The organism is Streptomyces sp. Je 1-79 (assembly GCF_025195125.1).
Taxonomy (GTDB): Bacteria; Actinomycetota; Actinomycetes; order Streptomycetales; family Streptomycetaceae; genus Streptomyces.
The window spans coordinates 192,575-306,637 of record NZ_JAMGSL010000003.1 but is presented as its reverse complement, the minus strand read 5'-3'; the positions used below and the strand labels follow the sequence as shown (position 1 = coordinate 306,637).

The window sequence follows — 114,063 nt, the reverse complement described above, 5'->3', positions numbered from 1 at the left end:
CCGGATGCGGGAGGACGTGCAGGCGAAGCTGGCGCGGCTTCCGCTGTCGTACTTCGACAAGGCCAAGCGCGGTGAGGTGCTGAGCCGGGCGACCAACGACATCGACAACATCTCGCAGACCCTCCAGCAGTCGATGGGGCAGCTGATCAACTCGCTGCTCACCATCGTCGGTGTGCTGGGGATGATGTTCTGGATCTCGCCGCTCCTCGCGCTGGTCGCGCTGGTGACCGTGCCGGTGTCGGTGGTCGTGGCGACGAAGGTCGGCAAGCGGTCGCAGCCGCACTTCGTGCAGCAGTGGCGGTCCACGGGCACGCTCAACGCCCATGTGGAGGAGATGTACACCGGCCACGCGCTGGTGAAGGTCTTCGGGCGGCAGGACGAGTCGGCCGCGGACTTCCGCGAGCAGAACGAGGCGCTGTACGAGGCCGGCTTCAAGGCCCAGTTCAACAGCGGTGTCATGCAGCCGGTGATGGTCTTCCTCTCGAACATCAACTACGTGCTCGTCGCCGTGGTCGGCGGGCTTCGGGTGGCGAGCGGCACCCTGTCGATCGGTGACGTGCAGGCGTTCATCCAGTACTCCCGCCAGTTCTCGATGCCGCTGACGCAGGTGGCGTCGATGGCGAACCTGGTGCAGTCGGGCGTCGCCTCGGCCGAGCGGATCTTCGAGCTCCTCGACGCCGAGGAGCAGACCCCGGACTCCCCGGCGAGCGAGGTCGGGGCGCCCCCGGCCGAGGGCTGGGGGACTTCGGGGTCGTCGGGCAAGGTCGCCCTGGAGGAGGTGTCGTTCCGCTACGAGCCGGACAAGCCGCTCATCGAGAACCTGTCGCTGACGGTGGAGCCGGGCCAGACGGTCGCGATCGTGGGCCCGACCGGCGCCGGCAAGACGACGCTGGTGAACCTGCTGATGCGGTTCTACGAGGTGACCGGCGGCCGGATCTCCCTCGACGGGGTCGACGTGGCGAAGATGTCCCGGGAGGACCTCCGGTCGGGAATCGGCATGGTCCTCCAGGACACCTGGCTCTTCGGGGGCACGATCGCCGAGAACATCGCCTACGGAGCGAGCGGGACGGTCACCCGGGAGCAGATCGAGGAGGCGGCGCGGGCCGCGCACGCCGACCGGTTCATCCGGACCCTGCCCGACGGCTACGACACGGTCATCGACGACGACGGCACGGGTGTCAGCGCGGGCGAGAAGCAGCTGATCACCATCGCGCGGGCGTTCCTGTCCGACCCGGTGATCCTGGTCCTCGACGAGGCGACCAGCTCGGTCGACACCCGTACCGAGGTGCTGATCCAGAAGGCGATGGCGCGCCTGGCCGACGGGCGTACGTCGTTCGTGATCGCCCACCGGCTCTCCACCATCAGGGACGCGGACGTGATCCTGGTGATGGAGAACGGCTCGATCGTCGAACAGGGCACGCACGACGAACTGTTGGCCGCGGAGGGGGCCTACGCCAGGCTGTACGCGGCGCAGTTCGCGCAGGCGGTCGCCGAGGTCGACTGATCACCGGACCGACGAAGTGATCGACCGGCGAGTGACCCATGTCGCATGATGTGCGGCATGGGTCACATAGCGAAGGACGTCAACTCCTGGGTGCCGTCGGTCACTCTGCGCGTGGCGACGCCGAAGGGCCTCGACCTGTCGGCGCTGCTGCTCGGCGCGGACGGCCGGGTCCGCGGCGACGCCGACATGGTCTTCGTCGGGCAGCCGCACCATCCGTCGGGGACGGTGCGGAACGGGTCGGCCGGACTTGAGGTCGATCTGTGCGGGGTCGAGGCCTCCGTCGAGCGGATCGTGATCGCCGGTTCGGTCGAGGACGGCTCTCTGGCGGATGTACCGGCCGCGTCGGTGAACGTCTCGGCGCCCGACGGCGCGTCGGTCGCCGGGCACCCGGTGCCGGGCGGCGCGCCGGACGAGACCGCCGTCGTCCTCGGGGAGTTCCACCGGGAGTCGGGCGGCTGGAAGTTCCGCGCGGTGGGGCAGGGGTACGCCTCCGGTCTCGCGGGGCTCGTCGGCGCGTACGGCGTCGAAGTGGCGGAGGAGGAGCCCCCCGCCGAGCCCGCCGCCCCGCTCTCCGGGCCGGTTCCGCTGACGGGTGTCGTCAAGGTGCCGGGGCCCCCGCCCGCCGAGGGAAGCCGCGAGGCCGAGGCCGTACCCGAATCCGTACCGGAATCCGTACCCGCATCCGCGTCCGCATCCGCATCCGCGCCCCACTCTCCCTTCCCGTCGGCCGATCGACCGTACGCCCTCGTCGAAGGCTGGGAGTTCGGGCCGGTCTTCGAGCCCTTCGTCGTCGAGGGCCACGGCGCGGACGTCATCACCACCGACACCCGCGTGCCGCCCGGCCCCGTCCTCGTCGAGCTCGCGCACCAGGGCGACGACTACGTCTCCCTCCAACCACTCGACAAGCGCAACAAGGACACCGGGGACTTTCTCTTCACCAACCAGCTGCCCGAGTTCCGGGGCAGCAGAGTCGTTGCGGCGCCTGAGAAGGGGCCACTGAGACTCCGGCTCTCCGCCCCGAACCGGTGGAACCTGCGCGTGCAACCCGTCGCCGCCGCCCGCCGACTGCGGGGAACGCTACGGGGGTACGGCCCCGAAGCCCTCCTCCACACCGGTGGGGCCGCCGATCTCCGCATGGAGTTCGAGGACGCGCCGACCGGTGACGGCGGCTACGCCAGTATCTGGTGTCACGAGGTCGCAGGCCTCACGGCGCTCTCGCCCGATCCGAGCCTGATCCTCAGCAAGACCGGGGCACGGCGCGAGACGGTCCCGCTCCCGCCCGGCCCGCTGGTGCTGCTCCTCACGGCCGGCAGCCGCTGGACGTTCACCTTGGACGAGCTGGACTGACTAGTCCAGGTATCCCCTGAGCTGGTCCGCGAAGGCGTGGTCCCGCAGCTTGTTGAGGGTCTTCGACTCGATCTGGCGGATGCGTTCGCGCGTCACGCCGAAGAGCCGGCCGATCTCCTCCAGGGTGCGGGGCCTGCCGTCGTCCAGGCCGTAGCGGAGCTGGACCACCTTGCGTTCGCGTTCGCCGAGGGTGGAGAGGACGGCCTCCAGGTGCTCGCGCAGCAGCAGGAACGCCGCGGACTCCACGGGGCTGGTGGCGTCGCCGTCCTCGATGAGGTCGCCGAGGGCGACGTCGTCCTCCTCGCCGACGGGGGCGTGCAGGGAGACCGGTTCCTGGGCGAGGCGGAGCACTTCGCCGACCCGCTCGGGGGCCAGGTCGAGCTGGGCGCCGACCTCTTCCGGGGTGGGTTCGTAGCCGCGTTCCTGGAGCATGCGGCGCTGGACCCGGATCACCCGGTTGATGAGCTCGACGACGTGGACGGGGACGCGGATGGTCCGGGCCTGGTCGGCCAGGGCCCGGGACATCGCCTGGCGGATCCACCAGGTCGCGTACGTAGAGAACTTGTAGCCGCGCGCGTAGTCGAACTTCTCCACGGCGCGGATCAGGCCCAGGTTCCCCTCCTGGACCAGGTCGAGCATGGTCAGTCCGCGCCCGACGTACCGCTTGGCGACGGAGACGACGAGCCGCAGGTTGGCCTCGATGAGCCGGCGTTTGGCCATCCGGCCCAGGACGACGAGCCGGTCCAGGTCGAGGGCCAGCTGGGAGTCCAGGTCGGGGGTGCCCGCGAGCTTCGCCTCGGCGAAGAGCCCGGCCTCTACACGGCGGGCGAGTTCGACCTCCTCGGCGGCGGTGAGCAGCGGGATGCGGCCTATCTCGCGCAGGTACTGGCGGAAGAGGTCGGAGGAGGGTCCGTTGCCGCCGGAGTCGACGCGACGCGGAACCGGCTCCGGTTCGGGCGTGTCGTCCACGAACTCGGCGGGCTCGGGCGGATCGGATGCCTCGGCCGGCTCCGCGGAGGCCGGTGCCTCCGGGTGGTGGGCGGCCGGGCGTTGCCCGGGCACGACATCCGACGGGGACAGGGTCTGGGTCTGCACGGGGGCGACCTCCAGGGTGATCGCTGCCGGTGCTCCGGGGGCTCAGGCACCGTTGCCCAGTGTGGGGTACGACACATCACCGCCACGAGGGTCGTGCGGTGACTTTTTGAGTTCGCCGGGTGACCGAACGTCAGAGCGCGGCGGCGCCGTTGGTGCGCAGGGACTGCGCGTACTGGGTGAGGACCCACAGTTCGTTCTGTACGGCGGCCAGCTGGGCCGGGTCGCCGTTGGCTCCGAGGCGGGCGAGGGAGCCCTGGATGTCGCGGAGGCGGCGGTCGACGGCGCGCAGACGGACCGAGACGAGCTGGGCGCCCGCGTAGACCTCGTCGACGACCTTGGCGAAGATCGCCTCGACGGCGAGTTCGGTGACGAGCGCGCGGACCGTGTCGTTCGGGGCGGCCTCGCGGACGGCGGAGAGGTAGTCGGCGGGGGCTCCGGTGGCGCCGCCCGCGTCCTGGACGCACTGGCGGACGGCCGCGTAGGGCGGGGCCGTGAACTCGTCCGCGCCGTACGCGTCGAAGGCCGGGGAGACCAGCTCGGGGCGCTGGAGGGCCAGCTTGAGCAGTTCGCGCTCGGTGCGGTGCGCGGGGCTGCGCAGGTTGAGCGCGGGACCGCCGGTCGCGGCGGGGGCCTGGATCTCGTACTCCCCCGATGCCCTTCGGGCGCCCCCGTGCTGCGGGGCCGCCGGGGCGCCTCGGCCGCCCCGGTCGCGCTGCCAGCGGGCGATCTGGGCGACGCGCCTGACCACGAACGGGGTGTCGAGGATGCCGAGCATGCCGGCGAGCTGGACGGCGACCTCGTGCTGGGAGGCGACGTTCTTGATCCGGGCGACGATCGGGGCGGCCTCGTCGAGCGCGGCGGCCCGGCCGGCCGGGGTCTCCAGGTCGTAGCGCTTCACGATCTGGCGGAGCGCGAACTCGAAGAGCGGGGTGCGCGGCTCCACCAGTTCGGCGACGGCCTGGTCGCCCTTGGCGAGCCGCAGGTCGCAGGGGTCCATCCCGTCGGGGGCGATCGCGATGTACGTCTCGGCGGCGAACTTCTGGTCGTCCTCGAAGGCGCGCAGGGCGGCCTTCTGGCCGGCGGCGTCGCCGTCGAAGGTGAAGATGACGCGGGCCGAGCCGTTGTCCATCAGGAGCCGGCGGAGGATCTTGATGTGGTCGCCGCCGAAGGAGGTGCCGCAGGTGGCGATGGCGGTGGTGACCCCCGCCAGGTGGCAGGCCATGACGTCGGTGTAGCCCTCGACGACGACGGCTCGGCTGACCTTGGCGATGTCCTTCTTCGCCAGGTCGATGCCGTAGAGCACCTGCGACTTCTTGTAGATCGGGGTCTCGGGCGTGTTGAGGTACTTGGGCCCGTTGTCGTCGTCGCGGAGCTTGCGCGCGCCGAAGCCGACGACGTCGCCGCCGACGTCACGGATGGGCCACATCAGCCGGCCCCGGAAGCGGTCGATGGGGCCGCGGCGGCCGTCCTGGGAGAGCCCGGAGAGGATCAGCTCCTTGTCGGAGAAGCCCTTGCCGCGCAGGAAGCGGGTGAGGTGGTCCCAGCCGGCCGGGGAGTAGCCGACGCCGAAGTGGGTGGCGGCGGCCTGGTCGAAGCCGCGCTCGGCGAGGAACTTGCGGCCGATCTCGGCCTCGGCCGAGCCGAGTTGGTCGATGTAGAACTGGGCGGCGACCTTGTGCGCCTCGACCAGACGGATGCGCTCGCCGCGCTGGTGGCCCGGGTTGTAGCCGCCCTCTTCGTACCGCAGCGTGATGCCGGCCTTGGCGGCGAGGCGCTCGACCGTCTCCGAGAAGGAGAGGTGGTCGATCTTCATCACGAAGGCGATCGTGTCGCCGCCCTCCTGGCAGCCGAAGCAGTGGAACAGGCCCTTGCTCGGGCTGACCTGGAAGGAGGGGGACTTCTCGTCGTGGAAGGGGCACAGCCCCTTGAGGTTGCCGCCGCCGGCGTTGCGGAGCTGGAGGTACTCGGACACGACGGCGTCGATCGGGACCGCGTCCCGTACCGCCTTCACGTCGTCATCGTTGATCCTGCCTGCCACGCATGAATTCTACGGGCGGGCGGGCGGGTCCTCCCCCAGGAGGACGCCGCCGGCTGCGCCGACCTCATCGGATCAGGCTCTCCAGGGGGACGGACGGGTCCGCGAGGGCGTCGGTGTCCACGGGGGACTGGGCGCGGATGAGCTGCTGGATCGGCTCTGTGACGTCCCACACATTCACGTTCATCCCGGCGAGCACCTTGCGCTCCTTCAGCCAGAAGGCGATGAACTGCCGCTTGCCGACGTCGCCGCGCAGCACGACCTGGTCGTAGGAGCCGGGCGGTGCCCAGCCCGAGTACTCCATGCCCAGGTCGTACTGGTCGGAGAAGAAGTACGGGACACGGTCGTACGAGACGTGCTGTCCGAGCATGGCGCGGGCGGCGGCCGGGCCGCCGTTGAGGGCGTTGGCCCAGTGCTCGACGCGCAGCCGGGTGTGCAGCAGCGGGTGGTGGGCGGCGGCGACGTCGCCGGCGGCGAAGATGTCCGGGTCGGAGGTGCGCAGCGACGCGTCGACGGCGATGCCGCCGCCGTGGGCGCGGTCGACCAGGTTGAGTCCCGCCGCCTCGGCGAGCGCGGTGCGCGGGGCGGCGCCGATCGCGGCGAGGACGGCGTGGGCGGGGTGCTCCTCGCCGTCGTCGGTGCGGACGGCGAGGACCATGCCGTCCTGGCCGACGATCTCGGTGAGCCGGGCGCCGAAGACGAAGCGGACGCCGTGCTCGGTGTGGAGATCGGCGAAGAGCTGGCCGAGTTCGGGGCCGAGGACGTGGTGCAGCGGGGTCGGCTCGGACTCGACGACGGTGACCTCGGCGCCGTAGCCGCGGGCCGCGGAGGCGACCTCGAGGCCGATCCAGCCGCCGCCCGCGATCACCAGGTGGCCGTTGTCCCGACCGAGGGAGGCCAGCACCTGGCGCAGCCGGTCGGCGTGGGCGAGCCGGCGCAGATGGTGGACGCCGGCGAGTTCGGTGCCGGGGAGGTCGAGGCGGCGCGGCTCGGCTCCGGTGGCGAGCAGGAGCCGGTCGTAGCGGATGACGGTGCCGTCGCCGAGGCGCACGGTGCGGGCCTCGCGGTCGACGGCGGTCACGGGCTGCCCGAGGTGGAGCTCGACCTCGGCGCGGGCGTACCAGGCGGGCTCGTGGACGAAGACCGTCTCCCGCGCCTCCTTGCCGGTCAGATAGCCCTTGGAGAGGGGTGGGCGTTCGTAGGGGTGGTCGCGCTCGTCGCCGATGAGGATCACGCGGCCGGTGAACCCTTCGGAGCGGAGCGTCTCCGCCGCCTTGGCCCCGGCCAGTCCCCCGCCGACGATGACGAAGGTCTGATCTGCGTCGACCACTTGATGCCTCCTCGTTGCGACCGCTTCTACGCTACGCCTCCGGGCGTTCGGCGAGCCGTACCGCCTCGGGCCCTGCGCCGAGCGTCCCGCACGGAGCGTGATGACGAAAGAGGGCGGGGTCCCCGCGCGCGCCTCAGGCGCGGCGCCGGCGGAGGTGGGCGTGGAGGGTGCGGGCGGAGGCGTCGGTGAGGGAGGCGATCTGGTCGATGATCACCCGCTTGCGTGAGCGGTCGTCGTCCGCCGCGTCGAACAGGGCGCGGAACTGCGGGTCGAGGCTCTCGGGGGCGCGGGCGGTGAGCTCCTCGGCGAGTTCGGCGAGGACGATGCGCTGGTCCGCGCGGAGCGCCTCCTGCTCGGCGCGCTGCATCACGTACCGGTCGGCGACGGCCTTGAGAACGGCGCATTCGTTGCGGGTCTCGCGGGGGACGACGAGCTCCGCCGCGTAGCGGGTGAGGCGGCCGGTGCCGAAGGCCTGGCGGGTGGCGCCCTCGGCGGCGAGGCAGAAGCGGCCGATCAGCTGGCTGGTGGCGTCCTTGAGGCGGGCCTGGGCGACGGCCGATCCGTCGTAGCCGTGCGGCCACCAGTCCTGGTCGACGAGCCGGTCGAGTGCTTCGGCGAGCTCCTGCGGATCGGTGTCGTCCGGGACGTAGCGGCCGATGGCGACGGCCCAGATGTCGGCGCGCTCGGGCTCGGCGAAGAGCATGTTCGGGTCGATGTGGCCCGCGTGCAGGCCGTCCTCGAAGTCGTGCACGGAGTAGGCCACGTCGTCGGACCAGTCCATGACCTGGGCCTCGAAGCACTTGCGGCGCGCGGGGGCGCCCTCGCGGGCCCAGGTGAAGACGGGGAGGTCGTCCTCGTACACGCCGAACTTGGGCGAGTCGGGGTTCTGGGGGTGCCCGCCGCGCGGCCACGGGTACTTGGTGGCGGCGTCGAGGGTGGCGCGGGTGAGGTTGAGGCCGACGCTGACGGGGCGGCCGGTGGCGGGGTCGGCGATGAACCGCTTCGGCTCGATCCGGGTGAGCAGCCGGAGGGACTGGGCGTTGCCCTCGAAGCCGCCGCAGTCCTTGGCGAAGTCGTTGAGCGCGACCTCTCCGTTGTGCCCGAAGGGCGGGTGGCCCATGTCGTGGGCGAGGCAGGCGGCCTCGACGAGATCGGGGTCGCAGCCGAGCGCGGCGCCGAGTTCGCGTCCGACCTGGGCGCACTCCAGGGAGTGGGTGAGCCGGGTGCGGGGGCTGGCGTCCCAGGCGTGGCTGAGGGAGCCGGGGGTGACGACCTGGGTCTTGCCGGCGAGTCTGCGCAGGGCGCTGGAGTGCAGCACCCGTGCCCGGTCCCGCTGGAAGGCGGTCCGCCCCGGCCGCTTGTCCGGCTCGGCGGCCCAGCGCTCGGTGGAGGGGTCGTCGTAGCCGGGGGTGTCCGTGATGCCTGGGGTGTCCGTGAAGCCTTCCATGCACCGAAGGTAACCGGAGGGACGGACAGTGCGTGCCAGGGCGGGCCTCGGGGCGTGGGCGGGCGCCTACCCCCGGAGGGACGGACAGTGCGTGCCAGGGCGGGCCTCGGGGCGTGGGCGGGCGCCTACGCGGTGGTGAGTTGGCGACGGGGGCTCGCGGGGGCGGTGAGGGACCGGTCGTAGCGGTGGAGGACCAGCCGGGCGAGGGCGGGGTGGTCGCCGAGCGGGGCGGCGGCTATCCAGGGGGCGTGGGCGGCGGCGCGGCCGGCGAAGAGGCCGGGGGCGGTGAAGCAGGAGGCGACGGCGGCCCGGTGGCGGCCGCGTGCGGCGAGGAGGCGCAGCGCTTCGGGGACGGTGGGCGTGGCGGCGGAGGCGTAGGCGGGGACGACGGGGACGCCGCCGAGCCGCTCGCCCAGTGCGGCGGCGATGCGGCGGACGGCGTCGAGGGCCTCGGGGTCGCGGGATCCGGCCGCCGCGAGGACGACGCCGGTGGAGCGCGAGGCGCTGTCCTCGGAGGTCCAGCCGGCTTCGGCGAGGCGGTCGGCGAGCGCCTCGACGAGCAGCGGGTGCGGGCCGAGCGGCGCGGCGATCCGGACCCGGCCGTCGGGCACGGCGGCGGCGGCGCCGGGCAGGTCGTGCTTGACGTGGTAGCCGGGTCCGAAGAGCAGCGGGACGAGGACGGCGTCCTGCTCCCCCGCCGCCAGGTCGTCGAGGACGTCGGTGAGGAGCGGCGCGTTCAGCTCGATGTGCGCGAGGCGCACGTCGAGTCCGGGGCGGAGCTCACGGACCCGTTCGACCAGCTGGGAGAGGGCGGCCCGGGCGCGCGGGTCGCGGCTGCCGTGGCCCACGGCGACGAGGGTGGGGCCGCCGTGCCGGGCGGCCCGGGGCGGCCTCGGGGCGCCGTCCCCGCGGGCCGCGCCGTAGGCGTGTCCCCAGGGGTGGACGGTGCTCAGCTGGTCGCCGAGCTGCGTGGTGATCGTGCCGAGCAGCTCGGCGGTGCTGTCGAACGTGCTGTACGGCTCCGTCATGCCCCGATCCTGCCGGTGTCGCGTTGCCGTCCCGTTGCGCGGGCGTCACGAGTGTTTTCCGTGGGCTCACGCGCCGGGGGGCGTCGCTGTCAGGCGCGGCGTCAGGCGTCGAGCCAGACCCGCAGGGGGCCGGTCTCCTCGAAGCCCACGGAGAGCGCGGGCGGCAGGTCGTCGCCCGCCTCGTAGCCGACGACGGCGCGGCCGTCCCGTACGAGGGTCAGGGAGCCGGCCCAGGCCTCGGCCGGGTCGGTGCCGTCGGCGGCGAAGAGGTTGGAGACGCCGGTCACCCGGCCGCTCTCGCTGAGCACCGCTCCTCCGACGATCCGGCCGTCCGCCCCGTAGCCCGCCACGACGGTCGTCTCCGGGTCGGCGAGGAGTTCGGCGCGGAAGAGCGCGGCCTCGTCCGCGTCCCCGCCGCTCCAGGCGGTCGCCCAGTCGGCGAGTTCGGCCGGGGTGCGGACGGCCCGCCAGCGCGCCTCAGCCGCCGCCGGCAGCGGGAGTCCGGCGGGCCGGTGGATCCAGCGCGCCTCGAAGAGGAGGGAGAAGCCCTCGGCGGACAGGTCGAGCCGGGCGAAGGAGTCCTTGACCGAGGCGCCGGGGGCGCTGCGGTCGATGCCGTCGAGGACGTCCCGTACCGAGGCGTCGGCGGTCAGCGTCACGGCGTCCGGGTAGTACAGCGGCGTGCGGCGCGCGTTGGTCCAGGCGCGCGGGCCGAAGGTCCCGGGGCGGCCGTGGGCGCGGCACATCGCCTCGCACCAGCGGGCGTTGTTCGGTACGGCCTCGGTGATCATCTGCGGATCGTACGGCTTTCCCCCTCTCCCCTTCATTCTTTTATCTGGCGGAATATCTTTTCCACCATGCGAAGAACTCCGATCGCCTTGCCCGGGCTCTCCCGGCGCGTCGCCGCCGAACTCGTGGGCACCGCCGCCCTCGTCACCGTCATCGTCGGCTCCGGCATCCGCGCCGAGGCCCTCAGCCCGGACGTGGGCGTGAGCCTGCTGGCCAACTCGCTCGCCTCCGCGATCGGCCTCGGCATCCTCATCGCTCTCCTCGGCCCCCTCTCCGGCGGCCACTTCAACCCCGCCGTCACCCTCTGCGAGTGGTGGGCCCGCCGGGGCGAGGAGAACGCCCCCGGCGTCCGCGAGGCCGCCGCCTACTGCGCCGCCCAGCTCGTCGGCGCGGTCGCGGGCGCCCTGCTCGCCGAGACGATGTTCGGGCGGGCACCCGGCACCTGGTCCACCCAGGTCCGCTCGGACCCCCATCTCCTGATCGGCGAGACGGTCGCCACCGCCGGGCTCGTCCTGCTCGTCCTGGGGCTGCGCCGCATCGGCCGCCCCGCGCTCGCGCCGGTCGCGGTGGCCGCCTACATCGCGGCGGCGATCTGGTTCACCTCCTCGGGCTCCTTCGCCAACCCGGCGGCGACCGTCGGCCGCGCCCTCTCCGACTCCTTCACCGGGATAGCCCCCGGCTCCCTGCCCGGATTCGTGGCGGCGCAGCTCCTCGGCACCGTGCTCGGCATCGCGCTCGCCGCCCTTCTGTACGGCGGCGGCGAACCGAACGGCCCCGATTCGCGTCGGACAGGGTGACGGGACAGGCAAGATCCACGGAGGTTCGTCCATGCGACGCGTACGCGTACCCGCCCGGCTGAAGCGGGTCACGCTGCCGGCGCGCCCGAGCACCCTGCTCCCCCGCACCCGGCGGGCCCGCCGCCGTACCGTCCAGGCCGTCATGCTGGGCACCGTCCTCGCCCTCGCGCCCGCCACCTGGACACACGCCGTCGCCGACGGCCGGCTCCGGACCACCGCCGACGTACCCGCCCGGGACGTCGCCGTCGTCTTCGGCGCCGGACTCTGGAAGGGGCGGCCGACGCCGTACCTCGCGCACCGGCTCGACACCGCCGCCGAGCTGTACCGCGCGGGCAAGGTCAAGGTCGTCCTCGTCACCGGGGACAACAGCCGCGTCGAGTACGACGAGCCCGACGCGATGCGCGCGTACCTCACCGAGCGCGGGGTGCCCGACGGCCGGATCGTCAGCGACTACGCGGGCTTCGACACCTGGGACAGCTGCGTCCGCGCGAAGAAGATCTTCGGGGTCGACCGGGCCGTCCTCGTCACCCAGGACTTCCACATCAAACGGGCCGTCGCCCTCTGCGCCGCGGCCGGAATCGACTCCTACGGGGTCAAGGTCGTCGAGCCCCACGACTCCGTCTTCTACTACGGCGGCGTCCGGGAGCTCGTCGCGGCGGGCAAGGCGGCGATGGACGCGGCACTGCGGCCGGATCCGCACTTCCTCGGGGAGCGCGAGGAGGGTGTGACGGAGGCGCTCGCCTCGGCGGGCTGACCTCACCCCCCGGGCGGTGCGCGGCGGAGCCCGACGTACCGGAGGCGTAATGCGGCGCGCCGCCTCCCGTAACACGCACGACGCACGCTCATCCCATGTCCGAGGCTGTCACCACCCCCACGCACTGCCCCTACTGCGCCCTCCAGTGCGGCATGAACCTGCGCCCGGCGGACGGCTCGGTGGAGGTGGTCGACCGCCCCGACTTCCCCGTCAACCGGGGCGCGTTGTGCGGCAAGGGCCGCACCGCCCCGGCCGTACTCTCCTCCCGGGTCAGGCTGACCGGGCCCCTGGTCCGATGCCCTGACACAGGCGCCCTGAAGTCGGCCACCTGGGAGGAGGCACTCGCCGCCGTCGCCGAGGGGCTTCGCCGGACCCGCGCCGACCACGGACCCGATGCCGTGGGGGTCTTCGGCGGCGGCGGCCTCACCAACGAGAAGGCGTACACCCTGGGCAAGTTCGCCCGGGTCGTGCTCGCCACCTCGCAGATCGACTACAACGGACGCTTCTGCATGTCGTCCGCGGCCGCCGCCCACCAGCGGGCGTTCGGACTCGACCGGGGGCTCCCCTTCCCGATGGAGGACATCCCGCGCACCGGCTGCGTGATCCTCGTCGGCTCCAACCTGGCCGAGACCATGCCTCCCGCGCTGCGCTACCTCACCGAGCTGAAGGCGAACGGCGGGAAGCTGATCGTCATCGACCCGCGCCGCACCCGCACCGCCGAACAGGCCGACCTCCATCTCGCGCCGCGCCCCGGCACCGACCTCGCGCTCGCCCTCGGCCTGCTGCACCTGGTCGTCTCCGAGGGCCGGGTGGACGAGGAGTTCGTCCGGGACCGCACGGAGGGATGGGAGGCGGCCAGGGCCGGGGCGATGGCGCACTGGCCGGAGCTGGTCGAGCGGATCACCGGCGTGCCGGTGCCGCAGCTCCGCGACGCCATGCGGATGTTCTGCGACGCGGAGACCGGGATGGTGCTCACCGCCCGCGGCCCGGAGCAGCAGTCGAAGGGCACGGACACGGTCGGCGCGTGGATCAACCTCTGCCTCGCGACCGGCCGCGCGGGCCGCCCGCTGAGCGGGTACGGGTGCCTCACCGGGCAGGGCAACGGCCAGGGCGGGCGTGAGCACGGCCAGAAGGCCGACCAGCTGCCCGGCTACCGCAAGCTGGACGACCCGGCGGCACGGGCGCACGTGGCCGGCGTGTGGGGGGTGGACCCCGCATCGCTGCCGGGACCCGGCCGCAGCGCGTACGAACTCCTGGACGCGCTGGGCGGTGACGTGAAGTCGCTGCTCCTCATGGGCTCCAACCCCGTCGTCTCGGCACCGCGCGCCGCCCACATCGAGGGCCGGCTGCGCTCGCTCGACTTCCTGGCGGTCGCGGACGTCGTCCTGTCGGAGACGGCGGAGCTGGCGGACGTGGTCCTGCCGGTCACCCAGTGGGCGGAGGAGACGGGGACCACGACCAACCTGGAGGGCCGGGTGCTGCTGCGGCAGCGGGCGATCACCCCGCCGGACGGGATCCGCACCGACCTGGAGGTCCTGCACGGCCTCGCGCGGCTGCTCGGGCACGAGAAGGGGTTCCCGACGGACCCGGAGGAGGTCTTCGACGAACTCCGGCGCGCGTCGGCGGGCGGCCCCGCGGACTACTCCGGCATCAGCTACCGCCGCATCCGCGAGGAGAACGGCGTCTTCTGGCCCTGCCCGGAGCCCGCCGACGGCGCTGCCCACCCGGGAACCCCCCGGCTCTTCCTCGACCGGTTCGCGACACCCGACGGGCGGGCCCGCTTCGTGCCGGTCGTGCACCGGGCGGCCGCCGAGGAGACCGACGCCGACTATCCGGTCGTGCTGACCACCGGCCGGGTCGTCGCGCAGTACCAGTCCGGGGCGCAGACACGGCGGGTCGCCGAGCTGAACGCCGCCGCGCCCGGCGCGTTCGTGGAGCTGCATCCGCGGCTCGCCGAGCGGATCGGGGTCGGCGAGGGCGAGCGGGTCGCCGTCGTGTCACGGCGCGGGCGGGCGGTCGCGCCCGCGCGGATCACCACGGCCATCCGGCCGGACACGGTCTTCATGCCGTTCCACTGGGCGGGCGAGGGGCGGGCCAACACCCTCACCAACCCCGCGCTCGACCCCGTCTCCCGGATGCCCGAGTTCAAGACGTGCGCGGTGCGGGTCGAGCCCGCCAGTCCCCGCCCCTGATGAGCGGTCCGTACGGGGCGCCGGGCGCCGCGAAGTAGACCCAGGCCCGGACGGCCGCGCCGTCCCGGACCCGTACGACCTCGCGCTCCGCCCGCTCGTACCCGGCGGGGAGCTCCACCCGGTCGAGTACGGCGAGGAGTCCGTCGTACTCCCCGGGCGCCGCGGTCACCAGGTCGCCCGCGACCAGGCCCTCGCCCGGCACGGCGTAGGGGTAGCCGGGTCCGTCGTACAGCAGCGCGCCCGGGAGCCGGGCGGGTTCCTCCCGGGCCGTGCGGCCCAGGAGGAACCGGTCGTGGTTGTACTCCCCCGGCCGGAGCGTGCCGTAGACGAAGAACGGCAGCCCGGTCATTCCGCGGGCACCGGGGCCGTCTCGGCCTCGACCCACTCCAGGTACGCGGCCGAGGCCCGGACCACGGCGGTGGCGACGATCTCCGGCGTGTCGTAGTCGTGCGCGGCGAGGAGGTGGGCCTGAAGCTCCTCGTACCGCGCCTCGGTGGTCTTGAAGAGGATCCGCCACTCCTCCTCGGTCTCGATCGCGTTCCGCCAGTGGTAGACGGAGGTGATCGGCCCGGAGACCTGCGCGCAGGCGGCGAGTCGGGCCTCGACCGCCCCGCGTGCGAGCTCCTGTGCCTTGGCGGCGCTGTCGGTGGTGGTGGTCACGGTCCATGCGAGAGTCACCCCCTCACCGTACTCAGGCCGCGGCCGCGAACTGGGCCGCGTACAGCCGGGCGTACGCGCCGCCCGTCGCCAGGAGTTCCTCGTGCGTGCCCTGTTCGACGATGGAGCCGTTCTCCATCACCAGGATCACGTCCGCGTCCCTGACGGTGGAGAGCCGGTGGGCGATCACGAACGAGGTGCGGCCCTTCCGGAGGGAGGACATGGCCCGCTGGATGAGGACCTCGGTGCGGGTGTCGACCGAGCTGGTCGCCTCGTCGAGGACCAGGATCGCCGGATCCGACAGGAACGCCCGGGCGATGGTGATCAGCTGCTTCTCACCGGCGCTGAGCCCGGCGCCGTCCTCGTCGAGGACCGTGTCGTAGCCGTCGGGCAGGGTCCGGACGAACCGGTCGGCGTAGGTGGCCATGGCGGCCTCCTCGATCTGCTCCCGGGTGACCGTCCCGCTCGCTCCGTAGGCGATGTTCTCGGCGATCGTGCCGCCGAAGAGCCAGGTGTCCTGGAGGACCATGCCGATCCCGGACCGGAGGTCCTCCCGGGACATCCCCGCCACGTCCACGCCGTCGAGGGAGATCCGGCCGCCGGTCACCTCGTAGAACCGCATCAGCAGGTTCACCAGCGTCGTCTTGCCGGCGCCGGTCGGGCCGACGATCGCGACCGTCTGGCCCGGCTCCACCGTCAGCGACAGGTCCTCGACGAGCGGCTTCTCCGGCTCGTAGCGGAAGGCGACCTTCTCGAACGAGACCCGTCCGCCGGCCGTCTCCCGGAGCGGCGCGCCCTCGGGCGCGGGGGACTCCTCCTCCGCGTCGAGGAGGTCGAAGACCCGCTCGGCGGAGGCGACCCCGGACTGCAGCAGGTTGGCCATCGCGGCGACCTGGTTGATCGGACCGCTGAACTCGTACGAGTACTGGATGAACGCCTGCACGTCGCCGACGCTCAGCGTTCCGCTCGCCACCCGCAGCCCGCCCACGACCGCGATCAGGACGTAGTTGAGATTGCCGACGAAGGTGAGGGCGGGCTGGATGAAGCCGGAGATGAACTGGGCGCGGAAGCTCGCCGCGTACAGCTCCTCGCCGAGCTCGTCGAAGCGGGCCACGGCCGCGTCGCGCCGCCCGAAGACGACGACCTCCGCGTGCCCGGTGATCATCTCCTCGACATGGCTGTTGAGGCGGCCCGTCACGGCCCACTGCTTCACGAACTGCGGCTGGGCGCGCTTGCCGATCCGCGCCGCGACCAGCAGCGAGAGCGGGACGGTCGTGAGGGCGACGAGGGCGAGCAGCGGCGAGATCCACCACATCATCACCAGCACGCCGACGATCGTGAGCAGTGCCCGGACCATCTGGCTGAAGGCCTGCTGGAGGGTCTGGGTGATGTTGTCGATGTCGTTGGTGGTGCGGCTGAGGACCTCGCCGCGCGGCTGCCGGTCGACGTACGAGAGCGGCAGCCGGGCCAGCTTGGCCTGGGCCTCGGCGCGCAGCCGGTGCCCGGCCCGCTGGACGACGGTGGTGGCGAGCCGCTGCTGCACCCAGGTGAGCGCGGCGGAGCCGGCGACGGCCGCGAAGGCGGCGGTGAGGGCCTGGCCGACCGCGCGGAAGTCGACGCCGTCCGGGCCCGCCGCGCCGGTGATGACGAGGTCGGTGGCGTGGCCGAGGATCAGCGGGCTGAGGACGGCGAGGAGGACGCTCGCCGCGGCGGCGGCGACCACCCCGAGCAGCCGGGCACGGTCGGGGGCCATGGTGCGCAGGAGGCGCAGGCCGGAGGAGCGGAAGTCGAGGGAGCGTTCGAGGGACGGGGTGCTGATGCCGGGACCGCGCTGCTGTACGGCCGGTCCCCGGCGCTGAGGGGCACTCACGCTGCTTCCTCCTCGGTGAGCTGGGAGAGGACGATCTCCCGGTAGGTGGCGTTGTCCCGCATGAGTTCCTCGTGGGTTCCGCTGCCGACGGCGCGGCCCTGGTCGAGGACGACGATCCGGTCGGCGTCCCGGATGGTGGAGACGCGCTGGGCGACGATGACGACGGTCGCGTCGGCGGTCTCCGCCTTGAGGGCGTCCCTCAGCAGCGCGTCGGTGCGGTAGTCGAGGGCGGAGAAGGAGTCGTCGAAGAGGTACACCTGGGGGCGGGCGACGAGGACGCGGGCGATGGCGAGGCGCTGGCGCTGGCCGCCCGAGAGGTTGGTGCCGCCCTGCGCGACCGGCGCGTCGAGCCCCTCGGGGAGCTTCGTCACGAAGTCGGCGGCCTGGGCGACCTCCAGGGCGTGCCACAGTTCCTCGTCGGTCGCCTCGGGCTTCCCGTACCGCAGGTTGCTCGCGACCGTGCCGGAGAAGAGGTACGGCTTCTGCGGGACGAGTCCGACGGTACGGGCGAGCAGCGCGGCGTCCATGGCGCGGACGTCGACGCCGCCGACGGTGACCCGGCCGCCGGTGGCGTCGAAGAGCCGGGGGACGAGGCCGAGGAGGGTGGTCTTGCCGCTGCCGGTGGAGCCGATGACGGCGGTGGTGCGGCCGGGCCGGGCGCTGAGGCTGACGGAGCGCAGGACGGGTTCCTCGGCTCCGGGATAGCTGAAGTCGGCGTCCTGGATGTCGAGTCGTCCCGGCCCGTGCAGCGCGTGGACGGGTGCCTCGGGGGCGGAGACGGAGGACTCGGTGGCGAGGATCTCCTGGATGCGTTCGGCGCTGACTTCGGCGCGGGGCATGTGCATCAGCAGGAAGAGGACCATCATCACCGACATCATGATTTGGAGCAGATAGCCGAGGAACGCGATCAGCGAACCGGCCTGCAGGGCCCCGGACTCGATCCGGTGGGCGCCCGCCCAGATGATGGCGACGGTCGAGAGTTCCCAGACGATCAGCACGATCGGGAACATCAGGGCCTGGAGCCGGCCGACCCGCAGTCCGACCGCGCGGAGTTCGTCGTTGGCGGCGCCGAATCGGTTCTGCTCGTGGCGGTCGCGGACGAAGGCGCGGACGACCCGGATGCCGGTGATCTGCTCGCGCATCACCCGGTTGACCCGGTCCACGCGTTCCTGCATGCCGCGGAAGAGCGGCCGCATGCGCAGGACGACGGCGCCGACGGCGCCGGCCATGAGCGGGACGAAGAGCAGGAGCAGGAGCGCGAGCGGGACGTCCTGGTCGAGGGCCATCACGATGCCGCCGACGCTCATCAGGGGTGCCGCCACGAGCATCGTCAGGACGAGGACGGCGAACGTCTGGACCTGCTGGACGTCGTTGGTGGTGCGGGTGATGAGGGAGGCGGTGCCGAAGCGGCTCATCTCCCGTGCGGAGAAGTCCTGGACGCGCCGGAAGGCGGCGGCGCGCAGGTCACGGGCGACGCCCATGGCGATCTTGGCGCCGAAGTAGACGGCGCCGGCAGCGGCGGCGGCCTGGAGGAGGGTGACGGCGGCCATCTGGGCGCCACCGGTGAGGACATGGGCGGTGTCGCCGCGCAGCACGCCGTTGTCGATGACGTCGGCGTTGAGGGTGGGGAGGGCGAGGGAGGCGAGGGACTGGACGAGTTGGAGGAGGACGACGAGGGCCAGGGTGCGCCGGTAGGGCCGGAGCCGGCCGACGACGAGACGGAGCAGCATGGGTGTGGCTCCTTCTCAGGCGCCGTAGGGGCGGACGGACTTGGCGTCCCGCAGGGAGTGCGCCCACCAGGCGAGCTGGTCGAGCATCGTCTTGGCGGCGGCATCGGGACGGGTGGGGTCCTTGTGGCGTCCGTCCTCGTCGAAGTGGCCGTGGGCGTTGTGGAAGGAGACCGTGTCGCGGACGGTCACGGCGTGCATCTCGGCGAAGACCTGGCGCAGTTGCTCGACGGCGCGCAGGCCGCCGGAGATCCCGCCGTAGGAGACGAAGCCGACGGGCTTGGCCTGCCACTCGGTGTAGTGCCAGTCGATCAGCGACTTGAGGGAGGCGGGGAAGGAGTGGTTGTACTCGGGCGTGACGACGACGAAGGCGTCCGCGTCGGCGAGTACCGGTGAGACCTTGGCGAGTTCGGCGACGACCGTGGCGTCGGGGTGGTGGGAGAGGGCCGTGGGCAGGTCGACGGCGGCGAGGTCGACGACATCGACGGTGAAGTCGCTGCGTTCGGCGGCACGGGCGCGGAACCAGTCGGTGATGACGGGGGCGAACCGGCCTTCACGGTTGCTGGCGACGATCACGGCGAGCTTGAGGGGCGTGGAGTTCGTGCGTGCGATATCCATGCCGGGGATCCTGTTACCTCAAGTTTGGTTGAGGTCAAGCGCCGTTCTCCGGCGCGGTTCCGAACCTCGGCCCGGCATACCGTGAGAGCCATGACGACACCTCCCCCGCACATCGAGATCGACGGTGCCCCGGCGGCCGATCCCGCGCTCCTCGCCACGCTGCTGAGCGGCTTCGGCCACTTCACCGCGATGCAGGTACGCGACGGGCGGGTACGCGGCTTCGGCCTGCACGTCGACCGCCTGGACCGCTCCACCCGCGAGCTCTTCGGGCAGGGCATCGACGGCGAGCACGTCCGACGGCTCCTGACCGGCGCGCTGCGGACGACGGGCCGGCGGGACGCGACCGCGCGGGTGTACGTCTACGAGGGCGTCCGCCTCGTGGTGGTCCTCCGCGACCCGGCCACCGCGCCCCGTACCCCGCAGCGCCTGAAGTCCGTCGACTACTGGCGCCCCGCTCCCCACATCAAGCACCTGGGCGGCTTCGGCCAGTCCTACTACGGCGAGTCGGCGCGACGCGAGGGGTACGACGACGCCCTGCTGGTCTCCCGGGACGGCGAGATCGCGGAGGGCGCGGTCACCAACATCGCCTTCTGGGACGGCACATCGGTGATCTGGCCCTCGGCCCCCTGCCTCACGGGCATCACCATGGCGCTCCTGGAGGAGCGCCTGGGGTCCGTGCGGCGACGGGTGACGACGGACGACCTGCCGGGAATGCGGGCCGCGTTCGTGACGAACTCCCGGGGGATCTCCCCGGTGGGCGGGATCGACACGCTCGGGTTCGCGGTGGACGAGGGGCTGATGGGGCGGGTGTACGAGGCGTACGAGTCGGTGCCGTGGGAGCGCTTGTAGGGCGCCGGACGACGGCCCCACGAGCTGGCAACACGCTCTGTATCAGGGGGCGTTCGGTGCTCGCTCCGGGTAGCATCGACGGTGCGGATGGGTGACATGGGGGTCCGGAGATGGTCGCGAGGTACGTCGTCTCGCCGGGGGGCGGTCGTCGCGCGCATCCCGACATCACCTCCGCGCTGCGCGCCGCCGCCCGGGGCCGGGCCGCGCTGATCGAGATCGCGCCCGGGCACTACGAGGAGAGCCTCACCGTCCGGGGCGAGGTCCGGCTGGTCGCGGTCGACGGCCCGGGCTCCGTCGTGGTGAGCCGACTGCGCGGGACGGTACTGGAGACCGCGGGATCGGTTCACGTCGAAGGTCTCGTACTGACCGGCCGTGACACCGAGGCCGACACCGTCGCCTGCCTGGCGGGCGCCCTCACCCTCGACCACGTGGAGGTCCGGACGCCGGGCGGCGCCGGGACGCACGCGCGGCCGAACACCCACGTCACCCTGCGGGACAGCGTCCTCCTGCACGGCCGCACGCTCTTCACCGCGTCGGCCGGGCTGATCGAGCGATGCCGCTTCACCGACGCCGCCGACAACGCGGTCGCCGTGATCGAGGGCGCCCGCGTCGCCGTCCGCGGCAGCCGGATCGAGGGCAGCCGGATCCACGGGGTGCGCGTCTGCGACGCCCGGGCCGAGGTGACCGGCTGCGAGCTGACCGGCACCGGGAACTCGGCCCTGATGGCCGACACGCGGGCGGAACTCACCGTGGCCGACTGCGCGATCAGCGCCGTGCACGCGGAGGGCGTCATGTTCGTCGAGCAGTCCCGGGGCTCCGTGGACCGCACACGCGTCACCGACGCGCAGCACGGGATCGGGGCGGCGAGCGGCGCGAACCCTGTGGTGCGCGGCTGTACGCTCACCGACTGCCGCGACTCCGGCATCAACGTCCAGACGTCGGCCCGTGGCACGTTCGAAGGCTGCCACATCGTCCGCGCGGGCAACATCGCGGTCTTCTCCGCGCACGGCGGGGCGCCGGAGGTCCGCGACTGCCACATCTCGGGAGGCAATGTCGGCGTCGCCGTGACGGAGTCGGCACGGGGCCGGTTCACCGGCATCCGGGTCGAGGGCCTGACCAACTCCGCGCTGCGCGTCTGGAACGGATCCGGCGGCGTGTTCACGGACGTCCGGGTGGACCGCTGCACGCTGGGCCTGGACACCAAGGGGGACGGCGGCACGACGGCCGACCTCACCGACGCGGTGTTCCGCGACGTCGAGACCGCGGTGACCGCGCTGGGCGAGTCCCGGGTCACGCTCAGGAAGGCCGTGGTGGAGCGCGGCGGGGTGGGCTTCTTCGCCGGCGAGGAGGCCCAGCTCCTCCTGCACGACTGCGAGGTCAGGACGGTGAGCATCGGCGGGGCGGCGGCGTCCGGCAAGGCGAAGCTCTTCGCCCGGAACCTCACCGTGACCGGATCCGAGGGGGCCGGGCTCTCCGGGAGCGAGTCCGGCTACCTGGACGTCGCGGACTCCGCGTTCACCGGCTGCGCGACCGCGGGCGCGGCCTTCGCCGACAGGAGCGCCGGCCGGCTGGTCGACTGCTCCGTGGACGGGCCGGAGGGGCCCGCCGTCCTGCACAACGGGCGTGTCGAACTGGTCGGACTGCGGACGTCGCTGCCGGTCGTCCGGAAGACCATCCGCACCGAGGAGCAGAACCCGACGATCATCAACCACCACCACGGCCCTGTCATCACCGGACCGGTCATCAACTCCCAGTTCGCGTGGGGCAACGACAACGTCACCCAGAACCAGACGACAGAGGACGGTCCCGCAGCATGAGCGAGCCACGGAACGAACACCACTACGAAGGTCCCGTGATCCACGGCGGGGTCTCGAACACCCAGTTCGCCTGGAACAACGAGACGGCCACCCAGAACCAGCAGGTCAACGGCGAGGTCGCCGCGGGCTACGAGGCGCTGGCCCAGCGGGTCGCCGAACTGCTCCGGCAGCTGCCCGAGGCGGGTCTCGCCCAGCAGGACCGCGAGGACGCCGAGGCCGCGGCCGGTGAGGTCCTGGAGGTGATCACCCAGCCGGAGCCCGAGGCGGGCAGGGTGCGGCGCGCGCTCGCCACGCTCCGGGGGGCGCTGGTCCCCGTCGCGAGCGGCGTCGCCGCCGGCACGACGGTGGGCGCCCAGGAGTGGGCCCGCGCGGCGATCGAGGGGCTCATCGCCTGACGCACACGGCGGCACGGGTCCCGCGCGGGGAGCACCTTCGCGCGGGACCCGCGCGCCTTCGTGCGGAAGCTCCCCGCACGGGGCCCGCGCTCCTTCGTGCGGGGAGCACCTCCGCGCGGGCCCGCATCCTCGGACCTCGGCACGGGCGTCCGGTCGGGGGCCCGTCGACGTCACCCGTTCGACACGGATCGTCACCTCGTCCGCCACAACCCGCACTGACCTGCGTAAACACCGGTCGGGCAAGGCGACACACCGTACCGGACGGAGTAATTCTGACCCTCCATCAGCAGGCGCGCGGCGCGCCGGGGCTCTTATCTCGGTCCTAGGAGGCAGGTCCCGGGAAGTCCCTCTCGGGAGGCCTCCCCGGCATGACCGCTCGCGCGCCCCGGAGGACCCCATGCGCACCACTGCCCGCCTGCTCACCGGTACCGCGCTGACGGTCGCCGCCATCGGTGCCCTCGGCGCCCCCGCCGCGTACGCCGGGGACTCCGGGACCCTGGAGGTCTACCCGTCCTCCGCGACCCCGGGCACCACCGTGACCGTCAACACCCTCGCCTGCGGCAAGCACGGGCACGGCGTGGGCGACGCGCAGTCCCTCGGAGCGGGCGACTTCCAGCTGAACCCGAGCACGCACAAGGAGGTCGTGGTCGGCCAGTTCACGGTCCCGCACCACGCCAAGGCCGGTACGTACTGGATCAGCGTCGCCTGCGACAACGGCAAGACGGCGCGCGGCGAGCTGGAGGTCAAGCACAAGACCCCCAGCGGCCATGTGAGTACCGGTGTCGGAGGCAGCGTCGGCCCCGACACCACCCAGATCGCGGCGGGCGCGGCGGTGCTGGCCGCGGCTGCCGTCGGCGGTACGTGGCTCCTGCGCCGCCGGGCGAGCGGCGCGCAGGACGGCTGAGACGTACCGCACGCCCTGCCCCCGCCGCGCGCCCGAACGAGGCCCGGCGGGGGCAGGGCCACACCCGGGGCCCCGTTCCCCGCACCACCCCGAGAGGGCAGAACGTGAACAACAGGAGCAAGGGCTGGGGCATAGCCGTCGCCGTGTGCGTCGGTCTCTGGCTCGTCCAGAACGGCTCGGAGAACGTCACCCCGCCGGTTCCGTCCGCCGCGCAGGCGTTCGCCGCGGGCCCGAACGCGCACACCACCGCGGCCGCCGACCCGCTGCCGCCCTCCGCGCCCGTCCGGCTCCGCATCCCCGAGATCGACGTGGACACGCCCATGATGCGGCTCGGCCTGGCCGAGGGCGGCGCCCTGGAGGTACCTCCGGCGGACGACCGCAACCTGGCCGGCTGGTACGAGAACGGCACGACGCCGGGCGCCGAGGGCACGGCGATCGTCGCCGGCCATGTCGACAACGCGCGGGGCCCCGCCGTCTTCTACGCCCTCGGCGCGCTCGAGAAGGGCAACCGGATCGAGGTGGACCGCCAGGACGGCCGGACCGCCGTGTTCACGATCGACGCCGTCGAGGTGTACGAGAACGAGGACTTCCCCGACCGGAAGGTCTACGGCGAGGCGGACCGGGCCGAGCTGCGCGTGATCACCTGCGGCGGCGGCTTCACCAAGAAGTCCGGCTACCAGGGCAACGTGGTCGCCTTCGGCCACCTCATCGGCGTGCGCTGAGGCCCCGCCTCCTGAGGCTGTGCCGCCTCTGGACCCGCCTTCTGAGGCCCCGCCCCCTCACCCTCTGAGGCCCCGCCGCCTCACGACCACTGGTCGAAGGCGAGCTTCGCGACCAGCGAGAAGACGACGAACAGCAGCACCCCGCGGACGAACTCGGCACCCTTGCTGAGCGCCATCCGTGCCCCGACCATCCCGCCGGCCAGGTTGAAGACGGCCATGACCGCCGCCAGCTGCCAGAGCACACTGCCCTGGTAGGCGAACATCGCGAGCGCGCCCGCGTTGGTGCAGACGTTGACGATCTTGGCGGTGGCGGAGGCGGTCACCAGGTCGAGATGGAGTACGGCGGTCAGCGCGAGGACCAGGAACGTGCCGGTGCCCGGACCGAACAGGCCGTCGTAGAAGCCGATCCCGCCGCCGACGACCACGATCGCGGTGACGACCCGTGCCCGGCCGACGGGGGCCTTGGTCTCCGCCTGCGTCCCGAAGGACGGCCGCAGCATCACGAACGCGGCCACGCCGACCAGCACCACCATGATCACGGGTCGCAGCACGTCGTTGCTGATCCCGGCCGCGAAGAAGGCTCCGGCCATGGACCCTGCGAGGGCCGCGAGCCCGATCCGTACCGCCGTCCTCACCTGGACCGGCGCCTTGCGTACGTACGTGACGGCGGCCCCGGTCGTACCGACGATCGCGACCGCCTTGTTGGTGCCGAGGATCTGCGCGGCCCCGGCCTGCGGGATCCCGAGGAGCAGCGCGGGCAGCAGAAGGAGCCCTCCCCCACCGACCACGGCGTCGATCCAGCCGGCCACGAGCGCGGCGAGGCAGAGCAGGACGAGCGTGGTCAGGGATATGTCAGGCATGCTCGCGAGCCTAGGGAGGAGATGGGTGTGCCGTCCATCAATCTCCGGAGAGTTGAGCTACGTCTGAGGTTGCGCCGGCCGGCGACCGGTCGGGCGCGGGCGGCGCGTCCGGTTCGACGGCGACCGTGAGGAAGGTCGCGGCGAGGGCGCCGGCGGCGAGGAGCCCGGCGGCGACCTGCCGTCTGGCGCGGTCGGCGGCATGGACGCGCCGGGCGCGGTGCCGTATGCGGTGCTTGGCGCGGTGGTCAGTCATGGCTGAAGTCCTCGGTGTGGATGCGGCGGGCGGGGACCCCGGCCCGGACGAGCGATGCGGTGGCGGCCTGGGCCATCGCGGGCGGCCCGCAGAGATAGACGTCGTGGGCGGCGAGGTCGGGCACGAGGTTGCACAGGGCCTGCGGGGCGAGGGGGTCGAAGGAGGCGTCGGACGGGCCGAGGAGGTAGTGCAGGGCGGCCTCCCGTTCGCGGGCGATCCGTTCCAGCTCCTCGCGCAGGACGAGCCCCTCGGCGTCGGAGGCGCGGTAGAGCAGCGTCACGTCGCCGGGCCCGCCGGGCAGGGTCTCGAACAGCGCCCGCATCGGGGTGATGCCCACGCCTCCGGCCAGCAGGAGCACCTTGCGGCGGGTGCGGCGGTGGGCGGTGAGCGCGCCGAACGGGCCGGTGGCGAGGACGCGGGTGCCGGCTCGCAGCCGCCGGATCCGACGGGTGTGGTCGCCGAGCGCCTTGACGGTGATCCGCAGGGTGTCGTCGCGGACGGGCGCCGAGAGGGAGAACGGCAGCGCGGTGCGCCAGAGCCTTCGGGACAGGAACCGCCAGCGGAAGAACTGGCCGGGTTCGGCGCACAGCCGCTCCAGACCGGTTCCCCGGACGGTCACCGAGACGACGCCCGGGCCCTCGTCGCGGACCTCGGTCACCCGCAGCCCGTGGCGCAGCGCCTGCCGGACGGGGACGACGATCCGGTACCAGACGAGGAGGACGGCGACGGTGGCGTGCGCCATCGACCAGACCCAGAGCGCGAGCACGCTCCCGGTGAGGTCGGGTCCGGCGAGCTGGTGCACGAAGCCGAGGGCGGCGGCGAGGTGGCTGAGCAGATGGACCGCCCGCCAGGTCTCGTGGCGCAGCCGCCGCCGGGCGGCCCGGGCGGAGGTCACGCCGACGGCGACGAGGAGGGCGGTCCCGGCGGTGGCGGCGGCGAGCGCGGGGTAGGAGAGCAGCTCGCCGGCGGCGGTGACCAGGTCGGTACGGGTGTGCACGGCGTACCCGCAGAGCGCGAGCAGCGCGTGGGCGCCCACGAGGCCGAGGGTGTACCGGCCGCCGAGGGAGTGCCAGCGGGCGAGCCGGTCGGCGCCGACCCCGTGCTCGACGGCGGGGACCCGGGCCATCAGGAAGAGCATGACCAGCACGCCGTAGCCGGCGAGCAGCCCGGTGAGATGGGCGCCGCTCGCGAAGACGGCGTCGAGCCGCGCGGAGGTCTCCGCCTGGACCCCCCAGCCGAGGGCCACGACCCCGGCCCCGCCGACGACGGCGCGCCGCAGCAGGTCGGGCGCGACCCTCGGGTTGCGGGCAGTCGTTCCGCAGGGCGGAACGGGTGGGCACAACCCCCCGCCGGGCCGCACCCGGCCCTCCTCCCGCACACCACGCGCCGCCAGATACGCGGCAAGCGCCGGATGGCTGGGTTCCTGAACCTCGGTCGTCACGAGAGCCGACACTAGGGTCCCCGAGGTATACGAAACCGCAGCTCAGCCCCTCCCCCGCGATCCTTAAGGTCCCCTTGAGGAGACTCTGACCACGGGTTAAGCCTCACACCCGCGCACCTCACAGTGCGATCCCGGCGGAGCGGAGATCAGCGTTCCGTGCGGGAAACAGTCGGGATGCCGACGGGTAACACCCGCCCCGCACTCTTCGTGTCATGAGTACACGGATCGTGGTGGTCGGAGGCGGAACGGCGGGCGTCCGGCTCGCCCAGCGCCTGCCTGTCACCCTCCTCGGCGAAGAGCCGCACGCACCGTACAACAGGGTGCTGCTCGCGGACGTCCTCGCCGGCCGGTACGCCCCCGAGGTGATCGCGCTGCCCGCTCCGCGGGAGCCGGTGCGGCGCGGGGTGCGGGCGGTGCGGATCGACCGGGCCGCCCGGACCGTGGAGTGCGCGGACGGGACGGAGGTCGGCTACGACCGGCTGGTCCTGGCGACCGGCTCCAACCCGGTGCTGCCGCCGCTGCGCGGGCTGCGCGGCTCGGTGCTGCCGTCGGGCGTCCACCCCTTCCGTACCCTCGACGACTGCCTGGAGCTGCGGAGGCTGGTGCGGCCGGGCGTGCGCGCGGTCGTCATCGGCGGCGGTCTGCTCGGGGTCTCGGCGGCCCGGGCGCTGGCCGCCCTCGGCGCGGAGGTCGTGCTGACCCAGCAGGGCGAGCGGCTCATGGAGCGTCAGCTCGACGCCCAGGCCTCGGAGCTGCTGCGGGAGCACGTGGAATCCCTCGGCGTCGAGGTGCACACCGAGTGCCGGGTCAGCGGTCTGCGGCAGGAGGACGGCGCGGTCACGGCCGTCGAACTCGCCGACGGATTCGTGCTCGACGCCCAGGTCGTGGTCGTCGCCTGCGGGGTCCGGCCGCGCGTCGGTCTGGCCCTGGAGGCCGGCCTGGAGGTCCGTAAGGGCATCGTCGTCGACGACGAGCTGCGGACCTCCGACCCGTACATCCACGCCGTAGGCGACTGCGCCGAGCACGACGGCCGGGTCTACGGCCTGGCCGGCCCGGCCCTGGAACAGGCGGACGCGCTGGCGGACGTCCTGCGCCCCGGGGCGTCCGGGGCCCGGCCCGCCTACACCGGCACCCGCGCCCTGACCCGGCTCACGCTCGGCGGGCCCGAGTCGCTCGACCTGGCCGCGTTCGGCGAGGCCACACCGCTGCCCGGGGACGACGTCGTCCAGCTGACCGACGCCACCCGCCGGGCCTACCGGAAGGTCGTCGTCCGCGGTGACCGGTTGGTCGGCGGGGTACTGCTCGGCGATCTCGCGGCGGTCGGCACCCTCGCCCAGGCCTGGGAGGGCGACGAGGCCCTCCCGCAGGCTCCCCTGCTTCACCTGCTCACCCATGACGGAGGCTCCTGAGATGTCGACCACGCCCGTCCACACCCCCACCGTGCCCACCGTCGTCCTGGTCGGCCACGGCATGGTCGGCCAGCGGTTCCTGGAGGCGCTCGCCGACCGGGGCGTCACCGAGCGCGCGCGGGTCGTCGTGCTCTGCGAGGAGCCGCGTCCCGCCTACGACCGCGTGCAGCTGACCTCGTACTTCAACGGCCGGACCCCCGAGGACCTGTCGATGGTCGAGAACGGCTTCATGGAGAAGTACGGCATCGAGCTGTACGTCGGCGACCCTGCCGAGTCGGTCGACCGCGCGGCCCGTACGGTCACCGCCCGCTCCGGGCAGGTCTTCCCGTACGACACCCTCGTCCTGGCCACCGGTTCGTACCCCTTCGTGCCGCCGGTCCCCGGCAAGGACGCCCGCGGCTGTTTCGTGTACCGGACGATCGAGGACCTGCTCGCGATCGAGGAGTACGCGAAGACGGCGACGACCGGCGCGGTCGTCGGCGGCGGCCTGCTCGGTCTGGAGGCGGCGGGCGCGCTCAAGGGGCTCGGACTCGACACCCACGTCGTGGAGTTCGCGCCCCGGCTGATGCCGGTGCAGGTCGACGAGGGCGGTGGCGCGGCGCTGCTGCGCACGATCGAGCAGATGGGGCTGACGGTCCACACCGGCACCGGCACGCAGGAGGTGGTGACCGAGAACGGCGCGGTCACCGGGATGCGCCTGTCGGACGGTTCCGAGGTGGCCACGGACATGGTGGTCTTCTCGGCGGGCGTACGGCCCCGGGACCAGCTGGCGCGTGACTGCGGTCTGACGGTCGGCGAGCGCGGCGGCATCGCGGTGGACGACACGTGCCGGACCTCCGACCCGTCCGTGTACGCGATCGGCGAGTGCGCGCTGGCCTCGGACGGCCGGGTGTACGGCCTGGTGGCGCCCGGGTACGAGATGGCGCTGACGGTGGCCGCGGCGATCGCCGACGAGGCCGAGGAGCGCTCCTTCACCGGTGCCGACATGTCGACCAAGCTGAAGCTGCTCGGTGTGGACGTGGCCTCCTTCGGCGACGCCCACGGCACGACGGAGGGCTGCCTCGACGTCGTCTACTCCGACTCCCGCTCCGGGGTCTACAAGAAGCTCGTGGTCGACGGGGACGGGGTGCTGCTCGGCGGTGTCCTGGTCGGTGACGCCGACTCGTACGGGATGCTGCGCCCGCTCACCGGCTCCGTGCCGCCCGTCTCCCCCGAGCAGCTGGTGCTCCCGGCGGGCGCGGGCGCGCCGGTCGCGCTCGGCCCGTCCGCGCTGCCGGACGACGCGGTCATCTGCTCCTGCCACAACGTCACCAAGCACGCGATCAGCCAGTGCGCGACGCTGCCGGAGGTGAAGAAGTGCACCAAGGCCGGTACGGGCTGCGGCAGTTGCGTGAAGCTCATCGGCCAGCTGCTGCCGGAGCCGGCGGACAAGGGGCTGTGCGGCTGCTTCTCGTACACCCGCACCGAGCTGTACGAGATCACCCGCACGCTGCGGCTGACCTCCTTCGCGGAGCTGCTCGACTCGCACGGCCGGCCGGAGGCTCGGGGCGGTGAGGGCTGCGAGGTCTGCAAGCCGACGGTCGGCTCGATCCTGGCGAGCCTCGCGCCGGTGATCGGGGCGGGCGGGTACATCCTCGACGGCGAGCAGGCCGCCCTCCAGGACACCAACGACCACTTCCTCGCGAACATGCAGCGCAACGGCTCGTACTCGGTCGTGCCGCGCATACCGGGCGGCGAGGTCACCCCGGAGAAGCTGATCGTGATCGGCGAGGTGGCGCGCGACTTCGGGCTGTACACCAAGATCACGGGCGGTCAGCGGATCGACCTGTTCGGCGCCCGGGTGGACCAGCTCCCGGCGATCTGGACCCGGCTGGTCGACGCGGGCTTCGAGTCGGGCCACGCCTACGGCAAGTCGCTGCGCACGGTGAAGTCCTGCGTGGGGCAGACCTGGTGCCGCTACGGCGTCCAGGACTCCGTGAAGATGGCGATCCAGCTGGAGCTGCGCTACCGGGGGCTGCGCTCCCCGCACAAGCTCAAGTCGGCGGTCTCCGGCTGCGCCCGGGAGTGCGCGGAGGCGCAGTCCAAGGACTTCGGCGTCATCGCGACGGCGAACGGCTGGAACCTGTACGTGGGCGGCAACGGCGGCGCGACCCCGCGCCACGCGGACCTGCTGGCGCAGGACCTGTCGGACGCCGAACTGGTGCGGCTGATCGACCGGTTCCTGATGTTCTACATCCGTACCGCCGACCGCCTGGAGCGCACCTCGGTGTGGCTGGAGCGGCTCGAGGGCGGGCTCGACCACCTGCGGGACGTGGTCGTGCACGACTCGCTGGGGCTCTGCGACGAGCTGGAGGCGCTGATGGCGGCCCATGTCGCGGACTACCAGGACGAGTGGGCCGCGACCCTGGACGACCCGGAGCGGCTGCGCCGCTTCGTCTCCTTCGTGAACGCGCCGGACGCGCCGGACCCGTCGGTGCGGTTCGTCCCGGAGCGGGACCAGATCAAGCCGGACCTGACGGTCCTCACCATCGGCACCATGCGAGCCGGAACTCTGGAAGGGGTCTGAAGCCCGATGAATCTCGAACTCTCCCACGACGTCGACGCCGACGCCTGGACGACGGTCTGCGAGGCCTCCCGGCTGACCCCGGGCCGGGGCGTGGCCGCGCTGCTCCCCGACGGCCGGCAGGCGGCGCTCTTCCTGGACCGGTCCGGGCGGGCGTACGCGATCGAGAACCGCGACCCGTTCACCGGGGCCCAGGTGCTCTCCCGGGGGCTGCTCGGATCGGCGGGCGGGCGGGCGTTCGTGGCCTCGCCGCTCCTGAAGCAGCGCTTCGACCTGGAGACGGGCAAGTGCCTGGACGACGACGGTGTTTCGGTGGCGGTGTTCCCGGTCCGCACCGTGTGAAACGAATGATCATTTCAACTTGACCGCTCGTTCCAGATACTCCTAGAGTCGACGCGTGGCAAGGACCAAGGAATTCGACCCGGACGCCGCGCTCCAGGCAGCTCTCGAGCTGTTCTGGGCGCGCGGCTACGAGGCGACGACGATGGCGCATCTCGTCGAGGCGCTCGGAATCGGCCGCGCCAGCATCTACGCCACCTTCGGCAACAAGCACGCCCTGTACGTGAAGGCGCTCGACCGCTACCTCCGGTCACGCGACCGGCTGATGGTGGAGGAGCTGTCCGCACCGGGGCCGGCGCTTCCGCCCGTACGGACCCTGATCCGCCGCTTCGCCGCGGAGGCGGCGGCGGACGAGAGCCGCCTGAGCGGCTGCCTCGTCACCAACTCGGCGGCCGAACTGGGCCCGCACGACGAGGTGGTGGCCCGCCGGGTGGAGCTGAGCTGGGAGCAGATCGAGACCCTGCTCCACGCCTCGCTGGTCCGGGCCCGGGCCCAGGGCGAGCTGCCCGCCGACCGCGATCCGCGGGCGCTGGCCCGGATGCTCCTCGTCCTGGCGCAGGGCCTGCGCGTCGTCGGCAAGGCGTCGAGCGACCCGGCCAGGGTCCGCGACGCGGCGGAGCAGGCGCTGACGCTGCTGGACTGAGGGAAGACCTTTCACGGGCGCCTCATGGCGCCCCTTTCTTGGGCCTTCATATTGGAACGTACGGTCAAGAAACCTAGGGAGTTGGCATCGTCATGCCCGCACGCTTCACCGACAGGACCGTTCTCGTCACCGGCGCCGGCACCGGCCTCGGACGGGCCGTCGCGCTCGCCTTCGCCGCCGAGGGCGCGAAGGTCGTCGTCTCCGGCCGCAGCGCGGCCACGCTCGACGAGACGGCGCTGCTGATCGAGGCCCTCGGCGGCACCGCGGCCGTCGTCACGGCCGACGTGTCCCGCGCGGAGGACACCCGCCGCCTGGTCCGGGAGACCGTCGAGACCTTCGGCGGACTCGACGTCGCCGTGAACAACGCCGGGGTCTTCCGGGGCGGCGCCTCCGCCGCCGACTTCCCCCTGGAGGACTGGCATACCCTGCTCGACACCAACGTCACCGGCGTCCTGCACTCCCTCCAGGCCGAGATCGCCCACATGCGGGCCCACGGCGGCGGGGCCATCGTCAACGTCTCCTCCAACCTCGGCCCGCACGTGCGCATACCCGGCGTCTTCGGCTACCAGGTCTCCAAGGCGGCGGTCTCCGCGATGACACGCGCCGCCGCCCTCGACCACATCGCCGAGGGGGTCCGGATCAACGCGGTCAGCCCCGGCGCCTCGGAGTCCGCGATGTCGCTGCGGCCCGGCGAGACGGAGGCCGAGCGCGCCGTGCGGATGAAGGACGAGTCGCCGCTCGGCCGGATCTCGACGGCCTCCGAGGTCGCGGCGGCGGTGCTCTACCTCGCCTCGGAGGACGCCGGGTCGGTCGTCGGCGCCGACCTGGTGATCGACGGCGGCGTTTCGGCCTGAGGCGGCCGGACGTAGGCTGTGCGGTCCTACTCCGGAGTAAGAACGAGGGGGTCCGCATGGCCACGTCCGTCGGCACCGGCGCCTGGAGCGCCCGGGACATCCCGGACCAGCGAGGCCGCACCGCAGTCGTCACCGGCGCCAACAGCGGCATCGGCCTGGTCACCGCCCGCGAACTCGCCCGCAGGGGCGCCCGGGTGGTGCTCGCCTGCCGCAGCGCGGCCAGGGGCACGGCGGCCGTGGAGCAGGTGCGGCGCGAGGTGCCGGACGCGGAGGTGGAGTTCCGTCCGCTGGACCTCGCGGACCTCTCCTCCGTACGGGAGTTCGCGGCTTCGCTCCCGTACGGACGGCTCGATCTGCTCGTCAACAACGCGGGTGTGATGGCGCTGCCCTACGCCCGGACGGCGGACGGCTTCGAGACGCAGTTCGGCGTCAACCACCTGGGCCACTTCGCGCTCACCGGCCTGCTGCTGCCGCGGCTGCTCGACGCCCCGGCGGCCCGGATCGTCACCGTCTCCAGCGGCCTGCACGCCTTGTCCAGGCTGGACATGGGTGATCTCAACAGCGAGCGGAAGTACCGGCGCTGGACGGCCTACGGCCGCTCGAAGACGGCCAATCTGCTCTTCGTCCACGAGCTGGCACGGCGGCTGAGGGCCGCGGGTGCGGGGATCGTGGCAGCGGCCGCCCACCCCGGGTACGCGGCGACCAACCTGCAGACGGCGGCGGCACGGCTGGAGGGCCGCTCGGGCGCCGAACGGATCATGGAGCTCGGCAACCGGATCATCGCCCAGCCGGCCGAGGTCGGGGCGCTGCCGACGCTCTACGCGGCGACGGCGGCCGGCGTGGCGCCCGACTCGTTCACCGGCCCGTCGTTCCTGATGTGGCGGGGCGCGCCCGGGCCTTCGCGGCGGGCGCGGTGGACCCTCGACGACGTCGCCGGCGAGCGGCTCTGGAGCGCCTCCGAGCAGCTCACCGGCGTGACGTACGAGGGCCTGAAGGGGTGATCAGCCCTGGACCGCGGCGGGGTCCATCCACATGACCTCCCAGTGGTGGCCGTCGGGGTCCGTGAACGAGCGGCCGTACATCGTGCCGTAGTCCAGGGGCTCCTTCGCCGGGGAGCCGCCGGCGGCGAGGGCGCCGTCCGCGAGCTCGTCGACCTTCTCGCGGCTCTCCGCGCTCAGCGCGAGGAGCACCTGGGTCGTCCTGGTCGCGTCGGCGATCTCCTTGCCCGGCTTGGTGAACTCCTTGAACTTGGCCTCGGTCAGCAGCATCGCGAAGATCGTGTCGCTGATGACCATGCAGGCGGCGGTCTCGTCGGTGAACTGCGGGTTGAAGGAGTAGCCGAGCTTGCCCCAGAAGGCCTTGGAGGCCTCCAGGTCCTTCACCGGCAGGTTGACGAAGATCATCTGGTTCATGGTGTCCGCTCTCTCGTGTCTCTCGTGTGCCTGGTGTGCGTCGGTGTGGCTGGTGTGCGCGGTGTGGCTCGTGTGCGCGGTGTGGCTCGTGTGCGCCGGTGTGGCTCGTGTGCGCTTTCGAGAGTTAAGACGACGGGCCCCGCGGAAACTCATCGGCGCGCGGGAAGTTTTTCCCGGCCACCGCGGAACCCGCTGACATTCCGACCGACGCTTCCCTTTCATCGGTTGTTGCTGCACCGTCAACTTCGTACCAACTCCGTACTCCTAGGTTCCGGAAGCGCGCGACCCCGCCGCCGACCGGTGCGGCGGGTTCACACACCACCCCTCTGGAGTGAGACGTGGAGCGACGCAGTTTTCTGCGCGGAGCGGTCATCGGGACGTCGGCGGCGGCCTTCGGCGGCACGCTGATGCACGGGGCGGCCTACGCTGCCCCCGCCCAGCCGGGCGCCGGACCGTACGGTGCCCTCGGCGCGGCCGATGCCAACGGCATCCTGCTGCCGAGCGGCTTCAGCAGCCGGGTCATCGCCCGGTCGGGACAGACCGTCCCCGGCACCTCGTACACCTGGCACAACGCCCCCGACGGCGGCGCCTGCTTCGCCGACGGCAGCGGCTGGATCTATGTCTCCAACTCGGAGATCAACCCCGGCGGCGGCGCGAGCGCGGTCAGGTTCAGCTCGGCCGGCGCCGTCACCGGCGCGTACCGCATCCTCTCCAACACCCGCACCAACTGCGCGGGCGGCAAGACCCCCTGGAACACCTGGCTCTCCTGCGAGGAGGTCAGCCTCGGCTACGTCTACGAGACCGACCCGTACGGCGTGAACGCGGCCGTCCAGCGGCCCGCGATGGGCCGCTTCAAGCACGAGGCCGCCGCGGCCGACCCCGTCCGCAGGGTCGTCTACCTGACCGAGGACGAGACCAGCGGCTGCTTCTACCGCTTCATACCCACCACCTGGGGCAACCTCTCCTCCGGGACGCTCCAGGTACTGGTGGCCGGAAGCGCCACCTCGGGCTCCTTCACCTGGCAGAACGTGCCGGACCCGGACGGTTCGCCGACGGCGACGCGCAGCCAGGTCTCCGGCTCGAAGAAGTTCAACGGCGGCGAGGGCTGCCACTACGCCAACGACACCGTCTGGTTCACCACCAAGGGCGACAACCGGCTCTGGCAGCTCAACCTCACCAACAACACCTACGAGCTCGCCTACGACGACTCACTGGTGTCCGGCGGCGGCGCCCCGCTGACGGGTGTCGACAACGTCACCGGCTCCTCCTCGGGCGACCTGTTCATCGCCGAGGACGGCGGCAACATGGAGATCTGCATCATCACGCCGGACGACGTCGTCGCCCCCTTCCTGCGGATCAGCGGTCAGTCCGGCTCCGAGATCACCGGGCCGGCCTTCTCCCCCGACGGCAGGCGGCTGTACTTCTCCAGCCAGCGCGGCACCTCCGGCAGCTCCTCCGGCGGCATCACCTACGAGGTGACGGGCCCGTTCCGGGCGTAGTGGCGCTCCGCGGGGGCCGCCGACACGGCCCCCGCGACCCTTCTCCGGGCGCCGCCCAGCAGGGCGGCGCCCAACGGCGTCAGGGTGTGCAGGACGGCGTTGCCGTGCCGCAGAGTGGCGACGAGCCCCGCCTCGCGCAGGACACCGGCGTGCTGGCTGGCCGAGGCGAGCGACACCCCTGCCCTCCGGGCGAGTTCGCTCGTGGTGCCGCCGTCGCCGATCGCGTGCAGGACCGCCGAGCGCGTGTTGCCGACGAGCTTGGCGAGCGAGGATCCGCCCGGCGGGTGCACGGTCGGCGCCTCGCAGTGCGTCGTCGGGTAGACGAGCACCGGCGGCAGCGCCGGGTCGCGCAGGACGACCGGTGTGCCGCGACAGAAGTACGAGGGCTGGAGCAGCAGGCCCCTGCCGTCGAGGTGGAGGTCGCGCGCGACGGGATAGTCGGCCTCCAGGACGGGCGAGCGCCAGCGGAACATCGGCGGCAGCGAGGCGAGGAGCTCCTCGGCGCCCCCGTCGAGCAGAGCCCGGCCGCGCAGCGCCCGGTCGGCCTCGACCCGGGCGCGGATCTGGGGCCAGTACGGCTCGATCGCGGCCCGGTGGTAGCTGCGCAGGGTCCCGATGAGCCGGCTGAACGGTTCTTCACCGCCCTCGGCGAGCGCGCGCAGCGAGTGCGGCACCGTAGGGCCGCCGGCCCGGTCGGCGCCGAGCAGGGCCAGCTCGGACCTGAGCCGCCTCTCGGGGGTCGCGCGGACCGCCTGGAGGGCCTCGTCGAGGCCGTGGAGGCCCTCGGGAGGGGTCAGGAAGTCGGGGAAGTAACCGCGACTCGGGACAAGCGCGGCGAGCAGCCGGGTCTCCCCGTTGATCCGGGGGCGCGTGTCCGAACGCCATTCTCCGTAGACGACCGACCCCCGCCGGTCTCTAAGCCGGTGAAAGCTGAGAATCGTTTCCCACAGAACGTTCGGCCGGGCCGCCATCCGCACCCCTGCCACGTCGCTCGCGGTGAAATGAATCCGCAGCATTGGAACCCCCAACTGTGCACTCGCAACCACCCCCGTCGTTGAGTATGCACATCATCACAGCACGTTACCAGGGTGTTTCAGCCACACTTGAAAAGCATCGCGGTGACGGGGGGCAAACGGAAAAGCTGTGGGGGTCGGGCAGGAAACCTTCAGGACCGAGGTGGCGTGGCGAAGACCGTGGGGGGCTTTGCGCGTCCGGCGGCGGTCGGCGAGGGTTGCGGCTCACCTGCCCGGCATGGGTAATGGGCGCGGCCACCGGGTGGGGATCCGGGGGTCGCGCCCGTCCCGTTCTTTGCGGGACCAATCGTGGAAAGTTCAATGCGGAAAGTTCAACGCCCAATAATTCAATCGGCCTCGATTGAACACAAACTCACATCGGGCGAACATCCTGGGGCCGCGCCTGGGTGGACGAAATACGACGGGGCGGACACCTCCGCACAAGGTGTCCGCCCCGTCTCTCTTGCGACCCGGAGCCGCCGCCCATCGGTTGAGGGTCGGGGACGAGCGGCGACTCCGGTGACCTTTGCTACTGAACGTCCGGTCAGCGGCCGTCCAGCAGCGCCGAGCCCGAGGGCTCAGCGGCTGTCGGAGCCCTTCGACTCCGCCGCCGCGCGACCGGCCTCCAGGCGCGCCACCGGGATCCGGAAGGGCGAGCAGGAGACGTAGTCGAGGCCCACCTCGTGGAAGAAGTGCACCGACTCCGGGTCGCCGCCGTGCTCGCCGCAGACACCGAGCTTGATGTCGGGGCGGGTGGCGCGGCCGGCCTCGACGGCGCTGCGGACCAGCGCGCCCACACCGTCCTTGTCGATGGTCTCGAACGGCGAGACACCGAAGATGCCCTTCTCCAGGTACGCGGTGAAGAAGCTGGCCTCCACGTCGTCCCGGGAGAAGCCCCACACGGTCTGGGTGAGGTCGTTGGTGCCGAAGGAGAAGAACTCGGCGGCCTCGGCGATCTGACCGGCGGTCACGGCGGCGCGCGGCAGCTCGATCATGGTGCCGAGCGCGAGCTTCAGCTCCACGCCGGTCTTCGCCTGGACCTCGGCGATGACCTGCTCGGCCTCGTCGCGGACGATCTCCAGCTCCTGGACGGTGCCGACCAGCGGGATCATGATCTCGGCGCGCGGGTCGCCCTTGGACTCGACGCGCTGGGCCGCGGCCTCGGCGATCGCCCGGACCTGCATGGTGAACAGGCCGGGGATGACCAGGCCGAGCCGGACGCCGCGCAGACCCAGCATCGGGTTCTGCTCGTGCAGCCGGTGCACGGCCTGGAGCAGGCGCAGCTCGTTCTCGTGCGGCTCCTTGCGGGCCTCGGCGAGGGCGACGCGCACCGACAGCTCGGTGATGTCGGGGAGGAACTCGTGCAGCGGCGGGTCGAGCAGCCGGACCGTGACGGGCAGCCCGTCCATGGCCTCGAAGAGCTCGACGAAGTCCTTCTTCTGCAGCGGGAGCAGGGCGTCCAGGGCCTCGGTCCGCTCCTCGTCGGTGTCGGCGAGGATCAGCTTCTCGACCATCTCGCGGCGCTCGCCGAGGAACATGTGCTCGGTGCGGCACAGGCCGATGCCCTGCGCGCCGAAGCGGCGGGCGCGGGAGGCGTCCTCGGCGTTGTCGGCGTTGGCGCGCACGCGCAGCCGGCGGACGCGGTCGGCGTAGGCCATGATCCGGTGGACGGCGGCGACGAGCTCGTCGGCGTCGTCGGCGCCGGCGTGCATCCGGCCCTCGAAGTACTCGACGACCGGGGACGGTACGACGGGTACCTCACCGAGGTACACCTTGCCGGTGGAGCCGTCGATGGAGACGACGTCGCCCTCCTCGATGACCTGGCCCGAGGTGGTGGTCATCCGGCGGCGCTTGGTGTCGACCTCGAGCTCCTCGGCGCCGCAGACACAGGTCTTGCCCATGCCGCGGGCGACGACGGCGGCGTGCGAGGTCTTGCCACCGCGCGAGGTCAGGATGCCCTCGGAGGCGATCATGCCGTCCAGGTCGTCCGGGTTGGTCTCACGGCGGATCAGGATGACCTTCTCGCCGGAGCGCGACCACTTGACGGCCGTGTACGAGTCGAAGACGGCCTTGCCGACGGCCGCGCCCGGCGAGGCGGCGATGCCGCGGCCGATCTGCTCGACCTTGGCGTTCTCGTCGAACTTGGGGAACATCAGCTGGGCGAGCTGGGCGCCGTTGACGCGCTGGAGCGCCTCGGCCTCGTCGATCAGGCCCTGGTCGACGAGCTGGGTCGCGATCCGGAAGGCGGCACCGGCGGTGCGCTTGCCGACGCGGGTCTGCAGCATCCACAGCTGGCCGCGCTCGATGGTGAACTCGATGTCGCAGAGATCCTTGTAGTGGGTCTCCAGCGTCTCCATGATCTGCATCAGCTGGTCGTACGACGCCTTGTCGATCGACTCCAGCTCGGCCAGCGGCACGGTGTTGCGGATACCGGCGACGACGTCCTCGCCCTGCGCGTTCTGCAGGTAGTCGCCGTAGACGCCCTGGTGGCCGGAGGCGGGGTCGCGGGTGAAGGCGACACCGGTGCCGGAGTCCGGGCCGAGGTTGCCGAAGACCATGGAGCAGACGTTGACCGCGGTGCCCAGGTCGTGCGGGATGCGCTCCTGGCGACGGTAGAGCTTGGCGCGGTCGGTGTTCCAGGAGTTGAAGACGGCCTCGATGGCCAGGTCCATCTGCTCGCGCGGGTCCTGCGGGAAGTCGCGGCCGGCCTCGGCCTTCACGATCTTCTTGAAGTGCTTGACGAGCTTCTTCAGGTCGGCGGCGTCGAGGTCGGTGTCGACGGTGACCTTCTTGGCGGCCTTGGCCTCGTCGAGGGCCTCCTCGAAGAGCTCGCCGTCGACGCCGAGGACGGTCTTGCCGAACATCTGGATGAGACGGCGGTACGAGTCCCAGGCGAAGCGCTCGTCGCCGGCCTGGGCGGTGAGGCCCTCGACGGACTTGTCGGAGAGGCCGATGTTCAGGACCGTGTCCATCATGCCGGGCATCGAGAACTTGGCGCCGGAGCGGACCGAGACGAGCAGCGGGTCGTCGGCCTGGCCGAGCTTCTTGCCCATCTTCTGCTCGAGGGCGTCCAGGTGGGCGCTGACCTCGTCACGGAGCTCGACGGGCTCGGAGCCGCTGTCGAGGTAGACCTTGCACGCCTCGGTGGTGATCGTGAAGCCGGGGGGAACCGGGAGGCCGAGGTTGGTCATCTCGGCGAGGTTCGCACCCTTGCCACCGAGCAGGTCCTTCAGGTCCCTGTTGCCCTCGGTGAAGTCGTACACGAACTTCTGATCTTTGTTTTCCGACACGTGTCTCGACTCCTCGAGGACTCGGTGGCTGCCCTGACGGCGAGGAACATACCCAGATCGAAGGCCCCTGTGGAGGTATGCCTGCCGGTCACATGGTCTTAACCACCCGTCCGCCAGCGCATCGAAAGTAACTGATGAGTAGCTTCCGCTTTCAGGCTCCGAAGTCCGCTTGACTCAAACTCGGGGTTACCCGCTCACCTGAGCGGCTTCTTGAGCATCTGCGTTCAACTCTTGAACGCAAGAGGGGTGGCACCCAGTGCCACCCCTCCATAAGTACAACGCCTCGTAATCTGCTCATCTGAGCACCACCCCTATCAAGGGTGGCGAGGATCACGCCGTACGAACGGCGTGATTCCCACGATCCGGACGGCCGGGTTCACCCCCCGGACGTGTCCGACTCGGCCTCCTCGCCGACGCCCGCACAGTCGTACGGGTCCTTCAACCAGCCGTCCGGCAGCACCACTCGGTTGTTGCCCGCCGTACGGCCCCGGGGACCGTCCGCGCCCGTCGGCCACGTCTGGTCCAGGTCCAGCTCGCTCAACTGAGCGCTCAGCTCGTCCAGGGACGAGGTGATCGCCAGCTTCTTGCGCATCTCGGAACCGACCGAGAAGCCCTTCAGGTACCAGGCCACGTGCTTGCGGAAGTCGATGACACCGCGCGACTCGTCCCCGAGCCACTCGCCGAGCAGCCGGGCGTGCCGCACCATCGCGTCCGCGACCTCGCGCAGCCCCGGCTGGGCGAGGTACCCGTCAGGGGTCTCGCCCCCGGCGCCCGTGCCCTCGAAGCCCGCCACCAGGTCGGCGAAGAGCCACGGCCGCCCCAGGCAGCCGCGCCCCACGACGACACCGTCGCAGCCGGTCTCGCGCATCATCCGCAGCGCGTCGTCCGCGGACCAGATGTCGCCGTTGCCGAGCACCGGGATCTCCGGCACGTGCTCCTTGAGCCGCGCGATGGCGTCCCAGTCAGCGGTGCCTCCGTAGTGCTGCGCCGCCGTCCGGCCGTGCAGGGCGATCGCCGTGACGCCCTCCTCGACCGCGATCCGGCCCGCGTCCAGGTAGGTGATGTGGTCGTCGTCGATGCCCTTGCGCATCTTCATCGTGACCGGCAGGGCGCCCGCGTTCGTCACGGCCTCGTGCAGGATCGCGCGCAGCAGCGGCCGCTTGTACGGGAGGGCCGAGCCGCCGCCCTTGCGGGTCACCTTCGGGACCGGGCAGCCGAAGTTCAGGTCGATGTGGTCGGCCAGGTCCTCGTCCACGATCATCCGGACGGCCTTGCCGACAGTGACGGGGTCGACGCCGTACAGCTGGATCGACCGCGGCTTCTCGCTCTCGTCGAAGCGGATGAGCTGCATGGTCTTCTCGTTGCGCTCGACCAGCGCCCGCGTCGTGATCATCTCGCTCACGAAGAGGCCCTTGCCGCCGGAGTACTCACGGCAGAGGGTGCGGAAGGGGGCGTTGGTGATGCCGGCCATCGGCGCGAGCACCACCGGGGGCTGCACGATGTGCGGCCCGATGGCGAGAGGGGAGAACACGGTCATTCAGCCATTGTCGCGCACTGCGCCACTCCTTAGGGGGTCTCTTGTGGATCAGGCCGGGCTCGCGACGCCTGGCACGCCCTCCCCCGTAGCCCTTCGGGCACGGGAGGTGCCCCCACGCCGCGTTGTCGTCAGTCGCCGACGCCCCGCGTCGACTCTCCCCCTGCCTTCGGCGGGGGGACCCCCATCCTCCGCCTTGCGATCGCACGCACCAGACGCCGCTCCCTGATCAGTCCTGATCCACAAGACACCCCCTCGGCAGCCGTACGATCCGGACATGCCCGAGCTCACATCCGCGCCGCTCAGCCGGGACCGGAAGCGGGTCGTCCTCGCGATCTGCTGCATGAGCCTGCTGATCGTCAGCCTGGACAACACCGTGCTGAACGTCGCGCTCCCCGCCATGCAGCGCGACCTGCACGCCTCCGTCTCCGGCCTGCAGTGGACCATCGACGCCTACACCCTGGTCCTGGCCTCCCTGCTGATGTTCGCCGGCTCCACCGCCGACCGGATCGGCCGCCGGAAGGTCTTCGTGGCCGGGCTGGTCGTCTTCACCCTCGGCTCGCTCCTCTGCTCGCTCGCGCCCAGCCTGGAGACGCTGGTGGCCTTCCGGATGATCCAGGCGGTCGGCGGCTCGATGCTGAACCCCGTCGCCATGTCGATCATCACCAACACCTTCACCGAGCCCGCCGAACGCGCCAGGGCCATCGGGCTCTGGGGCGGGGTGGTCGGCGTCTCCATGGCGGCCGGCCCGGTGGTCGGCGGACTGCTCGTCGACTCGGTGGGCTGGCGCGCCGTGTTCTGGATCAACCTGCCGGTCGGCCTCGCCGCGCTGCTGCTGACCCTGCGCTACGTCCCCGAGTCCAAGGCGCCCAGGCCCCGCCGCTCCGACCCGGTCGGCCAGCTGCTGGTCGCCGCGTTCCTCGGCTCGCTCACGTACGCGATCATCGAGAGCAGCCTCCCCTTCGCCGGCGTCGCGCTGGCCTCGCTCGCCGGGCTGCTGCTGTACGAACCCAGGCGCCGGGAGCCCCTGATCGACCTGCGGTTCTTCCGGAGCGCTCCGTTCAGCGGCGCCACGATCATCGCCGTCTGCGCGTTCGCCGCCCTCGGCGGCTTCCTCTTCCTGAACACGCTGTACCTCCAGAACGTGCGGGGGCTCTCCGCCCTGGACGCGGGCCTGTACATGCTGCCGATGGCGTCCATGACCCTGGTCTTCGCCCCGCTCTCCGGGCGGCTCGTCGGGGCCCGCGGGCCGCGCCTGCCCCTGCTGATCGCGGGAACGGCGATGGCGGCCGGCTGCCTGCCCTTCGCCGCCTTCGAGGCCGAGACGCACGATCCGATGCTCTTCGCCGGGTACGTGGTCTTCGGGGTCGGCTTCGGCATGGTGAACGCGCCGATCACGAACACCGCCGTCTCGGGCATGCCCCGCTCCCAGGCCGGGGTGGCGTCGGCCGTGGCGTCCACCAGCCGGCAGATCGGCCAGACGCTCGGCGTCGCCGTCGTGGGCGCCGTCCTGGCCGCCGGGGTCGGCACGCTGTCCCGTACGGACGACTTCGTCGCGGCGAGCAGGGCCGGCTACTGGATCATGACCGGCTGCGGTCTCTGCGTCCTCCTGGTCGGGGCGCTGACCAGTGGGAAGTGGGCGACGGCGACGGCCGAGCGGACGGCGCGACGGCTGGAGGCGGAGGAGACTCAGGCGCCGGCGGGAGCGGCCTCCGCCTCCTCCTGACGCGCGAGCCGCAGAAGCCGGTCCAGGCCCGCCCGGGACTCCTGGTCCAGCGGTACGTACGCCACCGGAGGCGGCCCGGAGGTCGGCCCGAGCCACATGTCGGTGTGGCGCCAGGTGCAGGGGGCCGTCGACGTCGCCCTCCCCACCATCGAACACGACTGTCGGCCGGTCCGGCGATGCTGGAGCTGGGTCGTCGCCGGTTACGGACTCGCGTACGCCGTGCTGCTCGTCCTCGGCGGGCGGCTCGGCGACCTCATCGGCCGCCGCCGGCTCTTCCTGGCCGGCATGGCCGCGCCCGTCCTGACCTCGCCGGCGTGCGGGCAGTGGTCCTGACCGCACTCCTGAGCCTGCGTCTGCCACGCGTCGTGAACTAGTCCCAGGAGGAAGACGTGCGTGGGCCCAGGCCCGCGCGTGGTGAGCCAGGAGGAAGACGTGCGTGGGCCCAGGCCCGCGCGTGGTGAGCCAGGAGGAAGACGCGCGTGGGCCCGGGTCACGGCAGGTGACCCGGGCCCACGTCGTCGTACCGGCTGTGACTACTCCTGGCCGTCCGTGGTGTCGGCGGTGGCGGTCTCGGCGCCTTCGGCGCCCGTCGCGCGCTCGCGCATCTTCCTCAGCAGCTCCTGCTTCTGGTCGACGGCGGCCCTGCGGTCGGCGTTGCTGCTCTGGACGGCGCCCTGCTGGTCGCCGCGGGACAGCTTCTTGCGCTGTCCGCCGACGCCGAGCAGGTTGTTACGGCCCTTGGCCATGGGGTTCTCCCATTGATGAGAAGTGGTGAGGGGATCGTCCGGCGGGGGCGGGCGTCGAGGCCCGCCGCGCTCTCACTCGTAGATCTGGAAGAACGAAGACATGCCGTAGACGCTACCCCGCCCAGGCCCCCGGTCACACCGATTTCCTCCGCGCCGCCCATACGAATGACAAAGATTGAAATCTGTCAGCCGTCATGCCATAGTTGTCTCGTGCCGCTCCCCGTCACTCCGACTCCCTCCCGAGGAGACCCCATGACCTCCCGAACCCTCCCCGCCCTCCCCACCCGCCGCCTCGGCGCCACCGGCCCCCAGGTCTCCGCCATCGGCCTCGGTTGCATGGGCATGTCCGCGCTGTACGGCGAGAGCGACCGCACCGAGTCGATCGCGACCATCCACGCCGCGCTCGACGCCGGCGTCACGCTCCTCGACACGGGCGACTTCTACGGGATGGGGCACAACGAGCTCTTGATCAACGAAGCGCTGCGCACGGCCCCCGCGGCCGCCCGCGAGCAGGCACTGACCAGCGTGAAGTTCGGCGCCCTGCGCACGGTCGAGGGCGGCTTCACCGGCTATGACGGGCGCCCCGCCGCGGTGAAGAACTTCGCGGCGTACTCCCTCCAGCGCCTCGGCACCGACCACATCGACATCTACCGGATCGCCCGCGTCGACCCCGGCGTCCCGATCGAGGAGACGGTCGGCGCGATCGCCGAGCTGGTCGAGGCGGGACACGTCCGCCACATCGGCATCTCCGAGGTCGGCGCGGACACGCTGCGCCGCGCGGCGGCAGTCGCCCCGATCGCCGACCTCCAGATCGAGTACTCCCTGATATCCCGCTCCATCGAGGAGAAGATCCTCCCGGCCGCCCGCGAGCTGGGCATCGGCGTCACGGCGTACGGCGTCCTCTCGCGCGGCCTGATCAGCGGCCACTTCACCCGTGACCGCGAGCTCGCCCCCGGCGACTTCCGGGGCATGAGTCCCCGCTTCCAGGGGGAGAACCTGCACCGGAACCTGGACCTGGTGGACCAGCTGCGCGCGATCGCCGAGGCCAAGGGCGTGACGGTCGCCCAGACCGCCATCGCCTGGGTCCTCGCCCAGGGGCCCCTCCAGGGCGTCGACATCGTGCCGCTGATCGGCGCCCGCCGCCGGGACCGGCTCACGGAGGCCCTCGGCTCCCTGGACGTCACGCTGGACGCCGCCGACCTGGCCGCGATCGAGCGGGCGGTCCCCGCGGGCGCGGCGGCCGGCGAGCGTTACCCGGCGGCCCAGATGGCCCACCTGGACAGCGAGCACTGACCCGGCGTTCGGCTGACAGGTACTGTCATCCCATGCCCACCGAGACCCTGACCGCAGAGCGCATCCTCGAAGCCACCGAGGAGGTACTGCGGCGGTACGGCCCGGCGAAGGCGACAGTGGTGGACGTGGCCCGGGTCCTCGGCGTCAGCCACGGCAGCGTCTACCGCCACTTCCGCACGAAGGCGGCGCTCCGGGAGGCCGTGACGGCGCGCTGGCTGTCCCGTACGGAAGCCGCGCTCGCCGAGCTGACCGGCTCCACGGACCGGCCGGCCCCCCAGAAGCTCCGCGCCTGGTTCGCCGAGCTCTTCGAGGCCAAGCGCCACAAGGCCGGTGACGACCCAGAGCTGTTCGCCACCTACGAGGTCCTGCTCGACGAGAACAGCGGAGTGGTCGAGGACCATCTGGGCGTCCTGGTCGGCCAGGTGCGCGAGATCGTCGAGGAGGGTGTCCGGGAGGCCGAGTTCACCGCCCCCGACGCCGACGGCACGGCCCGGGCGCTCTTCTCCGCCACCGCCCGGTTCCACGATCCGGCCTACGCCCCGGAGTGGCAGCGGCCCACGATCCAGGCGGAGTTCGACGCGGTGGTGGACCTGCTGCTGCGCGGCCTGCGCCCGTGAGCCCCAGGCATGGGGAAGCCCCTGGTTCCACGGAGACGAGGAAGCCCCCGGTTCCGTCGGAACCGGGGGCTTCCTCGTACGAGCCGTACGAGCCGTACGAACCGTGCGACCGTCAGCAGCCGAGCAGGCGGCTGCCCAGGTAGCCCTGGATCTGGTCGAGGGAGACGCGCTCCTGCTTCATGGTGTCGCGCTCGCGCACGGTCACCGCGTTGTCGTCCAGGGTGTCGAAGTCGACCGTGACGCAGAACGGCGTGCCGATCTCGTCCTGGCGGCGGTAGCGGCGGCCGATGGCGCCCGCGTCGTCGAACTCGATGTTCCAGTTCTGCCGCAGGTCGGCGGCGAGGCCCTTGGCCTTCGGCGACAGCTGCGCGTTCCGGGAGAGCGGCAGGACGGCGACCTTGACCGGCGCGATGCGCGGGTCGAGGCGCATCACGGTGCGCTTCTCCATGACGCCCTTGGCGTTCGGGGCCTCGTCCTCGTTGTACGCGTCGAGCATGAACGCCAGCATCGTCCGGCCGACACCGGCCGCCGGCTCGATGACGTACGGGGTCCAGCGCTCCTGCGCATCCTGGTCGAAGTAGAGCAGGTCGTTGCCGGAGGCCTTGGAGTGAGCCTTCAGGTCGTAGTCGGTGCGGTTGGCGACGCCCTCGAGCTCGCCCCACTCGCTGCCGCCGAACTGGAAGCGGTACTCGATGTCGGCGGTGCGCTTGGAGTAGTGGGAGAGCTTCTCCTGCGGGTGCTCGAACCAGCGCATGTTCTCCTCACGGAGACCCAGGCCGGTGTACCAGTTCCAGCGCTGCTCCATCCAGTACTCGTGCCACTGCTCGTCCTCGCCCGGCTTGACGAAGAACTCCATCTCCATCTGCTCGAACTCGCGGGTGCGGAAGATGAAGTTGCCCGGAGTGATCTCGTTCCGGAAGGACTTGCCCATCTGCGCGATGCCGAACGGCGGCTTCTTGCGCGAGGTCTGATGCACCTGGCCGAAGTTGGTGAAGATGCCCTGGGCGGTCTCGGGGCGCAGGTAGGCGACCGAGCCGGAGTCCTGGGTCGGGCCGAGGTGGGTGGAGAGCAGACCCGAGAACTGCTTGGGCTCGGTGAAGGTGCCCTTGTTGCCACAGTTGGGGCAGTTGAGGTCGGTGAGGCCGTTCTCCGGGAGGCGGCCGTGCTTCTCCTCGTACGCCTCCTCCAGGTGGTCGGCGCGGTAGCGCTTGTGGCAGGAGGTGCACTCGGTCAGCGGGTCGGTGAAGGTGGCGACGTGCCCCGAGGCCTCCCAGACCTCGGTGGCCAGGATCACCGACGAGTCGATGCCGACGACGTCCTCGCGCGCGGTGACCATGTAACGCCACCACTGACGCTTGATGTTCTCCTTGAGTTCGACACCCAGCGGGCCGTAGTCCCAGGCGGCTTTCTGGCCGCCGTAGATCTCACTGCACGGGTAGACGAAGCCACGGCGCTTGCTCAGGCTGACGATGGTGTCGATCTTGTCGGCGGCCACGGTGCTCTCTTCATTACGACGACGAAGTGCGAATGCTTCAGGTTACCGGCGCCCGCACCCCCCGTATCAAATCGGTCCGGCCTTCCCCGCGCACGCGGACGGGCCCGACCGGGCGTGGCCGGGAACACAGGAAGGACAATTGACAATCGTTTCCAGTTTTGTTGAAAATGAGTGTCATGAACGTACGCCGCCTGATACCCACCACCGCCGTCGCCGGAGCGGTCGCGCTCGGTCTCGTCACCCTGTCCGCGTGCTCCGGGACGTCCGACGCCGCCGACAAGGCGGGCGGCCGGCTCAGCGTGGTGGCGTCGTTCTATCCCATGCAGTACCTGGCCGAGCAGATAGGCGGCGAGCACGTCTCCGTCGACACGCTCACCGCACCGGGCGTCGAGCCGCACGACCTGGAGCTCAAGCCGAGGCAGATCGGCGAGCTCGGCGAGGCCGACGTCATCCTCTACCTCAAGGGCGTCCAGCCCGCCGTCGACGACGCGATCAAGCAGGCGGGCGTCGAGCACACCGTCGACGCCGCGGACCTCACCACGCTGGAGAAGCACGGCACCGGGGGCGGCCACGACCACGGCGCCGAGGAGCACGGTCACGCGGAGGAGGGCCACGAGCACGGCCACGAGTCCGAGGCCGGTGCCGACCCGCACATCTGGCTCGACCCGGTGAAGTACGCCGAGGTCGCCAAGGGCGTCGGCGCCTCCCTGGAGAAGGCCGACCCGGACCACGCCGCCGACTACAAGAAGAACACCGACGCCCTGGTGAAGAAGCTCGGCGACCTGGACAAGGCGTTCGCGACCGGTCTGAAGAACACCACCACCAAGACCTTCATCACCACGCACTCCGCCTTCGGCTACCTCGCCGAGCGTTACGGCCTGGACCAGGAGGGCATCACCGGCATCGACCCCGAGTCCGAGCCGAGCCCCGCCCGCGTCAAGGAGCTCCAGTCCGTCGCGGAGAAGGAGAAGGTCTCCACCGTCTTCTTCGAGACGCTCGCCAGCGACAAGACCGCGAAGACCCTCGCGTCCGACACCGGTCTCAGGACCGACGTCCTGGACCCGCTGGAGGGAATCACGGACGCGTCCAAGGGCGATGACTACATCGAGGTCATGCAGTCCAACCTCGCCGCGCTGAAGAAGGCCCTCGGCGCGAAGTGACCCACGCACAGCAGGAGGCACCCGTGACCGCGCCCGTCATCTCCGTCCGCGGAGCCACGGCGACCCTCGGCTCGCGCCCCGTCCTGCGCGGCATCGACCTCGCCGTGCACTCCGGCGAGGTCGTCGCGCTGCTCGGCGCCAACGGCTCCGGCAAGTCCACCGCCGTCCGCGCCGTCATCGGCCAGGTGCCGCTGACCGGCGGGGCGATCTCCCTCTTCGGCACCGAGCAGAAGCGGTTCCGCCAGTGGGCCCGCGTCGGCTACGTACCGCAGCGCACCACCGCCGCCTCCGGTGTCCCCGCCACGATCCGCGAGGTCGTCACCTCCGGCCGGCTTTCCCGCCGCCCGTTCGGCCTGCTGACCAGGGCCGACCGGAACGCGGTCGACCGGGCCATCGGCCTCGTCGGCCTCGCCGACCGCGCCAAGGACGCGGTGTGCGCCCTCTCCGGCGGCCAGCACCAGCGCGTCCTGATCGCCCGCGCGCTCGCCTCCGAGCCCGAGCTGCTGATCATGGACGAGCCGATGGCCGGCGTCGACCTCGCCAGCCAGGAGATCCTCGCCGCCACCCTGCGCGAGCAGGTCGCCGGCGGCACCAGCGTCCTGCTCGTGCTGCACGAGCTGGGGCCGCTGGAGCCGCTGATCGACCGGGCCGTGGTGCTCCGCGACGGCTGTGTCGTCCACGACGGCCCGCCGCCACAGGCCGTCGGCCAGCACGCCCTGCCCGGCCACGACCACGTCCATCCGCACGCGGCCGGTGAGCCGCTCCGTACGGGTCTGCTGACCTGAGGAAGCTGACCTGATCATGGAATTCCTCGAACCCGCCTTCATGCAGCGGGCGCTGCTCGCGGCCGTCCTCGTCGGCATCACCGCGCCCGCCGTCGGCATCTTCCTCGTCCAGCGCCGCCAGGCCCTGATGGGCGACGGCATCGGCCATGTCGCCATGACCGGTGTCGGCCTCGGCTTCCTGCTGAACAGCAGTCCGGTGTGGATGGCCACCCTGGTCGCCGTCGCCGGCGCCGTCCTCATGGAGCTGATCCGGACGTACGGGCGCACCCGCGGCGACCTCGCGCTCGCCCTGCTCTTCTACGGCGGCATGGCGGGCGGCGTCATGCTGATCCAGGTCGGCGGCGGCTCCAACGCCAACCTGCTCTCGTACCTCTTCGGCTCCCTCTCCACGGTGTCGTCGGAGGACGTCACCGCGATCGCCGTACTGGCCGCCTTCGTCGTCCTCGTCACCCTCGGCCTGCGCCGCCAGCTCTTCGCGGTCAGCCAGGACGAGGAGTTCGCCCGGGTGACCGGACTGCCGGTGCGCGCCCTCAACCTGCTCGTCGCGATCACGGCGGCCGTGACCGTCACGGTCGCGATGCGGGTCGTCGGCCTGCTGCTCGTCAGCGCGCTGATGGTGGTCCCGGTGGCAGCGGCACAGCAGCTGACCCGCTCCTTCCGTGCGACGTTCGTCCTCGCGATCGTCATCGGGACGGGTGTCACGCTGACGGGCACCGTCACCACGTACTACCAGGACCTGCCGCCCGGCTCGCTCATCGTGCTGCTCGCGATCGCCGTCTTCGTCGTCCTCACGGCGCTCGCCGCCCCCCTGGCCAGGCGCCGGGCCCGGGCCGCCGAGGCCGCCGCCTCCGCCGCGTCGCCGTCCTCGGCCGAGTGCGACATGGCCGTTCCGCGGACGCGGCGACCCACGGACGACGCCAGGGTCTAGCAGCCTGGCAGAATGGCGGGGGCGACGACATCACTAGGAGACCCCGTGGCGACGGCAGGACCCCCCGTACGCGGCCGCTCGACCAAGCAGCGGGCCGCAGTGTCGGCGGCACTGAACGAGGTGGACGAGTTCCGCAGCGCCCAGGAGCTGCACGACATGCTCAAGCACCGCGGTGATTCCGTGGGCCTCACGACCGTGTACCGAACGCTCCAGTCCCTCGCGGACGCGGGCGAGGTCGACGCCCTGCGCACCAGCGAGGGCGAGACGGTCTACCGCCGCTGCTCGACGGGCGACCACCACCACCACCTCGTCTGCCGCGTCTGCGGCCGCGCGGTCGAGGTGGAGGGCCCGGCGGTGGAGCAGTGGGCGGAGACCATCGCGGCGGAGCACGGATTCGTGAACGTGGCGCACACGGTCGAGATCTTCGGCACGTGCGCGGAGTGCGCGGCCAAGTAGACCCTCAGCCGATACGGAAGGGCCCGCACCGGATCGCTCCGGTGCGGGCCCTTCCGCATCGGTCGACGGGCCCTTCCGCACGCGCCGACGGGCCCTTCCGTACGCGTCGAAAGGCCCTTCCGGATCCGTCGACGGGCCCCTTCCGTATCCGTCGGCGGGCTTCCGTACGCGTCGACGGGCCGTGACCGTAGCCGCGCCCGCGCGCCCCGTTACCCTGGCCCCCACTGGTGGGGTGGCCGGGAGGGGTGGGGTACGGGTGGAGCCGGTTTCGGAGGACGCGTCGCTGCTCGCGTTGCTCGGTCTCGACGCCGAACAGGACAGTGTCTACCGGCTCCTGGTGGACCGGCCGGACAGCGATCCCGCCGCTCTCGGCCACCCCACGGCGGCCCCGGAGATGGTCCTGCGCGCCCTGACGGGGCTCGTCGAGCGCGGGCTCGCCAGCGCCGAGCGGGACGGGGGCGCCGTGCGGTACCGGGCGGCCTCCCCCGTCCTCGCGCTCGGGCCGCTCCTGGAGTCCCGCCGCACCTCACTGCACCGCGTCGAGCACTTCGTCACCGAACTCGCCGAACGGCACCGCGCCGCCCACACCCGGACCTACGGCGCGCCCGTCGAGGTCCTCTCGGGCGCCGCCGCCATCCGGCGCCGGCTCGTCGCGATGCAGCGCGAGGCACGGTACGAGGTCCGCTCGCTGGTCCCGGCGATGCCGGCGCCCGCCGTCATCACCTTCGAGGACAACCTCGACGAGGTCGAGCGGGACTCGATGCGACGGGGCCTGACCGTGAAGTCCGTCGTGGCCAGGTCCTGGCTGGAGGACGCCCACGCCGCGCACTGGCTCGCGGAGCTCGCCGCGGACGGCCAGCAGATCGCGGTCACCGACGAGTTGCCGATCAAGCTGATCATCATGGACAGGGAGTGCGCGCTGCTTCCGCTGGATCCCGAGCGCGACGAGACGGAGGAGCCGGTGGCGCTCGTGGTGCACCGCAGCGGGCTGCTGACCGCGCTGGTCTCGCTCTTCGAGCAGTACTTCGAGAGAGGCTGGCGGCTCAGCACGGCGGCCGGGAGACAGCGGACGGCGGACGGCGCGGGGCGGCTCGACCCGGTGGACCGGCAGATCCTCGCGCTGCTCCATGTCGGTCTCACCGACTCGGCCATCGCCCGCCAGCTGGGCATGGGGCACCGTACGGTGCAACGGCGCCTGCACACGCTGATGGAGGCGGTGGGCGCGGCGACCCGCTTCCAACTCGGCTGGCACGCGGCCGTCTCGGGCTGGCTGGACCCGCGCCCGGCCGGCCGCTGAGCCATCTACGCCGTCTTGGCCCGGTCTCCGGCGCCTTGACCCGGCTTCAACCCGTCCTGCCGTAGGCGCCTTTACGCCTGGGCGGCTTCACGCCACGCCCTCTCCCTTGTAAGCGGAACCTGCCGTACCGAACGATCGACCCCATCAGTCGCGAGGGCCACCAGCCCTCGCGAACGTGTGTGATGGGGAGACTTCGTGAGAACACAACGGATCCGTCGGATCCTGGCCACCGGCGTCGTCGCCGCGGCAACCGGTTCAGTCCTGTTGGCCGTTCCCGCCCAGGCGCAGGAAGGGGGGCCGGAGACCCCGGCCGCGACCCTGCCCACCACCCCGGTCGCGCCCCGCATGACGCAGGGCCTCGACTCCGCGCCCCGCGCGGGCACCCCGGCCGACGCGGCCCGCGCCCACCTCAAGGCGCACGAGACGACCTACCGGGTCCCCGTCTCCGAACTGACGACGGTGCGCACGACCAGGTCCGGGGCCCAGTCCTCGGTCCGTTTCCAGCAGAGGCGGGGCGGCGTCCCGGTGTTCGGCGCCGAGTACGCCGTACAGACCGAGGCGGCGGACGGCGGCGAGCAGGTCGTCTCCGCGACCGGCACGCTCTACCCGGAGCTGACCGTCTCCACCACGCCCGAGGTCTCCGAAGCCGCCGCCCGGCAGCGGATGTTCACCCTCGACCCGGACCTCTCCGGTGTCGAGGGCGGCGGGACCGAGAGCCACGGTCTGACCGTGCTGCCCGGCTCCGGCGGCGGCCGCCTCGCCTGGCACTTCACCGTCAGCGGCGCGAAGGCGGACGGCTCCCCGGTCCGCCAGGAGGTGTTCGTCGACGCGCACGTGGGCGGTATCGCGCTCTCCTACGACAACATCGACGCCGCCGCCGTCTCGCCGGCCCACGGCACGGGCGTGAAGGTGGACGGCGCCGAGGAGCGGATCGAGATCGACAAGGAGGCCGACGGCTCGTACACGCTCGTCGACTCCTCGCGCGCGATGTTCGCGAAGGCCGGCGGCCAGATCCGTACGTACGACGCGAACCGCAAGAGCTACCTCGATGTCGCGAACGGCCCGGTCACGGAGGACGTCAAGGTCGTCTCCTCACCGACCGACCGCTTCTCGGGGACCGCCACCACCTCCGGCGCGGTGGACGCCCATCTGAACGCCGGGAAGGTCTACGAGTACTTCAAGCACGAGGTCGGCCGCGACGGCATCGACGGCAAGGGCGGCACGATCCACTCGGTCGTGAACGTCGCCCAGGGCGGCAAGGACTACGCCAACGCCTTCTGGGACGGCACCAAGATGGTGTACGGCCACATGGCCGGAGTCCCGCTCTCGGTCGGCCTCGACGTCGTCGGCCACGAGATGACCCACGGCGTGACCGAGCACAGCGCCGGACTCGTCTACCTCAACCAGTCGGGCGCCCTCAACGAGGCGATATCCGACTACTTCGGCAACGCCATGGAGACCGCCGACAAGGGCGTCGCCATGTCCGACCCGACCTCGGGCCTCATCGGCGAGTACCTCTGCAACGGCACCAAGCCGCTCGCCGAGTGCGCGCTGCGCGACATGAACGACGGCCGGGTCGCGGGCGAGGACTACCTGCCCGCCTCGCTCGACATCGACAACGGCGGTGTCCACCTCAACTCCACGATCGTCTCCGGCGCACTGTGGGACATGCGGAAGAGCCTGGACCCGGCGCTCGCGGACAAGATCGTCTACCGGGCTGCGCAGAACTACCTGACCCCGCTCTCCGGCTTCTCGGACATGCGGAACGCGGTCACCCTCGCCGCGAAGTCGCTCAAGGTCTCCCGCGCCGACCGCGAGGCGATCGCCGACGCCTTCGACGCCCACGGCATCGTGGAGGGCTGGGAGCGCAGGTCCGGCACCCAGGACGGCATGACGCTCGCCCGTGACGTCCTGCCCGCGTACGAGGTGTACAGCGGGGTCGACGAGCAGGCGGCGCAGATCAGCGGCGACGTCTACGCGATCGGCCACGGCGACCCGATCGCCTGGAACGCGAGCAGCGCGGACTTCGGCATCACGGTCGGCCGCTTCGGGAAGGGGCACGGCCACGGGTGGCACGGCGGCTCGCGGCACGAGCTCGCCGAGAAGAACGCCTACCTGCTCGACCCGTCGCTCGACGAGGACCGGATCGTCTTCACCCGGATCACTCCGGACTCCGTCGGCGTCTACACCGCCCGCGACCAGGGCAAGGGCCCGATCCGCAAGCTCGTGGACGGCCCGGGCGACGAGATGGAGCCCGTGACCGACGACGGCCGGCTCGCCTACATCGACAAGCAGGGCGGCGAGTCCGACGTCATGCTCCGGGAGCGCGACGGCAGCACGGTCAACCTGACCCCGGCCCCGGGCACCACCGCCGCGCGTCTGACCATGAAGCAGGGCACGGTGGCCTGGCGTGACGGCGACAACGACCACATGAACGTGTACGACATCGCCACCGGCGCCGCGCAGCGCGTGCGGATCCAGTCCTACATCTTCGGCGAGGTCACGGACGTCCAGCTCACCGAGGACCGGGTCTTCTGGCGCGAGACGACGTCGTTCCTCTTCCGCAGCGACGCGTTCTGGTCGGCGCCGCTGGGCGACCTCTCCCAGAAGAAGAGGATCGCCGGCCCGTCCCAGACGTACGGCGGCCAGTTCTCCGTCAACGACACGTACTTCGCCTACTCGACGTACGACCCCTCCGGCGCCCTCGGCGCCTGGACCGGAAAGATCGGCAAGGTGAACGTCGCCCCGGTCGCCGACGTGGTCAACGGCACCCCGGCGTACAGCAGGGTCTCCTGCTCCTCCGGCATGCAGCTGTCCCCGCAGCTCGGCGACGGGCAGCGGACGGTCTGGCTGGACACCTCGGCCGCCTCGACGGACGTCGTGACCCGGGAGTCGTTCGCGGGCACCTGCGCCTGACGAAGAAGCCCGGGCCGTACGGACAGCGTCCGTACGGCCCGGGCCCCGTCCTCGCTCAGGCCTTGTCGAGCACGGCCATGTCCGCCGGGTCCACGCCGCCGAAGCGACGGTCGCGGGAGGCGTACTCCACGCAGGCCCGCCACAGGTCACGGCGGTCGAAGTCCGGCCACAGCACGTCCTGGAAGATCATCTCCGCGTAGCTGCTCTGCCAGATCAGGTAGTTCGAGGTGCGCTGCTCGCCGCTGGGGCGCAGGAACAGGTCGACGTCCGGCATGTCCGGGTAGTAGAGGTACTTCTGGAAGGTCTTCTCGTTGACCTTCGACGGGTCCAGCTTGCCGGCGGCGACGTCACGGGCGATGGCCTGCGCCGCGTCGGCGACCTCGGCGCGACCGCCGTAGTTCACACAGAAGTACAGCGTCATCGCGTCGTTGTCGACGGTCTGCTCCTGCGCGACCTGGAGCTCCTGGACGACCGACTTCCACATCTTCGGCATGCGGCCGACCCAGCGGATCCGGATGCCCAGCTCGTCCATCTCGTCACGCCGGCGCCGGATGACGTCCCGGTTGAAGTTCATGAGGAAGCGGACCTCCTCGGGGGAACGCTTCCAGTTCTCGGTGGAGAAGGCGTAGAGGGAGAGGTTCTTCACGCCCATCTCCAGGCACCCCTTGAGCACGTCGAGGACGACTCCCTCGCCGACCTTGTGCCCCTCCGTGCGCGGCAGCCCACGCTCCTGGGCCCAGCGGCCGTTGCCGTCCATCACACAGGCGACGTGGTTCGGCACCAGCTCGGCGGGGAGCTTCGGCGGGCGCGCGCCGGACGGGTGCGGTTCCGGGGTCTTGTACTCCCGGATCTTCCGTCCGAGGATTCCGCGTCGTGCGATGGCCATGCGATGGGTCTCCTAGCTCTTCTCTACATACCGCAGGGAGCGCAGGCCGCGCTCCAGGTGCCAGTGCAGGTAGGCGGACACCAGCCCGCTGCCCTCCCTGACGTGACGCGGCTCGCACGCGTCCGCCGTCGCCCAGTCGCCGGTGAGCAGCGCGCTGAGCAGGCCGATGGCCTCCGGAGAGGGTACGACGCTGCCGGGCACACGGCAGTCGCCGCATATGACGCCGCCCGCCGCGACCGAGAAGAACCGGTTCGGCCCGTGAAGTCCGCATTTCGCGCAGTCCTCGAAGCTCGGCGCGTAGCCGTTGACGGCGAGGGAGCGGAGGAGGAAGGCGTCGAGGATCAGATGGGGGGCGTGCTCGCCCCGCGCGAGGGTGCGCAGCCCGCCGACGAGCAGCAGGTACTGCTGCACGGCGGGCTCGCCCTCGTTGTCCGTGAACCGCTCGGCCGTCTCCAGCATCGCCGTCCCGGCGGTGTAGCGGGCGTAGTCGGTGACGATCCCGCCGCCGTACGGGGCGATGGTCTCGCTCTGGGTGCAGAGAGGGAGCCCGCGCCCGACGAGGTCACTCCCGCGAGCGAAGAACTGCACGTCGACGTGGGAGAAGGGTTCGAGCCTCGCCCCGAACTTGGACTTGGTCCGCCGCACCCCGCGCGCTACGGCGCGTACGCGGCCGTGACCGCGTGTGAGCAGAGTGATGATGCGGTCCGCTTCACCCAGCTTCTGGGTGCGCAGCACGATGCCGTCGTCGCGGAACAGACTCATGCGCCCATTCTCGCGTACGGACATCGCGCTCCGGGACCGCTCCGGGGCACCGGTCGTTCACCGCCCGGAGCCGCGTCCCGGCGCTCACCCTGCGTCACACCACGAGATCCCGAGCCGCCGCCTTCACGGCACCTCCCCCCGGCTCCGCGCGTTCACGTGGGCGGTGGCGGCCCGCAGGCGCTCGGCGGAGGTGGCCTCGCGGACCCCCTCCGGCTCGGCGTCCCACTCACGGCCGCCCCCGAGGGGCCTCAGCTGGACGTACGGGCCCTCATGCCCCATGACCGTGCCGACCCTTCCGGTGTGGATGTCGACGACGTACGACCCGATGGGCAGTTTCAAGACCGGCCCCTTTCCCCTGACAGTACGGCGCCGGTCAACAGGCGCGCCGTTTCCACCGTGCAGCGTCCCAATTCGACGAGCGGCCGAGGGGGATCGGCGGCGAGGGTGAGAACGTCGAGCCCCAGCGAGGGCAGGACGATTCCGGCCCTCACAAGTGCTTCACGCAATTCCCTCACCGCCTCCTGAGCTTCATGTACGGCCCCCGTGGACAGCCGCTCGCCCTGTTCCTTCACAACGCACCTCTTCCTGAATCCATTTCCGGATTTCCGCATCCAGGGTGGTGCCGGATCCGTAGAATCGGCCAGATGCGCAGGTCCAACAACTGCGGCGTAGGGGCGGGTAGTCAGGCCATGGCCAGAGGTTCCAAGCGGCAGGACGCGTGGGAGTTCTTCGGGGATCTCCTGAAGGAGCGCCGCGAGGCGGCGAGCCTTTCACAGAGCGAACTCGGCAGACTGGTGTTCGTATCGGGCGGATACATCGGCCTGTTCGAGCAGGGAATCCGAAAGCCGCAACTGGACGTGGCGCAGCGAATCGACGAGGTGCTACAAACCGGCGGTATTTTCGAACGGACGTGGCGCAAGCTCATCAACAAGTCGCCGTATGCGGAGTATTTCCAGGCCGCTGCGGACCTGGAGGACATCGCGACGAAGATCTGCGAGTTCGCACCGACGGTCGTACCGGGCCTTCTTCAGACGCCGGACTACGCGCGGGCCATCACCCGCGCCAGCAACCCACTGGCAACGGACGAATACGTCGAGGAGACCGTCATCGGCCGGATGGACCGGTCCGTGATCCTGAAGGGCGCTACACGCCCCGTGTATTGGGTGATCCTGCACGAGTCCGCACTGCGCATCCCCGTGGGCGGCCCGACAGTGATGGCTGAGCAGCTCGACCACGCCGTCCGAACGGTGCGCGAGCGCACAGCACTGATCCAGGTACTGCCGTACGCCGCCGGCGCGTACCCGGAGATGGGCAAGACCCTCAAACTCATGGAGTTCGCGGACGCTCCCCCAACCGCCTATACGGAGGCCTTGTTCTCGGGCAACTTGCTGGATGATCCGGCTGTGGTGAAGCGCACGCAGGCGGCCTACGATCTCCTCAGGGCCGTCGCGCTGTCGCCGGAGGCGTCCCTGCCCCTGATCGAATCGGCGGCTGAGGACTACAGACGATGCGCGACTACGACCTGAGCAACGCACGTTGGTTCAAGAGCTCGTTCAGTGACGGCCACGGTGGCGACTGCGTCGAGGTCTCGTACGACTTCGTCGGCGCCGCGTGGCGCAAGAGCACGTACAGCAACGGCGAGGGCGGCTCCTGCGTCGAGGTTCTCGACAACGTCCCCGGCGTCGTCCCCGTCCGTGACAGCAAGGTGCCCACCGGCCCCGCCCTTGTCGTCTCCGCCCCCGCGTGGGCCGCGTTCATCGGCGGGGTCAGGAGGGGCTGACGATCAGCCCCACCGTCCCGAGCACACTCGGCACCTCCGGCGGAACGCGCGCTCCTTGCGGACCGTCGCCCCGAGGACGGGTCGGTGGTCGACGGTTCCGTACTCGTCGTCGCCAGGAGTCTGGTCTCCGGCGACGAGGGGGAGCGGACACCGGGCTGGTCTCCCCCCGCCAAGTGGTCGGCGTCACGGCTCCGTCCAGGGGCCTTCACCGATTGATCACACGCGCTTAAGATCACGCGTCATGTCGATCACTTCCTCCATACCCGTGCTCCAGGGCGACGGTGGCTCCGTCCTGAGCGCCCACCCCGGCGGTCTGATCCTGGAGCGCCCCCACGAGGAGGTGACGATCTTCGCGGAGGCGATCGCCCGCGTGCACGCCGAAGGGAGGCGTGTCGCCGTCGAGGTGCGGGCCCTTCCAGGGGTGACGCCGACCGTCCACCGGATCGAGGGCGTGGACGAGGCGGCGGCCGTCGCCTTCGCCGACGCGGTGAACGAGCTGCTGCCCGAGCCGGCCGGGGAGGCCGACGGCACCGAGGGCGTCGTCGTGCGCGGCCGCGACACCGTCCGCAACAAGAGGACCCTGCGCCGGCTCGCACTGTTCTCGCTCGCGAGCCTGGCCCTGATCATCGCCCTGGCCGTGGTCGCCGGAATCCACGGGGACGCCGGGACGGCGATCACCGTCGTCTTCTTCGGCGGCATCGCGGCTCTCTTCATGGGGTGCGGCGGCGCGATCGTGCTGGCGTGGGCCGGGCGGCGGCGGAAGATCAAGCGCGGCACCGAGGTCATCGCCGTGCAGACCGGTCCGGGGTGGTACCGGTACAAGGACCACGCCGGCGTGAACCGGTCCCTGTACCACTCCGGCGGCGGGGTGACCCTGCGGGTCCGCTACGACCCGCGGGACCCGGCGGACGCTGTCGTACCGGACGCGGCGGTGCTGCGGGGACTCTTCTGCGCCTTCGGAGTGTTCATCTTCCTGGTCGGGCTCGGGCAGATCGCCCTCACGTGGTCACTGGTGAGCGACGCGATCCGGGGCGTCGCCCTCTAGTCGCCCTTTGGGAAGTCATAAGTTCAGCTTATGGGGCCATAGACGGGGGGCGGGTACCGCTCCGCGCGAGGGGTTAATTAGGGTGACCTAAGTGACGGCAGCTCTCGCCGTCGCGTCGCTTGCGAAGGGAACCCTGACATGCCCCGCCCCCTCCGGGTCGCGATCGTCGGCGCCGGCCCCGCCGGAATCTACGCCGCCGATGCGCTGCTGAAGTCCGAGGCCGCCGCAGAGCCGGGCGTGTCCATCGACATCTTCGAGCGGATGCCGGCCCCCTTCGGTCTGATCCGGTACGGCGTCGCGCCGGACCACCCGCGCATCAAGGGCATCATCACCGCCCTGCACCAGGTGCTCGACAAGCCGCAGGTCCGTCTCTTCGGCAACGTCGACTACGGCACCGACGTGCACCTCGACGACCTGCGCGCCTTCTACGACGCCGTGGTGTTCTCGACCGGCGCGATGGCCGACCGCGAGCTGAGGATCCCCGGCGTCGAGCTGGACGGCGTGTTCGGCGCCGCCGACTTCGCCTCCTGGTACGACGGTCACCCGGACGTCCCGCGCACCTGGGAGCTGAAGGCCGAGAAGGTCGCCGTCCTCGGTGTGGGCAACGTGGCGCTCGACATCGCGCGCATCCTCGCCAAGACGGCGGACGAGCTGCTGCCGACCGAGATCCCGGCGAACGTCTACGACGGCCTGAAGGCCAACAAGGCCGTGGAGATCCACGTCTTCGGCCGCCGTGGCCCGGCCCAGGCGAAGTTCAGCCCGATGGAGCTGCGCGAGCTGGACCACTCCCCCACCATCGAGGTCATCGTCAACCCCGAGGACATCGACTACGACGAGGGCTCGATCGCCGAGCGGCGCAAGAACAAGCAGACCGACATGGTCGCCAAGACCCTGGAGAACTGGGCGATCCGCGACGTCGGCGACCGCCCGCACAAGCTCTTCCTCCACTTCTTCGAGTCGCCGGTCGAGATCCTCGGCGAGGACGGCACGGTCGTCGGCCTCCGTACCGAGCGCACCGAGCTGGACGGCACGGGCAACGTGAAGGGCACCGGCCAGACCACGGACTGGGACGTCCAGGCCGTCTACCGCGCCGTCGGCTACCTCTCCGACGAGCTGCCCAAGCTCCCCTGGGACACCGCCTCCGGCACCGTCCCGGACGAGGGCGGCCGCGTGATCGAGGAGGGCGGCGAGCACCTGGCGTCGACGTACGTCACCGGCTGGATCCGCCGTGGCCCGGTCGGCCTCATCGGCCACACCAAGGGCGACGCCAACGAGACGGTCGCGAACCTGCTCGACGACTTCGCCAACGGCCGGCTCCTCACCCCCGAGACGCCCGAGACGGACGCGGTCGTCGCCTTCCTGGAAGGCAAGGGCATCACGTACACGACGTGGGAGGGCTGGTACGCCCTCGACGCCGCCGAGAAGGCGCTGGGCGAGCCGCAGGGCCGCGAGCGCGTGAAGATCGTCGAGCGCGAGGACATGCTCCGCGCGAGCGGCGTCGACCTGGGCTGACCCACGCCCCGCGCTTCCCGGGCCCCCATCGGTCATCTGCCGGTGGGGGCCCGGCCCGTCTCCGCGACCCGGCACGGGAGGCCGTGCGCGCGGCGCGCTCATATTCTGGAAGCACCGGCAGGGCCGGGAAGGGAAGTGAGCGGCGATGGCCGTCCCCGTGGAAGAGGCGCCGGCCGTCGAGCGGGCGCGCGACGCGGCGACCCGGGACTCGTGGGCCGAGGCGTACGCGCTGCTGCGCGAGGCCGACCTGCACCCCTCCGTCGCGCTGGACCCCGCCGACCTGGACCTCCTCGCGGACGCCGCCTGGTGGGCGGGGCACGTGGACGAGTCGGTCACCGCCCGGCTGCGGGCCCACGCGGGGTACGTGGCGGCGGGCGACCACCGGGGGGCGGGCCAGGTCGCGTGGTGGCTGCACTTCGAGTACCGCTGTCTGGGGCGGCCCGCGGCGGCGGCCGGGTGGCTGCACCGGTCCCGGCACCACCTGGAGGGCGAGCCGGACTGCCCCGAGCAGTGCTTCCTCGCCTGGACGGACGCCGAGGAGGCGCAGGAGCACCGCGACCCGGAAGGCGCGCTGGCCGCTGCCCGGCGCATGGAGGCCCTCGCCCGTGACTCCGGCAGCCCGGACCTGATCGCCCTGAGCCGCCAGGCGCACGCGGCGGTCCTCCTCGCGAACGGCCGCAGGTCGGAGGGGCTGGCGCTGCTCGACGACACGATGTGCGCGGTGACGGCAGGCGAGCTGAGCGGGATGTTCACGGGCTGGCTCTTCTGCCTGGCGCTGACCGAGTGCATGGAGGCGGCGGACCTGGGCCGGGCGGTGGAGTGGACGGACGCGGCGGTGGCCTGGTGCGAGGTCCCGTGGTCCCAGCACATCCGCGCGCCGGGCCCGGCCGGAGACCCGGAAGCACCGGGAACGGCAGCCGCCGGAGGCCGGGAAGCTGCGGGAACGGCAGCCACTGGAGGCCCGGAGCTGCCCGGAACGGCACCTACGGCCGCGGGCCCCGAGGTGCCGATGGCAGTACGTACGTCGCCCGTCCCCACCCCCGAGTCGGTCACCGACAACCCCTTCCGCGGCCTGTGCCGGATCCACCACGTCGAGGTGCTCGATCTGCGCGGGGCCTGGGAGCTCGCCGAGGCGGAGGCGGCCCGGGTGTGCGCGGAGGTGCCCGTGGACAGTCTCGACGTCGCCGCCGAGGCGTACTACGCGGCCGGGGAGATCCGGCGGCGCCAGGGCCGCCTCGACGCCGCCGCCACCGCGTACGCGCACGCCCACGAGCTCGGGCGGATCCCGCAGCCGGGGCTTGCCCTGCTCCGGCTCGCCCAGGGCAAGGCCGACGCCGCCGTGACGGGCCTGAAGCTGGCCCTGGCCTGCCAGAGCGACCCGGGCCACGACCTCCTCGGCCGAGCGCGGCTGCTCGCCGCGCGGACGGAGGTGGCGCTGGCCGTCGGGGACCGGGACGGCGCGGCGGAGGCGGTCGCCGAGCTGGAGGCCCTGCCCGGCGAGGCGCCGCTCCTGGGCGCCATGGCCGCCACCGCCCGGGGCGCGCTCGATCTCGCCCGCCGCGACCCGGCGGCCCTGCGGCCGCTGCGCCTGGCCCTCGCGGGCTGGCTGGAGCTGCGCGTCCCGTACGAGGCCGCGCAGGTACGGATGCTGCTCGCCGCCGCCGACCGGGCCGCGGGCGACGAGGAGGCCGCCCGCCTCGAACTCATGGCGGCCAGGGCGGCCTTCGAGCGGCTCGGCGCGCTGCCGGACGCCCGCCGCGCCGCGGCCCTGCTGACGGCGGGGACGCGCCACGCGCTCCCTGGCGGCCTGACCGCGCGGGAGGCGGAGGTGCTCCGGCTGGTCGCGGAGGGCGGCACGAACCGGGACATCGCCCAGGCCCTGGTGATCAGCGAGCACACGGTCGCCCGTCACCTGAACAACATCTTCGCCAAGCTGGACGTGACCTCCCGTACCGCCGCCACGGCCTACGCCTACGCCCACGACTTGGCCGGACCCCCTATGTAGCCGAAGCCCGGTGGAGCCGACCCCCGACGTAGCCGAAGCCCCATGTAGCCGGACCCCCGACGTAGCCGAAGCCCGACGAAGCCGAAGCCCGGTGGAACCGACGCCCCATAGGCCGTTTCGCCCATGCCCGCCCGGTGCCCCGATGTGGGTGGTTCGGGCGATGCCCGCGCCGGCCCCGGCGGCCTAGAACGGGTGCATGAACACCGTCGACACGCTCGCCCCCGGCGCCCTCACCGCCGGGCTCCCGCTCGACGTCCTGCGCGGCTCCGTCCGCGGCGACGTCGTCGTACCCGGCGACCCCGCCTACGACGAGGCCCGCCGGGTCTACAACGCCCTCCACGACCGCCACCCGGCCGTCGTCGTCCGCGCCGTGGACGCGGGCGACGTGATCGCCGGCGTCCTCTTCGCCCGGGACCACGCCCTGCCGCTCGCGGTCCGCGGCGGCAGCCACGCCGTCGCCGGTCACGGCACCGTCGACGACGGGCTGGTCGTCGACCTGTCCCGGATGCGCTCGGTCCGCGTCGACCCCGTGGCCCGTACCGCCCGGGCCGACGGCGGCTGCACCTGGGGCGACTTCAACCACGCCACGCACGCCTTCGGCCTGGCCACGACCGGCGGCGTCGTCTCCACCACCGGCATCGGCGGCCTCACCCTGGGCGGCGGGATGGGCAACCTGGCCCGGCGCTACGGGCTGAGCTGCGACAACCTCCTCCAGGCCGACGTCGTGACCGCCGACGGCACCCTCGTCACCTGCGACGCCGAACGGCACCCCGACCTCTTCTGGGCGCTGCGCGGCGGCGGAGGCAACTTCGGGGTCGTCACGTCGCTCGTCTACCGCCTGCACCCGGTGTCGGACGTCCTGGGCGGCGTGGTCTTCTTCCCGCTCGACGGGGACGTGGCCCGGAGCTGGCGCGACATGACCACCGGCGCGCCCGAGGAGCTCAACACGATCTTCGTGATGGTGCTCGGCCCCGCCATGCCGTTCCTGCCGGAGCGCTGGCACGGCCGCCCGGTCTGCGGTCTGATGACCTGCTTCAGCGGCCCGGCCGAGGAGGACGAGAAGGTGCTCGGCCTGCTCGGCGAGCTGGGCCCGGTCATCGGCAGGTTCGTGGAGCGGATGCCGTACCCGGTGGTCAACACGCTCTTCGACGAGGAGCTGCCGCCGGGGCTCTACCACTACTGGAAGGGCAACTTCAGCCGCGGTCTCGGCGACGGCGCCATCGACGTGCACATGCGCTACGGGGAGACGCTGCCCTCGATGGAGAGCGACACGGCGATCTTCCCGATCGACGGCGCGTGCCACCGCGTCGGCCCCGAGGACACCGCGTTCGCCTACCGCGACGCGTCGTTCTCGGCCGCGTTCGGCACGACGCACACGGACCCCGCCGACAACGAGGCGAACATCGCCTGGACGCGGGCGTACGACCGGGATCTGCGGCCGCACACCGAGGAAGCCGGCTACATCAACTTCATGGACACCGACGACCAGGACCGCGTACGGGCCAATTACCGGCAGAACTACGCGCGGCTGCGGGCGGTCAAGCGCCGGTACGACCCGGACAACCTGTTCCGCCTCAACCACAACATCGAGCCGTGAGCGGCCCCGGGGTCCCTACAGCAGCGTCCTGGCCGTGGCGAGCAGCCGGGCGGTGTCGTCGGAGCAGAGCGCGAGCGCGTTGCCGACCGTGTGGAGCACGTCCCGTTCCGCCGGGCTGTACGCCCCGTCCGCGAGCGCGATCCTGGCTCCCTGGAGCAGGATCGACTCGCGGCCGGAGGCGGCCAGGTGCGGGGCGAGCGGCTCCAGGGCCTCGTGCAGCTCGATCGCGAGGGCGGCGCCCCCGCTGCCGGCGTCGGGCAGGAACCGGCCGGTGTCGGCCTCCAGCGCCTCGACGAGATCGGTGAGCTGGATTGCGGTGCACTCGTCGTAGCCGGCGGCGCGGACCGCCGTGACCGCCGTGTCCACGGCCGTACGGGACGAGGTGCCGCCCGCCGCGAGGACGGCGAGGGCGACGGTGTGCACGCCGTCGCGCAGCATCGCGGCGAAGCGGCTCGTCGTCGGGTGGTCGAGCGCCTCGGTGCCGAAGTGCGTGTGGCACGCGGTGCATTCCACGACCGGGCCGGCGAGCCCGCGGGGCAGCAGGGGGACGCCCAGGACCGCGAACCGGCGACGTCCGGTGCGCCTGCGGTAGTTGCGATCGCCGCCGCACTCCTCGCAGAAGAACTCACCGTCCCCGACGGTGTTCCAGGAGGTACGAACGCCGCAGAGGATCACTTTTCGTCCGCGTGACTCTCGGGCAGACCGCACGCCGCACCTCCCTTGACGAACCGGCGACTTTGCCGACGTGGGGAGTGATGTTAGCCACATCCTTGATGTGGCGTCAGCACCCCGTCGTCAGATCGCCACCGACTTGGCCGAGACGCGACACGTCGGGACAGGCGCTGACGGCGCCTGCGCACCGAATAGGCGACGAATCCGCCGCCCAGGGCCACGGCGGCGGCCGCCACCCCCACGACACCCGGCTCGAACGCGGATCCGGTACTGGCGAGATCACCCTCAGGGGTGGTCGGGGAGGGCGCGGAGGCGGCGCTCTCCCCGACGGGGATCACGGTCGGGCCGTGTGGGCGGGTCAGCGCGCGGAGCGGTTGACCGCCGAGATGACGGCCTTCAGCGAGGCGCGCGTGGTGTTGGCGTCGATGCCGATGCCCCACAGAACCTTGCCGTCGATGGCGCACTCGATGTACGAGGCGGCCTGCGCGGAGGCGCCCTCGCTCATCGTGTGCTCCTGGTAGTCCAGCAGCCGGGCGTCCACGCCGATGGACTGCAGCGCGGCGAAGAAGGCGGAGATCGGTCCGTTGCCGGAGCCGGTCAGGACGGTGTCGACGCCGTCCACGACCGCCTCGACGGTCAGCGTGTCGGTGCCGTCGGTGTCCGAGGTGGTCTGGCCGGAGCGCAGCTGGATGCGGCCCCAGGCGTTGCCCGGGTTCGGCAGGTACTCGTCCTGGAAGACGGACCAGATCGCGGCCGGGGTGACCTCGCCGCCGTCGTTGTCGGTCATCTGCTGGATGATCTTCGAGAACTCGATCTGCATCCGGCGCGGCAGGTCCAGCTTGTGGTCGTTCTTCAGGACGTACGCGATACCGCCCTTGCCGGACTGCGAGTTGACCCGGATGACGGCCTCGTAGGAGCGGCCGACGTCCTTCGGGTCGATCGGCAGGTACGGCACCGCCCATTCGATGTCGTCCACGGTCTTGCCCTGGGCGGCCGCGTCGGCCTCCATGGCGTCGAAGCCTTTCTTGATGGCGTCCTGGTGGGAGCCGGAGAAGGCGGTGTAGACCAGGTCGCCCGCGTAGGGGTGGCGCGGGTGGACCTCCATCTGGTTGCAGTACTCGCTGGTGCGGCGGATCTCGTCGATCTGCGAGAAGTCGATCTGCGGGTCGACGCCCTGGCTGAACAGGTTCATGCCCAGGGTCACCAGGTCGACGTTGCCGGTGCGCTCGCCCTGCCCGAACAGGCAGCCCTCGATGCGGTCGGCGCCGGCCATGATGGCCAGCTCGGCCGCGGCCACCGCCGTACCGCGGTCGTTGTGCGGGTGGACGGACAGACAGACGTAGGCGCGGCGGGTCAGGTTCCGGGACATCCACTCGAACCGGTCCGCGTGCGTGGACGGCGTCGAACGCTCCACGGTGGCGGGCAGGTTGAGGATGATCTCGCGGCCCTCCTCCGGCTGCCAGACGTCACAGACCGCCTCGCAGACCTCCAGGGCGAAGTCCAGCTCGGTGTCGGTGAAGATCTCCGGGCTGTACTGGTAGCCGAAGACCGTCTCGTCGCCCAGCAGCTTGTCCGCGTACTCCATGACGAGGCGCGTGCCGTCGACGGCGATCTGCTTGATGTCCTCCTTCGAGCCGCGGAAGACGACCCGGCGGAAGGTGGGCGCGGTGGCGTTGTACAGGTGGACGGTGGCGCGCTTGGCGCCGACCAGGGACTCCACGGTCCGCTCGATCAGGTCCTCGCGGGCCTGGGTCAGTACGGAGATGGTGACGTCGTCCGGGATCGCGCCCTCTTCGATGATGGAGCGCACGAAGGCGAAGTCGGTCTCGCCGGAGGACGGGAAGCCGACCTCGATCTCCTTGTAGCCCATGCGCACCAGCAGGTCGAACATCTCGCGCTTGCGGGCGGGGCTCATGGGGTCGATCAGCGCCTGGTTGCCGTCGCGCAGGTCGGTCGAGAGCCAGCGGGGAGCCTTGGTGATGCGCTGCTCGGGCCAGGTGCGATCGGGGATCTGTACGGCCTCGTACCGGCCGTACTTGTGGATCGGCATCCCGGACGGCTTCTGCATCTGGGTGGCGTTGGTGATGGGCGTCGGGCGGCCAACGGGCTGGGACATTGCGTAGGGCTCCTCGGGTCCAACAAGGGGACGGCCGACTGTCGAACGCAACACCAGGTCCCGCGGGGAGGGGGTCGGCCTACGACTACAGGCCCTCGCCGCGGCAGCTAAGGAGAAGCAGCCCGAAACGCATGATGGCCGCAGCCTAGCTCAGGTCCGCAGAGCGCGGACAACGCGTTCCAGTATGCGGGACGGCCGAGCTGTCAATACGAAAGGGTGACGAATCACTCCATTTCGCGGATCATGGTCGCATCTAGTGACAGTTGGGTGACGCAGTGCCACATTGCAGGACATGACCTCCCCCGCGTACGTACCCGCCCACCCGGTCTTCTGCACGATCGTGCCGCCGCATCTGCTGGAGCACCTGGCCTCCTCCGCCGACCCCGCGATCGCGGCGGCGGCCCGGCGCACCCTGGTCGCCGACGCGATGAACCGGACCGCCCGCGCACTCGCCCAGCCGGCCGCGCCCCGGCCGGCGCGGCTCGCGGAGCCGCCGGAGTCCGCCCGCCCCCGGCGCACGGTGTACGACGCCCGGGGCGGCACGGAACTGCCGGGCGTCCCGGTCCGCAAGGAGGGCCAGGAGGCCACCGGGGACGCCACCGTCAACCGTGCGTACGCCGGGCTGGGTGCCACCTTCGACCTCTTCCTGAAGGCCTTCGAGCGGGACTCGATCGACGGCGCGGGGCTGCCGCTCCTGGCGACCGTCCACTACGACCGGAACTACGGCAACGCCTTCTGGAACGGCGAGCAGATGGTGTTCGGCGACGGCGACGACGAGATCTTCCTCGACTTCACCCTCCCGGTGGACGTGATCGGCCACGAGCTGGCGCACGGCTTCACCCAGTACACGGCCAACCTGGAGTACTTCAGCCAGTCGGGGGCGCTCAACGAGTCCGTCTCGGACGTCTTCGGCTCGCTGGTCAAGCAGTACGTGCTCGGCCACAGCGCCGCGGAGGCCGACTGGCTGATCGGCGAGGGCCTGTTCCACCCGAACGTCCAGGGGACGGCGCTGCGCTCGATGAAGGCGCCGGGCACGGCGTACGACGACGACGTCCTCGGCAAGGACCCGCAGCCGGGCCACATGGACGACTACGTCCGCACGAGCCAGGACAACGGCGGGGTGCACATCAACTCGGGCATCCCGAACCACGCCTTCTACCTCGCGGCGACCGAGCTGGGCGGCAACGCCTGGGAGCGGGCGGGGCAGATCTGGTACGACGTGATGACGAGCGGGGTGCTCACCCCCGAGTCCCGGTTCTCCGAGTTCGCGGCGGCGACGGTGGCGTCGGCGCGGGAGCGGTACGGGGACGGGGAGGAGCTCCAGGCCGTGCTGAAGGCCTGGGGGGCTGTCGGCGTACCGACCGACTGATAGACCTGCGGCATGCGTATTCGAGTGCGGCGCACGGGCGGTTTCGCGGGCATCGAGCGGACGGCCGAGGTGGACACCTCGGCCCTGCCGGACGCCGGGGAGTGGCACGACCTGGCCGGCACGGTCCTCACCGAGGGAGAGCCGGAGGAGCGGGGCGTGCCGGACGGCTTCGCCTACGAGATCACGATCGACGACGCGACGGTCCGCTGCCGTGACCCGCGCCTGACGGCCGCGCAGCGCGCGCTGATCGCGCGGGTCCTGAAGGAGGGGGCGTAGGCGGCCGGAGGCCGGCCGCCTCCCCGGTCAGAAGCCCAGCTTGCGGAGCTGCTTGGGGTCACGCTGCCAGTCCTTCGCGACCTTCACGTGGAGGTCGAGGAAGACCGGGGTCCCGAGCAGCGCCTCGATGTGCTTGCGGGACTTCATCCCGACCTCCTTCAGGCGGCTGCCCTTCGGGCCGATGATGATCCCCTTCTGGCTGGGGCGCTCGATGTAGACGTTCGCGTGGATGTCGAGCAGCGGCTTGTCCGCCGGGCGGTCCTCGCGCGGGATCATCTCCTCGACCACGACCGCGATCGAGTGCGGCAGCTCGTCCCGTACGCCTTCCAGAGCGGCCTCACGGATCAGCTCCGCGACCATCACCATCTCCGGCTCGTCCGTGAGGTCGCCCTCCGGGTAGAGCGGCGGGGACTCCGGCAGCAGCGGGATCAGCAGGTCCGCGACCAGCTGGACCTGCTTGTCGCCGACGGCCGAGACCGGCACGATCTCCTGCCACTCGAAGCCCAGCTCCTTGGCGAGCTGGTCGACGGCGATGAGCTGCTCGGCGAGCGTCCTGGAGTCGACCAGGTCGGTCTTGGTGATGATCGCGACCTTCGGGGTCTTCTTGATCCCGGCCAGCTCCTTGGCGATGAAGCGGTCGCCGGGGCCGAGCTTCTGGTCGGCGGGCAGGCAGAAGCCGATCACGTCGACCTCGGCCCACGTCGTGCGCACGACGTCGTTCAGGCGCTCGCCGAGGAGGGTGCGCGGCTTGTGGAGGCCGGGCGTGTCCACCAGGATCAGCTGCGCCTCCGGCCGGTGCACGATGCCGCGCACGGTGTGCCGGGTGGTCTGGGGCCGGTTGGAGGTGATCGCCACCTTCTGGCCGACCAGAGCGTTCGTGAGGGTGGACTTGCCCGCGTTGGGGCGGCCGACGAAGCAGGCGAAGCCGGCCCGGTGGACGGCTTCGGATTCTTGGTTACGAGCGCTCATGGGGGCCATTCTCCCCGATGCGGGACGTCGTCACGTACTCAGTGCCCGCCGGGGCCCCCGCGACGCCTGACCCGCAGCCCGATCAGCGCCGCCGCTCCCCCGGCGAGGACGGCCGCGGCGGCCAGCCACGGCAGCGCGAGGAAGGGGGCTCGCCCGGACTCCCGTACGTCCTTGGCCGTGGCCGTGAGCGTCACCTCGCCCCAGTCGAACTGCGGCGATCCCGTCCACCGCTCGGTGAGCCGGATCCTCTGCCGGGGCAGCAGCTCGGAGGGGATCTTCGCCAGGTCGCGGGCGAGCAGGGTGCGGCCGAAGACGCCCTCGGCGCGCAGGGCGACCTTGGGGTTGAGGGTGACGTTGCCGCGGTTGTGGAGGGTGTACGAGACGAGGGCGGTGCTCGTGCCGGCGCCGGGGACGAGCGGACGGTCCTGGGAGAGGGTGACGTCCTCGACGGCGAGGGCGGGGACGGTGGGGCCGTTGACCCGGAGGTAGACCCTGGCTCCGACGGCCCGCTGGACACCGACGGCGACGGACCCCCTGCCGCCGGCCTCCACGCGCTCGTCCAGGGCGACGACCGCGCCGGGGTGGTCGCCGGGTTCCGCGTCCTCGGGGACGGTGAGGGTGTACGGCACGGTGACGGAGGAGCGGGCCGGGACGGTGACGCGGGTGCGGGCGGGCCTGATCCAGGCGCCGGCGCCGGTCTGCTTCTCCTGGCTGGTGCGGACGGCGAAGCCGCCGTCGCGTTCGGTGTTGTAGGCGTCGGCGCCGTAGAGCCGGAAGGTGAGGGGGGCGGTGGTCTTGTTGGCGACGGTGACCTGGTCGTTCACGGTGGTGCCCGGGTCCGCGGAGAGGTAGAAGTACGGCCGGCTGCCGAGCTGCGAGGCGGCCGGGTAGACGGCCCACTCCCCGTTGTCGGCGGCCTGGGCGGCCGGGGCCTGGACGCCGACCAGGGCGAGGACGGCGGCCAGGAGGAGGACGTACGGCTTGGTGAGCACGGTGCGGAGTACCCCCGGGGTCGGAGCGGGCCGACCGGGTGCGCGCCCGGCCCGCTGGTCGGATGCTGCGGTCAGCTGAGCGTGAGCGTCAGGACGCCCGCGTACGAGCCGGGCGCGGTGAACGCCGGGACGTCGAGGGAGACCTTGGCGTCGACGGTGAACTCGCCGCCGGTGAGCGTGCCGTTCGGTGTCGACGCGAGGGTCGCCCCGCCGCTGCCGACCGTTCCGGCCGAGCCCGGTGCGCAGGTGCTCGGGCTGCCGGCCTTGGTGGTGCAGGCCGGGGTCCAGCTGAGCGCTCCGGCGCCGATGGAGCCGCCGGGGCCGGTGAAGTCGGTGACCTTGCCGGTGAGGGACCAGCCCGCGGGGCCGCCGCGGAAGTCCTTGACCGTCACCGTCTTCAGATCGCCGGTCGCCGCGCCGCCCTGCCCGAAGTCGACGGACGACAGCTGGACGGCGTCACCGGCCTGGGTCATCGTCAGCTGGCCCGCCGTGACCGCCGCGGTGAGCTTCTGGCTGTTCGGCGGCTGCGGGGTGTCGTCGATGACGGTGTACGCGGCCGGTCCGGCGCCCTTCTCCGGGTCCCAGGCCGCCCCCTCGTACGCCACGATCCCGGTGGTCGCCTTGGACTCGACCTTCAGGCGCGCGACGAAGCCGCCCTCGCTGTCGGTCGTGACGGTCATCTTGTCGGCGCTCTCCGCCGCACCGGCGCGGCCGACGACGGTGACCTCGGCGAGCGGGGTGAACTTGGCGCCGGTCACGGTGACCCGGGCGCCCGGTGCGCCGGAGGCGGCGCCGAGCGAGATGTTGCGCTCGTTGGCACCCGGCTGCGCGCTCGCGACGACCGTCTCGGAGACGGGGGCGGGCGGGTTCAGGACGGTACAGGGGGTGTCCAGCTCCATGATGTAGCTGGTGTGGATGTTGTAGTCGCCGGGCGAGAGGCTGATCGAGCCGGGCGCGGTGACCGTGAAGGTGCCGGTCATCGAGAACGCCGGGAAGGCGCCCTTGCCGGGGACCGGCGGGTTCTTCTTGGGGCCTGTGACCGTGACCGCGCCGGACTGGGCGCCGCCGAGGACGACCTTGCCGCTCGGGGTCATGATGTCGGCCGGGAGGGCCAGGTCGACGGGGTTCGACGCGGCGGGCTTGGTGACCGTGTAGGTGACCGTGACCGTGTCGCCGACCTTGGGCGTGGGCTTGTCCACCGTGATCTCGGCCGTCGTGGTGCCTTCGATCGGCGGGATGCCGGCGATCGGCGGCGGGACGCAGCGGGTGGTGAAGTCCACCGCCTGGGACGCGGCCGCCAGAGCGCCGGCCGGTGACGCCAGCGCGCCGCCTGCGGCGCACACGAGGGCGGTGGCCCCGAGGGCGGCGGTCCAGCGCCGTCTTCGGGTCCGCGCCGGGGTTCGCAAGAGTGCCATGTGTGCCCCCTCCTGAGGGATGAGAGGGCGCCATTGACGGCCGCGCGAAAAGAGAAGTCAATGGAATCGAAATGCACCGACTGATGGCCCATCAGATACTGTCAAGATCGACGTTTTGCCTGGTCAGGGGCGTGCACAACACAGGTACCGGCGCCGCCCGAGGCGACGCCGGTGAAGGGTGGTTCGAACGGGCGGACCGCTAGAACACGAACGGTCCCGGCGACTGCGAGGTGACCGCGTCACAGTTCACGGCCACTCCGAAGATCGTCATGGTGAGCGCGGTGCCCGCGAAGTACGAGTTGAGACTGTCACCGACGGCCACGGTGCCGCCCAGCGGACCGATGGTGACGGACTGGTTCGCGGCGAGCGCCGGATTCTTCTGGCCGCTGAAGACGCGGGTGCCGCCCCCGCCCTTGGCCATCGTCAGCTGGGCGTTGATGGTGTCGGCGCCGACCGCGACCGGGGTCTTGACGGCCGAGGTGAGCGTGATCGTCGCGGCCGTGCCGCTCTGCGTGGCCTGGAGGGTGGCGAGCCCGCCGCCCCAGAACCCGCAGTCGTAGGTGGCGGTGGCGGTCCCCGGCGTGACGGCCGCGGCCGCCGGGGCGAAGGCCAGCCCCGTCACGGCGAGCGCGCCCGCGAGGACCGCGCCCACGCCTAACCTGCCGCCCCTGTTGATGCCTCTCATGAGGTCGTACCCCTTCCCGATGAAGCACGCAGGGGTGCGGACGCTGCGTGAAGGCGTGAATCTGACGGTCCGTCGGACCGATCGCTGTTCATTGACGCGCAACGGACCGGGGAAGACAAGAGACGTTCCGTTGATTCTTCACAAGCGCGCAAAGGAGGCCCGGCGTGACGCCGGGCCTCCTTCGGGGTCGCTCGGCCTCAGCCCGCCGTGACCGCCGCGCGCAGCTGCCCGTCGGGGCCGGCGAGCAGCACGGGGGTCTCGGGCCCGCCGAGGTCGCGCACCGCCGCGCGGTCCTCGTCCGAGGCGGCTTCGGAGGTCGATACGACGGCCGCGGCCTCCAGGGACCGGGCGCCACTGGCCACGGCCATCGCGACCGCGGTCTGGAGCGCGCTCAGCTTGAGCGACTCCAGAGCCACGGTCCCGGCCACGTACGTGCGGCCGGTCTCGTCCCGTACCGCCGCGCCCTCGGGCACACCGTTGCGGGCGCGGGCGCTGCGCGCCAGCGTGATGATCTTGAGGTCCTCGGCGCCGAGGTCGCCGTGGTCGGGCTTGAGTGTCATGCCCCGAGCATAGGTCGGGGCAGAGGATCAGCTCTGCGCGGCCCGGCCAGGCCGGACGGGATCAGCTCTGCGCGCCCTTGACGAACTTGTCGGTGGCCAGCTTGGCCAGGCCGTCGAAGTCCTTCTTGGCGGTGGCGGCGTCCGCGAGGTGCAGGAACCGCATCACGCCGCTGCCCTGGCGGACGACGATGAGGTTCGGCTCGACCTTGATGCCGGGCGCGACCTCCAGCGACAGCTGGAAGGCGAGCGCCTCCTCGGCCCCCTGCGGGGCGGTGATCTTCTTGACCGCCATCTTCGTCTTGTTGCCGTCGGCCTCTGCGGTGAAGGCGGGGCAGGCGTCCAGGGCGTCGCCGAGCTTCTTGATGTAGTCCGCGGCGCCGGTGCCCTCGAAGGTCACGACCGTCTGCGTGATCTCGGATGCGTTGTCGCCCACGGCGAAGTCTCCGCTCGCACCCTCGGTGGCGCCTGCGATGTCGCCGCTCAGCATGGGGGCGAGCGTCTGGCACTCGGGCTTGTCGACCTTGTAGACCGTCGGGGCAGCATCGCGCTTGGTGGTCTTCCAGCCCGACGGCAGGTCCTTCAGCTCAAGCACGGCGGCCTTCATCTGGGCGGCCGTCAGCGGCGTGGCGGCCGCCGGGGCGGCCGAAGTGGTCTGCTCGGCGGCCGGCTTGTCGGCCGCCTTCTCCTTCGTGGTGTCCCCGGTGCCGTCCGAGCCACCACTGCACGCGGCGACGAGGAAGAGCGCGGAGACGGTCAGAGCGGCGGCCAGGCCGTGGCGAATGCGAGTACGCATGGCGGAAAGATCCCCTTTTGTGGGTGCGAGTGACGTGACAAACCGGCACCGGAGGGAGGGGACGGCCGGATCCCGAGGAGGATATCCGGCGGCTGTGACATCGCCTTGCGGGGGAGCCTCTTGAGGGACAGTCAGGTGCATCCCGGTCAGCCCGCGATCGGGTACATCGCCCCGCGCCGCGCCTCCGGGGAGAGCAGCCAGGCCAGCTTCGCCTCGGTGTCCGCCAGCGGCAGCGGGGTGTGCATGACGATGGTCAGGTCGGGCCGGGCGGGCACCCGCAACTGGGTGGCCTCCAGGTGCAGCTCGCCCACGACGGGATGTCCGACCTCCTTGCGGGTCTGACCGCCCGGGGAGACGTCCCGCCGCTCCCAGAGCGCCGCGAACTCCGCGCTCACCTCCTTCGCCTCCTCGACCACCGCGCGGAAGCCGTCGTCGTCCGGGCACTCCGAGCAGGCGGCCCGGAACTGCGCGACGACCTGCGGCGCCAGTCGCTCCCAGTCGGCGGACCGGGAGCGGTAGATCGGGTCCGTGAAGAAGGAGATGAGGCAGTTCTGCGAGGCCTCCGGCCGCATGCCCAGGACGAGCGAGGCCGAGTCGTTGTACATGATCGTGTTCCAGTACATGTCCATGATGTGCGCGGGGAACGGCATCCACGCGTCGATCAGGCGCCGCAGCCCCGCGCACATGTCCCGCGCCGCCGGATCGACCTCGGGGGCGGGCGGGTTGAGGGCGGCGAGGACGTACAGATGGCGGCGCTCCGCCGGGCTGAGCCGCAGCACCCGGGCGACCGAGTCGAGGACCTGGGGCGAGACCGAGATGTCCCGGCCCTGCTCCAGCCACTGGTACCAGGAGACCCCGACGCCCGCGAGGACGGCCACCTCCTCGCGGCGCAGGCCGGGCGTGCGGCGCCGGGCCCCGCCGTCCGGCAGACCCGCCTCGGCCGGGGTGATCCGGGCCCGACGGCTCATCAGGAACTCGCGCAGTTCGGCCAGTCGGTGTTCCTTGGCAGCGTTGTTCCCGACCGCTGTGGCCACGGCTGCTTCCTCCCCCTGGATGCCTGGTGGTGCGACCAACAGGATAAGTTCCCGCTCCCCACGGATGTTCCCGCACTCCGAGGGTGGGGGCATGTCAACGACCCTCGCTCCCCCCGCTCCGACCCGGCCGGCCCTGACCGGCCGCTCCCGGCTCGTCCTCTTCGTCCTGTGCGCCGCCCAGTTCATGGTGGCGCTCGACTTCTCCGTACTGAACGTGGCACTGCCCGTCCTCGGCGCCGACCTCGGTCTGAGCCCGTCCGCGCTCCAGTGGGCGGTGACCGCGTTCGCCCTGCCGTCCGGCGGGTTCCTGCTGCTGTTCGGCCGGATCGGCGATCTGTACGGGCGCAGGAGGCTGTTCCTCGCGGGCCTCGCGCTCTTCGGCGCTGCCTCTCTGCTCGCGACCTTCGCCTGGGACCCGGCCTCGTTCCTGGCCGGGCGGGCCCTGCAGGGGATCGGAGCGGCGGCGATCGTGCCGACCGGCATGTCGTTGCTCACCACCACGTTCCCCGAGGGCCCGCAGCGGGACCGGGCGCTCGCCATCTCCGGCACGCTGATGTCCCTGGGCTTCACGATCGGCATGGTGCTCGGCGGTGTCATGACCGACGTGCTGGGCTGGCGCTCCACCATGGGCGTGCTCGCGCTCTTCAGCCTGGTCGTGCTGCCCCTCGCGCCCGGTCTGCTGCCCGAGTCGCGGACCGCCGACCGACCCCGGCTCGACGTGCCGGGCGCGGTGACGGTGACCGGTGGACTGCTCGCCGTGATCTACGCCCTGTCGACGGCGGCCGAGCGCGGGTTCGGCGGTACGGACGTCCTGGTCACCCTGATGGTGGGCGTGCTGCTCCTTGCGGCCTTCGTGGTGTTCGAGTCGCGGCAGGAGTCCCCGCTGGTCTCGCTGCCGATGCTGCGCCGGCGGACGGTGGCGTTCGGCAATCTCGGCGGGCTCGTGACCTTCTCGATGATGTCCACGGTCGTCTTCGTGCTCACCCTGTACCTCCAGGAGACGCTGGGGCTCTCCGCCTTCGGCACCGGTCTGGTCTTCGGGGTGCAGGGCGCCCTTTCGGTGTTCGCCGGGTCGCTCGCGTCGAAGGTCATCGGCCGGATCGGCGCCCGCCGCACGCTGGTGGTCTCCCTGCTCGGTCAGGGCGTGTTCGTGGCGGCGCTGCTGGGCCTCGGCACGGAGTCGGGCGCGGTGTTCGCGACGGTCGGCGTCTCCCTGGCGAGCATGTTCCACCTCGGCGCGATCATCTCGTACGGCGTCACCGTCACCTCCGGTGTCCCGGACCGGGAGCAGGGCCTGGCGACCGGCCTGGTGACGACGACCCAGCAGGTCGGCATCACCGTCGGCATCCCCCTGCTGGGTGTCCTGGCGACGACCGGGCCGAGTCTCTACGACGGGGTGCGCACCGTCCTCGCCGTCGACGCGGCGATCGTGCTGGCGGCGGCGCTCCTGGTCGCCCTCGGCCTGCGCCGGAAGGCCTGATCCGGCCGGGGCGGGCCCACGAGCCGCCCGTTACGGCTACGGCCGGTCCAGGCGGAGCCGTACCGCCTTCGGCAGGCCCGCGACCACCAGGTCGTAACTGTCCTCGACGAGCTCCCGGACCATGCGGTCCGGGAGCCCGCCGACGGTCACCGTGTTCCAGTGGCGCTTGTTCATGTGGTAGCCGGGGGCGACCGCCGGGTACTCCTCGCGGAGCCGGACCGCCTCCTCCGGATCGCACTTGAGGTTGATCCGCAGCGGATCGCCGTCGAGCGAGGACAGCGCGAACATCTTCCCGGCGACCTTGAAGACGGAGGTGTCGGGCCCGAAGGGGAACTCCTCCGTCGCGTCGTTGAACTCCAGGCAGAGGGCGCGCAGCTGGTCAGGCGTCATCCGAAGCCCCTTCGGACACGACCGTCAGGGGCTCCACGAGCACCGTCACGATCTTGTTCCGGCGGCCCGCCGGGGACTCGGCGGTCAGCCGCAGCGAACGCCCGTCGGGCAACTCCACGACCGCCTTGGCGCCCGCGATCGGCACCCGGCCGAGCGCCTTGGCGAGGAGTCCGCCGACGGTCTCCACGTCCTCGTCGTCGTACTCGTCCGGGCCGAACCCGTACAGCTCGCCGAGGTCGCCGATGTCGAGGCGGGCGGTGACCCGGTAGCGGTCGTCGCCCAGCTCCTGGACCGGAGGGAGCTCGCGGTCGTACTCGTCGGTGATCTCGCCGACGATCTCCTCCAGGATGTCCTCGATCGTGACGATCCCGGCCGTGCCGCCGTACTCGTCGATGACGACGGCGACGTGGTTGCGCTCCTGCTGCATCTCCCGCAGCAGGTCGCCCGCGTTCTTGGTGTCCGGCACGAAGGCGGCCGCACGCATCGCCGTCGACACGAGGTCGGCCTCGGCGTCGCGGTTGATGTGCGTCTTGCGGACCAGGTCCTTCAGGTACACGATGCCGACGATGTCGTCCTCGTTCTCCCCCGTGACGGGGATCCGGGAGAAGCCGGAGCGCAGCGCGAGGGTGAGGGCCTGGCGGACGGTCTTGTACCGCTCGATGCAGATCAGGTCGGTGCGCGGCACCATGACCTCCCGTACGAGCGTGTCGCCGAGCTCGAAGACGGAGTGCACCATCCGGCGCTCGTCGTCCTCGATCAGCGACTCCTGCTCGGCCAGGTCGACCATGGCCCGCAGCTCGGCCTCGGAGGCGAAGGGACCCTTGCGGAAGCCCTTGCCGGGGGTGAGCGCGTTGCCGATGAGGATCAGGAGCTGCGGGATCGGGCCCATGATCCGGGCCAGCGGCAGCAGCACGTAGGCGGAGGCGGTCGCCGTGTTCAGCGGGTGCTGCCGGCCGATGGTGCGCGGCGAGACGCCGACGGCCACGTAGGAGACCAGCACCATCACCGCGATGGCGACGAGCAGGGCCTGCCAGGTCTCGGAGAACTCCTCCAGGCAGGCGTACGTCACGAGGACCCCGGCCGCCATCTCGCAGGCGACGCGCACGAGCAGCGCCACGTTGAGATAGCGGGTCGGGTCCGCGGCGACCTGGGCGAGCTTCTCGGCGCCGCGCCGGCCCGACCGCACGGCCTCGGCGGCGCGGAAGCTGGAGACGCGGGCGATCCCGGCCTCGGCGCAGGCTGCCAGCCAGGCCACGATCACCAGGCCGACGGCGCCGAGGATGAGCGATGCGTTCATCGGGGGCTCAGGAGACGGTCGGCGCCGGGGAGGGGCCGGTCAGGCCCTTCTCCGCGCGCCAGCCGTCGACGATCGCCGCCTGGAGGCCGAACATCTCGGCCTTCTCGTCCGGCTCCTCGTGGTCGTAACCGAGCAGGTGCAGCACTCCGTGGACGGTGAGGAGCTGGAGCTCCTCGTCCATGGAGTGCTGCGTCGGCGCGTCCTTGCCCTGCTGGGTGGCCACCTCGGGGCAGAGCACGATGTCGCCGAGGAGCCCCTGCGGGGGCTCCTCGTCGTCCTTCGACGGCGGGCGCAGCTCGTCCATCGGGAAGGACATGACGTCCGTCGGGCCGGGCAGGTCCATCCACTGGATGTGGAGCTGCTCCATCGCCTCGGCGTCCACGACGATCACCGAGAGCTCGGAGAGCGGGTGGATGCGCATCCGCGCGAGGGCGTAGCGGGCGATGTCGAGGATCGACTGCTCGTCGACCTCGGTTCCGGACTCGTTGTTGACGTCGATCGACATGGTGCTTCTGCGCTACTTCCCGTTGCGGCTGTCGTACTGCTCGTACGCGTCGACGATACGGCCGACGAGCTTGTGCCGGACGACATCCTGGGAGGTGAGCGTCGAGAAGTGGACGTCGGGGACGCCGTCCAGGATGTCGCGGACCTGGCGCAGACCGCTCTTCGTGCCGCCGGGCAGGTCGACCTGGGTGACGTCACCGGTGATGACGATCTTGGATTCGAAGCCGAGGCGGGTGAGGAACATCTTCATCTGCTCGGGGTTCGTGTTCTGCGCCTCGTCGAGGATGATGAACGCGTCGTTGAGCGTCCGTCCTCGCATGTACGCCAGCGGCGCGACCTCGATCGTGCCCGAGGCCATCAGCTTCGGGATCGAGTCGGGGTCGAGCATGTCGTGCAGCGCGTCGTAGAGCGGCCGCAGGTAGGGGTCGATCTTCTCGTAGAGCGTGCCGGGCAGGAAGCCGAGCCGCTCGCCCGCCTCGACGGCCGGCCGGGTCAGGATGATCCGGGTGACCTGCTTGGACTGCAGGGCCTGGACCGCCTTGGCCATGGCCAGATACGTCTTGCCGGTACCCGCGGGGCCGATGCCGAAGACGATCGTGTGCTTGTCGATCGCGTCGACGTACCGCTTCTGGTTGAGGGTCTTGGGGCGGATGGTGCGACCGCGGCTGGAGAGGATGTTCTGCGTGAGCACCTCGGCCGGGGTCTCCTGACCGGCCTCCGCCGTACCGTTCTCGCTCGCCCTGAGCATGGCGATCGAGCGTTCCACTGCGTCCTCCGTCATCGGCTGTCCGGTGCGGAGCACCAGCATCATCTCGTCGAACAGTCGCTGGATGAGAGCGACTTCCGTCGCCTCGCCCACCGCGCTGACCTGGTTGCCCCGGACATGGATGTCGGTCTCCGGGAACGCCTTCTCGATCACGCGAAGGAGTGCGTCACCGGAGCCGAGAACGCTCACCATCGGATGCTTGGCGGGGACGGTGAAGTGGGCGCGGGCCTCGCCCGGCGCGCCCTTGGGGGCTGTGGGTGTCTGAGTCATGGGCCGGCACTGTGGCCTGCGCATACCTCCCGTTGCAGGGTTCTCGCTGCTCGACAACCTCTGGGTTACCAAGCCTACGACTTGTCACTGACAGGACCGAAGGCTTTTCCGGGCGGGCGCTACGACCGCGGGGCCCTGAACCCGATCGTCGGGACGGCCCGGCGCAGGGGCCAGGGGCGGGTCGCGGCCGGGAGCAGCCGCTCCAGGAAGGCGTAGCGGCCGCGCAGGGCCTCGGGGTCCTGGCAGACGTGCTCCTGGACGTGCTCCCACCAGGCGGCGACCTCGCGCCAGCCCGGCGCCGAGAGGGAGCCGCCGAACTCCTGCACGGAGAGTGCGGCGATCAGCCCCGCGAAGGCCAGCCGGTCGGCGAGGGGCCAGCCGGCGAGCGTGCCGGTGACGAACCCGGCCACGAAGACGTCCCCGGCGCCGGTCGGGTCGAGGGCGGAGACCTCGATGGCGGGCACCTCGGCGGTCTCGCCGGTGGCGCCGTCGACCGCGTAAGCGCCCTCGGCCCCCAGGGTGACCACCGCGTAGCGGACCTTGTCGGTGAGCGCGCGGGCGGCGGCCCTGGGGCAGTCGGTGCGGGTGTACCGCATGGCCTCCTGGGCGTTGGGCAGGAAGGCCTCGCAGTGCTCCAGATCGGTCAGGCCGTTCAGGTCCCAGCGGCCGGTGTCGTCCCAGCCGACGTCGGCGAAGACCTTCGCGCCGCCGCGGGCGGTCTGGGCGACCCACTCCTCGGCGCGGCCGGGTACGAGCGAGGCGACGGCGGCCCGGGCGTGCGGCGGGTAGGCGGGCAGGGCGCCGTCCAGCGGCGGGGCCTCGTGGCCGTGGGAGACCATCGTGCGCTCGCCCTCGTACGCCATGGAGACGGTGACCGGGGAGTGCCAGCCGGGCACGGTCCGGGAGAGCGAGAGGTCGATGCCCTCCCCCTGCTCCAGCGCGTCCCAGCAGTACTCGCCGTAGTGGTCGTCCCCGAAGGCGGCGGCGAGCGAGGTCCGCAGGCCGAGGCGGGCGAGGGCGGTGGCCATGTTGGCGACGCCCCCGGGGCTGGAGCCCATGCCCCTGGCCCAGGATTCGGTCCCGCGCACGGGGGCGCTGTCGAGGCCGGTGAAGATGATGTCGAGGAAGACCGTGCCGGTGAGGAAGACGTCGCAGTCGGGGTCCGTGGGCTCGCGCAGGCGCACCAACGGATCGACTCCCGCGTCGTGTTGCTGGTCTCCCTTTGCTGTGGTCACGGCAGGCTCCCCGGTCGTGGTGCGGATCAGGTCAGTGTGCCCGATGGGGTTCTGGCGGCCAGGTGTGACGCAGGCGAAAAACGAGCCCGTTTACCCGGGGAATACGACCCCAAACCCATAGTGACTCAGATCACACGCGGATTGGGTGGTTTCCTTCCCGTTCGGGCTTCTCCCATCCCCCGCCGACTTGATAGATATGTCCCGCGATCCCGTGCAACACCGGGCGCTCCACCCCCTGTTCCTCCCGTTCTCTGGAACGCCCATGTCGTCGCGCCCGCGTGCCCTGGGGCCTCTTGTCGCCCTGTTCACGGCCGGTTATCTCGCTCCGTACCTGCTCCCGACCGTCGTCGGCAGACTCTCCGCCGGGCTCGGCCTCTCCCCGGCCCAGGCGGGCCTGGTCGGCTCGGTCCTCCTCCTCGCCTCCGCCGCCGCGGGCTTCACGCTCGCCGCGCGCGTGGAACGCCTCGGCCCGCGCCGAGTGGCCCGCTGCGGCCTCCTGGCCATGGCCGTCGGCTACGGCTCGGCGGCACTGACCGCGAGCGTTCCGCTGGTGGTGGGCGGCGCGGTCGTGGGCGGCTTCGGCTCCGGTACGACGCTGGCGGTCGCCGCGTCGGGCCTCGCGGCCCAGCGGGACCCGCACCGGGCCTCGACACTCGGCCTGCTCACGGTCTCGGCGACGGCCGGCGCGCTCTACCTCACGCTCCCCCACCTCGGCGGCGGCCACGCGCTGCCGTTCGCGTCCATCGCGCTCACGGCGGCGCTGGTCTGGCCGCTGACGGGCGGCCTGGCGGGCGGGTCCGGGCGCCCCGCCGCGGGGCCCGCCAGAGGCGGCGAGGGATCCCCACTGCCGCACCGGCGGTCCGGGTTCGTGCTGGCCGCCGCGATCCTGTGCTGGTCCATGGCGCAGAACGCCCTGTGGGGCGTCAGCGGCCGGATCGGGCTCACCCAGGCCGGGCTGAGCGAGGTGACCGTCGGCGCCGTCTTCGCGGTGGCGCTGGGGGCCGGTCTCGCGGGCGTCACGGCCGCGGGAGCGATCGGCTCACGGCTCGGCCGGGCCGCCCCGGTCGGGGCGGGCACGGCGATCATCGCCGTGTGCGTGCTGGTCAGCTCCGGCGCCGAGGACCTGCCCGCGTTCGCGACCGGCGAGATCCTCTGGAACGTCTTCTACCCGGTGGTCCTGTCGTACCTGCTCGGCCTCGCCGCCTCGCTGGACCCGCGCGGCCGCTGGGCCGTCCTCGTGGGCTCGGCGTCCTCCCTGGGCGTGGCCTGCGGCCCGGTCACCGGCAGCGTCCTGTCCGAGCACGCCGGATACCCGGGCATGGGCCTGATCCTGTGCGTCCTGCTCCTGGTGGTCGCGGTCCCGATGACGGCGGTCGCCCTGCACACCTCCGGCCGCCCGCTGGTCCCCGGCTCCGTCCGCCGCCGCGGCGGCGCCCCGGCGGCCGTGGTCGCGGGCACGACCACCGCGGCGACCGGCCTGGTCCCGCAGATGGGCGCCCCGGAGCAGGAGGTCACCGAGATCCCGGTCCCGTCCCGCCGCCGCGCCGACCGCCGCGCCTTCCGCCTGGCCCGCCCGAGCGACCGGGGCTAGGGCGGCGCCGGGGATCGCGGGTGCACCCGCGCCCGTGGACGTACCCCGCCCCCTACTCCGCGTCGAAGTCGTACGCCTCGACCTCGGCCAGGTACCGCGCCCTGCGGTCCTCGTCGTCGTCGAGGAAGGACGCCTCGAAGGAGTTGCGGGCCAGCGTCCGCAGCTGCTCCCGGTCCAGCCCCAGCGCGCCCCGCACCGCGTCGAAGGTGTCGCCCACGTAGCCGCCGAAGTACGCCGGGTCGTCGGAGTTGACCGTGGCGACCAGACCGGCGTCCAGCATCGAGGCCAGTGGGTGGTCCTCCAGGACGTCGATCGCCCGCAGGCGTACGTTCGACAGCGGGCAGAGCGTCAGCGGCACCCGCTCCCGCACAAGCCGCTCCACCAGCTCCGGGTCCTCCACACAGCGCAGGCCGTGGTCGACCCGCTCGACGCCCAGCACGTCCAGCGCCTCGCGGATGTAGGCCGGCGGGCCCTCCTCGCCCGCGTGGGCGACCTTGCGCAGACCGAGCGCCTCCGCCGCCGCGTACACCTCGCGGAACTTCGACGGCGGGTGGCCCACCTCCGCCGAGTCGAGACCGACGCCGGTGATCCGGTGCAGATACGGCCTCGCGGCCTCCAGCGTCGCCATCGCCGACGCGGCGGACTCGTCGCGCAGGAAGCACATGATCAGCCGCGTCGAGACGCCGTGCCGCTCCTCGGCCCCGTCGAGCGCGCGCCCCAGACCCTCGATCACCGTCCCGATCGGCACGCCACGGGCGGTGTGGGCCTGCGGGTCGAAGAAGATCTCGGCGTGCCGCACACCCTGGGCCGCGGCCCGCGCCAGATAGGCGTCGGCGAGCTCGGTGAAGTCCTCGGCCGTGTGCAGGACGGCCATCAGACCGTAGTACAGGTCCAGGAAGGACTGCAGATCGCTGAAGAGGTACGCCTTGCGCAGCTCCTCGGTGTCCGCGTACGGCAGCGTGACGCCGTTGCGCGCGGCGAGCGCGAACGCCAGCTCGGGTTCGAGGGTGCCTTCGATGTGGAGGTGGAGTTCGGCCTTGGGGAGGGGCATGGATCTATCTTTTCGGTAGGGGGACCCTCATGAGGTCCTGGGCAATGCTCAGCTCGCCGTCGAACCCGGCCGCCCGCGCCTGCCGCTCGAACTCGTCGGGGTCGCCGTACCGCTGCGAGAAGTGGGTGAGGACGAGGTGCCGCACCCCCGCGTCGCGCGCGACGGCCGCGGCCTGGCCGGCCGTCAGATGGCCGTGGTCGGTGGCGAGCCGGACGTCCTCGTCGAGGAAGGTCGACTCGATCACCAGCATGTCGGCGCCCTCGGCGAGCGCGTGCACGCCGTCGCAGAGCCGGGTGTCCATGACGAACGCGAACCGCTGCCCGCGCCGGACCTCGCTGACCTCCGCCAGCGTCACGCCGTTCAGGACGCCCTCGCGCTGGATCCGGCCCACGTCCGGCCCCTTGATGCCGTGCGCGGCAAGCCGCTCGGGCAGGATGCGGCGCCCGTCGGGCTCGGTGACCCGGTAGCCGTACGACTCCACCGGGTGCGAGAGCCTGTACGCGTCCAGGGTGTACGACTCGGTGACGGCGAGGGGACCGTCGGCGGCCACCGGGGCCTGCGTCAGCTTCACCGTCTCGCGGTAGGCCGTCGCGTACCGCAGCCGCTCGAAGAACCGCTGTCCGCTCGCCGGGTAGTGCGCGGTGACGGGGTGCGGGACCTGGTCGAGGTTGATCCGCTGGATCACTCCGGCCAGGCCCAGCGAGTGGTCGCCGTGGAAGTGCGTGACGCAGATCCGGTCGAGGTCGTGGGCGGCGACCCCGGCCCGCAGCATCTGCCGCTGGGTGCCCTCGCCGGGGTCGAACAGGATGCCCTGACCGTCCCAGCGCAGCAGATAGCCGTTGTGGTTGCGGTGCCGGGTCGGGACCTGGCTCGCGGTCCCGAGCACGACGAGTTCACGTACCGACACGTCGTCTCCGCGACTATCCGGGAGGCCAGTTGAGGCCGCGTCCGCCGAGCACGTGCGCGTGGGCGTGGAAGACGGTCTGGCCCGCGCCCGCGCCGGTGTTGAAGACGATCCGGAAGCCGCTGCCGTCGACCTTCTCCTGCGCGGCGATCTCGCCGGCCTCGCGCAGCACGTCGGCGGCGATGGCCGGCGCGACGGCGGCGAGGCTGGCGGCGTCGGGGTAGTGGACGCGCGGGATGACGAGCACGTGCGTGGGCGCCTGCGGGTTGATGTCCCGGAAGGCGACGGTCGTCTCCGTCTCGCGCACGATCGTCGCCGGGACCTCCCCGTCCGCGATCTTGCAGAACAGGCAGTCGCTCTGCGGCTCTCCGGCCATGGCCCGGGCCTCCTCGCCTTCGGTGATCAGTTCCTCCCGCATCGTATCGGCCGCGTCACCGGCCGCGCTCGGGACGGGGGGCGCGGCGCTGCAGGGCGGCGCGGCTCACCCAGTAGGTGATGATCACGGTCCAGAAGAGCGGGAAGCCGAGCACCCCGAGGACGGACTCGTCCAGCGTCCACAGCGCCAGCGAAGCCGCCGAGTGCAGACCGAGCAGTCCGACGGCGACCGCCATGGCGAGTACGGGCCGGCAGTTGCGTGCCACGAGGAGCAGCGGGCGGCGCAGCCGCGGCGGGACGCGGCGGGTGATCCACACCGCCCAGCCGGCCCAGCCGGCGACGAGGACGAGCGCGCCGATCACGTACGGGACGGCGGCCTCGGCGCCCGACGAGCCGGTCCGCAGCGGCGCCGAGCCGATGGAGGCCGCGACGAAGCCGAGCAGGGCCACCCAGCGGGCTCCGGCGGCGGTGCCCCAGGCCATGGTCTCCAGGTTGTAGCGGGCCTGCCGGTCGTTCATGTCCAGCGCCGCGGACTCGACGAAGCCCTCGGCGGCCTTCGTCCACGCGCCGGGCCGGAGCCAGCGGCCGCGCAGATGCAGCAGGGAGAGGTTGTTGTGCGCCTCGCTGCTCTCCGGGTCGAGGCGCAGCGCCGTCTCGTAGGCCTGCCGGGCGACGCGGTGGTCGCCGTTGCGCTGGGCGGTGAGGCCGACGAGGAAGTGCGCGTCGCTCTCCTCCGGGGCGAGCCCGACGGCGGTGCGGGCCGCGTCGTACGCCTCGCGCCTGCGCTCCGTACGGACGGAACGGTCGAGGACGGTGCCGAGGGCGTAGTGGCTGCCCCAGTACCCGGGGGCGAGTTCGACGGAGTGCCGGGCGGAGCGCTCGGCCTCCTCGTAGCTCTTCAGCGCGAGCAGGATGTGCGTGCGCATCAGCCAGGCCGGCAGCGAGTCGGGTTCGGCGAGCAGCGCCGCCTCGACGGACTCCAGGGCCTCCTGCTCGCGGCCCAGGCGGTGCCGGCAGCGGGCCAGCAGGACCAGCGCGGCGGCGTCCTGAGGGACGGTGGCCAGATGCTGGGCGGCGAGCGCGGCGGCCTGCTCGTACCGTCCGACGTCGAAGAGGGCGTCGGCCCTGTCCAGGGTGGGGCTCATCAGACCTTGTCCCGGTCGTGGGTGATGCTGAGCAGGTTCGGTACGAGCCCCAGCCAGAACAGGACCTGCGGGATCGTGCGGTCGGTCCACGGCACGAGGAGCATCACCAGGGCGCAGAGCGTCGCGAGTGTGGCCTGCCCGAGGACGACCCGGGGCCAGAACAGCCGCCGCACGAGGTCCCGTACGGTCAGCTTCGCGCCGGTGCGCATCCGCAGGTAGCGGCGCAGGGCGCCGAAGCCCCAGACCGCCGCCATCAGCGCGAGCGCCCAGAGCCGGGTGCCGAGGTGGATCGGGAGGTCCTTCGGCTCCTCGCCCTCGGTCGGGAAGATGTCGACGGTCACCCCGGCCATCACCAGGCAGAGCAGGGCGAGCCAGCGGGTGCCGCGCAGCATCCGGTAGACGGCCTTGTCGAGGTCCGTGCGCAGCGCTTCGGATTCGGGGGCCGCGGCGAGTCCGCTCGCGTACATGTCGGCGGCCCGGGCGGCGGACGTGCCGGGCCTGGCGGCCTCGCGCTCGGTGCTCACGGTGACCGCGAGGGTGTGCGTGGGGTCGACGCGGATGAGCTCCCGTACGGCCTCGTCGGCCAGCTCGGTTCGCCCGTGGAACGAGGCGACCTTGTACATGGTCTGCCAGGTGTAGGTCACGTCCGGCCCGATCCGCACCGCGGTGCGGGCCTGTTCCAGCGCGTCCTCCGGACGGTCCGGGGCCAGTTCGAGCAGCAGCTCGGCGAGGTGCCGGCGCGGGCCCCAGGCGTACGGGTCGATGCGGATCGCCTCGCGCTGCGCCGCCTCGGCCTCCTTCAGCCGGCCGAGATGGCGCAGCGCCACGCCGCGCACGAAGTGGGCTTCGAGGTACTGGGGTTCGAGCCGCAGCGACTCGATGGCGGCGGCGAGGGCCTCGGACGGCCGCCCGAGGGTGATCAGGCACTGGCCGAGCACGGACCACGCGTGGTGGTCGTCGGGGTCCTCGGCGAGGCGGCGGCGGATCAGCTCGTAGGCCTCCTCGTCCCGCATCATCTCGTAGAGCAGGCTGGCCCGTTGGACCTGCGGGTGCGGACTCACAGCTTGCGCTTCTTCTTCAGGTAGGCGACCAGGTCGTCGTACATGCCGCCGTCGTTGGCGAACATCGCCACGTTGCGGGCCGAGGCGAACCAGGACTCGCTGGACGGCTTGATCTGCTTCGCCGCGCCCAGCAGGTCCTTCATGTTGATCAGGCGCACGGTGCCGGTACGGGCGGAGTCGAGGAGCGCGGACTCGGCGGCCGTCTCGCAGAGATGGGCGAGATCGGCGCCGGAGAAGTCCTCGGTGACCTTGACGAGCTTGCCGAGGTCGACCGACTCGATGGGGCGCTCCCGCAGGTGGTAGCGGAGGATCGCGTCGCGGGCCGGGGCGTCGGGCGGCAGCACGAGCAGGGTGCGGTCGAGGCGGCCGGGGCGGCGCAGCGCGAGGTCCACGTCCCAGGGCACGTTGGTGGCGGCGAGCACGAAGACGCCCTCGTTCTCGGCCCCGTCGATGCCGTCGAGCTCGGTGAGGAGCTGGTTGACGACGTTGCGCAGCCCGCTGTGGTGGCTGCGGGAGCGCTTGGCACCGAGCGCGTCCAGCTCGTCGAGGAAGACGACGCAGGGGGCCTGGGCACGGGCGGTCTCGAAGATGTCGTGGACGTTCTTCTCGGACGTACCGATGTACATGTCGAGGATGTCGGCGAGCGAGATCGACATGAAGCTCGCGCCGAGCTCTCCGGCGACGGCGCGGGCGATGAACGTCTTGCCGCAGCCGGGCGGACCGTAGAGGAGCAGGCCGCCGCGGAGGGACTTGCCGTACAGCTTGCGGAGTTCGGGGTTGCGCATGGGGGCGAGGAAGGCGGCCTCCAGGCGGTCCTTGACCTCCCGCATCCCGCCGACGTCGGCGAGGCGTACGGAGCCGGGGGCGTCGACGTCCCAGGCGGACGCGTCACCGGCGTCGCCGCTCCCGTCGGCGGTGAGCGGCTGCTCCAGGTCGCCGCCGTCGCCGTCGCCGTCGCCGTCGACGAAGCGGGGGCCGACGACGTGCCCGATCTGCTGCTCGGCGGCGGCCCAGTCGAAGCCGGGCGGCCCGTCGGACGCATCGGGGCCGGAGGCCGCCGTGGCGTCCGGAACGACGGGGGCAGACGCCTCGACAGCGGGGGTCGCGGGGTCTGCGGGGACGTCCTGAGCCGGAGTTGCGGGGGCCGGGGCTGCCGAGGCCGGAGCTGCGGGGGCCTGGGCCGGGGTTGCGGGGGCCGGGGCCCCGGGGGTCTGGGCGGGCAGCCCCATCGCGCGGACCATCAGCGCCCGTGCCGCCCCGTCACCCGGCGCGTGCTGGAGCGCGACGGCGGCCTCGGTGACGGCCTCGTCGCCACGCCCCTCGGCCAGGAGCAGCTCGGCGAAGTGGAGCCGCAAGGGCACGTCTTCGGGCGCGGCGGCGACCGCGGCGCGCAGACTACGGATCAGGGGAGACTCGTCGGACATGCGGTCAGCCTAGGGAGCAACCCGGCGCCCGCGTCCACCGGGTTCCCGAACGGATCCGGGGTGGTACGCCGCTTCCTCGACAAAGCCACGGCGCGCGGCCTCCCTACGACCGCCCACGGCCTGCAAGAGGCGGACGTCCGGCCCCTGTTCGACGCGCTGGCGACGAGGGACCGGAGACCCGAGAGCGTGCGGAGCCCCGAGAGCGACAGGAGGGTCAGAGCGTGCCGGTCTAGCTCCAGCGGCCCGTTCGGCCGAGGAGCAGGGCCGTGGCCGCGGTGCCGGCCGTGGAGGTACGGAGCACGCTGTGGCCCAGTCGGTACGGCTTCGCGCCCGCCGTCTCGAAGGCCGCCAGCTCCTCCGGCGAGACGCCCCCCTCGGGCCCGACGACGAGCACGATCTCGCCCTCGGCGGGGAGTTCGGCGTCGGCGAGCGCGCCGCTGGGGTGGTCACGGTCCTCGTGCAGGACGGCGGCGAAGTCGGCGCCCGCGAGGAGCGCGGCGACCTGCTTGGTGGTCATCGCGTCGGCGACCTCGGGGAAACGGGTGCGGCGCGACTGCTTGCCCGCCTCGCGCGCGGTCGCCCGCCACTTGGCGAGCGCCTTCAGCCCGCGGTCGCCCTTCCACTGGGTGATGCAGCGGGACGCGGCCCACGGCACGATCGCGTCGACGCCGGTCTCCGTCATGATCTCGACGGCCAGTTCGCCCCGGTCGCCCTTGGGAAGCGCCTGGACGACGGTGATACGGGGCAGGGGCTCCGGCTCCACGGCCGTACCCGAGACCTGGACGGTCAGCTGGTCCTTGCCCTCGGCGGCGAGCACGACGCAGTCGGCCCACGCGCCCCGTCCGTCCGTCAGGACGAGGTCCTCCCCCGCGCGCATCCGCTTCACGGAGACGGCGTGACGGCCCTCGGAGCCGTCGAGGAGGAAGGAGCCGAGGCCGGGGACGGCCTCGACGACGAAGACGGGTGCGGTCATGAGGCGCTCCTGTGGGCCTGCGCGGTCAGTGCGGTGTCGAGTTCGGAGGCCAGCACCTCGACCAGTTGACCGGCCGGGAGTTCACGGGCCAGCCGGTGCCCCTGGCCGGCCCACAGGGCCATGCCCTGCGGGTCGCCCGCGGTGGCGGCGGCCTTGCGGAGGGGTGCGGTGAGGTGGTGGACCTCGGGGTAGGCGGCGGGGGCGTACGGCCCGTGCTCGCGCACGAAGCGGTTGACGAGCCCGCGCGCCGGGCGGCCGGAGAAGGCCCGGGTGAGCTCGGTGCGGACGAAGAGCGGGTTGGTCAGGGCCTGCTTGTGCAGCGCGTGCGCGCCCGATTCGGGGCAGACGAGGAACGCGGTGCCGAGCTGGGCGGCGTCGGCCCCGGCGGCGAGGACCGCGGCGATCTGGGCACCGCGCATGATCCCGCCGGTCGCGACGATCGGCAGCCGCACGGCCTCCCTGACCTGGGTGACGAGCGTGAGGAGACCGGTCCCGGCGAGCGTGGCGTCCGGGTCGTCGCGGTGCGTGCCCTGGTGCCCGCCCGCCTCGACGCCCTGGACGCAGACCGCGTCGGCACCGGCCCGCTGAGCGGCCTGGGCCTCGTCGGGCGAGGTCACGGTGACGATCGTGTACGTACCGGCGCGGGCGAACGCGTGGAACGTCGCCCGCTCCGGGCAGCCGAAGGTGAAGGAGACGACCGGGACGGGATCCTCGAGGAGGATCGCGAGCTTGGCGTCGTAGGCGTCGTCGCGGCCGTGGTCGGGGTCGCCGAGGGTCGTCTCGTACCAGGTGGCCTCGCCGGAGAGCTGGTGCCGGTACACCTCGACGGCGGCGGGGTCGGCGGGCTGTCCGCCGGGCGGCATGAAGAGGTTGACGCCGAAGGGCTGCCCGGTCAGCCCACGCACCTGCTTGATCTCCTGGTACAGACCGCCGGCGGTCTTGTACCCCCCGGCGAGGAACCCGAGTCCGCCGGCCTCGCACACGGCCCCGACGAGCTCCGGACGGGCGGCGCCACCCGCCATGGGGGCCTGCACGATCGGGTATCGGGAGAGATCGTTCAGCGCGGTGGACATGCAGGCATCGTGTCATACGGAAGGGCGGCATCCGCGCCCCGCGGATACCGCCCCTTCCAGGCAGAACGTCGGCCTGCGGGCCGACGGGAACCGGCTCTGCCGACCGCTGCACGCGCCCGTCGGACACGAGAACGACCCGTCACGCCTTGCCGTTGCTCGCGCCCGTCGGACACGAGAACGGCCCGTCACGCCTACCGGCCGTTGAACGCGTCCTTCAGCCGGGAGAACAGCCCCTGCTGCCCGGGCTGGAACTGCCCCGTGGGCCGCTCCTCGCCGCGCAGCTTCGCCAGTTCGCGCAGCAGCCGTTCCTGCTCGGCGTCGAGCTTCGACGGTGTCGTCACCTCGACGTGCACGATCAGGTCGCCGCGACCGCCACCGCGCAGGTGCGTGATGCCGCGCCCGTGCAGCGGGATCGACTGGCCGGACTGGGTGCCCGGGCGGATGTCGACCTCCTCCATCCCGTCGAGCGTCTGCAACGGCACCTTCGTGCCGAGTGCTCCCGCCGTCATCGGGATGGTGACGGTGCAGTGCAGGTCGTCGCCGCGCCGCTGGAAGGTCTCGTGCGGGACCTCGTGGATCTCGACATACAGGTCGCCGGCGGGGCCGCCGCCGGGGCCGACCTCGCCCTCGCCCGCGAGCTGGATACGCGTGCCGTTGTCGACACCGGCCGGGATCTTCACGGTCAGCGTGCGACGCGAGCGGACCCGGCCGTCCCCCGCGCACTCCGGGCACGGGGTCGGGACGACGGTGCCGAAGCCCTGGCACTGCGGGCAGGGGCGGGAGGTCATGACCTGGCCCAGGAAGGACCGCGTGACCTGCGAGACCTCACCGCGGCCGCGACACATGTCACAGGTCTGGGCGGAAGTGCCGGGCGCGGCGCCCTCACCCGAACACGTCGTACAGACGACCGCCGTGTCGACCTGGATGTCCTTGGTCGTGCCGAAGGCCGCCTCGTTGAGGTCGATCTCCAGCCGGATCATCGCGTCCTGGCCGCGCCGGGTGCGCGAGCGCGGTCCGCGCTGCGACGCCGTACCGAAGAACGCGTCCATGATGTCCGAGAAGTTCCCGAAACCGCCCGCGCCGAAGCCGCCGGCTCCACCGCCACCGCCGGAGGCGGACAGCGGGTCACCGCCGAGGTCGTAGACCTGCTTCTTCTGCGGGTCCGACAACACCTCGTACGCGGCGTTGATCTCCTTGAACCGCTCCTGCGTCTTCGGATCGGGATTCACATCCGGGTGCAGCTCGCGCGCGAGCCGCCGGAATGCCTTCTTGATCTCGTCCTGGGACGCGTCGCGGCGCACGCCGAGTACGGCGTAGTAGTCCGTGGCCACTTACGACTCCGCCAGGATCTGTCCGACGTAACGTGCCACTGCGCGTACCGCTCCCATCGTTCCGGGGTAGTCCATGCGGGTCGGTCCGACCACGCCGAGTTTGGCGACTGCCTCGTCGCCCGAACCGTAGCCGACCGCGACGACGGACGTGGAGGTGAGGCCCTCATGGGCGTTCTCGTGCCCGATCCGTACGGTCATGCCCGAGTCCTTGGCCTCGCCGAGCAGCTTGAGGAGCACGACCTGCTCCTCCAGCGCCTCGAGCACCGGCCTGATCGTGAGGGGGAAGTCATGGCCGAAGCGGGTGAGATTGGCGGTACCGCCGATCATCAGCCGCTCCTCGTGCTCTTCCACCAGGGTTTCGAGGAGGGTCGCGAGCACCGTCGAGACCGTGCCTCGGTCCTCCGTCTCCTCGAAGGACTCCGGAAGATCCTGCACCAGTTGCGGCACGTCCGCGAAACGGCGGCCGACGACCCGGCTGTTGAGCCGGGCGCGCAGGTCCGCCAGCGAGCTCTCGCCGAACGGCGCCGGGCAGTCGATGACACGCTGCTCGACCCGGCCGGTGTCCGTGATCAGCACGAGCATCAGCCGGGCGGGGGCCAGCGCGAGCAGCTCCACGTGCCGGACCGTCGAGCGGGTCAGCGACGGGTACTGCACGACGGCGACCTGGCGGGTCAGCTGCGCGAGCAGCCGGACCGTACGCCCGACGACGTCGTCGAGGTCGACCGCCCCGTCGAGGAAGTTGTGGATCGCGCGCCGCTCGGGCGTCGACAGCGGCTTGACCCCGGCGAGCCGGTCGACGAAGAGGCGGTAGCCCTTGTCCGTCGGGATGCGTCCGGCGCTGGTGTGGGGCTGGGCGATGTAGCCCTCGTCCTCCAGGACGGCCATGTCGTTGCGCACCGTGGCGGGCGAGACGCCGAGCTTGTGGCGCTCCGTGAGCGCCTTGGAGCCGACCGGCTCCTCCGTCCCGACGTAGTCCTGGACGATGGCGCGCAGCACCTCGAGTCTGCGTTCGCTGAGCATGGCGCACACCTCCAGCTGTCGTATCGGTCGCTCCGCGTTTGGCACTCGCCCTGTCCGAGTGCCAGGAATCCCCCGGCCAGTGTACGGCGGCGGGCATCGCTCCTGGCAAGGAGGCCGCGTCGGAGGTCGCGTCGTAGCGGATAGCGTCGCGGTATGGACCTCACTTGGGAAGAGTTCGGCTGGGAGCGGATCGCGGACGGGGTGGGGCGCCGCCGCCTGCCCGGCTGGGACGCCACCGTGGGCCTGGTGGTGGGAGGACGGGCCGTACTGCTGTACGACACGGGCTCCACGCTCCGGGAGGGCGCCGAGCTGCGGGCTCAGGTGGAGGCGCTGACGGGCGGCCGGAGAGTGACGCACATCGCACTGAGTCACCCCCACTTCGATCATGTTCTGGGCACGGCGGCCTTCGCCGGCGCCGAGGTGTACGGCGCGGTGGGTCTGCGCGAGCTGATGCGGCGGGAGGGGGACGCGCTGCGCGTGGACGCCGTACGTCAGGGGGTGGACGCACGGGACGCGGAGGAGGCGGCCGACATGCTGGTGGCGCCGCACCACGAGGTCTCGGGGGAGTGGACGCTGGACCTGGGCGGCCGCCAGGTGCTGCTCGCGAACATGGGGCCTGGCCACACCGCGCACGATCTGGCGCTCTTCGTGCCCGGCGCGCCGGAGGTCGTCTTCTGCGGTGACCTGGTGGAGGAGTCGGGCGAGCCGCAGGCGGGCCCGGACGCGCTGCCGTCGCGCTGGCCGGACGCGCTGGACCGGCTGCTGCGGGTGGGCGGGGAGAGCGCGGTGTACGTGCCGGGGCACGGAGCGGCGGTGGACGCGGCGTTCGTACGGCGCCAGCGGGATGAACTGGCACGCCGCTTCTCCGTCGCATAACGTCGCGCAAATGCGCAGCTACAACCCGGACCTGACGCCCCCTTGGAAGCGATCCGCCCCGGTGCCGGACGTACCGGCGGAGGCGGACCTCGTGGTGGAGGAGGTCTCCACCGGCTTCTGCGGGGCGGTGATCCGCTGCGAGGCGGGCACGGTGACGCTGGAGGACCGCTTCGGCAAGCACCGGGTCTTCCCGATGGAACCGCGCGGTTTCCTCCTGGAGGGCCGGGTGGTCACGCTGGTCCGACCGTCCGCCGCTCCCGCGCGCCCCACCCGCACCGCCTCCGGCTCGGTCGCGGTCCCTGGCGCGCGGGCCCGGGTGGCCCGGGCGGGCCGCATCTACGTGGAGGGCCGCCACGACGCCGAGCTGGTGGAGCGGGTCTGGGGCGACGACCTTCGCATCGAGGGCGTGGTGGTGGAGTACCTGGAGGGGATCGACGACCTCCCGTCGATCGTCGCGGAGTTCGCCCCGGCGGCGGACGCGCGGCTCGGCATCCTGGTGGACCACCTGGTCCCCGGCTCGAAGGAGTCCCGCATCGCGGCGCGGGTCTCGTCCCCGGACGTCCTGATCGTCGGTCACCCGTACATCGACGTCTGGGAGGCGGTGAAGCCGTCGTCGGTGGGCATCCCCGGCTGGCCCACCGTCCCCCACGGCCAGGACTGGAAGACGGGCGCCTGCCGCGCCCTGGGCTGGCCGGAGAACACGGGAGCGGCCTGGCAGCACATCCTGTCCCACGTCCACACGTACAAGGACCTGGAACCGGCACTCCTGGGCCGAGTAGAAGAACTGATCGACTTCGTGACGGCACCGTAACCCGCCCTCCCCGCGTTGTGGGCAATCGTTCCGCAGGGCGGAACGGGTGGGCACAACCCACAGGGGCGGCGCCCTGACAGGCCCCTGGCGGGGGAGCGGCACGCTCGAAGGGCGGCCGGACCTAGTCCACGAGGTCCCTGACGACCGCGTCGGCAAGCAACCGCCCCCGCAGCGTCAGGACCGCCCGCCCCTCCCCGTACGGCTCCGCCGCGAGGAGCCCGTCCGCCAGCGCCTTGCGAGAGGCTGCCAGCCCCGCGGGCTTCAGGAGCTCCAGCTCCACGCCCTCCCGGAGCCGTAGCTCCAGAAGCACACGCTCCACGCGCCGGTCCTCCGCCGAGAGAACCTCGCGCCCGGCCCCCGGCGACCGCCCCTCCCCCAGCGCCGCCGCGTACGCCCCCGGATGCTTCACGTTCCACCACCGCACACCGCCCACGTGCGAGTGCGCCCCCGGCCCCGCGCCCCACCAGTCGGCTCCGCGCCAGTACAGCTCGTTGTGCAGGCACCGGCCCGCCTCCGACGTGGCCCAGTTCGACACCTCGTACCAGTCGAAGCCGGCCTCCGCGAAGACGGAGTCGGCGATCAGATACCGGTCCGCGTGCACGTCGTCGTCGGTCATCGGCACCTCGCCCCGGCGGATCCGCCGGGCCAGCTGCGTCCCCTCCTCGACGATCAGCGCGTACGCGCTGACATGGTCGGGGCCGGCGCCGATCGCCGCCTCCAGCGACGCCCGCCAGTCGTCGTCGGACTCCCCGGGCGTCCCGTAGATCAGGTCCAGGTTGACGTGCTCGAAACCCGCCGCCCGGGCCTCCGCGACGCACGCCTCGGGCCGCCCCGGCGTGTGCGTACGGTCCAGGACCTTCAGGACGTGCTGCCGGGCGCTCTGCATGCCGAAGGAGATCCGGTTGAAGCCCCCGGCCCGCAGCTCCGCGAGATAGGCCGGGTCCACCGACTCCGGGTTCGCCTCGGTCGTCACCTCGGCGTCGTCGGCGAGCCCGAACTCGTCCCGGATCGCCCCCAGCATCCGTACGAGGTCGCCGGCCGCGAGCAGCGTGGGCGTGCCGCCGCCGACGAAGACCGTCCGCACCGGCCGCGGGTCGTCGCCGAGCACCTTCCGGGCGAGGCGTATCTCCTCGGCGACCTGTCCCGCGTAGTTGTCACGGGAGGCGAGCACGCCTCCGGCACCGCGCAGCTCACTGGCGGTGTACGTGTTGAAGTCGCAGTAGCCGCAGCGCGTCGCGCAGTACGGCACATGCAGATAGAACCCGAGCGGCCGCTCCCCGGCCCCTTCGAGGGCGTGCGCGGGCAGCGCCCCGTCTTCGGGCATGGGCTCACCATCGGGCAGTACGGAAGGCATGAGCCCATTGTCCCGTACTGCCCGAGCTGAGCCGCCGGCCTGTGGAAAACCAGGGGCCAGGAAGCGGACCGGACCCCCGGCTACGCCTCCCGGGCCCCCGCGTACATGTCCTCGATCAGCTCCTTGTACGTCCGCTCCACCACCGGCCGCTTCATCTTCAGCGACGGGGTCAGCTCACCGTGCTCGACGTCCAGGTCCCGCGGCAGCAGCCGGAACTTCTTGATCGTCTGCCAGCGCTGCACGCCCTCGTTGAGGCGGTCGACGTAGCCCTGCACCATCTCCAGGGTCTGCGGGGCGGCCACGACCTCCGCGTACGCCTTGCCCGCGAGGCCGTTCTCGGCGGCCCAGCCGAGGATGGCGGGCTCGTCGAGCGCGATGAGCGCGGAGCAGTAGTTCCGGTCGGCGCCGAGGACGACGATGTTGGAGACGAAGGGGCAGACCGCCTTGAACTGGCCCTCGATCTCGGTCGGCGCGATGTACTTGCCGCCCGAGGTCTTGAACAGGTCCTTCTTGCGGTCGGTGATCCGCAGGTAGCCGTCGGCGGACAGCTCGCCGATGTCCCCGGTGTGGAACCAGCCGTCCGCCTCCAGGACCTCGGCGGTCTTCTCGGGCAGGCCGTGGTAGCCCTGCATGATGCCGGGGCCGCGCAGCAGGATCTCGCCGTCGTCGGCGATCCGGACCTCGCAGCCGGGGAGCGGCTTGCCGACCGTACCGGTGCGGTAGGCCTCGCCCGGGTTGACGAAGGAGGCGGCGCTGGACTCCGTGAGGCCGTAGCCCTCCAGGATGTGGATGCCCGCGCCGGAGAAGAAGAAGCCGATCTCGGGTGCCAGCGCGACGGAGCCGGAGACGGCGGCGCGCAGCCGGCCGCCGAACGCCTCGCGGAGCTTCTTGTAGACCAGCGCGTCCGCGACCTTGTGCTTCGCCGTGAGGCCGAAGGGGGCGGAGGCGGTACCGGTGCGACGGAAGTTGTCCTGGGTGACCTTGGCGTACTCGCGGGCCACTCCGGCCGCCCACTGGAAGATCTTGTACTTGGCGGGGCCGCCCTCGCGCGCCTTGGCGGCGACGCCGTTGTACACCTTCTCGAAGATGCGGGGCACGGCGGCCATGTACGTCGGCTGGACCACCGGCAGGTTCACGATGATCTTGTCGATGCGGCCGTCGACGGCGGTGACGTGACCGACCTCGATCTGGCCGGAGGTGAGCACCTTGCCGAAGACGTGCGCGAGCGGCAGCCAGAGGTACTGGACGTCGTCCTGGGTGACCAGGCCGGTCGCGGCGATGGCCTTGGCCATGTACGACCAGTTGTCGTGCGGGAGCCGTACGCCCTTGGGGCGGCCGGTGGTGCCCGAGGTGTAGATGAGGGTGGCGAGCTGGTCGGCGGTGATCGCGGCGACGCGCTCCTTGACCGCCTCGGGGTGCTTCTCCAGGTACGCCTTGCCGCGCGCCTCCAGGTCGGCGAGCGAGATGACCCAGTCGTCGGTCTCCACGCCGGTGGCGTCGATGACGACGACGTGGTGGAGGCCGGGCAGCTCGGCGCGGGTCTCGCGGGCCTTGGCGACCTGCGCCGCGTCCTCCGCGATCAGCACCTTGGACTCGGAGTCGGAGAGGATGAACGCCGACTCCTCGGCGTTGGTCTGCGGGTAGATCGTGGTGACCGCGGCTCCTGCGCACATCACGCCGAGGTCGGTGAGGATCCATTCCACCCGGGTGGAGGAGGCCAGGGCGACCCGCTCCTCCGCCTGGACGCCCAGGTCGACGAGACCGGCCGCGATGGCGTAGACGCGTTCGGCGGCCTGCCCCCAGCTGAGCGACTTCCACTCGTCCGTGCCCTGGCCGGACGCCGCCGGGACCGGATAGCGGTAGGCCTCCGCGTCCGGAGTCCGCGCGACGCGCTCAAGGAAGAGGGTCGCCACGGAGGGCGGTCGGTTCTCGATCAGGGTCTGTGTGTCGCTCACGACGTCCTCCGGGCGGCGGCGGTGCGTTCTGGCGGTGCGTTCCATGCGTACTAACTGGCGAGTAACCTTCGAGCCGCGATCAGAGTAAGGCGCCGGGGTCCGGCGCGTAAGAGGCTGCGGGCCGCCTCTTCATACCCGGTTGATAACAGAACGAACGGAGAACGGGCCCCCGCACGCTCGGCGCGGGGACCCGTTCGATGTATCTGTCAGCTAATCAGCCGATCGTGCGGCTACTTCTTGCCCTTGCCGCCGGCGGAGTCGTCACTCGACAGCACGGCGATGAAGGCCTCCTGCGGGACCTCCACGGAGCCGACCATCTTCATCCGCTTCTTGCCCTCCTTCTGCTTCTCCAGCAGCTTCCGCTTACGGGAGATGTCACCGCCGTAGCACTTGGCGAGGACGTCCTTCCGGATGGCGCGGATGGTCTCGCGGGCGATGACCCGGGAGCCGATGGCGGCCTGGATGGGCACCTCGAAGGCCTGCCGCGGGATGAGCTCGCGCAGCTTGGCGACGAGCCGGACGCCGTACGCGTACGCGGCGTCCTTGTGGGTGACGGCCGAGAAGGCGTCCACCTTGTCGCCGTGGAGCAGGATGTCGACCTTGACCAGGCTGGACGCCTGCTCGCCGGTGGGCTCGTAGTCCAGGGAGGCGTAGCCGCGGGTCTTGGACTTCAGCTGGTCGAAGAAGTCGAAGACGATCTCGGCGAGGGGGAGGGTGTAGCGGATCTCGACCCGGTCCTCGGAGAGGTAGTCCATGCCGAGGAGGGTGCCGCGACGGGTCTGGCAGAGCTCCATGATCGCGCCGATGAACTCGCTCGGGGCGAGGATCGTGGCGCGGACGACCGGCTCGAAGACGTCGTCGATCTTGCCTTCGGGGAACTCGCTCGGGTTGGTGACCGTGTGCTCGCTGCCGTCCTCCATGACCACGCGGTAGACCACGTTGGGGGCGGTGGCGATCAGGTCGAGACCGAACTCGCGCTCGAGCCGCTCCCGGATCACGTCCAGGTGCAGCAGACCGAGAAAACCGACGCGGAAGCCGAAGCCGAGGGCGGCGGAGGTCTCCGGCTCGTAGACGAGCGCGGCGTCGTTGAGCAGCAGCTTGTCGAGGGCGTCGCGAAGGTCGGGGTACTCCGAGCCGTCCAGCGGGTAGAGGCCCGAGAACACCATCGGCTTGGGGTCCTTGTAGCCGCCGAGCGCCTCCGTGGCGCCCTTGTTCAGGGAGGTGATGGTGTCACCGACCTTGGACTGGCGGACGTCCTTCACACCGGTGATGAGGTAGCCGACCTCGCCGACGCCGAGACCGTCGGACGGGGTCATCTCCGGGGACGAGACACCGATCTCGAGCAGCTCGTGGGTGGCGCCGGTCGACATCATCCTGATGCGCTCGCGCTTGTTGAGCTGGCCGTCGACGACACGGACGTACGTCACGACACCGCGGTAGGAGTCGTAGACCGAGTCGAAGATCATCGCGCGGGCGGGCGCGTCCGCGACACCGACGGGGGCCGGAACGGTCGCGACGACGCGGTCGAGCAGCGCCTCGACGCCGAGACCGGTCTTGGCCGAGACCTTGAGCACGTCCTCGGGCTGGCAGCCGATGAGGTTGGCGAGCTCCTCGGAGAACTTCTCCGGCTGCGCGGCGGGCAGGTCGATCTTGTTCAGCACGGGAACGATCGTGAGGTCGTTCTCCATCGCGAGGTACAGGTTCGCGAGAGTCTGCGCCTCGATGCCCTGGGCCGCGTCGACGAGCAGGACCGTGCCCTCACAGGCGGCCAGGGACCGCGAGACCTCGTAGGTGAAGTCGACGTGCCCGGGGGTGTCGATCATGTTGAGGATGTGGGTCTTCCCCTGACCCTCGCCCTCGGTCGGCGCCCAGGGAAGACGGACCGCCTGGGACTTGATCGTGATGCCGCGCTCGCGCTCGATGTCCATCCGGTCGAGGTACTGGGCACGCATCTGCCGCTGGTCGACCACACCGGTCAGCTGGAGCATCCGGTCGGCAAGCGTGGACTTGCCGTGGTCGATGTGCGCGATGATGCAGAAATTGCGGATCAGCGCCGGGTCGGTACGGCTCGGCTCAGGCACGTTGGTAGGAGTCGCGGGCACGCAGGGTCTCGTCTCGGGGCGATGGTCGGATCGATACGTAGGCTCCATCGTCCCATGACTGGGGACGTCCGCTCGGTTTGGGCGGAGGTTGGCCCCCCTGATATCGTGGACAGCTGTGTCTCGTACGCCCTCTCAGCGATGGGACACACCTCAGAAACAACACCGAACCTGAAAAGGCTCTTTTCGTGGCGAACATCAAGTCCCAGATCAAGCGGAACAAGACGAACGAGAAGGCGCGCCTGCGCAACAAGGCCGTCAAGTCCTCGCTCAAGACCGCGATCCGCAAGGCCCGCGAGGCCGTCGCCGCGGGTGACGTCGAGAAGGCCGTCGTGGCTTCTCGCGCCGCCTCCCGCGCGCTCGACAAGGCTGTCTCGAAGGGCGTCATCCACAAGAACGCCGCCGCCAACAAGAAGTCGGCGCTGGCCACCAAGGTTGCCGCTCTGCAGGGCTGAGCCCCTCTGATGTAACGCCGGACGGGACCCAGCGGGCCCTCTCTCCCGCTCCCACCCGGCACCCCGGACTCGTACGCGATACGCGTTCGCCACGCGTGTACGAGCCCACCAGCCGTACGACAAGGCCCCGCGTCCTCCTTCCCCAGGAGGCAGCGGGGCCTTCGTCGTACGCGCGGCCCGCGCCCGCCTACCGCCGCAACCGCGCCGCCCGCGCCACCGCGACCACCGCCTTCTCCAGCGCGTACTCCGGGTCGTCCCCTCCGCCCTTCACACCCGCGTCCGCCTCCGCCACAGCGCGGAGCGCGAGGGAGACGCCGTCCGGGGTCCAGCCCCGCATCTGCTGCCGCACGCGGTCGATCTTCCACGGCGGCATCCCCAGCTCCCGCGCCAGATCCGCCGGACGCCCGCCCCGTGCCGAGGACAGCTTGCCGATCGCCCGGACGCCCTGCGCCAGCGCGCTGGTGATCAGGACCGGCGGCACTCCGGTCGAGAGCGACCAGCGCAGCGCCTCCAGCGCCTCCGCGGCCCGTCCCTCCACCGCGCGGTCCGCGACGTTGAACGACGACGCCTCGGCCCGCCCCGTGTAGTACCGCCCGACGACCGCCTCGTCGATCGTCCCCTCCACGTCCGCCGTCAGCTGCGACACCGCCGACGCCAGCTCCCGCAGGTCGCTGCCGATCGAGTCGACCAGCGCCTGGCACGCCTCGGGCGTCGCCGAACGCCCCAGCGCCCGGAACTCCTGCCGTACGAACGTCAGCCGCTCCGCCGGCTTCGTGGTCTTCGGGCAGGCCACCTCCCGTGCGCCCGCCTTCCGCGCCGCGTCCAGCAGACCCTTGCCCTTGGCGCCGCCCGCGTGGAGCAGCACGAGCGTGATCTCCTCGATGGGCGCGTCGAGGTACGCCTTGATGTCCTTGATCGTGTCCGCGGACAGGTCCTGCGCGTTCCGCACGACCAGCACCTTGCGCTCGGCGAACAGCGACGGGCTCGTCAGCTCCGCGAGCGTCCCGGGCTGAAGCTGCTCGGAGCTGAGGTCCCGCACGTCCGTGTCGGCGTCGGCGGCCCGGGCGGCCGCCACCACCTCCTGGACCGCACGGTCGAGGAGCAGGTCCTCCTGGCCCACGGCGAGCGTCACGGGGGCGAGAAGGTCGTCGGTCGAATTCTTCCTGGTGGCCATCGGGACCAGGATCCCACGGGCCACTGACAGCCATGCCCGAGAATGGCCGGGTGAGCGAACGACACGTACTGGTACTGCCCGACCGCGACACCGCCGAGGAGGTCGCCGAAGAGCTTCCCGCCCGCTTCGGGGTCGCCGAGGAACCGCAACTCGTGCGGGACGCGCTGGCCGGCGAGGACGACGCCGAGGACGCCCAGTGGCTGGTGGTCGTGGAGGACCCGGAGGGCCGGCTGGACTCCGCGGCGCTGGACGAACTCGCCGCGGAGTACGAGGGCTGGCTGGAGGCCCCGTAGGGCAGGCCCGCGCGGCGGGGCCGGCCGTCGCCGCCCCCGGCCGGTCCCGAACCCTGCGACGGCTACCGCTTCCGCGGCGGCGGGACCGGCGGGAGGTCCGTCAGCTCGATCCCGAACAGCTCCCGGTACGCCGCCCTCACCTCGTCGTCCCCGTCGAGCAGCCGCTCCGTGCGCTTCCCGCCGTTCACCGTGGTGACGAGCTTGTGGCCACTGAGGGTGATCCGGCCCTCGTCGGTGAGCCGGGAGCAGACGAGGGAGCGGGTGAAGTGCGAGTCCGGGGAGGTGCGCTGGTACCAGGAGCCCGCCGTGAAATCGGCCAGCACCCGCGGGCGCAGCTCCAACCGGTACTCGGGCTCGCCGTTCCGCAGCACGTCCAGGTCCCCGTCCTCGGTCTCCGCCACACGGAACGTGCCGCCGGGATCGCTCTGGTCGCCCCGTTCGTCCAGCGCCAGCGGGAAGTGGCTGTGATCGCCGAACCCGACGTCCGCGAGCCACCGCCCCTCCTCCGCCGTCTCCACCAGCACCGCCATGTGGTCGTACGGGATGCCCAGCCGGCCGCCCTTGCCGAAGCACCGCGCCTGAAGGAGCGTGACGGCGAAGCCGAGTTCGCGCAGCAGGGCGGCGAAGGTGGCGTTGATCTCGTAGCAGAACCCGCCCCTGCCCACCCCGACGACCTTGTCGAGCAGCGGCTTCTCCTCCAGGACGATGTCCTCGCCGAGGTGGACCGACAGGTTCTCGAAGGGGACCGTCTTCAGGTGCCGCACATGCAGATCACGCAGAGCGGCCACGTCGGGACGGTCCGGCCGGGTGGCTCCGATGCGCCGCAGGTACGCCTCGGCCGGCGTGTCCGGGGTCTGCCGGGTGTGAGTGGTCATGCCCCGAGTCTGCCGCCGCTCACCTCGGTTCGCCCATAAGGCCCTGGTCCTAGGTCCGTTGCCCGAGGGCCGTGGCCCGAGGCGCCGCCCAGACCACTCCGCGTACGGTGCGAGCCATGTCCGATCATGAACCGCCCCGCCCCCGCACCCGGCGCAAGCAGGACGTCCTCACCCGGCTCCGGGAGGACGACGACCTGTGGGCCGCGACCGCGACCGCCCACGACGAACCATGCCTGGTACCTCTCTCCTTCCTCTGGGACGTCCACGACGGGCACCTCGACCGCGGAACCCTTCTGCTGTGCACGAAGCGGAACAACCCCACGGCCCGCAATCTCACCCCCCGTGGCGAGGTCCGGCTCAGCCTCGGCCACACCCGTGACGTGGTGCTGATCGACGGAACGGCCGAGGCCGTGGAGGGCACCGACCTGCCGACGGCTTCCGCCGACGCGTTCGCGGCCAAGCTGGCCTGGGATCCGCGCGACCGGGCGGCCTGGATCTACCTCCGCGTCACCCCCAGGTCGGTGAAGGCCTGGCGCGAGGAGAACGAGCTGGCCGACCGGGAGCTGATGCGCGACGGCGAGTGGCTGGTCTGATCTCTCCCGGACGGCGGCCGGACGGACCCAGGCCCCCCCGGTACGGGTCGCACCCCCTACCTGCTCGGTACGGGGCCAGGCCCCGGTACGGCCGCGCCCCCTACGCGCTCGTGCTCGGTACGGCCATCAGCCCCGCCCCTGCCCCCGTCACCGCGATCGCGCCGTGCCGGTCCGTCCGCAGCACCTCCGCTCCCCCGTCCCTGAGCGCCTCGACCGTTCGGGGCGAGGGGTGGCCGTAGGGGTTGTCCCGACCGGCCGACACCAGCGCCAGCCGTGGCCGCACCGCCCGTATCAGCCCGGGATCCTGGTGGGCGGACCCATGGTGGGCGACCTTGAGCACGTCCACCGGGCCGAGTCCGGGGTACGCCCGCAACAGACCCTGCTGGGCGGGCGGTTCGAGGTCCCCCAGGAGCAGCAGGCGCATCCCCTCCGCGGTCCGGACGAGCAGCGTGACACTCGAGTCGTTCGGCCCCGACTCCTCCGGCCCCGCAGCCCCGGGCCGCCCCCTGGGCCACAACACCCGCCACTCCAGCGGGCCCAGGCGTCTGTGCTCCCCCGGCCCGGCCCGGACGACGGGCACTCCCGCCGCCGCGGCCGTGCGCCGCACGAACGCCGCCTGCCCCGGGGGCTCTTCGAGCCCGGTGGTCTGGATCGCCCCGACCGGCCTGCCGCGAAGGACCCCTGCCAGCCCGGCGACGTGGTCCGCGTGGAAGTGCGTCAGCACCACGAGGGGGACCGTGCGGACGCCGAGATCGTGGAGGCAGCGGTCCACCAGTGCCGGGTCGGGTCCCGCGTCCACGACGACGGCCGAGCCCTCGCCGGCCGCGAGCACGGTCGCGTCGCCCTGCCCCACCTGGCACATCGCGAAGGCCCAGCCCGGCGGCGGCCAGCCGCTGACCAGCCGGGTCAGCGGGGGCGGTCGCACCACCGCGAGGAGCAGCAGGACGGCACAGCCCGTGGCGATCCTCCGCCTGAAGGGCAGTCTCCACGCCCCGAGCACCACCAGACCGAAGAGACCGGCCAGCAGGAACCCGCCCGACCACCCGCCGGGCCACTCCACCTCCGCTCCGGGCAGCGCGGCACCGGCACGGGCCACCCCGGCGATCCACTCCGCGGGCCAGGCCGCGACGCGCGCCACCAGTTCCGCCGCCGGAAGCGAGACCGGCGCCAGCGCGAGCGCGGCGAACCCCAGGACCGTGGCCGGGGCAACTGCCAGCTCGGCGAAGAGATTGCTGGGGATCGCGACCAGGCTCACCCGGGCCGCGAACACCGCCACCACGGGCGCACACACCGCCTGAGCGGCCAGAGCGGCCGCCAGTGCCTCGGCGAGCCTGCCCGGCACCCCGCGTCGCCGCAGCGCGTCGCTCCAGCGAGGCGCGATCGTGAGCAGCGCCCCGGTGGCCAGGACCGAGAGCAGGAAGCCATAGCTCCGCGCCAGCCACGGGTCGTAGAGCACCAGCGTCAGCACTGCCGCCGCCAGCGCGGGGATCAGCGACCTGCGGCGGCCCGTGCCGATGGCCAGCAGGGCGACCGCGCCACAGGCAGCCGCCCGCAGCACGCTCGGGTCCGGTCGGCACACGATCACGAAGGCGAGCGTCAGTCCTCCCCCGAGGAGCGCGGTGGACCGCAAGGGGATCCCGAGCCGGGGCGCGAGCCCGCCGCGTTCGGCCCGCATCGCCGTTCCCGGCCGTCCGACGAGCAGGAGCAGCACGACCGTCAGGTTGGAGCCGCTCACGGCCAGAAGGTGCGAGAGGTCCGTCGCCGCGAAGGCGTCGCTCAGCTCCGGCTCGATCCGTGAGGTGTCGCCGACGACCAGCCCGGGCAGCAGCGCCCGGGCGTCCGCGCCGAGGTCCTCGGTCGCCCGCCGCAGCCCCGCCCGCAGCTCTCCGGCCGTACGCTGCACGGTGCTCGGCGGCCCGGTGATCCGGGGCGGTCCGGCCCCGCCGGCCCGCAGCACCGCCGCGAACCGGTCGTCCGGGCGTATCGGGGGCGCGAGCCGCCCGGTGATCTGCAGCCGGGTCGAGGGCAGCAGCCGCAGCCACTCCCCCTGGGCTTCCCCGGCCGGCACGATCACCAGCACCGGGGTCCTCGTGCGGTGCACGGTCCCACCCGCCGCCTCGATCCGGATCGCCTCGGCGTCGAGCACGACGGAGACCGGCGCCGTCCTGTCGCCCCGGATCCTAGGCCGGGTGAGCCGGGGATCGGATGTGACCGTCACCTCCACCCTCGCCCTGGCGTACTCCCCCGCGAGCCCGGGCACCGGCCCTCGCCGCAGATCCGCCGCGTGGAGGCCGCCCGAAGCGGCACCGGCCGCGGCGCAGAGGAGTACGGCGGCGCCCGCGGTGGCCCGGAGTGTCTGCCCCGGCCGCCTCCGAAGAACCACCGACAGGACCGCCGCGCCGGCCAGACACGCCAGCACGCCCGCGAGCACCCACCACCCGGTGGCACCCACCGCGAGCGCGGCCGCTCCCCAGGCCGCCAACGCCGGCGGCACGAGCCGAAGATCGGCGGGCCCCTCCTCGGGCCCCCGCCCGCGCTCGGACACTTCGCGCGCGTCGGGCGCGCTCATGGCCGGACCAGGGGCGCGAGGTCCGCGAACCGGCGCTCCCCGATGCCGTTTACCTCGCGCAGCTCGGCGACCGAACGGAACCCGCCGTGCTCCGTGCGATGGTCGACGATGTGCTGGGCCAGCACGGGCCCGACGCCCGGCAGCGTGTCGAGCTGCTCCACCGTCGCCGTACTGAGGCTGAGCGGAGCCGCCCGCGTGCCCGGAGCGACTCCCGCACCCGCACCGCCCCCCGCGGCGGCGGCCGCCGCCGGCACTCCGACCGCGACCTGTTCGCCGTCCATGAGGATCCGGGCTCGGTTGAGTCCGGTGAGGTCCGTTCCCGGACGGACCCCTCCGGCCGCCCGCAGCGCGTCAGCGACCCGCGACCCGGGCGGCAGGGTCAGCACCCCGGGCCGTCGCACCTTGCCGCTCACATCGACCACGACGCCCGACGGTGTCGCCCCTTGCGCGGGATCGCGCGGGGGATCACTCGTGGTCTCCGCCGAGCCCGCGGGAGACGCCCCGCTCTCCGGGAGCGGTGCGGCGCTCACGATCTCCGGCGCCCTGACCGCTTCCGGGCGCCCGGCCCAGAAGTACCGCCCGGCGAAGCCGGCAGCCACGACGAGTACGACGGCCAGCGCCGCCAGTGTCCGCGGTTCGAGGCCGCACCGGGACTGCACCCACACCGGCAGCCGTTCGCTCAGCGCGAGCCTCAGCCGTTCAAGTCGCCCGGGGGCCGCCCTCTCCTCCTGGAGGCCAGGTGACGCGGCAACCTCCGGCGCACCCCACTCCGGCAGGGGTGGCGGGGAGGCGGTCCGGGGCGCGGTGGGAATCAGCGCCTCGCCCCGCCGCCGTACGGCGGCGCCGCTCACCGCGACGGCGCGCCGCCCCCGGGTCCGCCCTCGGGCCCGGGCGGGAGGCGAACCGCGCCCGCGGACCCGCCCGTCCGATCCGGGAGCACGACCGGGCCCGCTGGCCGCGGCCGCACGAACGGAGGGACGTACCGAGGGACGGGAGGAGTGACGCAGGGAAGGACGCGTGAAGTGAGGCGTCGGCGGACGGGATGCGAGATGTGTGCGAAGAACCATGGACAGGACGGTAGGCACATCCGTCCGAATCCGCTGAGACGCTCCGATTTCCGTGGACAGACGCCCAGTTGTGGAAAAACCCGTCACTCACACGAGGGGTTGATACCTCAGCGAGGTGACACCACGACGGCGAGCAGCCCGGGGCCCGTGTGCGCCCCGATCACCGCTCCCACCTCACTGACCTGCAACTCCTCTATACCTGCCACCCGTTCCCGCAGCCGGTCCGCCAACACGGCGGCCCGCTCGGGCGCGGAGAGATGGTGCACGGCGATGTCGACCGCCCCGGCGCCCGCCCGCTCCACGGCGATCTCCTCAAGACGGGCGATCGCCTTCGACGCCGTGCGCACCTTCTCGCGCAGCTCGATCCGTCCTCCGTCGAGCTGGAGCAGGGGCTTCACGGCGAGCGCGGAGCCGAGCAGGGCCTGCGCGGCTCCGATGCGGCCTCCCCGGCGGAGATAGTCCAACGTGTCGACGTAGAAGAAGGCGGAGGTCGCGGCGGCCCGCTTCTCGGCCGCGGCGACCGCCTCGTCGATCGAGCCGCCGGCGTCCACGACCTCCGCCGCCGCGAGGGCGCAGAAACCGAGGGCCATCCCCACCATGCGGGTGTCGACCACCCGGACCGGCACGGGGGCGTCCTTGGCGGCGACGACGGCGGCGTCGTACGTACCGGAGAACTCCCCGGAGAGATGGAGGGAGACGATGCCCCGCGCCCCGGCCTCGGCCGCCGCGCGGTACGTCGCCGCGAAGACCTCGGGGCTCGGCCGGGAGGTGGTCACCGGCCGCCGCTTCTGGAGCGCCTGCGCCAGGGAACGGGCCGAGATCTCGGTCCCCTCCTCCAGCGCTCTGTCGCCGATGACGACGGTGAGCGGGACAGCGGTGATGCCGTGCCGCTCCATCGTCTGGGGTGGCAGGTAGGCCGTGGAATCGGTGACGATCGCGACATGCCGGGACATGAGCGGGAGGTTACCCGCCGGGGGCGCCCCACGGCAGCCCGGCCCCGCGTTCCGCGACGCCGGTCGGACGTCAGTTCGTGGTCTCGGGCCGCGCCGTCTTCTCCCACGGGTAGGCGGTCCGGCGCGGATCGGGCGCCGTGATCGCCTGCGGCGGCTGCTGCCCGGGGGCCGCGGTGTCCGGGCGCTGCCCGGCGTTCGAGGCGCCGTTCGCGTCCGCGCCCTGCGCGTCGGCCTCGCCGGGCCACACCTGTCCCCGTCCGGCGTCGGGCGCGGCGGCACTCGCGTCGGGCCAGGAGAAGTCGTCCGAGGCGGTGCCCTGGGCGGTCGCCCCCGACCAGTGGCGCAGCGCGCCCGCCTCCAGGTCGATCTGCGCGCTCAGCGACGTCAGGTCGTCCTCGGCGAACCTCTGCGCCCGGTCCCTGGCGGCCCAGCGCAGCGAGTCGGCCGAGTGCGTGATCCGCTCCGTCCGCTCCCGCAGATCCGTGAGCTGTGCGGCCACCCTCGCCCGGTCCGGCTCGCGCTCCAGCCGCTTGAGGTCCTCGTCCAGTTCACGGCCGTGGGCGGTCAGCCGCTGGAAGAGGTCGAGGGACTCCTTCAGCGAGGCGTCCTCGGTGACGCCCGCCTGCAGGGCGTCCTGCGTGGCGCGCATCGAGGTGCGCAGGGAGAGCCGCAGCTGCGCCAGCTCACCGCCCACACCGCCCTGCCCGTAGCTCTTCGCGCGCAGCGTGGTGTCCTCGACGGTGCGCCGAGCCTGGTTGATCGTGCGGTCGACGCCGCGCTTGGCGGCCTTGACCGCCTTCACGGTCGCGTAGACCCCCAACGCCACGAAGGCGAAGAAGAGCAGCGCCATGATCACAATCGCGGCTTCCATGTGCGCCCTCCGGCGTGCGTCGAGTTCCCTCGGCTGTTGTTCTTCCACGGTAAACGGAACGGGCAGGCCGAGGGTTCCCTTGGAACCCCCAACCTGCCCGTAGGGGAAACCCCCCATGCCTCGCCGGAGGAGTTATCCGGCGACGATGTTCACCAGCTTCGGCGCGCGCACGATCACCTTGCGGATCTCCGCGCCGCCCAGCGCCGCGACCACGTGGGTGTCACCCAGCGCCAGCGCCTCCAGCTCCGCGTCCGTGATCTCCGGAGAGACCTCCAGGCGGGCCTTGACCTTGCCCTTGATCTGCACGACGCAGGTCACGGTCTCGTCCACGACGTACGCCGGGTCGGCGACCGGGAAGTCCTGGTGGACGACCGACTCGGTGTGGCCCAGCCTGCGCCACAGCTCCTCGGCGATGTGCGGCGCCAGCGGGGCGACCAGCAGCACCAGCCGCTCGGCGACCGAGCGGGAGACCGGGCCGCCCACCTTGGTCAGGTGGTTGTTCAGCTCGGTGACCTTGGCGATGGCGGTGTTGAAGCGCATGGCCGCCATGTCCTGCGAGACACCGTCGATCGCCTTGTGCAGGGCGCGCAGCGTGTCCTCGTCGGGCTCGGTGTCGGCGACCGTCACCTCGCCGGTCGCCTCGTCGACGATGTTGCGCCACAGCCGCTGCAGCAGCCGGTACTGGCCGACCACCGCGCGCGTGTCCCAGGGGCGGGAGACGTCCAGCGGACCCATCGCCATCTCGTACAGGCGCAGGGTGTCGGCGCCGAACTCGGCGCAGATCTCGTCCGGCGTGACGGCGTTCTTCAGGGACTTGCCCATCTTGCCCAGGACGCGGGAGACCTTCTCGCCCGCGAACCAGTAGCCGCCGTCACGCTCCTCGACCTCGGCCGCCGGAACGGCGATACCGCGCGCGTCCCGGTAGACGAAGGCCTGGATCATGCCCTGGTTGTACAGCTTGTGGAACGGCTCGGCCGAGGAGACGTGACCCAGGTCGAACAGCACCTTGGACCAGAACCGCGCGTACAGCAGGTGCAGTACGGCGTGCTCGGCACCGCCGACGTACAGGTCGACGCCGCCGGTGGGCATGGACTCGCGGGGGCCCATCCAGTACTGCTCGATCGCCGGGTCGACCAGCTTCTCGGAGTTGTTCGGGTCCAGGTAGCGCAGCTCGTACCAGCAGGAACCGGCCCAGTTGGGCATGGTGTTGGTCTCGCGGCGGTACTTCTTCGGGCCGTCGCCCAGGTCCAGCGTGACGTTGACCCAGTCCTCGTTGCGGGAGAGCGGCGTCTCGGGCTGGGTGTCGGCGTCGTCCGGGTCGAAGGTGCGCGGCGAGTAGTCCTCGACCTCGGGCAGCTCCAGCGGCAGCATCGACTCGGGCAGCGAGTGCGCGATGCCGTCCTCGTCGTAGACGATCGGGAAGGGCTCGCCCCAGTAGCGCTGACGGCTGAACAGCCAGTCGCGCAGACGGAAGTTGACGGTGCCCTCGCCGATGCCGCGGTCGGCCAGCCAGGCGGTGATCTTCGCCTTGGCGTCGACGACGCCCAGGCCGTCCAGGGAGATCTCGTCGTTCGCGGAGTTGACCAGCTTCGCCTCGTACGAGGCGAAGGCGTCGTCCCACGTGGACGGGTCGGTGCCACGGCCGTCGCTCGGCTGCACGACGCAGCGCATCGGCAGCTCGAAGGCGCGCGCGAAGGCGAAGTCGCGGGTGTCGTGCGCGGGGACGGCCATGATCGCGCCGGTGCCGTAGCCCATCAGGACGTAGTCGGCGATGAAGACCGGGACCTGCTCGCCGCTGACCGGGTTGGTCGCGTACGCGCCGGTGAAGACGCCGGTCTTGTCCTTGGCCTCGGCCTGCCGCTCGACGTCGGACTTGGAGGCGGCCTGCTTGCGGTAGGCGGCGACGGCGTCGGCCGGGGTGGCGTGACCGCCCGTCCACACGTCGTGGGTGCCGGCCGGCCAGGCGTCCGGGACGATCTTCTCGACCAGGTCGTGCTCCGGGGCCAGGACCATGTACGTGGCGCCGAACAGCGTGTCCTGGCGGGTGGTGAAGACGGTGATCGCACCGGCCTCGCCGACCTGGAAGTCCACGCGGGCGCCCTCGGAGCGGCCGATCCAGTTGCGCTGCTGCAGCTTGATGGCCTCGGGCCAGTCCAGCGCGTCCAGGTCGTCCAGCAGGCGGTCCGCGTAGGCGGTGATACGCATGTTCCACTGGCGCAGCTTGGCCTTGAAGACGGGGAAGTTGCCGCGCTCGGAACGGCCGTCGGCGGTGACCTCCTCGTTGGCCAGGACGGTGCCCAGGCCGGGGCACCAGTTGACCGGCGCGTCGGAGGCGTAGGCCAGGCGGTACTCGCCCAGGACGTCGGCGCGCTCGGCGGCGTTCAGCTCGCCCCACGCGCGCGTGGAGCCGGGGATGTCACGCGTGCCGTTCTCGAACTGCTCGACCAACTCGGCGATCGGGCGGGCCGTCTTCGCCTCGTCGTCGTACCAGGAGTTGAAGATCTGCAGGAAGATCCACTGGGTCCACTTGTAGTACTCCGGGTCGATCGTCGCGAACGACCGGCGCTTGTCGTGGCCCAGGCCCAGCCGGCGCAGCTGGACCTTCATGTTCTCCATGTTGGCCTCGGTGGACACGCGGGGGTGCGTGCCCGTCTGCACGGCGTACTGCTCGGCCGGCAGGCCGAAGGCGTCGAAGCCCAGGGTGTGCAGCACGTTGTGACCGGTCATGCGCTGGTGGCGGGCGAAGACGTCGGTGGCGATGTAGCCCAGCGGGTGGCCGACGTGCAGGCCCGCGCCCGAGGGGTACGGGAACATGTCCATGATGAACTTCTTGGGCCGGGCGGCGATCGCCGGATCGCCCGCCAGGTCACCGGTCGGGTTCGGAGCCTCGTACGTGCCCTCGGCGTCCCAGAAGTCCTGCCAGCGTGCCTCGATGTCGGCGGCCATGGCCGCCGTATAACGATGCGGGGCCGCCGTCTCGGCAGCCGAATTCATCTCGCTCATGATCCCTGAAGCTCCATCGATCGTCTCTGCCCACTGCCCGCGAACTGCACTGCCACGAAATGAAAAATCCCCTCGCACAGGAGGGGACGCCGCGCCGATACCGACCGGATGTTTCATCCGTCGGGACTGATCAGCGCGGCTCGCTAAGCAGAAGGCGTACGGCACGCATGGCGTCAGGGTACCGCAGGGCTCGTGCGGGCCGCACCGACGTTCCACCTGCCGGTCGGGAGCGGCCGGGGACGCCCGAGCCGCCCGGGTTACTCCGCGTATCGACCTTATCCGGGGCAACCCAAAAGTCAGTTCGGCTTCCCGCGCCTCTTAAACGAGCAAACCACCTACTGCCTGGTATGGAGCGCCTTAGCATGCGGCAACGGGACTGCTTATCCGCACCATTCGGAGTCGCCCCCATGAACCCTCATCGCAAGACCCGCTCCGCCCCCGCCCTGCGCACCGGTTTGAGCCGGCCCGTTCAGGGCGGGATATCGGTCGCGGCGCTGGTGATCATTCCGCTGCTCGCCATCGGCGGCAGCGACGGATTCCGGGCCGCGCTCGACTTCACCAGCGGCGTGCTGTCGCTGGTGTCCCTGACCGCGTCGGTCGCGTGGGGCCTGATCGCCACGGACCGGCTGCTGCTCTCCACCCGGCACCGGCTGCTCGCCCAGGGCATCCACCGCGCCACCGCGATCGCCTCGCTCGGCTTCCTGCTGCTCCACGGCACGGTCAAGGTCTCGCTCGGCCACGTGGCGCCGATCGGGGCCCTGCTCCCCTTCGGCCTCGGCATCACGGGCTCGTCGGCCCTCATCGGCTTCGGCTCGCTCGCCGGGCTGCTCATGGTCGTCGCCGCCTCCACCGGGGCCCTGCGCAGCACCCTCGCGGGCCGGAGCCGTTTCGCCGCCCGCTGGCGGCCGCTGCACATGCTCGCCTACCCGGCCTGGTGCTTCGCCCTCGTGCACGGTCTGTACGCGGGACGGCAGGCGGCCACCTGGGTCGTCGTCATGTACAGCCTGGCCCTGACCGGGGTCGCCACCGTCGTGGCGCTCCGGATGCTGCCCGCCCCGACGCAGCGCGCGCTCGCCGAGCGGTTCGTCGAGCTCCTCGCCTCCCTGGAAGGCCGGCGCACAAGGCCCCGGAAGTCGAACGGCGCCGATCCGCTCGGCCTGACCGCCGACAGAGCCGACCCGGCCACGGGCCCGCTCGGCGGGCCGGCCGACACCGCCGTCACCGGCAGAGAGAACCCCCGCTACGAACCCCCCACCGTGTCCGCGGAGTGGCTCGACCGGCAGGACCGGACCTCCCCCGGCCTCCCGGGCGGCTTCTCGGCGGCCTACCGCGCGGTGGCGCGCTCCACACAGGCGCCCGAACCCGCCGCGTACGCCACCGAAGGCGTCCCCCCGCGCGCCGAGCCCCTCCCGTACCCCACCGGAGGCCTCCCCCCGCTCCCCGAGCCCCTCCCGTACGCCACCGATGGCGCTGCCCCGCTCGCCGAGCGCATTCCCCTGACAGAGGAGCTCCCCGTCGTCACCGATTCACCCGTCCGACCCGGCTACTGGCCCGCTCCCTCTCCCCCGATGCCGACGTACGCGGCCCCGCCTCAGGCGTCGGCATACGACACCCCGCCCCCGATGCCCACGTACGCCGCCCCGCCTCAGGCGTCGGCATACGACACCCCGCCCCCGATGCCGACCTACGCCACCCCGCCTCCCGCTGGTGAGCCGTGGACCGCACCCGCAGGAGACCGCCCGTGAACGCCCCGCTCCCCGACGTCCCCGAGGTCCGTGTCGTCGGCCTGCCTCAGCTCACCCAGGGCTTCGACCTGGTCGAGCGGCTCGGCCTCGCCATGCACCTGAAGGTGCACGGGCCGCTGGATCCCATGAGCGGCGAGCAGCTCGCCCAGCTCGCGGACGACATATCCCTCCACGGCCGTGGAGGCGCGGGCTTTCCCTTCGGCCGCAAGCTCAGGGCGGTCGGCAAGGCGGCGATCCGCCGCGGCATACGCCCCGTGGTCGTCGTCAACGGCAGCGAGGGCGAGCCGGCCTGCCGCAAGGACACCGTGCTGCTCAACCGCGCCCCGCACCTCATCCTGGACGGCGCACTGCTGGCCGCCGAGGCGCTCGGCGCCCGGACACTGATCGTGGCCGTGACCCGTAACTCCACGGAGATCTCCATCCGGTCCGCGCTCGCCGAACGCGGCCTCTCCGACCGGCGTGGACAGGCTCTACGCGCGCGTGTCATCCGTACTCCCGAGCGCATGGTCTCCGGTGAGGCGTCGGCAGTGATCCGCGCGATCGGCGGCGGGCCCGCCCTGCCGCCGGGCCGCAGGGAACGCGCGGCCGAGTCGGGCGTGGGAGGCG

98 protein-coding genes and 3 pseudogenes (1 of these 101 running past the window's edge) are annotated in these 114,063 nt (G+C 71.9%); 44 read left to right on the top strand and 57 right to left on the bottom strand.

Going from position 1 to position 114,063, the window contains the following annotated elements:
- Together M5362_RS06750 and M5362_RS06745 are read left to right on the top strand one after the other, a co-directional pair.
- A protein-coding gene (locus tag M5362_RS06750; RefSeq protein ID WP_260226408.1) for an ABC transporter ATP-binding protein crosses the window boundary here: on the top strand, positions 1-1,504 show its 3' portion. Its footprint begins 452 nt before the window's first position; only the last 1,504 of its 1,956 coding nucleotides appear in the window; its start codon lies beyond the left edge, outside the window; its stop codon occupies positions 1,502-1,504.
- A gap of 57 nt (positions 1,505-1,561) precedes the next feature.
- Complete coding sequence (locus tag M5362_RS06745) at positions 1,562-2,851, top strand: TerD family protein (protein ID WP_260226407.1); 1,290 nt, start codon at positions 1,562-1,564, stop codon at positions 2,849-2,851.
- Here the strand turns inward: M5362_RS06745 and M5362_RS06740 are convergent.
- The 6 genes and pseudogenes from M5362_RS06740 to M5362_RS06715 all read right to left on the bottom strand — a co-directional run.
- A pseudogene (locus M5362_RS06740) lies at positions 2,852-3,985 on the bottom strand (RNA polymerase sigma factor); the annotation flags it as partial.
- Positions 3,986-4,076: 91 nt separating this feature from the next.
- Positions 4,077-5,984: a DNA primase gene (gene dnaG, locus M5362_RS06735; protein ID WP_260226406.1), complete on the bottom strand. Its 1,908-nt coding sequence runs from the start codon at positions 5,982-5,984 to the stop codon at positions 4,077-4,079.
- 64 nt (positions 5,985-6,048) lie between these two features.
- Positions 6,049-7,311, bottom strand: a complete 1,263-nt coding sequence (locus tag M5362_RS06730) for an FAD-dependent oxidoreductase (RefSeq protein WP_260226405.1) — start codon at positions 7,309-7,311, stop codon at positions 6,049-6,051.
- A gap of 133 nt (positions 7,312-7,444) precedes the next feature.
- Complete coding sequence (locus M5362_RS06725; RefSeq protein WP_260226404.1) at positions 7,445-8,758, bottom strand: deoxyguanosinetriphosphate triphosphohydrolase; 1,314 nt, start codon at positions 8,756-8,758, stop codon at positions 7,445-7,447.
- A 125-nt stretch (positions 8,759-8,883) separates the two neighbouring features.
- Positions 8,884-9,786, bottom strand: a complete 903-nt coding sequence (locus M5362_RS06720) for a sirohydrochlorin chelatase (protein ID WP_260226403.1) — start codon at positions 9,784-9,786, stop codon at positions 8,884-8,886.
- A gap of 101 nt (positions 9,787-9,887) precedes the next feature.
- Entirely contained in the window at positions 9,888-10,577 is a 690-nt protein-coding gene (locus M5362_RS06715; RefSeq protein WP_260226402.1) for a hypothetical protein, read from the bottom strand.
- Between the two features lie 66 nt (positions 10,578-10,643).
- Here M5362_RS06715 and M5362_RS06710 point away from each other — a divergent pair, with 66 nt between their 5' ends.
- From M5362_RS06710 to M5362_RS06700, 3 genes are all read left to right on the top strand, one after another.
- Positions 10,644-11,372, top strand: coding sequence for an aquaporin (locus M5362_RS06710; RefSeq protein WP_260226401.1), 729 nt, complete (start codon positions 10,644-10,646; stop codon positions 11,370-11,372).
- Positions 11,373-11,403: 31 nt separating this feature from the next.
- Entirely contained in the window at positions 11,404-12,126 is a 723-nt protein-coding gene (locus M5362_RS06705; protein ID WP_260226400.1) for a vancomycin high temperature exclusion protein, read from the top strand.
- A 95-nt stretch (positions 12,127-12,221) separates the two neighbouring features.
- On the top strand, positions 12,222-14,318 hold the full coding sequence (locus tag M5362_RS06700) for a molybdopterin oxidoreductase family protein (protein ID WP_260226399.1): 2,097 nt from the start codon (positions 12,222-12,224) through the stop codon (positions 14,316-14,318).
- Here the strand turns inward: M5362_RS06700 and M5362_RS06695 are convergent.
- From M5362_RS06695 to M5362_RS06675, 5 genes are read right to left on the bottom strand one after another with little or no spacing between them, the layout of a single operon-like run.
- Positions 14,272-14,667 carry a gamma-glutamylcyclotransferase family protein gene (locus M5362_RS06695; protein ID WP_260226398.1) on the bottom strand — a complete coding sequence of 132 codons (396 nt, stop codon included), beginning with the start codon at positions 14,665-14,667 and terminating at the stop codon, positions 14,272-14,274. The genes M5362_RS06700 and M5362_RS06695 overlap by 47 nt on opposite strands.
- Positions 14,664-14,996, bottom strand: coding sequence for a divalent-cation tolerance protein CutA (gene cutA, locus M5362_RS06690; RefSeq protein ID WP_260226397.1), 333 nt, complete (start codon positions 14,994-14,996; stop codon positions 14,664-14,666). The genes M5362_RS06695 and cutA overlap by 4 nt, the downstream gene beginning before the upstream one ends.
- Before the next feature lie 13 nt (positions 14,997-15,009).
- On the bottom strand, positions 15,010-16,845 hold the full coding sequence (locus tag M5362_RS06685; protein ID WP_374214417.1) for an ABC transporter ATP-binding protein: 1,836 nt from the start codon (positions 16,843-16,845) through the stop codon (positions 15,010-15,012).
- Positions 16,842-18,575, bottom strand: a complete 1,734-nt coding sequence (locus tag M5362_RS06680; RefSeq protein WP_260226396.1) for an ABC transporter ATP-binding protein — start codon at positions 18,573-18,575, stop codon at positions 16,842-16,844. The genes M5362_RS06685 and M5362_RS06680 overlap by 4 nt, the downstream gene beginning before the upstream one ends.
- Before the next feature lie 15 nt (positions 18,576-18,590).
- Positions 18,591-19,190: an NADPH-dependent FMN reductase gene (locus tag M5362_RS06675; RefSeq protein ID WP_260226395.1), complete on the bottom strand. Its 600-nt coding sequence runs from the start codon at positions 19,188-19,190 to the stop codon at positions 18,591-18,593.
- 90 nt (positions 19,191-19,280) lie between these two features.
- On the opposite strand from M5362_RS06675, the gene M5362_RS06670 reads away from it, so the two are divergent.
- From M5362_RS06670 to M5362_RS06650, 5 genes are all read left to right on the top strand, one after another.
- Positions 19,281-20,039 carry an aminotransferase class IV gene (locus tag M5362_RS06670; RefSeq protein WP_260226394.1) on the top strand — a complete coding sequence of 253 codons (759 nt, stop codon included), beginning with the start codon at positions 19,281-19,283 and terminating at the stop codon, positions 20,037-20,039.
- 110 nt (positions 20,040-20,149) lie between these two features.
- Positions 20,150-21,856 carry a right-handed parallel beta-helix repeat-containing protein gene (locus M5362_RS06665; RefSeq protein ID WP_260226393.1) on the top strand — a complete coding sequence of 569 codons (1,707 nt, stop codon included), beginning with the start codon at positions 20,150-20,152 and terminating at the stop codon, positions 21,854-21,856.
- Positions 21,853-22,251: a hypothetical protein gene (locus M5362_RS06660; protein WP_260226392.1), complete on the top strand. Its 399-nt coding sequence runs from the start codon at positions 21,853-21,855 to the stop codon at positions 22,249-22,251. The genes M5362_RS06665 and M5362_RS06660 overlap by 4 nt, the downstream gene beginning before the upstream one ends.
- Before the next feature lie 397 nt (positions 22,252-22,648).
- Positions 22,649-23,155 carry a hypothetical protein gene (locus M5362_RS06655; RefSeq protein WP_260226391.1) on the top strand — a complete coding sequence of 169 codons (507 nt, stop codon included), beginning with the start codon at positions 22,649-22,651 and terminating at the stop codon, positions 23,153-23,155.
- A gap of 104 nt (positions 23,156-23,259) precedes the next feature.
- The gene (locus M5362_RS06650; protein WP_260226390.1) at positions 23,260-23,877 is read left to right on the top strand and encodes a class F sortase; all 618 of its coding nucleotides are present in this window, start codon (positions 23,260-23,262) and stop codon (positions 23,875-23,877) included.
- Between the two features lie 80 nt (positions 23,878-23,957).
- Here the strand turns inward: M5362_RS06650 and M5362_RS06645 are convergent, their stop codons facing one another.
- From M5362_RS06645 to M5362_RS06635, 3 genes are read right to left on the bottom strand one after another with little or no spacing between them, the layout of a single operon-like run.
- The gene (locus M5362_RS06645) at positions 23,958-24,737 is read right to left on the bottom strand and encodes a TSUP family transporter (protein ID WP_260226389.1); all 780 of its coding nucleotides are present in this window, start codon (positions 24,735-24,737) and stop codon (positions 23,958-23,960) included.
- Between the two features lie 37 nt (positions 24,738-24,774).
- Positions 24,775-24,990 carry a hypothetical protein gene (locus tag M5362_RS06640; RefSeq protein WP_260226388.1) on the bottom strand — a complete coding sequence of 72 codons (216 nt, stop codon included), beginning with the start codon at positions 24,988-24,990 and terminating at the stop codon, positions 24,775-24,777.
- Positions 24,983-26,272, bottom strand: coding sequence for a ferric reductase-like transmembrane domain-containing protein (locus tag M5362_RS06635; protein WP_374214423.1), 1,290 nt, complete (start codon positions 26,270-26,272; stop codon positions 24,983-24,985). The genes M5362_RS06640 and M5362_RS06635 overlap by 8 nt, the downstream gene beginning before the upstream one ends.
- Before the next feature lie 371 nt (positions 26,273-26,643).
- Between M5362_RS06635 and M5362_RS06630 the strand changes: the two genes are divergently transcribed.
- The 6 genes from M5362_RS06630 (at position 26,644) to M5362_RS06605 (ending at position 33,240) form a co-directional block, all read left to right on the top strand.
- Positions 26,644-27,840, top strand: coding sequence for an NAD(P)/FAD-dependent oxidoreductase (locus M5362_RS06630; RefSeq protein ID WP_260226386.1), 1,197 nt, complete (start codon positions 26,644-26,646; stop codon positions 27,838-27,840).
- A gap of 1 nt (position 27,841) precedes the next feature.
- Positions 27,842-30,406 carry a nitrite reductase large subunit NirB gene (gene nirB / locus M5362_RS06625; protein WP_260226385.1) on the top strand — a complete coding sequence of 855 codons (2,565 nt, stop codon included), beginning with the start codon at positions 27,842-27,844 and terminating at the stop codon, positions 30,404-30,406.
- A gap of 6 nt (positions 30,407-30,412) precedes the next feature.
- Positions 30,413-30,745, top strand: coding sequence for a nitrite reductase small subunit NirD (nirD, locus tag M5362_RS06620; RefSeq protein WP_260226384.1), 333 nt, complete (start codon positions 30,413-30,415; stop codon positions 30,743-30,745).
- Positions 30,746-30,800: 55 nt separating this feature from the next.
- Complete coding sequence (locus M5362_RS06615) at positions 30,801-31,385, top strand: TetR/AcrR family transcriptional regulator (RefSeq protein WP_260226383.1); 585 nt, start codon at positions 30,801-30,803, stop codon at positions 31,383-31,385.
- 92 nt (positions 31,386-31,477) lie between these two features.
- Positions 31,478-32,239 (top strand): SDR family NAD(P)-dependent oxidoreductase, encoded by a 762-nt coding sequence (locus M5362_RS06610; RefSeq protein WP_260226382.1) that lies wholly within the window; start codon positions 31,478-31,480, stop codon positions 32,237-32,239.
- 56 nt (positions 32,240-32,295) lie between these two features.
- A complete protein-coding gene (locus M5362_RS06605) occupies positions 32,296-33,240 on the top strand; it encodes an oxidoreductase (RefSeq protein ID WP_260226381.1) in 945 nt (314 codons plus the stop codon).
- Here the strand turns inward: M5362_RS06605 and M5362_RS06600 are convergent, their stop codons facing one another.
- Positions 33,241-33,651 (bottom strand): VOC family protein, encoded by a 411-nt coding sequence (locus tag M5362_RS06600; protein ID WP_260226380.1) that lies wholly within the window; start codon positions 33,649-33,651, stop codon positions 33,241-33,243.
- Between the two features lie 338 nt (positions 33,652-33,989).
- On the opposite strand from M5362_RS06600, the gene M5362_RS06595 reads away from it, so the two are divergent.
- A complete protein-coding gene (locus M5362_RS06595) occupies positions 33,990-35,150 on the top strand; it encodes a PhoX family protein (protein ID WP_260226379.1) in 1,161 nt (386 codons plus the stop codon).
- Here M5362_RS06595 and M5362_RS06590 read toward each other — a convergent pair.
- The 3 genes from M5362_RS06590 to dusB all read right to left on the bottom strand — a co-directional run bounded on the left by M5362_RS06590 (position 35,120) and on the right by dusB (position 40,990).
- A complete protein-coding gene (locus M5362_RS06590) occupies positions 35,120-36,166 on the bottom strand; it encodes a helix-turn-helix transcriptional regulator (protein WP_260226378.1) in 1,047 nt (348 codons plus the stop codon). The genes M5362_RS06595 and M5362_RS06590 overlap by 31 nt on opposite strands.
- Before the next feature lie 575 nt (positions 36,167-36,741).
- The gene (gene ppdK, locus M5362_RS06585; protein WP_260226377.1) at positions 36,742-39,453 is read right to left on the bottom strand and encodes a pyruvate, phosphate dikinase; all 2,712 of its coding nucleotides are present in this window, start codon (positions 39,451-39,453) and stop codon (positions 36,742-36,744) included.
- 376 nt (positions 39,454-39,829) lie between these two features.
- A complete protein-coding gene (gene dusB / locus M5362_RS06580) occupies positions 39,830-40,990 on the bottom strand; it encodes a tRNA dihydrouridine synthase DusB (protein ID WP_260226376.1) in 1,161 nt (386 codons plus the stop codon).
- A gap of 274 nt (positions 40,991-41,264) precedes the next feature.
- Between dusB and M5362_RS06575 the strand changes: the two genes are divergently transcribed.
- Positions 41,265-42,713 carry an MFS transporter gene (locus M5362_RS06575; protein WP_260226375.1) on the top strand — a complete coding sequence of 483 codons (1,449 nt, stop codon included), beginning with the start codon at positions 41,265-41,267 and terminating at the stop codon, positions 42,711-42,713.
- Positions 42,714-42,839: 126 nt separating this feature from the next.
- A pseudogene (locus M5362_RS06570) lies at positions 42,840-43,034 on the top strand (MFS transporter); the annotation flags it as partial.
- A 212-nt stretch (positions 43,035-43,246) separates the two neighbouring features.
- On the opposite strand, the gene M5362_RS06565 reads toward M5362_RS06570, so the two are convergent.
- Positions 43,247-43,459 carry a DUF6243 family protein gene (locus M5362_RS06565; RefSeq protein WP_260226374.1) on the bottom strand — a complete coding sequence of 71 codons (213 nt, stop codon included), beginning with the start codon at positions 43,457-43,459 and terminating at the stop codon, positions 43,247-43,249.
- A gap of 252 nt (positions 43,460-43,711) precedes the next feature.
- On the opposite strand from M5362_RS06565, the gene M5362_RS06560 reads away from it, so the two are divergent.
- Both M5362_RS06560 and M5362_RS06555 read left to right on the top strand, forming a co-directional pair.
- A complete protein-coding gene (locus M5362_RS06560) occupies positions 43,712-44,752 on the top strand; it encodes an aldo/keto reductase (protein WP_260226373.1) in 1,041 nt (346 codons plus the stop codon).
- A 32-nt stretch (positions 44,753-44,784) separates the two neighbouring features.
- Positions 44,785-45,369 (top strand): TetR family transcriptional regulator, encoded by a 585-nt coding sequence (locus M5362_RS06555; protein ID WP_260226372.1) that lies wholly within the window; start codon positions 44,785-44,787, stop codon positions 45,367-45,369.
- A gap of 112 nt (positions 45,370-45,481) precedes the next feature.
- Here the strand turns inward: M5362_RS06555 and M5362_RS06550 are convergent, their stop codons facing one another.
- Positions 45,482-46,864 (bottom strand): glycine--tRNA ligase, encoded by a 1,383-nt coding sequence (locus M5362_RS06550; protein WP_260226371.1) that lies wholly within the window; start codon positions 46,862-46,864, stop codon positions 45,482-45,484.
- Positions 46,865-47,040: 176 nt separating this feature from the next.
- Here M5362_RS06550 and M5362_RS06545 point away from each other — a divergent pair, with 176 nt between their 5' ends.
- The 6 genes from M5362_RS06545 to M5362_RS06520 all read left to right on the top strand — a co-directional run bounded on the left by M5362_RS06545 (position 47,041) and on the right by M5362_RS06520 (position 54,406).
- Complete coding sequence (locus M5362_RS06545; RefSeq protein WP_260226370.1) at positions 47,041-48,024, top strand: metal ABC transporter substrate-binding protein; 984 nt, start codon at positions 47,041-47,043, stop codon at positions 48,022-48,024.
- A 23-nt stretch (positions 48,025-48,047) separates the two neighbouring features.
- Positions 48,048-48,809 (top strand): metal ABC transporter ATP-binding protein, encoded by a 762-nt coding sequence (locus M5362_RS06540; RefSeq protein ID WP_260226369.1) that lies wholly within the window; start codon positions 48,048-48,050, stop codon positions 48,807-48,809.
- Between the two features lie 16 nt (positions 48,810-48,825).
- The gene (locus tag M5362_RS06535) at positions 48,826-49,737 is read left to right on the top strand and encodes a metal ABC transporter permease (protein ID WP_260226368.1); all 912 of its coding nucleotides are present in this window, start codon (positions 48,826-48,828) and stop codon (positions 49,735-49,737) included.
- A gap of 45 nt (positions 49,738-49,782) precedes the next feature.
- Entirely contained in the window at positions 49,783-50,193 is a 411-nt protein-coding gene (locus M5362_RS06530) for a Fur family transcriptional regulator (RefSeq protein ID WP_260226367.1), read from the top strand.
- Between the two features lie 256 nt (positions 50,194-50,449).
- Positions 50,450-51,490: a helix-turn-helix transcriptional regulator gene (locus tag M5362_RS33120; protein ID WP_260226366.1), complete on the top strand. Its 1,041-nt coding sequence runs from the start codon at positions 50,450-50,452 to the stop codon at positions 51,488-51,490.
- Between the two features lie 195 nt (positions 51,491-51,685).
- Positions 51,686-54,406, top strand: a complete 2,721-nt coding sequence (locus M5362_RS06520; protein WP_260226365.1) for a M4 family metallopeptidase — start codon at positions 51,686-51,688, stop codon at positions 54,404-54,406.
- Between the two features lie 55 nt (positions 54,407-54,461).
- On the opposite strand, the gene M5362_RS06515 is transcribed toward M5362_RS06520, so the two are convergent.
- The 3 genes from M5362_RS06515 to M5362_RS06505 all read right to left on the bottom strand — a co-directional run bounded on the left by M5362_RS06515 (position 54,462) and on the right by M5362_RS06505 (position 56,393).
- Entirely contained in the window at positions 54,462-55,286 is an 825-nt protein-coding gene (locus M5362_RS06515; protein WP_260226641.1) for an isoprenyl transferase, read from the bottom strand.
- A gap of 18 nt (positions 55,287-55,304) precedes the next feature.
- On the bottom strand, positions 55,305-56,054 hold the full coding sequence (recO, locus tag M5362_RS06510) for a DNA repair protein RecO (RefSeq protein WP_260226364.1): 750 nt from the start codon (positions 56,052-56,054) through the stop codon (positions 55,305-55,307).
- A 123-nt stretch (positions 56,055-56,177) separates the two neighbouring features.
- Positions 56,178-56,393: a hypothetical protein gene (locus tag M5362_RS06505; protein ID WP_260226363.1), complete on the bottom strand. Its 216-nt coding sequence runs from the start codon at positions 56,391-56,393 to the stop codon at positions 56,178-56,180.
- Positions 56,394-56,743: 350 nt separating this feature from the next.
- Here M5362_RS06505 and M5362_RS06495 point away from each other — a divergent pair, with 350 nt between their 5' ends.
- The 6 genes from M5362_RS06495 (at position 56,744) to M5362_RS06470 (ending at position 63,993) form a co-directional block, all read left to right on the top strand.
- A complete protein-coding gene (locus tag M5362_RS06495) occupies positions 56,744-57,580 on the top strand; it encodes a helix-turn-helix transcriptional regulator (RefSeq protein WP_260226639.1) in 837 nt (278 codons plus the stop codon).
- Positions 57,562-57,834 (top strand): DUF397 domain-containing protein, encoded by a 273-nt coding sequence (locus M5362_RS06490; protein ID WP_260226362.1) that lies wholly within the window; start codon positions 57,562-57,564, stop codon positions 57,832-57,834. Before M5362_RS06495 ends, M5362_RS06490 begins: the two co-directional genes overlap by 19 nt.
- Positions 57,835-58,075: 241 nt before the next feature.
- Positions 58,076-58,879 (top strand): hypothetical protein, encoded by an 804-nt coding sequence (locus M5362_RS06485; RefSeq protein ID WP_260226361.1) that lies wholly within the window; start codon positions 58,076-58,078, stop codon positions 58,877-58,879.
- A gap of 138 nt (positions 58,880-59,017) precedes the next feature.
- Positions 59,018-60,391, top strand: a complete 1,374-nt coding sequence (locus M5362_RS06480; RefSeq protein WP_260226360.1) for an FAD-dependent oxidoreductase — start codon at positions 59,018-59,020, stop codon at positions 60,389-60,391.
- 145 nt (positions 60,392-60,536) lie between these two features.
- Positions 60,537-62,396 carry a LuxR family transcriptional regulator gene (locus tag M5362_RS06475; RefSeq protein WP_260226359.1) on the top strand — a complete coding sequence of 620 codons (1,860 nt, stop codon included), beginning with the start codon at positions 60,537-60,539 and terminating at the stop codon, positions 62,394-62,396.
- Between the two features lie 196 nt (positions 62,397-62,592).
- Complete coding sequence (locus M5362_RS06470) at positions 62,593-63,993, top strand: FAD-binding oxidoreductase (RefSeq protein ID WP_260226358.1); 1,401 nt, start codon at positions 62,593-62,595, stop codon at positions 63,991-63,993.
- Positions 63,994-64,008: 15 nt separating this feature from the next.
- On the opposite strand, the gene M5362_RS06465 is transcribed toward M5362_RS06470, so the two are convergent.
- Both M5362_RS06465 and leuA read right to left on the bottom strand, forming a co-directional pair.
- On the bottom strand, positions 64,009-64,701 hold the full coding sequence (locus tag M5362_RS06465) for a TerB family tellurite resistance protein (protein ID WP_260226357.1): 693 nt from the start codon (positions 64,699-64,701) through the stop codon (positions 64,009-64,011).
- A 322-nt stretch (positions 64,702-65,023) separates the two neighbouring features.
- Positions 65,024-66,781 carry a 2-isopropylmalate synthase gene (gene leuA / locus M5362_RS06460; protein ID WP_260226356.1) on the bottom strand — a complete coding sequence of 586 codons (1,758 nt, stop codon included), beginning with the start codon at positions 66,779-66,781 and terminating at the stop codon, positions 65,024-65,026.
- A gap of 292 nt (positions 66,782-67,073) precedes the next feature.
- Here leuA and M5362_RS06455 point away from each other — a divergent pair, with 292 nt between their 5' ends.
- Both M5362_RS06455 and M5362_RS06450 read left to right on the top strand, forming a co-directional pair.
- The gene (locus M5362_RS06455) at positions 67,074-68,150 is read left to right on the top strand and encodes a M4 family metallopeptidase (RefSeq protein WP_260226355.1); all 1,077 of its coding nucleotides are present in this window, start codon (positions 67,074-67,076) and stop codon (positions 68,148-68,150) included.
- A gap of 12 nt (positions 68,151-68,162) precedes the next feature.
- Positions 68,163-68,426, top strand: a complete 264-nt coding sequence (locus M5362_RS06450; protein WP_260226354.1) for a protealysin inhibitor emfourin — start codon at positions 68,163-68,165, stop codon at positions 68,424-68,426.
- A gap of 27 nt (positions 68,427-68,453) precedes the next feature.
- Here the strand turns inward: M5362_RS06450 and era are convergent, their stop codons facing one another.
- The 7 genes from era to M5362_RS06415 form a co-directional block, all read right to left on the bottom strand.
- Positions 68,454-69,404, bottom strand: a complete 951-nt coding sequence (gene era, locus M5362_RS06445) for a GTPase Era (RefSeq protein WP_374214416.1) — start codon at positions 69,402-69,404, stop codon at positions 68,454-68,456.
- Between the two features lie 29 nt (positions 69,405-69,433).
- Positions 69,434-70,387, bottom strand: a complete 954-nt coding sequence (locus M5362_RS06440; protein ID WP_260226352.1) for a DUF916 domain-containing protein — start codon at positions 70,385-70,387, stop codon at positions 69,434-69,436.
- A 71-nt stretch (positions 70,388-70,458) separates the two neighbouring features.
- Positions 70,459-71,802, bottom strand: a complete 1,344-nt coding sequence (locus tag M5362_RS06435; RefSeq protein WP_260226351.1) for a beta-xylosidase — start codon at positions 71,800-71,802, stop codon at positions 70,459-70,461.
- A 199-nt stretch (positions 71,803-72,001) separates the two neighbouring features.
- On the bottom strand, positions 72,002-72,487 hold the full coding sequence (locus M5362_RS06430; protein WP_260226350.1) for a hypothetical protein: 486 nt from the start codon (positions 72,485-72,487) through the stop codon (positions 72,002-72,004).
- Positions 72,488-72,684: 197 nt separating this feature from the next.
- Positions 72,685-73,047 carry a cytidine deaminase gene (locus M5362_RS06425; RefSeq protein ID WP_260226349.1) on the bottom strand — a complete coding sequence of 121 codons (363 nt, stop codon included), beginning with the start codon at positions 73,045-73,047 and terminating at the stop codon, positions 72,685-72,687.
- Between the two features lie 61 nt (positions 73,048-73,108).
- Complete coding sequence (locus M5362_RS06420; protein ID WP_260226348.1) at positions 73,109-73,840, bottom strand: hypothetical protein; 732 nt, start codon at positions 73,838-73,840, stop codon at positions 73,109-73,111.
- Between the two features lie 146 nt (positions 73,841-73,986).
- Positions 73,987-74,808: a helix-turn-helix transcriptional regulator gene (locus M5362_RS06415; protein ID WP_260226638.1), complete on the bottom strand. Its 822-nt coding sequence runs from the start codon at positions 74,806-74,808 to the stop codon at positions 73,987-73,989.
- Positions 74,809-74,965: 157 nt separating this feature from the next.
- On the opposite strand from M5362_RS06415, the gene M5362_RS06410 reads away from it, so the two are divergent.
- Positions 74,966-76,354, top strand: a complete 1,389-nt coding sequence (locus M5362_RS06410; RefSeq protein WP_260226347.1) for an MFS transporter — start codon at positions 74,966-74,968, stop codon at positions 76,352-76,354.
- 36 nt (positions 76,355-76,390) lie between these two features.
- On the opposite strand, the gene M5362_RS06405 is transcribed toward M5362_RS06410, so the two are convergent.
- The 5 genes from M5362_RS06405 to M5362_RS06385 all read right to left on the bottom strand — a co-directional run bounded on the left by M5362_RS06405 (position 76,391) and on the right by M5362_RS06385 (position 80,816).
- A complete protein-coding gene (locus M5362_RS06405; protein ID WP_260226346.1) occupies positions 76,391-76,744 on the bottom strand; it encodes an MmcQ/YjbR family DNA-binding protein in 354 nt (117 codons plus the stop codon).
- Positions 76,734-78,041, bottom strand: coding sequence for a hemolysin family protein (locus M5362_RS06400; RefSeq protein ID WP_260226345.1), 1,308 nt, complete (start codon positions 78,039-78,041; stop codon positions 76,734-76,736). The genes M5362_RS06405 and M5362_RS06400 overlap by 11 nt, the downstream gene beginning before the upstream one ends.
- 7 nt (positions 78,042-78,048) lie before the next feature.
- The gene (gene ybeY, locus M5362_RS06395) at positions 78,049-78,546 is read right to left on the bottom strand and encodes an rRNA maturation RNase YbeY (RefSeq protein ID WP_116161066.1); all 498 of its coding nucleotides are present in this window, start codon (positions 78,544-78,546) and stop codon (positions 78,049-78,051) included.
- Positions 78,547-78,558: 12 nt separating this feature from the next.
- A complete protein-coding gene (locus M5362_RS06390; RefSeq protein ID WP_260226344.1) occupies positions 78,559-79,581 on the bottom strand; it encodes a PhoH family protein in 1,023 nt (340 codons plus the stop codon).
- Positions 79,582-79,700: 119 nt separating this feature from the next.
- On the bottom strand, positions 79,701-80,816 hold the full coding sequence (locus M5362_RS06385; RefSeq protein WP_260226343.1) for a PfkB family carbohydrate kinase: 1,116 nt from the start codon (positions 80,814-80,816) through the stop codon (positions 79,701-79,703).
- A gap of 262 nt (positions 80,817-81,078) precedes the next feature.
- Between M5362_RS06385 and M5362_RS06380 the strand changes: the two genes are divergently transcribed.
- Entirely contained in the window at positions 81,079-82,407 is a 1,329-nt protein-coding gene (locus M5362_RS06380; protein ID WP_260226342.1) for an MFS transporter, read from the top strand.
- A gap of 52 nt (positions 82,408-82,459) precedes the next feature.
- Here the strand turns inward: M5362_RS06380 and M5362_RS06375 are convergent, their stop codons facing one another.
- The 10 genes from M5362_RS06375 to hrcA form a co-directional block, all read right to left on the bottom strand.
- Complete coding sequence (locus tag M5362_RS06375; RefSeq protein WP_260226341.1) at positions 82,460-83,458, bottom strand: adenosine deaminase; 999 nt, start codon at positions 83,456-83,458, stop codon at positions 82,460-82,462.
- 4 nt (positions 83,459-83,462) lie between these two features.
- Positions 83,463-84,365, bottom strand: coding sequence for a ribonuclease Z (locus M5362_RS06370; RefSeq protein ID WP_260226340.1), 903 nt, complete (start codon positions 84,363-84,365; stop codon positions 83,463-83,465).
- A gap of 13 nt (positions 84,366-84,378) precedes the next feature.
- Entirely contained in the window at positions 84,379-84,738 is a 360-nt protein-coding gene (locus tag M5362_RS06365; RefSeq protein ID WP_260226637.1) for a histidine triad nucleotide-binding protein, read from the bottom strand.
- Positions 84,739-84,793: 55 nt separating this feature from the next.
- Positions 84,794-85,882, bottom strand: a complete 1,089-nt coding sequence (locus M5362_RS06360) for a tetratricopeptide repeat protein (RefSeq protein ID WP_260226339.1) — start codon at positions 85,880-85,882, stop codon at positions 84,794-84,796.
- A complete protein-coding gene (locus M5362_RS06355) occupies positions 85,882-86,943 on the bottom strand; it encodes a tetratricopeptide repeat protein (protein ID WP_260226338.1) in 1,062 nt (353 codons plus the stop codon). Before M5362_RS06355 ends, M5362_RS06360 begins: the two co-directional genes overlap by 1 nt.
- Positions 86,940-88,367: an AAA family ATPase gene (locus M5362_RS06350; protein WP_260226337.1), complete on the bottom strand. Its 1,428-nt coding sequence runs from the start codon at positions 88,365-88,367 to the stop codon at positions 86,940-86,942. Before M5362_RS06350 ends, M5362_RS06355 begins: the two co-directional genes overlap by 4 nt.
- 229 nt (positions 88,368-88,596) lie before the next feature.
- Positions 88,597-89,340 carry a 16S rRNA (uracil(1498)-N(3))-methyltransferase gene (locus tag M5362_RS06345; protein WP_260226336.1) on the bottom strand — a complete coding sequence of 248 codons (744 nt, stop codon included), beginning with the start codon at positions 89,338-89,340 and terminating at the stop codon, positions 88,597-88,599.
- Positions 89,337-90,413 (bottom strand): nitronate monooxygenase, encoded by a 1,077-nt coding sequence (locus M5362_RS06340; RefSeq protein ID WP_260226335.1) that lies wholly within the window; start codon positions 90,411-90,413, stop codon positions 89,337-89,339. Before M5362_RS06340 ends, M5362_RS06345 begins: the two co-directional genes overlap by 4 nt.
- Positions 90,414-90,604: 191 nt before the next feature.
- Positions 90,605-91,744 carry a molecular chaperone DnaJ gene (dnaJ, locus tag M5362_RS06335; RefSeq protein WP_260226334.1) on the bottom strand — a complete coding sequence of 380 codons (1,140 nt, stop codon included), beginning with the start codon at positions 91,742-91,744 and terminating at the stop codon, positions 90,605-90,607.
- Positions 91,745-92,764, bottom strand: a complete 1,020-nt coding sequence (gene hrcA / locus M5362_RS06330; protein WP_260226333.1) for a heat-inducible transcriptional repressor HrcA — start codon at positions 92,762-92,764, stop codon at positions 91,745-91,747. It abuts the gene before it with no gap.
- A gap of 153 nt (positions 92,765-92,917) precedes the next feature.
- On the opposite strand from hrcA, the gene M5362_RS06325 reads away from it, so the two are divergent.
- Positions 92,918-93,640 carry an MBL fold metallo-hydrolase gene (locus tag M5362_RS06325; RefSeq protein WP_260226332.1) on the top strand — a complete coding sequence of 241 codons (723 nt, stop codon included), beginning with the start codon at positions 92,918-92,920 and terminating at the stop codon, positions 93,638-93,640.
- 10 nt (positions 93,641-93,650) lie between these two features.
- Positions 93,651-94,451, top strand: a complete 801-nt coding sequence (locus M5362_RS06320) for a DUF3097 domain-containing protein (protein WP_260226331.1) — start codon at positions 93,651-93,653, stop codon at positions 94,449-94,451.
- Positions 94,452-94,572: 121 nt separating this feature from the next.
- On the opposite strand, the gene hemW is transcribed toward M5362_RS06320, so the two are convergent.
- The 3 genes from hemW to lepA form a co-directional block, all read right to left on the bottom strand.
- On the bottom strand, positions 94,573-95,805 hold the full coding sequence (hemW, locus tag M5362_RS06315; RefSeq protein ID WP_260226330.1) for a radical SAM family heme chaperone HemW: 1,233 nt from the start codon (positions 95,803-95,805) through the stop codon (positions 94,573-94,575).
- Positions 95,806-95,885: 80 nt separating this feature from the next.
- Positions 95,886-97,760 (bottom strand): long-chain fatty acid--CoA ligase, encoded by a 1,875-nt coding sequence (locus M5362_RS06310; protein WP_260226329.1) that lies wholly within the window; start codon positions 97,758-97,760, stop codon positions 95,886-95,888.
- A 230-nt stretch (positions 97,761-97,990) separates the two neighbouring features.
- A complete protein-coding gene (gene lepA / locus M5362_RS06305; RefSeq protein ID WP_260226328.1) occupies positions 97,991-99,862 on the bottom strand; it encodes a translation elongation factor 4 in 1,872 nt (623 codons plus the stop codon).
- Between the two features lie 185 nt (positions 99,863-100,047).
- Between lepA and rpsT the strand changes: the two genes are divergently transcribed.
- Complete coding sequence (gene rpsT / locus M5362_RS06300) at positions 100,048-100,314, top strand: 30S ribosomal protein S20 (protein ID WP_137989361.1); 267 nt, start codon at positions 100,048-100,050, stop codon at positions 100,312-100,314.
- Positions 100,315-100,501: 187 nt separating this feature from the next.
- On the opposite strand, the gene holA is transcribed toward rpsT, so the two are convergent.
- Entirely contained in the window at positions 100,502-101,488 is a 987-nt protein-coding gene (gene holA, locus M5362_RS06295) for a DNA polymerase III subunit delta (RefSeq protein ID WP_374214415.1), read from the bottom strand.
- Positions 101,489-101,520: 32 nt separating this feature from the next.
- Here holA and M5362_RS06290 point away from each other — a divergent pair, with 32 nt between their 5' ends.
- A complete protein-coding gene (locus tag M5362_RS06290; protein ID WP_261365646.1) occupies positions 101,521-101,781 on the top strand; it encodes a hypothetical protein in 261 nt (86 codons plus the stop codon).
- A 62-nt stretch (positions 101,782-101,843) separates the two neighbouring features.
- On the opposite strand, the gene M5362_RS06285 is transcribed toward M5362_RS06290, so the two are convergent.
- Positions 101,844-102,656, bottom strand: a complete 813-nt coding sequence (locus M5362_RS06285) for an arylamine N-acetyltransferase (RefSeq protein WP_260226326.1) — start codon at positions 102,654-102,656, stop codon at positions 101,844-101,846.
- A 116-nt stretch (positions 102,657-102,772) separates the two neighbouring features.
- Here M5362_RS06285 and M5362_RS06280 point away from each other — a divergent pair, with 116 nt between their 5' ends.
- Positions 102,773-103,249: a pyridoxamine 5'-phosphate oxidase gene (locus tag M5362_RS06280; protein ID WP_260226325.1), complete on the top strand. Its 477-nt coding sequence runs from the start codon at positions 102,773-102,775 to the stop codon at positions 103,247-103,249.
- A gap of 100 nt (positions 103,250-103,349) precedes the next feature.
- On the opposite strand, the gene M5362_RS06275 is transcribed toward M5362_RS06280, so the two are convergent.
- The 5 genes from M5362_RS06275 to leuS all read right to left on the bottom strand — a co-directional run bounded on the left by M5362_RS06275 (position 103,350) and on the right by leuS (position 111,712).
- Positions 103,350-105,818: a ComEC/Rec2 family competence protein gene (locus M5362_RS06275; RefSeq protein WP_260226324.1), complete on the bottom strand. Its 2,469-nt coding sequence runs from the start codon at positions 105,816-105,818 to the stop codon at positions 103,350-103,352.
- The gene (locus M5362_RS06270) at positions 105,815-106,669 is read right to left on the bottom strand and encodes a ComEA family DNA-binding protein (protein WP_308354857.1); all 855 of its coding nucleotides are present in this window, start codon (positions 106,667-106,669) and stop codon (positions 105,815-105,817) included. Before M5362_RS06270 ends, M5362_RS06275 begins: the two co-directional genes overlap by 4 nt.
- 323 nt (positions 106,670-106,992) lie before the next feature.
- Positions 106,993-107,838: a DegV family protein gene (locus M5362_RS06265; RefSeq protein ID WP_260226322.1), complete on the bottom strand. Its 846-nt coding sequence runs from the start codon at positions 107,836-107,838 to the stop codon at positions 106,993-106,995.
- 70 nt (positions 107,839-107,908) lie between these two features.
- On the bottom strand, positions 107,909-108,709 hold the full coding sequence (locus M5362_RS06260) for a hypothetical protein (RefSeq protein WP_260226321.1): 801 nt from the start codon (positions 108,707-108,709) through the stop codon (positions 107,909-107,911).
- Between the two features lie 132 nt (positions 108,710-108,841).
- The gene (gene leuS / locus M5362_RS06255) at positions 108,842-111,712 is read right to left on the bottom strand and encodes a leucine--tRNA ligase (protein ID WP_260226320.1); all 2,871 of its coding nucleotides are present in this window, start codon (positions 111,710-111,712) and stop codon (positions 108,842-108,844) included.
- A 407-nt stretch (positions 111,713-112,119) separates the two neighbouring features.
- Between leuS and M5362_RS06250 the strand changes: the two genes are divergently transcribed.
- Entirely contained in the window at positions 112,120-113,457 is a 1,338-nt protein-coding gene (locus M5362_RS06250) for a hypothetical protein (protein WP_260226319.1), read from the top strand.
- Positions 113,454-114,063: pseudogene (locus tag M5362_RS06245) on the top strand (oxidoreductase); the annotation flags it as partial. The gene M5362_RS06250 and the pseudogene M5362_RS06245, both read left to right, overlap by 4 nt.

Excerpts from the sequence above, each read along its gene's own strand:
- M5362_RS06325 (WP_260226332.1), top strand. The coding sequence starts at position 92,918 with ATGGACCTCACTTGGGAAGAGTTCGGCTGGGAGCGGATCGCGGACGGG.
- M5362_RS06745 (WP_260226407.1), top strand. The coding sequence starts at position 1,562 with ATGGGTCACATAGCGAAGGACGTCAACTCCTGGGTGCCGTCGGTCACT.
- M5362_RS06400 (WP_260226345.1), bottom strand. The coding sequence starts at position 78,041 with ATGAACGCATCGCTCATCCTCGGCGCCGTCGGCCTGGTGATCGTGGCC.
- ybeY (WP_116161066.1), bottom strand. The coding sequence starts at position 78,546 with ATGTCGATCGACGTCAACAACGAGTCCGGAACCGAGGTCGACGAGCAG.
- M5362_RS06365 (WP_260226637.1), bottom strand. The coding sequence starts at position 84,738 with ATGGCCGGAGAGCCGCAGAGCGACTGCCTGTTCTGCAAGATCGCGGAC.
- M5362_RS06475 (WP_260226359.1), top strand. The coding sequence starts at position 60,537 with ATGGCCGTCCCCGTGGAAGAGGCGCCGGCCGTCGAGCGGGCGCGCGAC.
- M5362_RS06345 (WP_260226336.1), bottom strand. The coding sequence starts at position 89,340 with ATGACCGCACCCGTCTTCGTCGTCGAGGCCGTCCCCGGCCTCGGCTCC.
- M5362_RS06340 (WP_260226335.1), bottom strand. The coding sequence starts at position 90,413 with ATGTCCACCGCGCTGAACGATCTCTCCCGATACCCGATCGTGCAGGCC.
- M5362_RS06380 (WP_260226342.1), top strand. The coding sequence starts at position 81,079 with ATGTCGTCGCGCCCGCGTGCCCTGGGGCCTCTTGTCGCCCTGTTCACG.
- M5362_RS06280 (WP_260226325.1), top strand. The coding sequence starts at position 102,773 with ATGTCCGATCATGAACCGCCCCGCCCCCGCACCCGGCGCAAGCAGGAC.
- M5362_RS06430 (WP_260226350.1), bottom strand. The coding sequence starts at position 72,487 with ATGAGAGGCATCAACAGGGGCGGCAGGTTAGGCGTGGGCGCGGTCCTC.
- M5362_RS06600 (WP_260226380.1), bottom strand. The coding sequence starts at position 33,651 with ATGAACCAGATGATCTTCGTCAACCTGCCGGTGAAGGACCTGGAGGCC.
- M5362_RS06565 (WP_260226374.1), bottom strand. The coding sequence starts at position 43,459 with ATGGCCAAGGGCCGTAACAACCTGCTCGGCGTCGGCGGACAGCGCAAG.
- M5362_RS06485 (WP_260226361.1), top strand. The coding sequence starts at position 58,076 with ATGTCGATCACTTCCTCCATACCCGTGCTCCAGGGCGACGGTGGCTCC.
- M5362_RS06630 (WP_260226386.1), top strand. The coding sequence starts at position 26,644 with ATGAGTACACGGATCGTGGTGGTCGGAGGCGGAACGGCGGGCGTCCGG.
- M5362_RS06705 (WP_260226400.1), top strand. The coding sequence starts at position 11,404 with ATGCGACGCGTACGCGTACCCGCCCGGCTGAAGCGGGTCACGCTGCCG.
- M5362_RS06470 (WP_260226358.1), top strand. The coding sequence starts at position 62,593 with ATGAACACCGTCGACACGCTCGCCCCCGGCGCCCTCACCGCCGGGCTC.
- M5362_RS06435 (WP_260226351.1), bottom strand. The coding sequence starts at position 71,802 with ATGGCACTCTTGCGAACCCCGGCGCGGACCCGAAGACGGCGCTGGACC.
- dusB (WP_260226376.1), bottom strand. The coding sequence starts at position 40,990 with ATGACCGTGTTCTCCCCTCTCGCCATCGGGCCGCACATCGTGCAGCCC.
- holA (WP_374214415.1), bottom strand. The coding sequence starts at position 101,488 with ATGGCCACCAGGAAGAATTCGACCGACGACCTTCTCGCCCCCGTGACG.
- M5362_RS06610 (WP_260226382.1), top strand. The coding sequence starts at position 31,478 with ATGCCCGCACGCTTCACCGACAGGACCGTTCTCGTCACCGGCGCCGGC.
- M5362_RS06555 (WP_260226372.1), top strand. The coding sequence starts at position 44,785 with ATGCCCACCGAGACCCTGACCGCAGAGCGCATCCTCGAAGCCACCGAG.
- M5362_RS06290 (WP_261365646.1), top strand. The coding sequence starts at position 101,521 with ATGCCCGAGAATGGCCGGGTGAGCGAACGACACGTACTGGTACTGCCC.
- M5362_RS06285 (WP_260226326.1), bottom strand. The coding sequence starts at position 102,656 with ATGACCACTCACACCCGGCAGACCCCGGACACGCCGGCCGAGGCGTAC.
- M5362_RS06535 (WP_260226368.1), top strand. The coding sequence starts at position 48,826 with ATGGAATTCCTCGAACCCGCCTTCATGCAGCGGGCGCTGCTCGCGGCC.
- M5362_RS06415 (WP_260226638.1), bottom strand. The coding sequence starts at position 74,808 with ATGAGCCGTCGGGCCCGGATCACCCCGGCCGAGGCGGGTCTGCCGGAC.
- M5362_RS06665 (WP_260226393.1), top strand. The coding sequence starts at position 20,150 with ATGGTCGCGAGGTACGTCGTCTCGCCGGGGGGCGGTCGTCGCGCGCAT.
- M5362_RS06720 (WP_260226403.1), bottom strand. The coding sequence starts at position 9,786 with ATGACGGAGCCGTACAGCACGTTCGACAGCACCGCCGAGCTGCTCGGC.
- M5362_RS06590 (WP_260226378.1), bottom strand. The coding sequence starts at position 36,166 with ATGCTGCGGATTCATTTCACCGCGAGCGACGTGGCAGGGGTGCGGATG.
- M5362_RS06640 (WP_260226388.1), bottom strand. The coding sequence starts at position 24,990 with ATGACTGACCACCGCGCCAAGCACCGCATACGGCACCGCGCCCGGCGC.
- M5362_RS06680 (WP_260226396.1), bottom strand. The coding sequence starts at position 18,575 with ATGCTGCTCCGTCTCGTCGTCGGCCGGCTCCGGCCCTACCGGCGCACC.
- M5362_RS06480 (WP_260226360.1), top strand. The coding sequence starts at position 59,018 with ATGCCCCGCCCCCTCCGGGTCGCGATCGTCGGCGCCGGCCCCGCCGGA.
- M5362_RS06695 (WP_260226398.1), bottom strand. The coding sequence starts at position 14,667 with ATGACCGGGCTGCCGTTCTTCGTCTACGGCACGCTCCGGCCGGGGGAG.
- M5362_RS06700 (WP_260226399.1), top strand. The coding sequence starts at position 12,222 with ATGTCCGAGGCTGTCACCACCCCCACGCACTGCCCCTACTGCGCCCTC.
- M5362_RS06375 (WP_260226341.1), bottom strand. The coding sequence starts at position 83,458 with ATGCCCCTCCCCAAGGCCGAACTCCACCTCCACATCGAAGGCACCCTC.
- M5362_RS06275 (WP_260226324.1), bottom strand. The coding sequence starts at position 105,818 with ATGAGCGCGCCCGACGCGCGCGAAGTGTCCGAGCGCGGGCGGGGGCCC.
- recO (WP_260226364.1), bottom strand. The coding sequence starts at position 56,054 with ATGAGTCTGTTCCGCGACGACGGCATCGTGCTGCGCACCCAGAAGCTG.
- M5362_RS06450 (WP_260226354.1), top strand. The coding sequence starts at position 68,163 with ATGCGTATTCGAGTGCGGCGCACGGGCGGTTTCGCGGGCATCGAGCGG.
- M5362_RS06675 (WP_260226395.1), bottom strand. The coding sequence starts at position 19,190 with ATGGATATCGCACGCACGAACTCCACGCCCCTCAAGCTCGCCGTGATC.
- M5362_RS06645 (WP_260226389.1), bottom strand. The coding sequence starts at position 24,737 with ATGCCTGACATATCCCTGACCACGCTCGTCCTGCTCTGCCTCGCCGCG.
- M5362_RS06490 (WP_260226362.1), top strand. The coding sequence starts at position 57,562 with ATGCGCGACTACGACCTGAGCAACGCACGTTGGTTCAAGAGCTCGTTC.
- M5362_RS06575 (WP_260226375.1), top strand. The coding sequence starts at position 41,265 with ATGCCCGAGCTCACATCCGCGCCGCTCAGCCGGGACCGGAAGCGGGTC.
- M5362_RS06265 (WP_260226322.1), bottom strand. The coding sequence starts at position 107,838 with ATGTCCCGGCATGTCGCGATCGTCACCGATTCCACGGCCTACCTGCCA.
- leuA (WP_260226356.1), bottom strand. The coding sequence starts at position 66,781 with ATGTCCCAGCCCGTTGGCCGCCCGACGCCCATCACCAACGCCACCCAG.
- M5362_RS06420 (WP_260226348.1), bottom strand. The coding sequence starts at position 73,840 with ATGCGTACTCGCATTCGCCACGGCCTGGCCGCCGCTCTGACCGTCTCC.
- M5362_RS06405 (WP_260226346.1), bottom strand. The coding sequence starts at position 76,744 with ATGACGCCTGACCAGCTGCGCGCCCTCTGCCTGGAGTTCAACGACGCG.
- M5362_RS06495 (WP_260226639.1), top strand. The coding sequence starts at position 56,744 with ATGGCCAGAGGTTCCAAGCGGCAGGACGCGTGGGAGTTCTTCGGGGAT.
- M5362_RS06655 (WP_260226391.1), top strand. The coding sequence starts at position 22,649 with ATGCGCACCACTGCCCGCCTGCTCACCGGTACCGCGCTGACGGTCGCC.
- nirB (WP_260226385.1), top strand. The coding sequence starts at position 27,842 with ATGTCGACCACGCCCGTCCACACCCCCACCGTGCCCACCGTCGTCCTG.
- M5362_RS06455 (WP_260226355.1), top strand. The coding sequence starts at position 67,074 with ATGACCTCCCCCGCGTACGTACCCGCCCACCCGGTCTTCTGCACGATC.
- M5362_RS06390 (WP_260226344.1), bottom strand. The coding sequence starts at position 79,581 with ATGACTCAGACACCCACAGCCCCCAAGGGCGCGCCGGGCGAGGCCCGC.
- M5362_RS06660 (WP_260226392.1), top strand. The coding sequence starts at position 21,853 with ATGAGCGAGCCACGGAACGAACACCACTACGAAGGTCCCGTGATCCAC.
- M5362_RS06670 (WP_260226394.1), top strand. The coding sequence starts at position 19,281 with ATGACGACACCTCCCCCGCACATCGAGATCGACGGTGCCCCGGCGGCC.
- M5362_RS06360 (WP_260226339.1), bottom strand. The coding sequence starts at position 85,882 with ATGAGCCCCACCCTGGACAGGGCCGACGCCCTCTTCGACGTCGGACGG.
- M5362_RS06260 (WP_260226321.1), bottom strand. The coding sequence starts at position 108,709 with ATGGAAGCCGCGATTGTGATCATGGCGCTGCTCTTCTTCGCCTTCGTG.
- M5362_RS06410 (WP_260226347.1), top strand. The coding sequence starts at position 74,966 with ATGTCAACGACCCTCGCTCCCCCCGCTCCGACCCGGCCGGCCCTGACC.
- M5362_RS06605 (WP_260226381.1), top strand. The coding sequence starts at position 32,296 with ATGGCCACGTCCGTCGGCACCGGCGCCTGGAGCGCCCGGGACATCCCG.
- M5362_RS06425 (WP_260226349.1), bottom strand. The coding sequence starts at position 73,047 with ATGACACTCAAGCCCGACCACGGCGACCTCGGCGCCGAGGACCTCAAG.
- era (WP_374214416.1), bottom strand. The coding sequence starts at position 69,404 with ATGGCCCCCATGAGCGCTCGTAACCAAGAATCCGAAGCCGTCCACCGG.
- hrcA (WP_260226333.1), bottom strand. The coding sequence starts at position 92,764 with ATGCTCAGCGAACGCAGACTCGAGGTGCTGCGCGCCATCGTCCAGGAC.
- M5362_RS06320 (WP_260226331.1), top strand. The coding sequence starts at position 93,651 with ATGCGCAGCTACAACCCGGACCTGACGCCCCCTTGGAAGCGATCCGCC.
- nirD (WP_260226384.1), top strand. The coding sequence starts at position 30,413 with ATGAATCTCGAACTCTCCCACGACGTCGACGCCGACGCCTGGACGACG.
- leuS (WP_260226320.1), bottom strand. The coding sequence starts at position 111,712 with ATGAGCGAGATGAATTCGGCTGCCGAGACGGCGGCCCCGCATCGTTAT.
- M5362_RS06350 (WP_260226337.1), bottom strand. The coding sequence starts at position 88,367 with ATGTCCGACGAGTCTCCCCTGATCCGTAGTCTGCGCGCCGCGGTCGCC.
- M5362_RS06710 (WP_260226401.1), top strand. The coding sequence starts at position 10,644 with ATGCGAAGAACTCCGATCGCCTTGCCCGGGCTCTCCCGGCGCGTCGCC.
- M5362_RS06250 (WP_260226319.1), top strand. The coding sequence starts at position 112,120 with ATGAACCCTCATCGCAAGACCCGCTCCGCCCCCGCCCTGCGCACCGGT.
- M5362_RS06560 (WP_260226373.1), top strand. The coding sequence starts at position 43,712 with ATGACCTCCCGAACCCTCCCCGCCCTCCCCACCCGCCGCCTCGGCGCC.
- M5362_RS06725 (WP_260226404.1), bottom strand. The coding sequence starts at position 8,758 with ATGGAAGGCTTCACGGACACCCCAGGCATCACGGACACCCCCGGCTAC.
- M5362_RS06545 (WP_260226370.1), top strand. The coding sequence starts at position 47,041 with ATGAACGTACGCCGCCTGATACCCACCACCGCCGTCGCCGGAGCGGTC.
- hemW (WP_260226330.1), bottom strand. The coding sequence starts at position 95,805 with ATGCCTTCCGTACTGCCCGATGGTGAGCCCATGCCCGAAGACGGGGCG.
- M5362_RS06715 (WP_260226402.1), bottom strand. The coding sequence starts at position 10,577 with ATGATCACCGAGGCCGTACCGAACAACGCCCGCTGGTGCGAGGCGATG.